Consider the following 86,916-nt stretch of genomic DNA (forward strand, 5'->3'; position numbering starts at 1 on the left):
CTGACGGGGAGGCTGGGTAACAGCCCCGCCGGCCGGGCCGCGCCGCGCGAGGCGAGCCGGTCGCGCAGGCGGGCCGCCTCGGCCGCGTTCAGGCCGGGGATCCGGGCATCGGTACCGGCCGAGGCGGTGTGCAGCTGGACGTGCGCCACATCGAACATCCGATCGATCGGGCCGGCCTCCACGTCGACGAACTGCATCCGCCCGTAGGGCACCACCACCAGGACCCGGAACATCACGCCGTGCCGGATCAGCAGGTCGTCGGCCCGTTCGGCATAACCCCAGGCCCGGACCTGACGGCCGATCAGCCACCACTCCCAGACCCAGGTGAGCAGCAGAACCACGACGCCGATCCAGAGCCAGGGGGTGAAGAACACCGCCAGCGCCGCGAAGGCGGCCGCGCCCAGCAGGTTCAGCAGGGTCGTGATGAGCCGTCTGACTTTGGCCAGCCCTGGCGATATCGGCGTCCAGGTGACACCGTCCGCATCGAAAACGTCGCCCAGAGTCCCGCCCATAGCCCGCAGGATGTCACACCGGTCCCGCCGCTCCTATAGGTCACCTCTGGGCGGTGATGCACCGATTCGCCGGGTGCCCGAATCCCCCGCCCCCGTGCGACGCGCGTGACAGACTCAGGCCCGTGACGGAGCCGGCAAGCCCTCGTGCCCTGACCGTGGCCCTCGGCTCCGAGGGCCTGGCCGCCTCCGACATGGTGCTCAACATCGGCCCCCAGCACCCGGCCACCCACGGCGTGCTCCGGCTGCGGATCGTCCTGGACGGCGAGCGGGTGGTCAGCGCCGAGCCGATCGTCGGCTACATGCACCGCGGCGCCGAGAAGCTGTTCGAGGTGCGCGACTACCGCCAGATCATCGTGCTGGCCAACCGGCACGACTGGCTCTCGGCCTTCGCCAACGAGCTCGGCGTGGTGCTGGCCGCCGAGCAGTTGCTGGGCATGGAGGTGCCCGAGCGCGCGGTCTGGGCCCGCACCCTGCTGGCCGAGCTCAACCGGATCCTGAACCACCTGATGTTCCTCGGCTCCTACCCGCTGGAGCTGGGCGCGATCACCCCGGTCTTCTACTCCTTCACCGAGCGGGAAGAGCTGCAGGCGGTGATGGAGGAGATCTCCGGCGGCCGGATGCACTACATGTTCAACCGGGTGGGCGGGCTGAAGGAGGACCTGCCGGCCGGCTGGCTGACCCGGGTGCTGAAGGCGGTGGCGGCCGTACGGCGCCGGCTGCCGCGGCTGGAAGGGCTGATCGTCGGCAACGAGATCCTGCAGGCCCGGACCCGCGGGGTCGGGGTGCTGGACCGGCAGACCGCGGCGGCCTACGGGGTCAGCGGGCCGGTCGCCCGGGCCAGTGGGCTGGACCTGGACCTGCGTCGCGACGAGCCCTACCTGGCCTACGGCGAGCTGTTCGCCCCGGGCGGTCCGGGCCGGGTGGTCACTCGCACCGAGGGCGACTGCCTGGCCCGGTTCCAGGTGCTGCTCGAGCAGGTGCACGTCAGCCTCGACCTGGCCGAGGCCTGCGTGGACCGGCTGCGCTCGCTGCCGCCCGGCCCGATCAACGTGAAACTGCCCAAGGTGCTGCGGGTCCCGGAGGGGCACGTCTACCGCTGGACGGAGAACCCGCTCGGCCTGAACGGGTACTACCTGGTCTCCAAGGGCGACAAGGTGCCCTGGCGGCTGAAGCTGCGCTCCGCCTCGTTCAGCAACGTCCAGGTGCTCACCGAACTGCTGCCCGGGACCCTGTTGGCCGACCTGGTCGCGATCCTGGGGTCGACCTTCTTCGTGGTCGGCGACGTAGACAAGTAAACCGAACTGAAGACGCTGGTGAGCCTCCGTAGAGACCGAAGGCTCACCAGCGTCTTCAGTTCGGTTATTTACTGCACTTGATCGTGGTCAGACCGTCACCGGCGTTCCGCGCGGTGTTGTTGCAGCGCACCACGTTTCCACTGTGCCGCTTGGTCACGTTGATCGCGTAACCGTCACCGCGCACCGTGGACTTGTTGGCGCTGAACAAATTCCGCCAGCCCCAGCCGTCCAGGATCTCGATCACCTTGTAGCCGTCGGCCCGTGAGTCGACCCCGGTGTTGCCCGAGATCAGCCAGCCGTTGCCCTTCACGTCCACCCAGCTGTCGCCCTCGGTCATCGTCGAGCCGTCGAAGGTGTTGCCGTTGAGCACCCCACCCGAGGTGCCCTCCTTGATGTCGACCGACTCGGAGGTGGTGTCGGAGATCCGGTTGTTCAGGATGAAGTTGTTGTTGCTGGGATCGGGCTTGCAGTCGGTGTATTCGCACCAGTTACTCTCGGCGGTACCGATGTAGACGCCCTCGCCGTATTTCGGCTTCCGATTGCCGGTGTCCCGGATGGTCAGGCCCCGCACCACGTTTCCGGAACTACCGGTGCGCAGGTGCACCGCCTCGTCACCGATCCGCTCGACCAGCAGGTTCTGCAGGGCGATACCCCGGCCGGCGTCGACCATCACGCCCTTCTGGCCGTTGCGCACCGTGAAACCGTCTACGCGCCAGTGGGTCGCGCCGTCGAAGTGCAGCGCGTAGCCACCCTTGATCGCACCGGCGTCGAGCACCGCGTTCCGCGAGCCGCACAGGTAGATCGGCTTGGCGGCGGAACCGTCCCGGGTGGTCTTGAACTCGCCGGTGTAGATGCCGTCCGCGATCCGGATCGAGGCGCCGGGACGCGCGTCTTCCAGGGCCTGCTCCAGTTCGTCGGCGGTAGCCACCTGAACCGTGGGCTTGGGGCACTTGAAGGCCGCCACCGGTGGCTTCTTCCACTTGGTGAGGGCGGGCAACCGGGCTCCGGCCGCCGCGGCGCCGACCTCACCCAGTTCCTCGTACTCGGTGGAATCGTCCTGGCCGGAACCACTGTCGGTCGGCGTGGGGGTGGGCTGGACCGTGACGACCGGGGCCGCGACGGTCTGGTCGGGCGTTGCCTGATCCTGGTCGTCGCCCTGGCCGACCGCCCAGCCGGCTCCGAAGGTGACCAGCATGCCCAGGGCGGCCGCGGCCATCAGGGGACGATTGGTGGGCGCCATCACCGGCCCACCACCCGACGTCGGCGCGGAGGTTCGGGGTTCTGTCGAGACTCGGCGATGGCCAGGTCGATCATGGTGTGACCGGCCGCCGGGGTGAGCTCACCGGGCTGCTCCTCGTTGGGCCGACGCGGCCGGGAGACCGGCTGATGCCACTCGGCGGCCACCGGCGGCTCGGGCTCGGCGTATCCCGGGTGATCACCGAAACCGTTGGTCTGGCGGGTCTGGTTGCGACGCGGCTGCAGGGTGGGAACCGTACGGCGGGGCGCGGCGTGGTCGTCGGCCGGACGCACCTGCGGGGTGGCCCGGGTCGGCAGCGAGACCTTGGCCGGCGCGTTCACCCGCGTGGTCCTCACCGGTCGCGGATGTGGCTGCGGCCCGGCCGGTTCGGGCGGGTTCTCGTTGGTGTGCACCGGATTCTCCCGTTCCTGGGGGGATCCCGCGATCGGCTTGCGCGGCCCACCCCTGACCAACAGTGGATCAGCCGGGTAGGGGGTACGGGTACCGCCACGCCGGGGACGGCTCATCGAGAGCAGAAGCACGCCCACGCCGATCCAGACCATCGTGAGCGGATGCAGAAGAATGCCCAGGAGCGAGTCTTTCGTGACCGTCCGGGACCAGCCGGAGTCGTCGGTGCCGAGCAGTTCGGGCTGATCGCCGGAGACCCGCACGGTGTCGATCGCCGAGGTGCCCGACCCGCGCAGCTGGTTGCCGTCGGCCACGCTGCCGGCCACCGCCCCGACGAAGGTGAACGCGTGCAGGGTGACGCCGGAGGTGGAGTTGTCCCGCAGCTTCGCCACCGCGTCCCGCACGTGCACCCCGGTGGCCGCGCCGATCACGTTGTTCGAGGTGAGCTCGACGGTCGAGTCGTCGCGCACCTGGATGCCGTTGACCAGCGAGTCCTTCACCGTGTTGCTGTTCAGCTGCACGTCCTGGGCCGCGTCGGAGACCACGATGCCCGAGTGCCCGCCGGAGACGGTGTTGCCCAGCACGGTGAGCGCGGCGCCGCCGGCCACGTGCACCCCGATCCGCCCGTTGTCGCTGCTCTTGCTCGTGCTCAACACGTTGTTGCCGAACGGACGGGTGGAGGCGCCACTGGGTGAGGGCCCGTCGGCCAGCGGGCTGCCGGTGATCACCACGCCGTCGCGGCCGTTGCGGCGCACGTCCAGCCGGGTCATCACGGTGCCCTCGACGTTGCGGTTGATCACCACCCCGTCCAGGGCCGACTCCTGCACGGTGACCCCGGTGATCGTGGCCGCGTCCACGTTGCGGTGCAGCACCAGCCCGTCGACCAGGCTCTTGCTGATCACCGTGTCGCTCACCTGGGGGCCCGAGGAGCCGGAGATGAACAGCCCGAACGCGTTCCCGGTCATGCTGGAGTCGCGGATCGAGGAGGCGTACGAGCCGGACTCGTCCAGCAGGGTGGCCGGCAGCTTGCCCGCGGGCAGGACGTCGGTGTGGCTGGCCGCCCGCTTCGCCACCGGCTCGTCGGTCACGCCGGTGGCCGCGCTGCCGGTCAGGCCGGTGGTGGGCAGGGTGCTGGCCGAGACCACGGCGACCCCGCCGGTGCGACCGCTCCAGAACCCGAGCCGGCCAAACTTGCTGTTGGTCACCACCATCTGGCCGCTGGCCCGCACGTAGGCCCGGCCGTCGGAAAGCTTCAGGTCGGGCTTGCCCTGGGTCTCGTCCCAGCTGGAGATCGAGATCGGTGCGGTGGCGGTACCGTTCAGCCGGATCCGCCCGCCCTCGGTCACGATCGAGGTGAAACCCTCCGGCCCGGAAGACATCCGGAGCTTGAGCGGGCGGCGCGGGCTGATCGACAGCGTCGCCCCCGGGCCGACCAGGATGTGCTCACGCAGCAGGAACGAGCCGTCGGCCTGCGGCACCAGGTTCTCGGCGGACAACTGCCGCAGGTCGTCCCAGCTGTAGGGCTTACGGCGGGCGGTCAGCACCAGCGTCATCTGCCCGTCGGGCTGGGCCCGGTACGGCTTGGTCAGCTTCTGCTTCAGCAGGGCGCGGGTGACCCGCCGGTCCTCGTCGGCCACCAGTTCGGCCTGGCGCTGCGGGGCCACCCGGGCCGCCTTCGAGGCCTGGGCGGGCTCGGTCTTGGGATCGGCCGCGAGCGGCTGGGCAATGACCCCGGAAACCCCTACTGCGGTGACCATTCCGGCCACCACGCCCAGCCCGGCGAGGACCGAGATCACCCGCCGGGGGGTGGTTCTGCGCAGGTCAGCGGACATCGAGGACCACCTCGCGCTCGTCCCGGTCGAGCCGCTCGCCGAGCGAGGCGTTGTCCTGCCCGTCGCCGCCGACCTGGTCGGCGTGCCGGGTCAGCCAGCCCTGCTTGTTCATCGTGACGAACGCGTAGAGCTTGATCGGCAGCGAGATCATGATGACCACCAGGGTCACCACCGGCAGCAGGACGATGTCGGCCGGGTGCCGGCGCAGGTGCGAGACACTGCGCACCAGGCGGCCGGCCATCAGCCAGCACAGCGCCAGCAGCACGCCGTTCCAGCCCGGCGCCATCCGGGAGAGCACCAGGTAGGTCAGGGCCATCCCCATGGTCACCGGGGTGAGCAGGATCTGCAGCACGGTGATCTTGGAGACGAACGGCACGTCGCGCAGCCAGCCCTTCCACAGCGCGGTCAGGTAGCAGCGGTAGGAGTTGCGGCTCCAGCGCACCCGCTGCTTCACGAAGGCACTGAACGTGGCCGGGAACATCGAAAGGGCCTGCGCGCTGGACTGGAACACGGTCTTGTAGCCGGAGGCGAGCACCAGCCAGGTCAGCCGGCCGTCGTCACCGGCCACGCAGCGGCGGCCCAGGAAGAACTCGTGCTCCAGGTTCTCCAGCACCGGCAGCACCGCCGAGCGGCGGTAGGCCGCGGTGCGGCCGGACACGCAGATCACCCCGCCAGCCCGGCCCATCGCCGGCACGTAGTCGTAGTAGCGCAGGTCGATGATCCAGTCGGCGATCACCCGCCAGAGGCTGGACCAGCGCCGGAACACCTTCTGCTGGGTGGCCACCGCCCCCACCGTCGGATCCTGGAAGGGCATCTGCACGGCGGCGAGAAGGCCCGGCTCCCAGGCGGTGTCGGAGTCGGCGAGAACCAGCACCTCGCCCCGGGCGGCGCGGATCCCGACCCCCAGGGCGGAGCGCTTGCCCCGGTGCTCGAACGGCAGTACCCGCAGGCGCGGGTCGTTCACCCGGTTGAGCAGCTCGATGCACTCGATGTCGGCCACGTCGGGCACCACGATCAGCTCCGACGGCCCCTGCGCCAGCCAGGTGGCCAGGCAGCGCCGGAGGATCTCGACGTCCTCGCGGAACGACGGCACCACCACGGACGTCGTGGTCACGTACTGGTTGCTGACCGGCCGGTAGGCGCGGGAGAGCACCCAGCGGTAGATCCACAGGCTCCAGACGATCACCCCGGCCACCCCGAGCGGCATCCAGGCCCGGGCGTCCTGCACCGAGTCCCAGGGCACGAAGGCGTTGACGACGTCCAGGGGGTCGGACGCCACGGGCGCGGCTCCGAGCGCTGGCGTGACTGCGAGCAGCAAGACCTCTCCTGGGGCTAAGCGATCACGGTGTTAACGATCGGGTACCCAGGGTAGTTACGCGCGCGCGTGAGGAAGGCCGTACCGGCAGGAATGCCCGTTCGGCTGATGTTTGAGTCAACCTAGCGCCCAGGGGTTTTCCCACTGGTGAAGTCGCCCTGAAGATCAATAGCGTCCCGACCGTCACACCGGTCACCGCTGTCTCAGGGTGACGGCCTAGGAATCAGGCTTCTCGTCGTCGTCCGGAGGCACCCGGCACCAGCGTTGCACCACGAACCCGGCCACACTCAGCGCCGCGGCAGCCACCGCGGCCACCAGCGCGACCACGAAGCGGGTGAGCCGGTCACCGAGCAGATCGGGCAGCAGCACCAGCCCCTGGCTGAGGTACCAGCCCAGGATCAGCGCGCCGCCGTAGGCCGCGGCTTTGGCCAGCACCGCGGTACGGGCTGCCACGAGCGGGTCGATCGGGCGCCGCACGCCGGACCGGTCGGCCGGGGCGGTGCGCTGCCAGCGGCGCATCGGCAGACCGGCGGCGATCACCACCAGCACCAGCGCGACCGTGCCGAACACCGCGGTCCAGGGCAGCGGTGGGGCGGCGTGCCCCTGCCCGGTCCAGGTGTCCAGCAGCACCCAGCACACCGCCGTGGAGGCCAGGCCGATCAGCAGCGTGGTGCCGATCCGGGCGCCCTTCATGCCCAGTGCTCCAGCGACAGTTCCGGCCGGTGCCGCAGCGACAGCCGGTCGGGGGCCTGCTCCAGCAGGTCGACCACCTTCTCCGGGCCGGTCGCGGTGAGCAGCGTGGCCTCCGGATCGACAGCGTGCCAGGGCGCCAGCACGAACGCCCGCTCGTGGGCCCGCGGGTGCGGCAGGGTCAGCTTCTCGTCGTAGCTGCGCAGCTCGGCATAGCTGATCACGTCGATGTCCAGGGTGCGCGGGCCCCAGCGCTCGTGCCGCTCGCGGCCCTGCGCGGTCTCGATCCGGTTGGCCGCGGCCAGCACGTCGTGGGCGCTCAGCGTGGTCTCGGCCAGCACCACCGCGTTCAGGTAGTCGGGCTGTTCGGGCCCGCCCACCGGCTCGGTCTGGATCACCGGTGAGACCGCCCTTACCTCCAGGCCCTCGGTGGCGCGCAGCGCCTTCACCGCCTCCCGCAGGATCATCAGCCGATCGCCGAGGTTGGTGCCCAGCGCCAGCACCACCGGCACCGCCTGCCCGGGGGCCCGCTCCAGCAGGATCGTGCGCTCACGGCGCACCGCCACCACCACGTCGGCGAACGACTCGGTGATCGGGGCCTGCGGCTTGTGCACGGCCACGTCGGCGGCGAACACCCCGGCCGGCTCCAGGCAGGCCAGCGCGATCCGCTCGGCCAGGGTCTCGATCAGGTCGACCGGCTCACCCCTCACGATCTCGGCGACCGTCCCGGCCAGGACGCCGTAGTCGGCGGTCCGGCTCAGGTCGTCGGTGGCCGCAGCGGCGCTGACGTCGGTGTGCAGCACCACGTCGACGGTGAAGTCCTGCCCCTCGCGCCGCTCGAACTCGAACACGCCGTGGTTGCCGCGCGCCGTCACCCCGAAGAGCCGGATCTGGTCCAGCAACCGCCCCGAGGCCGATGTCATCGGGCCGAAACCCAGTCCCGCGCTCGCACTCACAGTTTTCCCGCAGCCCTTCCCACACGCGTGTGCTCTCGCACGGTCGCCCCCACCCGCACCGCATCCACGCTGGCCCGGACCGCGTGCACCCGCACGCACCAGACACCGGCGCGGGCGGCCAGGGTACTGATCGCGGCTGTGGCGTCGTCGCGGGCCTCCACCGGGGCGGGGGCGGCGTCCGGCCCGGCGAGCAGGCTGCCCAGGAACCGCTTGCGCGAGGCCCCCACCAGGATCGGCCGGCCGAGACCGACGAAGGCGTCCAGCCCGGCCACCAGCTCCCAGTTGTGTTCGGCGTTCTTGGAGAAACCGAGCCCGGGGTCGAGGATCACCTGGGCCGGGTCCACCCCGGCGGCGACCAGGGCGTCCAGGCTCTGCAGCAGTTCGGCGGCCACCTCGGCCACCACGTCGTCGTAGCGGGCGGCCAGGTCGTGCTCGGCCCGGCCGAGCGCCTGCACGCCCCGCCAGTGCATGGCCACGAACGGCGCGCCGGACTCGGCCACCAGCCGGGGCATCGCGGTGTCCCACCGGCCCCCGCTGACGTCGTTCACCAGCACCGCACCGGCTTCCAGGGCGGCCCGGGCCACGGACGCGCGCATCGTGTCGATGCTCACCGCCAGCCCCTCGGCCGCCAGCCGCCGTACCACCGGGACGGTGCGGCGCAGTTCCTCCTCCTCGGAGACCCGCTCGGCACCGGGCCGGGTGGACTCGCCGCCGACGTCCACCAGATCGGCGCCCTCGTCGCGCAGTTGCAGGCCGTGCCGGACCGCCGCGTCCGGGTCCAGCCAGCGGCCGCCGTCGCTGAAGGAGTCGGGCGTGACGTTGAGAACGCCCATCACCAGGGTCCGGCCCGGCCGGCCGAGCTGGATGTCGGGCGTTCCCCCTGTGTGGCTCACGGCTTCTTCCTCGTCGACGGGCGCGGCGCCCGTACGTTCAGCGGATGTGCCCGGCGATGAGGCTCATCGCCTCGGCCCGGGTGGCGGGGTCGCGCAGCTGGCCGCGCACCGCGGACGTCACGGTACGCGAGCCCGGCTTGCGCACGCCACGCATCGACATGCAGAGGTGCTCACACTCCACCACCACGATCACCCCGCGCGGCTTCAGGTGCTCCACCAGCGCGTCGGCGATCTGCGTGGTCAGCCGCTCCTGCACCTGGGGGCGCTTGGCGTAGACGTCGACCAGGCGGGCCAGCTTGCTCAGCCCGGTGATCCGGCCGTCGGCGCTGGGGATGTAGCCGACGTGGGCGACCCCGTGGAACGGCACGAGGTGGTGCTCGCAGGTGGAGTAGAGCTCGATGTCGCGGACCATCACCATCTCCTCGTGCCCGAGGTCGAAGGTGGTGGAGAGCACGTCGCCCGGGTCCTGGGTGAGGCCGGCGAACATCTCCGCGTAGGCCCGGGCCACCCGCTCCGGGGTCTTCTGCAGGCCGTCGCGGTCGGGGTCCTCGCCGATGGCGAACAGGATCTCCCGCACCGCGGCCTCGATCCGGGGCTGGTCGACGCGCGTCACGTCGGCTTCCGAGGGTGTGTCCAGCTCTTGAACCACGTCAGTTCTCCAGTGTCTTCTCAGGCCGTGGCTCCCCCGGGTGCCGCGTCTGCCCGGCGCGGCCCGTCCCGGTGGGACCACCACGCCTGCTCAGATGAAAATCCCCGCAGGTTCCAGTGCGGACTGGAACCTGCGGGGAATCGATCGGTCGAACTTTAGTTCAGGTCGCCGTAGTCAGCGCCGTTCGCTGCCCCGTTGGCCGAACCGTGGGCGGCACCGTTGGCGGAGGCCGCGCTGCTGCCGTTCTGCACCAGCCGGCGCTCGGCCGGGCTCAGCACCGGCGGGATGTCGGAGACCGCGCGACGCTCGCTGGAGAGCCACACCGGCCGCACCGGGCGCTTGCGCACCCCGGCGAAGATCTCGGCCAGCTCGGCCCGGTTCAGCGTCTCCTTCTCGAGCAGCGCCAGCACCAGGTTGTCCAGGATGTCGCGGTTCTCGACCAGCGCCTCCCAGGCCTCGTCGTGCGCCGCCTCGATCAGCCGCCGGACCTCGTCGTCGACGACCCCGGCGACCTCTTCGGAGTAGTCCCGCTCGTGACCCATGTCGCGGCCCAGGAAGACCTCGCCGCTGCCCCGGCCCAGCTTGATCGCGCCCACCCGCTCGGACATGCCGTGCGTGGTGACCATCGACCGGGCGATCCCGGTGGCCTTCTCGATGTCGTTCGAGGCCCCGGTCGTCGGGTCGTGGAAGATGATCTCCTCGGCCACCCGCCCGCCCAGCGCGTAGGCGAGCTGGTCGAGCATCTCGTTGCGGGTGGTGGAGTACTTGTCGTCCTGCGGTAGCACCATCGTGTAGCCGAGGGCACGGCCGCGGGGCAGGATCGTGACCTTGGTGACCGGCTCGGTGTTGTTCATCGCCGCCGCCACCAGCGCGTGACCACCCTCGTGGTACGCGGTGATCTTGCGTTCCTTGTCGCTCATCAGCCGGGTGCGCTTCTGCGGGCCGGCGATGACCCGGTCGATCGCCTCGTCGAGGGCCCGGTCGTCGATCACCCGGGCGTTGGCGCGGGCGGTCAGCAGGGCGGCCTCGTTCAGCACGTTGGCCAGGTCGGCACCGCTGAAACCGGGGGTCTTGCGGGCCACGCCCTCGAGGTCCACGTCGGGCGCCATCGGCTTGCCCTTGGAGTGCACCGTGAGGATCTTGGTGCGGCCCTTCATGTCCGGCGGCTCGACCGCGATCTGCCGGTCGAACCGGCCCGGGCGCAGCAGCGCCGGGTCGAGGATGTCGGGCCGGTTGGTGGCCGCGATCAGGATGACGTTCGTCTTGACGTCGAAGCCGTCCATCTCGACCAGCAGCTGGTTGAGGGTCTGCTCGCGCTCGTCGTGACCGCCGCCCAGACCCGCACCACGGTGCCGGCCGACCGCGTCGATCTCGTCGACGAAGATGATCGCCGGCGCGTTCTCCTTGGCCTGCTGGAACAGGTCGCGGACCCGGGAGGCACCGACACCGACGAACATCTCGACGAAGTCGGAACCGGAGATCGAGTAGAACGGCACCCCGGCCTCACCGGCCACGGCGCGGGCCAGCAGCGTCTTACCGGTACCGGGCTGGCCGTAGAGCAGCACACCCTTGGGGATCTTGGCGCCGACGGCCTGGAACTTGGCCGGCTCGGACAGGAACTCCTTGATCTCGTGGAGTTCCTCGACCGCCTCGTCGGCACCGGCCACGTCGGCGAAGGTCACCTTGGGGGTGTCCTTGCTGACCAGCCGGGCGCGGGACTTGCCGAAGTTCATCACCCGCGAGCCGCCGCCCTGCATCTGGCCCATCAGGAACCAGAACACGGCCAGCAGCAGGATCAGCGGCAGGACACCGATCAGCAGGCTCGACCACCAGGAGCTGCGCGGCACCTCGTCGGTGTAGCCCTCGGAAGGACGGTTGTCCTTCAGCAGCTGCACCATCTCGTCGCCGCGCTGCGAGATGTAGTTGGCCTCGACCTGGTCGTAGTCCTCGATCTCGTTGCCGGGCTTCAGCTTCAGCTCGATCCGCTGGTCGCCGTCCACCAGCTTGGCGCTCTCGACCTTGTTCTGCTCGATCAGCTCGATCGCCCGGTAGGTCTCGATCTTCTTGAACTGGTCGGGCGCGAACACGCGGGCCCCGATGATGAGCAGGACCACGAAGACGATCACCCAGATCGCCGGCCCCCGCGTCAGTCGTTTGACGTCCATGCCGTGTGTTCACCTGGGGCCGCCAAGGCCCCGACCCTCCTGCTCGTGCTCAATAGGACGACGGTACACCGATGCGCACAGACCCACCTGTGTCAACCGGTACGGCCGTTCGCATCTTGCTGCTTGTCGCCGCTGCGCCGGCGGTGGCCCCCGAGTGGAGCGGGGGCGCCCGGTGGGCGGCAATGAGAGGAACGGAGGAGATTGCCTCCCTGTTCCGCCGCACCCACCGCCCAGCCGCAGTTCACAGCTTCTTGCCCAGCCTCTCGACCGGCTTCTCGATCAGCTCGAGTACACGTGCTCCGCCAGGGTGCCCACAACCCGGAGGTTGCGGTACTTCTCGGCGTAGTCGAGGCCGTAGCCGACCACGAACTCGTTGGGTATGTCGAACCCGACGTAGCGGACCTTGAGATCCACCTTCATCGCGTCGGGCTTGCGCAGCAGGGTGCAGACCTCGACCGAGGCCGGGCCGCGCGAGCCCAGGTTGGCGATCAGCCAGGACAGGGTCAGCCCGGAGTCGACGATGTCCTCGACGATCAGCACGTGCCGGCCGCTGATGTCCCGGTCCAGGTCCTTCAGGATGCGCACCACCCCGGAGGACTTGGTGCCGGAGCCGTAGGAGGAGACGGCCATCCAGTCGGTCTCGTAGCTGCGGTGCAGGGTGCGGCTCAGGTCGGCCATCACCATGATCGCGCCCTTGAGCACACCGACCAGCAGCACCTCCTGCCCGGCGTAGTCCTTCTCGATCTGCTCGGCCAGCTCGGCCAGACGGGCCTGGATCTGCTCCTCGGTGAGAAGGACCTTTTCCAGGTCAGACCCCATGTCGGAGGCGTCCACGAGTCTCCCAGGTGCGTTCGGTTCGGGGGCTGCGCGCCGGATCCGGCGGCAGCTCAGCCTGCCACAATCCGGCGCTTCAGGCAGACCCGGGCCCCCGCGTGCCCGGGTGAGGGACGCATCACCTCGGCCGTGACCCGCCCGGGCAGCGCGACCTGCCCCCGCCCGTCGGCCACCAGCTTGTCCAGGGCCAGGGCGTGCCGGTGGGTGAGCGCGCCACCTGGGCAGCCGGCCCGCTGCGCCGCGGCCAGCAGGGCCCGCCGCCGGATCGCGGGCAGGGCCTCGCGCAGCGGTGACACCCACAGCTCGCACGGGCCGGTGTTCTCGACGAGCGAACGCCCGAGCAGCTCGGCGGCCAGCTCGTCGAGGGCGTCGGCGTCTTCGCGCAGCAGCTGGGCACTGCGGGCCAGGGCCTGGGCCGTGCCCGCGCCCAGGGCCTTCTCCAGCTCACCGGACAGCCGGCGCACCCGCACCCGGGTGTAGGCCGGGTCGTCGTTGGCCGGGTCGTGCCAGGGGTGCAGTTGCAGGGCCGCACCGGCGTCGGCCACCACCTTGCGCCGTACCGACAGGAAGGGGCGACGGAATCGGCCCCGGCGGGCAGGCATCCCGGCCAGGCTGCGGGCCCCCGACCCCCGGCCCAGCCCCAGCAGCACCGTCTCGGCCTGGTCGTCGAGCGTGTGCCCGAGCAGCACCGCGGCCGCTCCGAGGCGTTGGGCCGCCTCTTCCAGCGCCGTGTACCGCGCCGCCCGGGCCACCGCCTCGGGCCCCCCCGAGGCCCCGGTCGACCGGCCCGGGACCGCGACCAGCTCGACCGGCTCCAGCCCCAGCTCCCGGCACTGCCCGGCGGCGCGCTCACCGGCCGCCGAGGCCTCGGCCGACCAGCCGTGGTCGACCACCACCGCACCGGCCCGCAGGTCGTGGGCGCGAGCGGTGGCGGCCAGCACCGCGGCCAGCGTCAGCGAGTCCGGGCCTCCGCTGCAGGCCACCAGAACCAGGGCCCGGCGGCTGTCGAAGAGGTCGCTCAGGCAGTCCCGGACGGCCACGTGGACCACGGTGAGCGCGTCATCCATGCACCCGTCGCACCCAGGCCTTCGCGTCGGTGATCTCCTCCGGCTGGGGCAGCGTGTTCGGCGACGTCCAGACCGCGTTGAAGCCCTCCATGCCCACCTGGTCCACCACGCCGCGCACGAACCGGGCCCCGTCGGCGTACTGCCGGGCCTTCGCGTCCAGCCCGAGCAGCCGGCGCAGGATCTGGTCGACCGCGCCCCGACCGGCCCGGCGCCGGGTGAAGCGCTGGCGGATGGTCGCGACCGTGGGCACCACCTGCGGGCCCACGTCGTCCATGACCACGTCGGCGTGCCCCTCCAGCAGCGACATCACCGCGGTGATGCGGGCCAGCTGGCGACGCTGCTCCGGGGTCTGCACGGCGTCGAGCACCGACTGCCCGTCGCCCTCGCCCCGGATCACGCCCGGCAGCCCGCGCAGCGCCTGGCCGAACCGGTCGGCCACCTGGCCGGGCTCCAGCATCAGGTCGGAGATCAGCGACCGGACCTCGGACAGCAGGTGCTCGGTGAGCCAGTCCGAGGCGGTGAACTGCACCCGGTGGGTCTCCTCGTGCAGGCACACCCAGAGCCGGAAGTCCTCCGGGACCACCTCCAGGTCACGCTCGACCGCGACGATGGTGGGGGCGATCAGCAGCAGCCGGCCGGGGGTGGCGAACGCGTCGTACTGGCCCAGCACCCGGCCGGACAGCACCCCGAGCAGGGCACCGATCTCGGCCCCGGAGACCCGGGCGCCGATCGCGGTCTGCCGGGTGCCCGGCAGCGGTTTGCCGCGCTCCTCGTTCTTGCGCTGCAGCTCGGCCATCACCGGCGCCAGCAGGGTGCGGAAGGCGGTGATGTTGGCCTTGGCCCAGCCCGGCCGGTCGACCACGTAGACCCCCTCGCCGGGGTTCGTGGTGAGGCCGGTGACCGCCTGTACGTGCGGGTGCGCGGTGATCGCGGCCTGCCGCAGCTCGCCGACGATCTGCTGGGCCTCGGCGGTGGTCACGTCCGGACCGGACCGCCCGACCCGGGCGGCGGTACGGGCCGCCAGGTCCCAGTTGATCATCGTGTCGACCGGTTCGGGGGCCAGGGTGCTCGGGGAATCCGCTGCCATGGATCAACGGTACGTGCATCCCGCACCCCGGCCCACCTCAGTGCCGACCTAGCAGCCGACCTAGCAGCCGACCTAGCAGCCGACCTAGCAGCCGACCTAGCAGCCGACCTAGCAGCCGACCTAGCAGCCGACCTAGCAGCCGACCTAGCAGCCGCACTCCGCGAGCTCGGCGGCGAACGCGTCCAGGGCCTCGCGGGCGGCGACCGTGGAGGGCACCTGGTCGGCCATCACGGCGAACACCAGGAGCCGGCCGTCCGCGTCGACCACGGCCCCGGCCAGCGAGCTGACCCCGCTCAGGGTGCCGGTCTTCGCCCGGACCAGCCCGGTGGCCCCCCGCTCCGCCTTGCCCTCGAAGCGCTCGGCCAGGGTGCCCGAGACGCCTGCGATCGGCATGCCGGTGAGCACCGGGCGCAGTCCGGTCGACTCCTCGTCGGCGGCCAGGGCGAGCACCGCGGTCAGGGTCCGGACCGGGATTCTGCTCTGAGCGGAAAGCCCGCTGCCGTCGGCCAGGCGGCTGCCCTCCACCGGCACGTCGTGCCCGGCCAGTTCGTCCAGCACCGCCGGACCGGTGTCGGTGAACCGGGCGCCCTCGCCGCGCTCGATCGCGACCAGCCGGCCGAGCGCCTCGGCGGCGGTGTTGTCGCTGTGGTCGAGGGTGAACTCGACCTGGTCTCCGATGGTCGCGGACTGCACCGCCCCCAGCTCGTCGGCCCCGGCCGGCGCGGCCCCGCGGCCGACCTTGGCCGAGACCTTGATGCCCTGGTCGGCCAGGGCGGTGGCGAACGTCTTGGCGGCGGCCAGGCCCGGGTCCTGCGAGCGGGGCACGTAGTTGCCCTCCTTCAGCCGCCCGGCGCTGATCTCGGCCGCGTAGACCGGGGCCACGTAGCCCAGGTCGACGTCCGACTGGTCCCAGCCGGCCGCCATCGCCGGGCCCTCGAAGAGCGTGTCGTCGAGCACCACCCGCACGCTGGTGGTGCCGGCCTCGCGCAGCGCCTCGGCGGTCTGCTCGGCCAGCGTGGCCAGCCCGGCGTGCCCGTTCACGGCGTCCTCGTCGCTCTCGCCCGCGCCGAGCAGCACGTCTCCCCCGCCGACCAGGTAGACCGTCTTGCCCTGGCCGACGGCTGCGGTGGTGAGGGTGTGCTGCGGCCCCAGGGCCGAGAGCGCGGCGGCCGTGGTGAGCAGCTTGGCCGTGGAGGCCGGGGTGCGGGCGGCGCCGGTGGCCCGGCTGAGCAGGTGCTCGCCGGTCAGCGGGTCGAGCACGTCGACCGAGACCGAGCTGCCCAGGTCCTTGCTGCCGATCAAGCGGCGCATCCGCTGTGTGAGCTTCGTCGCGGAGACCTCGGGCGCCTCGGTGCTCACCGCGGGCAGTACGTCGGCCGAGGGTTGTTGCGGCAGCACGGCTCCGGGCACCCGATCGGTCAGGGGCACGATCGCCCCTTGGGGGGATCCGGACTGCCGATCCCCGAACGGACCAAGTACCGTCAGAGCGGCGATCAGTGCGGCGACGAGAACAGCGAGCACCACGGTGAGACGGATCACGAGCCGTCTGGCCGTGCGCTGGGTGACGTCAGACACGCCGGTCACCCCCCATGCTCCATCGGTTCGAGAATAGTCTTGGCCGCCAACTCACATGCCGGAAGGTAGCGAATAACCCGTGGACTTCGACGTCACCATCGAGATTCCCAAGGGACAGCGCAACAAGTACGAGGTCGACCACGAGACCGGACGTATTCGCCTGGACCGCATGCTCTTCACCGCCACCCGCTACCCGGCGGACTACGGCTTCATCGACGGCACCCTCGGCGAGGACGGCGACCCGCTCGACGCGCTGGTCCTGCTCGAGGAGCCGACCTTCCCGGGCTGCCTGGTCAAGTGCCGGGCGATCGGCATGTTCCACATGCGCGACGAGAAGGGCGGCGACGACAAGATCCTGTGCATCCCGTCGGGCGACCCCCGCCTCGAGGTGTTCCAGGAACTCACCGACGTGAACGAGTTCTACCGCCTGGAGATCCAGCACTTCTTCGAGACCTACAAGGACCTCGAGCCGGGCAAGTCGGTCGAGGACGCCGCCTGGGCCAGCCGCGCCGCCGCGGAGGCCGAGATCGAGAACTCGCGCCAGCGTCTGATCGACGCCGGTGGCGTGTACCCGCACTGAGTTCCACCCCAACGCGCGTAGGCGGGGCGTCCCCTTCCCGGGGGCACCCGCCTACGTCGTTTTTGCTTATGGACGCTCTCGAGCTCGCCTTTGCGAGGCTCAGACCCGCCCGGCGTAGGGCATCGCGCCGGAGCTGCGCAGCGGCACAATCCGGATGAACGCGCCGGTGTACGGCGCCTCGATCATCTGACCGCCGCCGACGTACATGGCCACGTGGTGGATGCTCCCCGGATCGCCCCGGTCGGAGCCGAAGAACACCAGGTCTCCCGGGCGCATGCTGCTGTACGAAATGTGCTGCACCGACTGGTACTGCAGCCGTGAGGAGTGCGGCAGCGAGACGCCGGCCCGGGCCCAGGCCTGCATGGTCAGGCCGGAGCAGTCATAGCTGCCCGGTCCCTCGCCGCCCCACTGGTACGGCAGTCCGATCCGGCCCTTGGCCCAGTCCACCGCCGAGGATCCGGCCGAGGTGCTTCCGCTCGACGAACCGCCCGACGGGCTCCGGTTCTCCGGGGATCCCGAGGGTCCAGACGATTCGGGGACCGAACCGCCCTGGTCGCCACGATCGTCCTCAATCTGCTCGTCGGACTGGTTCTTGTCGGCCTGGGTACCGCTGCGGGACAGGCGTTCGGCCGCCTCCCGGGCCGCGGCCTCCCGGCGCTGCTCGGCCTGGCGGCGCAGGCCCTCCTCCCGCCGGCGCTCGATCTCGACCGACGTGCGCCGGGCCGCGGCCAGCTCGGCCAGCAGTTCGTTGCGTTGGGCGGTGTCGGCGGCCAGGGCCTGACGCGCGGCCGCCGCCCGCTGTTCGGCGACCGCCTTGGCCTCGGCCAGGGCGTCGGCCGCGGCCTGGCGCCGCTTCAGCGCCTCCTCGGCCTGTGCGGTGAGGCTGTTGGCCACCACCCGGGCAGAATCGGCCCGGCGCACGGTGCGCTGCTGCTGGCCGGCCACCACCTGCATCATCGAGGCCCGCTCGAGCACCTGCTCCGGGCCCCTGGGCGAGAACAGGACCTCCAGCTCGGCCAGGTTCCCGCCGTTGCGGTAGGCCCGCGCAGCCAGCTTCCCGACCTCCTGCTGAGCGCCGTCCAGCCGCTGTCCGGCGGCCTCGGCCACGGCCTGGGCGGCCCGGGCGGCCTTCTCCGCCTCGGCCAGCCGCACCTGGGCCTGGTTGTAGTTCTCGGTGGCCTCGCTCAGCGCCAGCCCGGCGGCCTCGGCCCGCTGCTGCGACCGGCGCAGCTGGTTCTGGATCGCCTCGACCCGGGCGGCCACCTCGTCGGTGTGCTGCTGGGCCCGGCGGACCTCGTCCTGCCCCGGGACCGGCTCGTCCGCCGCCGCACTCAGCGCCGGACCACCGACCAGCGCGGCCGCCAGCGTCAGCGCTGCCGCCGTCTGCCGTACCCCTCGTGTGCGCATCTGCTGCCCCTCGCCCGGTTTCCGCGGTGTCCACAGCGGAGTTCGGCACGGGGCGCAATCGGCTTTAGCCCGCCCGGGTGACGGCCGTCAGCCGGCTGGGTGAGCCCGCAAACGCCACGTGGGCGTCACCTCGAGGAGGTGACGCCCACGATTACGGCCGTTGGTCGGACGGCTGCTGGCACCGGGTTAGATCCTGGTGCCGCGACGACCCAGGAGGGCGAGGATCGCGCCGACCACGAGAATGCCGACACCGATGTAGACCAGGATCGTGCCGACGCCGCCGAAGCCGACGACCGCCAGGACGACACCGACGATGATGAGGATCAGCCACAGAGGCATACAAAGCTCCCAGTCACACGGGAAGGCGTCTTTCACGCCATCCGTTCGTTTTCCGACACCAAGATCGAATCACGTCGGGACCGGAGCGGCACGTCGAGATGCACGTTCCGGGGCTGATTTCTCAGATGTCGCGAAATCAGCCCCGTTGCGGCATCATTCGCCGCACAGGTCGACCAGCAGGCCGAGCATGGTGGCCACCTCCTCGGGCGAGCCCAGCCGGTGCTCGGCCCGGGTCTCCCCCGACCCCACCCGCACGGTCACGTCGCCCGCGTCGCCCCGCAGCACCGCGAAGGCCCGCTCGTCGGTCACGTCGTCGCCGGCGTAGAGCACCGCGTCGGCCCCGGTGATCGAGCGCAGCCGCCGCAGCGCGGTGCCCTTGGTGGTCGAGACCACCGACAGCTCAACCACTTCCTTGCCGTGGGTGAGGTGCACCCCGGGCCAGGTGGCGGGCCCGTCCAGGGCCTCCTGGGTGGCCGCGGCGGCGACCGGGCGCTCGGCCCGGCGAGTGTGCAGGACCACCCCGGTGGGCTTGGTCTCCACGTGCGTGCCGGGATGCCGGGCGCTGATCGTCTCCAGCTCGGCGGTCGCCTTGGCCAGCAGGCCGGCCTGGGCCTCGTCGAGCGGGGAGTTCACCGCGGCATCGCCCAGCGGGTCACGGAACTCGGCCCCGTGCGAGCCCACCAGGAGCGCCCGGGCCGGCGGCGTGGCCACCCGGACCAGGTCGTCCAGGGTGCGCCCGGAGACCAGGGCGACCCGCACCCCGGGCAGGGTGGAGAGCTCGTTCAGGTGCCGCAGGGCGTGCGGCAGCGGCCGGGCCGCGGCCGGGTCGGCCACGATCGGCGAGAGCACGCCGTCGAAGTCCAGAGCGATCAGCAGCGAGGGGCGCTGCGCGAAACCCTCCAGGGCAGTGACCAGTCCGAGCGAGAGCGGGGGCCGGCGGTCCTCCGGGTCGAGCAGCACCAGCGGGTCGTCGAGCACGTGCCCCGGCTCCTCGAGGCCCTCGGTGTCGTCGAGATCCGGCTCGTCCAGGGCGGTTCCGCCCTCGGGCACGAACTCGCCGTTGGCCCCGACGGTCGCCACCGGCACCGCCTCGGTGGCGTCCTGCTCGGAGCGGGCCTCGGCCTGGATCGCCGAGAGCTCGATCGACTCGGTGGCCGGGCTGCGCGGGGCGGGCGGAGCCGGCTCGGCCGCCGCCGAGGCCGCGACCTTGAGGAAGGTGGAGGCCCAGCGGGCCACGTCGAACTCGAACACCCGGCGGCGCATCGCCCGCATCCGGCGGGTGGACTCACGCGGCGAGAGCTGGGCGGCCCGCACGATCGCGGCCTTCATCCCGTCCACGTCGTGCGGGTTGATCAGGAACGCCTGCGGCAGCTCGATCGCGGCCCCGGCGAACTCGCTGAGCACCAGCGCACCGCGCTCGTCGTGCCGGGTGGCCACGTACTCCTTGGCCACCAGGTTCATCCCGTCGCGCAGGGCGGTGACCAGCATGACGTCGGCGGCCAGGTAGAGGGCGGCGAGCTCCTCGCGGTCCTGCGACTGGTGCAGGTAGTGCACGGCGGGGTGCCCGAGCTGGCCGTAGTCGCCGTTGATCCGCCCGACCGTGACCTCGACGTCGCGGCGCAGCTTCTCGTACTCCTCGACCCGGTCCCGGCTCGGGGTGGCCACCTGGACGAACACCGCGTCGGGCGGGCTGAGCACCTCCTCGGCGAACAGCTCCTCCACCGCCTTGAGCCGGTGCAGGATGCCCTTGGTGTAGTCGAGCCGGTCGACGCCGAGCAGCACCACCTTGGGATCGCCCAGCTCGCGCCGGATCTCGCGGGCCCGCTCCTGGATGTCGGGCCGGCGGCCGAGCTCGTCGATCAGCTCGGCGTCGATCGAGATCGGGAACGCGGCCGCCCGCACCTCGCGCGGCGGGTGGTTCTCGGCGCTGCCGAAGCGTGGCTCGGCCGGCAGGTGCACCAGGCCGCGGCGGGTGGACAGGCCGTTGCGGCGGCAGGCCCGCAGGAAGTTGTTCGCGTCGGCCGGGCGCTGGAAGCCGAGCTGGTCGGCGCCCAGCAGGCCGTCGAGGACCTGCCGCCGCCAGGGCAGCTGGGCGAAGATCTCGTAGGGCGGGAACGGGATGTGGTTGAAGAAGCCGATCCGCAGGTCGGGCCGCTGGGCCCGGAGCATCTGCGGGACCAGCAGCAACTGGTAGTCCTGCACCCAGACCAGCGCGTTCTCGGCCGAGTACCGGGCCGCCATGTCGGCGAACCGGCGGTTGACCCGCACGTAGGCCTCCCACCAGTGCCGGTGGAACTGCGGCTGGGCGATCACGTCGTGGAACAGCGGCCAGAGCGTGCCGTTGGACATGCCCTCGTAGTAGTCCTCGACGTCGGACTTGCTCAGCTCGACCGGGATCAGCTGGATACCGCGCGCCTCGAACGGCTCGGGCGCGTCTCCTGGCGCCCCGGTCCACCCGACCCAGGCCCCGGCGTTGCGCTGCATCACCGGCTCGAGGGCCGAGACCAGGCCGCCCGGGCTGGGCTTCCAGGTGGTGCTGCCGTCGGGGTTGGTCTGCCGGTCGACGGGGAGCCGGTTCGCGACCACCACGAGATCACTGAGTTGACTGGGCTGCTGGGGCTGGGGCTGCTCGGGCTGCTCCTGCGACACGGGGTCGGCCTTCCTGGTCAGGTCCTCGGTCCGCATGTCAGACGCACACCGGGTGACGGAAAGGAACCTCACCCTTCGTGACGTCATTCACGCCTTGTAACCCTAGGCACGTTGGGCATCGCACGCCTCCTGGAGGGGCGTGGCACTTGTCTCGCCCTTCCGCGAGTTTAATCCGATTTCGACCGTATTGCGTGGCTAAAATCGCCCGCCCTCGCGGCCAGGCTCGGCAACGTCATCATGGGCGATCACGGAGCGCGACCGGACAAGGGCTCGCCGGGGGCCGGAACGGCGCACCGGGCGTACCTTTCCCCGGTGACCGAACCCGAAGAGAAGCATCCCGTCGTCGCTCTGCTCGGCACCGGAATCATGGGCCTGGCCATGGGCCGGAACATCGCCCGGGCCGGCCTGCCGCTGCGGGCCTGGAACCGCACCACCGCCAAGGCCGAGCCGCTGGGACAGGACGGGGCCACCGTCGCCGCAACGGCCGCCGAGGCGGTCGAGGGGGCCGGCATCGTCGTCACCATGCTGTTCGACGCCGACAGCGTGGCCGAGGCGATCGCCCAGGCCGCTCCGGGCCTCGCTGCCGGCACGGTGTGGCTGCAGACCAGCACGGTCGGCGTCGAGGGCAACGACCGGCTGGCCGCCCTGGCCGCGGAGCACGACCTGGTCTACGTCGACGCCCCGGTGCTGGGCACCAAGGCGCCGGCCGAGCAGGGCACCCTCACCGTGCTGGCCTCCGGCCCCGAAGCAGCCCGGGCCACCGTGACGCCGGTGCTCGACGCGATCGGCGCCAAGACGCTGTGGGTGGGCGAGGCCGGAGCGGGGACCCGGCTGAAGCTGGTGGCCAACGGCTGGGTCCAGACCGTGACCGTGGGCGTGGCCCAGGCGCTGCGCACCGCCGAGGCGTTCGGGCTGGACCCCGCGCTGTTCCTGGAGGCGGTGAAGGGCGGCGCGGTGGACGCGCCCTACGTGCAACTGAAGGGTGCGGCCATGCTGTCGGGCTCGTTCGAGCCGTCGTTCGCGCTCAGCGGTGCCCTGAAGGACGCCGAGCTGATCGAGGACGGGGCCCGCGCGGCGGGTGCCGACCCCGGCATCGTCACCGTGGTCCGCGAAGCCTTCCGCCAGGCACAGGAGGACGGGCACGGCGACAAGGACATGTCGGCCGTCTACCTGACCTCCTGACCTGCCGGCCTGACCTCATGACCGGCCGGCCTGAGTTCGCGACCGCCGCCCTGAGTTCCTGACCGCGCGAGGGTGGGGCCCCACCGGCCCCGCCCTCGCTCCCCCACCCCACTCCGCGCCTACCCCACCGCGTCTACTCCACGGTGATCGTCTGCCGCAGGTCGTTCAGGCCGGTCGTGGCGTTCCAGGTGCCCTCGTTCGCCGTGCGGATCGCATACCGCGGATCGTCTGCCGTGGTCTCGTCGGACGCCGGGACCGAGAGATAGGCCCGGTAGGAACCGGCCGGCAAACCCTCCACCGACGCAGTCAGCTCGACCGTCTCCCCCGCCGCCCACGTCCTCACATCGGCATCTGCCTCGAACTCGACCGTGTGCCGGGCATCCCCGTCCACCAGCACCAGCCGGGCCTGCCGCGGGTTGTAGGGGGCGGCCCAGCCGTCGTTACGCACCCCCACCCAGACCTGGCTGGTGCCGTCGTCCTTGGCCGTGACCGTGCTCTCGGTGAGCACGAACCGGTAGCCCAGCCGGCGCTGCGTCTCGGCCAGCCCCTCCGCTCCCCAGGAGTCGAGCACCTCGGTCTGGTAGTCGCGGTTGAGGTAGCTGAAGTGGTAGCGCTCCATCTCGGCCGAGGCGCTCTCCCACTCCGAACGCGGCGCGTTCAGCGCACACGTCTCGCCGCCCATCGGCACGTGTTTCGTCTCGGCGGCCAGGTACTCCTGGTCGAGCGTGATCGGGTCGGACAGGAAGGTGCCGAAGTCGTCCTCCGAGGCCAGGAAGCAGTCGTTGTGGTGGCCGGTCCGGGCGGCGTCGGAGCCGCTGCCGGCCTCCTCGGCCGCAAGTGCGTTCTCGGCGCCGCTGCCGGTGCCGAGGGCCTTCTGCTTGGCGTTCATGTAGCGGACCTGCACCATGCGCTCGTCCGGCACCGCGTCGAGCAGGGCCTTCAGCACCGCCGAGCGTTTGTCCCAGTCGGCCTCGGTGAGCTGCCAGGGCCGGCTCGGGTCGGAGGCGAAGTGGTCGGTGTAGTAGCCCTCGCCCCAGAGCCCGACGAAGCCCTGCTGGACCGCCGCGATCACGTCGGCGTGTTCGTGGAACAGGGGTTTCAGCTGCGCGATGTGGGCGAGCACGACGTTCAGCGGGGCGTCGCCGAAGGGCGGCTCGTAGGGCCCGGCCCCGCCCTGCACGTAGGCGAACCGGGTGATCAGCGAGATGCCCTGCTGGCGGGCCGTGTTCAGGTCGGCCTCGACCAGCTCGAGGAACTTCGCGTCGAGAGTCTCGGTGGCGGCGAACTTCTCCAGGTAGAACACCCGCATCACCTGGGTGATGCCCTGCTCGCGGTACTCGGCCAGGTCGTCGGCCGAGAGCGGGGAGAAGCCGGATCCGTCGGCCCGGTAGTGCGTTTCGAGGTGTTTGTAGAAGCCCCGCTCGGGGTTGGCGATGTCGGCCCCGCTCGCCTCGTAGGTCACGGCCTGCGGCTCGGCGGCGGTGGCGGAGACGGCCAGGCCCCCGCACAGCGCCAGAGCCGCTACCGCACCGGCCATTGCACGTTTCCGGAACAACATGCCGTAGATCGTGTCCGGGCCGCGGTTCAGGGTGAGTCAGAAGGGCGTTAAGGACAGACCCGGGGATGATGGAGCCCGACACCCCCGCGACATCCGACATCCGAGCGAGAAGGAACGGCATGCCCACGATTGCCACCGCCAAGCGCGTGGAACTCGACGAACTGCTGGAGTTCATCCGTCCGCGGCACCGGGCCACGCTGGTCACCACCCGCGCCGACGGCAGCCCGCAGCTGTCACTGGTCACCTGCGGGGTGGACAGCGCGGGCCGGATCGTGATCTCGACCTACCCCGAGCGGGCCAAGGCGATCAACCTGCGGCGCCGCCCCAGCGCCTCGGTGTGCATCCAGTCGGACGACTGGAACGGCGCCTACGTGCAGGTCGACGGCGAGGCCGAGGTGATCGACCTGCCCGACTCGGTGGAGCCGCTGGTCGAGTACTTCCGCTGCATCTCCGGCGAGCACCCGGACTGGGACGAGTACCGGGCCGCCATGGTCAAGCAGGGCAAGTCGCTGATCCGGATCACCCCGCAGCGCTGGGGGCCGATCGCCACCGGCGGGTTCCCGCCCGGTCGCGCCCCCCAGAGCTGACCACTACGAACCAGAACCTGTGGACGTTCGTGGCCACGAACGTCCACAGGTTGCAGTTCACGCCTCGGTCACCACCTCGAAGGCCCAGATGCTCGACCCGGTGGCCGCCGGCCCGTCGTTCGTCGGGCGCGAGGCGCCCTGGTGGCCGCTCTGGAACGCCTGCGAGGACTGCCAGGCGTCGAAGTCCTCCCGGGTCTTCCAGCGGGTGTAGACCAGGTACTGGTCGGTGCCCTCGACCGGGCGCAGCAGCTCGAAGTGCTCGAAGCCGGCCTGGTTCTCCACCATCCCGGCGCGGTTGGAGAACCGCTGCTCGAGGACCTCGCCGCGCCCACCCGGCACGGTCAGCACGTTGATGACCACATAAGACATGGCCTCATCCTCTTACACGGCGCGCTCGCCGAGGTAGGCACCCGCCATGAGCCGGCGCTGAGACCGGCCCTCTAGAGTTCGTTGCCGTGAGCAGCATTCTCTCCGGCCTGGTGATCGCCCTGGGCCTGGTCACCGCGGTCTGGAGCGCGATCCTGTTCGCCCGGGCCCGGCGGGCCAGCAACACCATGCTGCTGGTGCTGCTCGCCCTCGAGGTGCTGCTGCTGGTCCAGCTGATCGTGGCGATCGTCCGGGTGGCCGGGGGCGAGCGGCCGGACGAGACCGCCACCTTCGTCGCCTATGCGGCCAGTGAGCTGCTGATCCTGCCGGCTGGGGTGTTCTGGTCGGCGACCGACCGCTCGCGCACCAGCGTCCTGGTCATCTTCGTCGTCTGCTTTGCCGTGGCCGTGATGACGGCCCGGATGTTTCAGATCTGGAGCACCGTCGGGTGAATGAGTCAACCCGTACCTCGGGACCGGGCCGTCTGCTGGTCGCCGTCTACGCCGTCTTCGCCCTGGCCGCCTGCTCGCGGGCGATCGTGCAGCTGGCCACCAAGTTCGACGAGGCGCCGCTGGCCTACCTGCTCTCGCTGGTCTCCGGCGTGGTCTACGTGATCGCCACGCTGGCCCTGGCCCGCCCCGGCCCCACCTGGCGCCGGGTGGCCCTGGGCACCTGCACCTTCGAGCTGGTCGGGGTGCTCGCGGTCGGGATCCTGACGCTGCTCGACGACGGCGACTTCCCGGACGAGACGGTCTGGTCGAACTTCGGCCAGGGCTACGCCTTCATCCCGCTGGTGCTGCCCGTGCTGGGCCTGTACTGGCTGCGCCGCACCGCGGCGGCCGACCGCCGGCCGCAGGAGTAGCGCGGCGGTGAGGCTGGGAGCCCGCTATCGGATTCGAACCGATGACCTGCTGTTTACAAGACAGCTGCTCTGGCCAACTGAGCTAAGCGGGCGTTGCTCGTACTGGTCGTGCCGGTGGTGCAGGGCGACTCTACCGGCCTGGCCGGGCCGGGTGGGGCCGCGGGGCCTCCTTCGGTACGAACTGCCGATGCCGGTCAGTCCGTGACGAACGTCTTCAGGTTACCGGTGATCGCGGTCTCCACGTCGATCGGCCGGCCGAGCAGGAACAGCCGCACCTGCTCGCGGAAGGCGCTGCTCCAGGGGGCGTACCGGCGGATCGAGGGCCGGGACACGGCGGTGCCGAGGGCCGCGGGCATGCCCTCGAGCTGAGCCTTGACGGTGTTCTCGAAGAAGACCGGGCCCAGCGTGGGCACGTAGCCGCCGACGTGGAAGAGCTGCGACTGCCCCTGCCCCCGGGCGAGGAACGTGGCCACCTCGAGGGCCGCCCGGGGCGCAGTGGCGTTGTGGGCCAGCGCCACCACCTGCCCGCCGAGCACTCCCCCGGGAATCCGCACCGCGGCGTACGCCCGGCCGCCGCTCTCCTCGGCCACCGTCTCGGTCAGCAACTGGCGGTACTGCGAGGGCCAGAGCCGGGCGAACGCGGCCCGGTGCTCCTGCACGGCCACCAGGGTGCCGTTCTCGTCCCCCTCGTCGTTCCCGGTCGGCAGGGCGAACATCTGTTCGGTCGGGAACCGCTGCTTGAGCTGGTTCAGCGCCGCCCGCCCGGCCGGGGTGGCCAGGGTGGGGTCGGCCCTCACGTCACCACCGAAGGCGTGGATCAACTCGACCAGGCTGACCGTCAGCCCTTCGTAAGGACCGGCCTGCAAGAGGATCCGCCGGGTCTCCATCGGGCCGACCGAGGCGTCGGCGAAACGCTGGGCGGTGAGCCAGAACTCGGCCGCCTGGGCGGTCTGCTCCAAGCGGACCAGCCGGTCGACCACCGACCGGCGCTCCTTCGGCGGGAACAGGGTCAGGTCGATCACCAGCAGCGGCGCATCCGCGTTGAGCGGCAGGGCGTACAGCGGCGCCCGGCTTCCCTGGCCCACTCGGCAGCGGGCGACCAGCGGGGCGAAACACCCCTCGTCGCGCAGCATGTCAGTCAGGGCCGGCGCGTCCGGGAGGGCCTGGACCAGCCGGTCCTCGACCAGACCGGGCAGGTGCTCCGGGTCGATCACCACCAGGTCGGTCTCCGGCTCGGCGGCCGAGAGCTTGTTGCGGACGATCCCGGCCTGGTCGTCACTGCTGCTGCCGACCGGGAAGTAGTGAGCGACCCGGCCCACCCGGCCGGCCCTCGGAGTCGCACTCCAGACCGCCAGCGTGTTGTCCCGGGCCTCGTTGCTGTCGTCCCCACCGTGGACCAGGACAGTGCCGTCGTTGGAGGCCAGGCGATCAGCGATCCAGCGGGTGGGGTTGAGGTCGTGCAGGGCCCACTCGACCAGGCCACCCCCGACCGCACCGGCGGACACGGCCAGCAGCAGGGCCCGGCGCGGCGGGCCGGGTCGGTCGCCGCCCTTGGGGCCGCCGGCGGAGACGGCGGTGTTCGGCGGCTGGGGCGGTAGTTGTGACGGTCGGCCGGGTTGAGTTGGGGCGGGTTGGCCGGGCTGTTCGGGCGGGCTGGGCTGCTCGGGCTGAGAAGGGCCGGGACGGCTGGGTTGGCCAGGCTTATCGGGCGAGCCGGGCTGATCGGCGGGGCCGGGCTGAGCCGGGCCAGGCCGGTCGCCGCCGCCTTTAGGGCTGCCACTGGAGACGACGGTGTCCGGCGGCTGGGGTGACAGCTGTGACGGTCGGCCGGGTTGAGCTGGAGCGGGCTGGGCGGGCTGGCCGGGCTGGCCGGGCTGGTCGGGTTGGTCGGGCTGGTCGGGTTGGTCGGGCTCGCTGGGTGGGCCGGGCTGGTCGGGCTGGTCATGTAGAGCTGGGGCCGGGGAGCCAGGCCGAGCCGGGCCGGGTGTGTCTGGTTGAACTGGACCCGGCACGTCGGGCTGAACCCGACCCGCCTCCTCCGGTCGAGCCCCGCCAGTCACCTCTGGCTGAACCCGGCGCGCCGCCTCGGGCGGAACCCCAGCCACTGCCTCCCGCTGAGGCCCACCCACTACCTCCGGCGGAACCCCACCCACCGCCTCCCGTTCAGCCCGGCCCTCCACCTCCGACTGATCTTGACCAGAGAGGTGGCCTTGGTCGGGGTCGGGCCTGCTGGAGTTGGGTGGCGGCAGTTCGGCTTCGGCCGGTTGCGGCTTCACCGGCGCAGGGGCTGCTGGTTGTGGCTGCTTAGATTCCAGGCTCGGGCGGGGTTTGGAGGGGGGCTCGACCGGCTCATGCTCCGGGTGCCCAGCAGGGTCCGACTGTTCGACCCACCTCGCTCCCTCACCCAGGTCCGACTCTCCGGCCGGCCCAACCCCCGCTGGCCCCGCCCCAGCGGCAAGTTCCGCTCCCTCCCCCAGCCCCGGCTCCCCAGGCCCCGCCCCTTCAGCAGGCCCCGCCCCTTCAGCAGGCCCCGCTCCCTTATCTAGACCCATTTCTGCAGCAGGCCCCACCCCCACGACAGGCCCCGAACCAGCAGCAAGCCCCACTCCCTCACCCAGACCCGGTTCTCCAGCAGGCCCGGCCCCAGCAGCAGGCTCCGAGCCAGCAGCAGACCCCGCTCCCTCACCAGCGCCGAGGTTCTCGGCGGGCTCGGGTTGCCTGGCCTGGGGTTCGGCCCGCCGGTGACCGCGCCCGGTCTCCACCTCTTCGGGTTGCTGCGCCGTGGTCACCGGTCTAAGCCTCCTCGATCAGGGCGGTCAGCTGATCCGCGATGTGCTCGGAGTTGGCGTCGGTGCTGCGGCAGCGCTCCCGGGCCCATGCCGGCTGCCCGCCGCAACCCGCTCCGATCACCACCACCTGGAGCTTCTTGCGGGCCGCGGGCGGAATGGGCGCTTCCTGCAGCGCATTCCGGCCATCGGTCAGAAGTATCAGCGCCCCTGAGGAAGGTTCACCGAGCACTTCGGCCAGCCCTGTCTCTCCCCCGGGCCGTACGTCCGGCAGCCTCAGCCTGGGTACCCCGGCCCCGGCCGTCTTCACCGTGCGGGCGGCCGAGGCGCCGGCGCCGGTGCGGGCCAGGATCACCGTGAGCTGGTCTTCCGCGTCGAGCGGCTTGGTCGATGCCCACTGCAGCAGTCCGTCCCGGGCCGCTGTGCCCGGGCTGGTGGCTCCGTCGCCGGCCACTCCCATGCTCTGCGACATGTCGAGCAGAACGGTTACCTCAAGCGGTTTCTCGGCGGGGGCGAGCACTGCGGCACGTGCCGCCACATCGGCCGGCTGGGCGGTGGAGGCGACCAGGCCGATCCGGTTGCGCGCCTCGGTGCGCTGCAGCCAGGACAGGAAGGCGTGGGCCGACTTCGCGCTGGTGCGACGGCCTTCCGGGTTGGTCGGGATCGCCAGCACCTCGGCGCCGATGATGTTGCCCTGCGCGTCTTCCAGCCCCAGCTCGTCGCGGCCGGAAGCTGCGCACGCCGAGTCCAGCCCGGCCGGGAGAACCACGCCCAGGCAGGCCTGTTCGTCGCCGAGGTCTACCCGCCGGCGTTCGATGCGCTGATCGGCAGCAGCGTGCAGCACGGCCGAGGCGACCGGGTCGAGCGGGGTGACGTCACGCACGTGCAGGTCGATCCGGCGCTCGGCGAGCTCGGCCAACGGGACGGCGGTGCGGGTGCGGTAGTCGCTCTCGTCCAGGTAGATCACGGCCGGCACCTGTCCGACCAGGTGCCAGCCGGCCGGTGGCGTGACCCCGACGGCCAGGTCGGCCCACACCCCGGACAGGCCCTGCAGCACCGCCGGGTCGGCCGTGATCACCCCGGCGACAGGCGTCTGAGCCGTGCGCAGGGCCGCGTGCGGGTCGCTGCCGAGGGCCGCGAACTCCACCGCCCCGGCGCACTCCTGGGCACTGCCCAGCCGGGAGCGGTTGGCCGCGAAGACCTGCTGCACGGCCGGCAGCAGCGCCTGGTCCACCTCGATCCGCGCCGTGCCGCACCCGTCCGGCCCGCGCCCCGGCAACGGCATCACGTCCCAGGCCGCAGCGGTGATGCTGAGCAGCACCACCGGCAGGGCGATGCAGCGGAACAGGTACTCGGCGCCCCGGCTCGGCCAACGCAGCACGACTCCCGGCCAGAAAAGGATCAGCGGCAACAGGATCACTACGACCCCGAGCGCGTCGTACAGGTCGATGCCCGGGCGGCGCAGCACCGCGATCCCGATGGCCGGCAGCACCACGACCTCCACCGCGGTCAGCCAGCCCCCGACCCGGCGGTACCACTCACCGGTGCGCGGACTGGGCACGCGCACCGACGGCATCGGATCGATGATCATCAGCAGCACGGTGACCGGCAGACCCACCGCCGCGACCACCGCACTGATCACGTCGGCCACCTTGGCGCCTTCGTCGAGGCCGCCGAAGGCCAGCGAGATGCCGAGGCTGAGCAGCGCACTCCCGCTGATCGTGAACCCGAGGGCCACGAGCATCTTCTGCCGACGCTCGGACAACCTTGGCCGCTGCTCGGACATCAATGTCTTCCGGGTGGATTTCCAGGGTATTTTCCGGAGCATAACCGAAGCCCGACTTGTCGGGATTGCGGATGGCCGGAAATTCTTCCTGCGGCATTCTTGGACGCTTGTCCGAAACTCGCGCAGATACCGTTCGATCTGCCCCACCTGCCACGAAAGCCCGTTTCGCGGCTATGAGTTCCCTCACCCGGCCGGGCGAACCCTGGCAGAACGATCGGTTTCGGCTGGTGTCCAAACCGCGTGGCTGTCTAGTTTCGCCCTGTGACAAATGCAGCGCGCACCGTTCTCCTCGGCGCCGGCGGGTATCTGGGCCGGGTGACTGCCCGGGCGCTGGTGGAACGCGGCCTGGACCCGATCCTCGCCGGGCGCGACGGCAACGAGCTCGCGGTGCTGGCCGACGAGCTGGGCGGCCTGGACTTCCGGGTCGCCGACGCTGCCGATCCGGGGTCGCTGACCGCGCTGATCCACCCGGGCGACGTGGTGATCAGCGCGATCGCCCCGTTCCGGACGGCCGGTGAGGGGGTGGTGCGGGCCGCCGTGACCCGCCGGGCCCACTACCTCGACACCGCCCTCGAGCCGCCGTTCATCCAGCTCGTGCTCCAGAAGTGGGGCCGTCCGGCCCGCGAGGCCGGGGTGGTGGTGATGCCCTCGGTCGGCTTCAGCTTCAGCCCCGGCAGTATCGCCGGGGCCGCCGCCCTGCAGGAGGCCGGGCCGCAGGCCACCCGGGTGCAGATCGGCTACTTCGTGGTCGGCGACTTCGGGCAGTCCTCGTTCAGCGCAGGCGTTCTCGACTCGGTCACCGGCTCCCTGTTCGAGCCCGGCCTGGTGCGCCGCGGCGGGGTGATCGAGTCCGAGATGCCGGGCCGGCGCGAGCGCACGTACCTGATCGACGGCGTGGAGCGGACGGCCACCAGCATCGGCGGCCCCGAGCACTTCACCCTGGCCCAGTTCCAGCCCCGGCTGCAGGACGTGGACGTCTTCATCGGCTGGCTGCGCCCCGACCCGAACGGCCGCTCCCTGCTGCCGAAGTCGGCCACCAGCACGTCCCGGCTCTCGATCGGGCGGGCGCTGACCAAGATGAAGCACCGGCAGATGCTGCGCGAGGCCGGTGAGGGACCGGACGCGGCCGGCCGCAGCGCGATGGTGAGCATGGTGGTGGCCGAGGCCCAGGACGCCTCGGGCGAAACCCTCTCCCGGGTCACGCTGACCGGCCCGAACCCCTACGACCTGACCGCCCGCCTGCTGGCCCACCACGCCGCCGCGGTGCCCAACTGCGAGCCCACCGTGTCCGGGGCGATCGGGCCGGTCAGCGCCTTCGGGCTGAACGCCGCGATCGACGCCGCCCGGCAGGCCGGGCTGGAACGCATCGACCAGGCCTAGGTTTTCGCCCCGGAAGCCGGGAACGTCACCCGACCCGCACCGGACGGCGTTCGCCCTCACCCTCGTCCTCAGGTGTGCTCCTGACCGGTTCGGGACGCAACGGTGACGGCTCGACCAGCAGCGGCCGGGCCAGCCAGGCCGGCAACCACCAGTTGTACTTGCCGAACAGCGAGACCAGGGCGGGCACCAGCAGCATGCGCACCAGCGTGGCGTCGAGCAGGATGCCCACCCCGAGCGCGGTGGCCACCACCTTGATCGGGGTGTCCGGGGTGGCGGCCAGCGCCGCGAACGAGAAGAACAGGATCAGCGCGGCCGAGGTGATCAGCCGCCCGGTGCGGCCCAGGCCCTCCTCGATGGCCCGGTCGGTGGAGCCGGTGCGGTCGTACTCCTCGCGCATCCGGGCCAGCAGGAACACCTCGTAGTCCATCGAGAGACCGAACAGGAAGGCGAAGATCAGGACCGGCAGCCAGAACTCCATCGCCCCGGTGGCACTCACCCCGAAGATTGCCTCGGAACCGTTGCCCTCCTGCCAGAACCAGGTGGCCAGCCCGAACACCGCGGCCAGGCTGAGCAGGTTCAGCAGCACCGCCTTCAGCGGCAGCAGCACCGACCGGAAGGTGCGCACCAGCAGCACGAAGGTGATCAGCGCGATCAGGGCCAGTACGTAGGGGAAACGGTCGAAAACGGCGGCCTGGTAGTCCTGTACGGTCGGGCCCGCCCCGGCCAACCCTTCGTAGCCGGGCAGGCCGGCCAGCTCGGCGCGCACGTCGTCGGCGATCGCCACCGAGGTGTTGTCCACCGTCTCCTCGTCGGGCACCACCAGGACTGCGGTCAGACCGGCCGGGGAAGGCTCCAGCGGCACGGCCATCCTTACCCCGTCGACCTTTTCGGCAGCGGAGACGATCGCGGGGACGTCGTTCGACGATGCGACCGCCGCGGTGATCGGGGACAGCACACCGCTGCCCACCCCACCCTGCTCCAGCGTGACCAGCTTCTCGTGACCCGGCCCGGAGTCGGACAGCGCGTCCGAGTCGGTCAGACCGAACTGCAGCCCGAAGACCGGGACAATGGCCAGCGCGAGCGCGGCGGTGCCCACGCCGGCCGCCACCCAGCGGTGCCGCACCACCCCACGGGCCCACGCCGACCAGCCCGCCGAGGCGTGGTTCTCCTTGCGGATGCGCGGCCAGTCCACCCGTGGCCCGACCAGACTGAGCAGGGCCGGCAGCAGGGTGAGGACCACCAGGGTGCTCATCAACGGGATCAGCATGCCGCCGAAGCCCATGCTGCGCAGCAGCGGGACCGGCACCACGACCAGCGCGATCAGGCTGATCGCGACGGTGACCCCGGAGGCCAGGACGGCGTGCCCGGCAGTACGGACGGCGGTGATCACCGCCTCCTCGTTGTCCGAGCCGTGGGCCCGTTCCTCCCGCCAGCGCGAGACCACCAGCAGCGAGTAGTCGATCGCCACGCCCAGGCCGATCAGCGCGACCAGGAACTGGACCACGAACGACACGTCGGTGACCTCGGTCAGCCCGAGCACCACCAGGAAGGTGGACAGGATCGCCACCGCGGCGACCAGCAGCGGCACCAGCGCCAGGAACGAGGCGAAGACGAACAGCAGCACGATCAGCGCGCCGAACCCGCCGATCAGGGTCTCGGCCAGGACGCTCGGGCCCTCGGTGTCCTCGGCCGAGTCCAGCGCCAGCTGGCCGTACCCGGTGAGCCCGACCTGCAGGCCGGACTCCTGACCGGCCTGCCGCAGCGTCTGCTCCAGCTGCTCGGCCACCGGGTCCTCGAAGCCCTCGGCCGAGGGTCGCAGCAGCAGGCTGAAGGTGCTGCGGCCGTCGTCGGTGAGGAAGCGCTCGTCCCCGGTCCCGCCGTAGCCCACGATTTCGGCGCCCGGCAGCTGCGCGAGGGCAGCATCGATCGCCGCCACCTCGTCGCGATGCTCGGCGATGCTCTCCCCCTCCGGCGCGGTGTAGACCGGCACGTCGGTCATGTCGCCGGTCATGCCGTACGCCTCTTTGAGCTCCAGAGAGGTTTCCCACCCCTCCTGCCCGGGCAGGGAGAAGTCGTAACTCAGCCGGTCCGGAACGGCCGAGGAGGCGAACACCCCGGCGAGGAGGGCGGCCGACCAGAAGCCGACCACCCACCAGCGGTGTCTGACGACGAACGTGGCAATGCTCTTCATGACCCCTCCGAGTTCCCCTGCTCGGCAGGTGTGACATCGGGCCGGTGCTGCACCCGACCGTCCCCCTGGCCCCGACGACTCCCGAGTATGAGCAGCCCCACACCGGCCCGGATCGGGGAACTCCCTGAACCTGCCCCTAGGTCCAGTCCTGGAGACGATCAGGGAACCCGGACAAGAGCCCCCTACCGGCGCCCGCCGGAGCAACCACCGCCAGACGGAAGCACGCGCCGCACGCGACTTTTGGGGACACCTGTCGATGCCCGGGTGAAAGCCGGACGAGACAGACATCGAAAAGTGTCATCTCCGGCGGCATCCTGCCCGTGTCGGCACCGGGACAGGGGGTAGGGGTTCATACACTGCGGGTGATGAATGCCGTGTCTCGTTGGCGAGCGCGCGGGACACGATGAGGAGAGTCATGCCGCGAGGAGAAGTACGCCGGGCCCGGCGCGTCCGGCACGACCGGGCCGGGGTGTCGGTCGCCGAGTCGCAGGCCCGGCACCGCGTCCTGCTCAGTGCCCTTCCGGACGGCGTCCTGCTGCAGGACGCCGACGGCACCGTGCTGCTGGCCAACCCCCGGGCCGGGCACCTGCTCGGGCTGCCCCTGCCGACGCCCGAGCTGTCCCGGCCGAACGTGCCGGTGCCCCGGCGGGCCGGCGAGACCGGCCCGATCGACCTCTCCCGGGCCCGCCCGGCCCTGGTCGCAGGGGTGGACCGGATCAGCGCGGCGGCCCTGCGGACCGGCCAGATGCAGAGCGGTTTCACCGATCCGGTGCTCGTCGACGGCCAGTCCCGGCTGCTCCAGGTCACCTCGATCCCGCTGCTCGGCGACGACGGCCTGGCCCGGGCGGTGGCCACCTCGATCAGCCCGGCCGAGGACCCGGCCCCCGCCCCCGACACCCCGCCGCACCCGGCCGGGGGCGAGGACATCTTCCGCCGGACCATGCAGCACAGCCCGATCGGGATCGCGGTGACCGCGCTGAACGGGCGCTTCCTGCGGGTCAACCGCACGCTGTGCCGGATGCTCGGCTTCCGCGCCGACGAACTGCAGGCCCGCACGCTGAGCGACGTGGTGCACCCCAAGGACGTGGACGTGCTGCGCGCCCGGCTGGCCGGCCTGGTCAGCGGGGACGCCGACACCCTGCGCCTGGAGCGGCGTTTCGTCGGGCACGGCGGCATGCACCTGTGGGGCACGCTGGTGGTCACCCCGATCCGCGACTCCGCCTCGCACCCGGTGCAACTGGTGGTGCAGGTGGAGGACCGCAGCGACCTGTACCAGGCGCAGGGCCTGATGACCCACATGACGCTGCACGACCGGCTCACCGGCCTGCCCAGCCGCCCGCTGGTGCTCGACCGGATCCAGAAGGCCCTGGACCGCACCCGGCGCAGCGGCCTGCGGGTCGCCGTACTGCAGTGCGACGTGGACCATTTCCGGGTGGTCAACGACAACGCGGGCTACGAGGACGGTGACGAGGTGCTGGCCGAGATCGGCCGCCGGGTGGCTGGGGCGCTGCGGGCCGGGGACACCGCCGGCCGGCTCGGCGGCGACGAGTTCGTGGTGGTCTGCGACGACGTCACCGACGAGGAGGAGGCCGGGGCGGTCGCCGACCGGGTGCGGGCCGCAGTCAACGAACCGCTCATCCTGGGCGGCCGCACGCTGCGGCCCACGGTCAGCGTCGGGATCGCCCTGTCCGGTGATCCGGCCGGCGATCCGCTGCTGCTGCTGCGGGATGCGGAAATGGCCACGTACCAGGCGAAGAGCCGGGGCCGCGACCGCTGGGACACGGTGGACACCTCGCAACGGCGGGCCGCCGCCGAGCGGCTGGACCTGGAGCACGAGCTGCGGGCGGCGATCGTCGACGACGAGCTGGAGCTGCACTTCCAGCCGATCGTCGGGCTCAGCGGGCGGCGGGTGATCGGCCGGGAGGCCCTGGTGCGCTGGCGGCACCCGGCCCGTGGGCTGATGCCGCCGATCACCTTCCTGCCGGTGGCCGAGGAGTCCGGGCTGATCGTCGACCTGGGCGCCTGGGTGCTGCGCGCCGCGGTCCGGGCCGCCGCCTCCAGCCCGGACCCGGGCTACGTGGCGGTGAACGTCTCGCCGAACCAGATGATCCGGCCCGGCCTGTCCGACCAGGTGGAGCAGATCCTGCGGGAGTCCGGGCTGCCGCCGGGGAAACTCGTGCTCGAGCTGACCGAGTCGGTGATGCTGAGCGCCGCCCCGGCCGCCCGGCAGGAGATCGAGCGGCTGCACGCCCTGGGCGTGCGGATCGTGGTGGACGACTTCGGCACCGGCTTCTCGGCCCTGTCCTACCTGCGTGACCTTCCGGTCTCCGGGATCAAGGTGGACCGCAGCTTCACCTCCGGGCTGGGCGAGGACCCGCAGTGCGACCGGATCGTCGAGGCCCTGATCGGCCTGGGCAACGGCCTGGGCATCGACGTGATCGTCGAGGGGGTGGAGACCGAGCAGCAGAGCGCGCTGCTGGCCGGGATCGGGGTGCAGCACGCCCAGGGCTACCTGTTCGGCCGGCCCAGCCCGAAGTACGAGCTGCAGCCCGCCTGACGCTTCGCGAACAACGAAAAAGCCCACCAGAGGCCGTTTCTGGTGGGCTTTTCCGGTTCAGGCTCTAGCCGGTGAGCTGCTGGACGATCGTGCTGCCCTCGAGCGGGCCCCAGTCGGGGTCGTAGCCGGGGTCGCGCAGGATCATGACGCAGGACAGCAGGAGCAGGACCAGCACGGCCCAGCCGAGGATCCGGATCTGCGGGCCGCTGGTGATCGACGAGACCACCTTCTCGGTGCCCCGCCGCACCGGGCCGCCGCCGGGCCCCCACCAGGCGGTGAGCACCAGCGCCAGCATGCCCAGGGCCAGCGGGATCGGCCGGCCCGGGTTGGCCGCCGAGGGCGCGCCCCCGGTCTGCGCCGCGGCTGCGATGAAGGCCACGCTGACACCGATCAGCAGCGGCAGCAGCAGCGCGAACACCGTGGACATGACCGCGCCGAGAATGCGCCAGGGCAGGGACAACACGGTGACCATGCCGTCGCTGGGCCGGGGGCCGTGCACGTCGCGCCGCTGCATCAGGGCGGTGTTCGTGCGGTCGACCACGCGGGCGGCGACCATGCCGACCCCCACCACCAGCACCGCACCGTAGGGCGCGACCGCCGCCATCCCGGCCAGCGCGAGCAGCAGGCCGAACAGGAACAGCGGCATCGAGCCCAGCGGCAGGCGCTCGAGAACGTTCTCGCGGTGCTCGTTCTCGTCGTAGTGCGACTGCGGGCGGTCCGGATCGTCACCGATCGGGCGGCCCTTGGCCAGCACCGGCGCCGAGCCCCGGCGGAAGTCGTCGGAGCGGGCCGGCTGCTGGCCCGGCCGGGCCTCGAAACCGTTGGCGGGACCCGGCTGACCGGGCTGGTGCTGGTAACCGTGCCCGGGGGGCTGGTACTGCTGCTGGTTCTGGCCGTTCTGGCCGTTCTTGCCAGGCGGGTCGAAGCGCCGGGTGGCCTTCGGCCCGGAGCCGTTGGCCGGCGGGATGACCGACGTGGCCGCGTTGTTGCCGGCCGGGTTGTACGGCGGGATCACCGACGTGGGGTCGTTGTTGCCGCCGTTGGCGGGCGGGATCACCGACGTGGGCGCGTTGGCCCGGCCCGAGGGCGGCGGGATGACGTGCGTGGGCGCGTTCGAGCCGCCCATCGACTCCGGCGGGATCACCGACGTCTTGGCATCGGCGAAGCTCGGCGGCGGGGTGCGCATGGTGGCCACCTCGTCCGGGCTGGGCAGCCGGATCTCGGTGGAGTCGGTCGGCTTGACCTGCTTGCGGATCTCCTCGCCGGGCCCGGGCGTGCGGATCGTCTCCTCGTCGGGGCTCACGTAGGCACCGCCGGTGCCCCAGGCCGGGATCTGCGGCTGCGGGCCCGTGGTGGGCCGCGCCGGGGCCGGGGCGGCCAGGCCGGCGATCAGCTCTTCGGGGTGCGGGCGCACCCGGGGGTCGACCGAGAGCGCGGCGGTGAGCGTGGAGCGCAGCCCCTCGTCCACCCCGTCCAGGTCGGTGGCGCCGCGGCGCACCCGGTCGAGGACGACCTCGATCGGGCCGGTGCCGAACGGCGGGCGGCCGGTGGCGGCGTAGGCCAGGGTGGCGCCCCAGCCCCACCAGTCGGTGGCCGAGCTGACCGGGTCGCCGCCGATGATCTCCGGCGAGAGGTAGCCCGGGGTGCCCATCACCAGGCCGGTGTGGGTGATCCGGGACTCGTCGGCGGCGTGCGCGATACCGAAGTCGATCAGCACCGGCTCGCCGTCGAGCAGCATCACGTTGGCCGGCTTGACGTCGCGGTGGACCACCCCGGCGCTGTGCACGGTGCGCAGCGCGTCGGCCATCACCTTGCCGATCCGGGCCACGTGGCCGCGGGGCAGCGGCCCGTGGTCGCGCACGTGCTTCTCGAGCGTCTTGCCCGGCACGAAGCTGGTGACGATGTAGGGCACGTCACTCTCGACGTCGGCGTCCAGCACGCCGGCCACCCGGGGGTGCCGGACCCGCCGGAGCGTGGCGACCTCACGGGCCAGGCGGCGCCGGGCGTCGGGGTCGCCCGCCACGTGCGGGCGCAGCACCTTGACGGCGACAGCCTTCCCGTTCGGGTCCAGTCCGAGATGGACGACGCCCATCCCGCCTTCGCCCAGGCGCTGGACCAGGCGGTACTGACCTATCCGCCCGGTCTCGCCGGCTGGGCGGGCGGTTGCATCGCGCGGCATAGTGACCACGGTAGGCCAAACGCACGACAAGGCGTAGCCGTTGCACGGAGCTGGGAAACAGCTGCGCCCGGGATGAGATCAGCTCGTGATGTAGGCCTGGAGCTGGTCGCGCTCGCCCTCGAGCTCGTCGATCCGGTGCTTGACCACGTCCCCGATGCTGACGATGCCGACCAGCCGGTCGCCCTCGACCACCGGCACGTGCCGGAAGCGGCCCTTGGTCATCATCCGCATCAGCTCGTCCAGATCGGTCTCCGGCGGGCAGGTGCGCACGTGCTTGCTCATGATCTCGCTGACCGGCTCGCCGAGCAGGTCCGGGCCGAAGCGCTGGAGTCTGCGCACCACGTCCCGCTCACTGACGATGCCGTCGATGCTCTCGCCGTCGGCGGACACCACCAGGGCGCCCACCCCGTTGGTGGCCAGCGAGTCGAGTAGTTCGGTGACGGGCCGGTCGGGGGCGATGGTGACGACCAGGGCGCCCTTGTGCCGGAGAAGATCACTGATCCGCATGCGCAGAACCTCCCGAGGACGGGCTGTCACCCGGGCGCGAGACACGGACGTCAAGCACGCTCCGGACCGCCGGGGGCCGACGCTGCCCGCTCACTCAGGGTAGGTGAGCACTGCCCGAAGGGGAACCCCCGGACGTGTCCGGGATCACACCCTCACTCCGATGGCGGAGCTTCAGCCGGGACAGAACCGGTCGAACCGCGCACCACCAGCTCAGGCCGGAACAGGTACTCGGTGCGGGGAGCGAACGCGCGGTGACCGCCCCGCGCGCCGGCCCGCGCATTGCCGTGGATGTCGTCGAGCAGGGCCCGCACCGCTGCGGCCCCCATCGCCTGCACCGACTGCCGCACGGTGGTCAGCGGCGGATCGGTGAAGGCGATCAGCGGGGAGTCGTCGTACCCGATCACCGACACGTCGGCGGGCACGTCCAGACCCCGGTCGCGCACCGCCCGGATCGCCCCGAGCGCCATCAGGTCGCTGCCGCACACCACCCCGGTGCACCCCGCGTCGATCAGCCGGTGAGCGGCCGCCGCCCCACCCTCGACGCTGAACAGCGAGCACTCGATCAGCTCGTCCACGTCGGTCTGCCCCAGGTGCCGGAGCATGGCCTGCCGGAAACCGTCGATCTTGCGGATCACCGGCACGAACTGGCGCGGGCCGAGGGCCAGCCCGATCCGCCGGTGCCCCTGCGCCACCAGGTGATTCACCGCCAGGTCCATCGAGGTGACGTCGTCGTTGCTGACGAACGGCGCGTCCAGGCCCTCGACGAAGCCGTTGACCAGCACGATCGGAAGGCCCCGCCGGCGCAGGGCGACGTAGCGCCCGGGATCGGCGGAGGTGTCGGCGTGCAGGCCGGAGACGAAGACGATCCCGGCCACCCCGCGCTCGGTGAGCATCTGCGTGTACTCGTCCTCGCGCACCCCGCCGGGAGTCTGCGTGCACAGCACCGGGGTGTAGCCGTGGTGCGCCAGGGCCGACTCGATCACCTGGGCGAAGGCCGGGAAGATCGGGTTGTCCAGCTCGGGCACGATCAGCCCGATCAGGCCGGCCGAGTGCTGCCGCAGCCGCACCGGCCGTTCGTAGCCGAGCACGTCCAGGGCAGTGAGCACCGCCTCGCGGGTGCCCTCGGCCACCCCGGCGCGGTCGTTCAGGACACGACTCACCGTGGCCTCGCTCACTCCCGCCTGGGCGGCGATGTCGGCGAGTCGGGCGCGGGGGGCTGTCGCCATCGGCCGGTCTCCATGCTGGTCCGCTTCGGATTCCAAAGGGACATTCTGGGCGAAAGGCGGGTTCCGCACCTCACGGCCAGGCTTGCCGCGACCTACTGTGTCATCTCCGTCACGCGCGGCGCCTCGCCGATCGAGTGGGATGCAGATGACACCTACTACCCCTATGCGCCGGGGCGGTCCGCGGTCTTAGATGTACTCCGTGGCCGAAGACGCCCCCGCGGCGCCTGGTCATACGTTCCATCCGGGCCTGATGCGGGTCCGGCGACAATCGGCAAGACCCGGCGCCTGCGGCCTCGGGTCGACCCTCCACTCGGATCGTCCGGCACGTTCCTGCCGGTGAAGGGAAGTGGCAAAGTGGCCACCGTCACATTTGATCAGGCAACCCGCGTCTACCCGGGTGCCACCAAGCCGTCCGTGGACAAGCTCGACCTCCACATCGAGGACGGCGAGTTCCTCGTGCTGGTCGGGCCCTCGGGCTGCGGCAAGTCCACCTCGCTGCGCATGCTGGCCGGCCTGGAGGACGTCAACGAGGGACGCATCCTGATCGGCGACCGGGACGTCACCCAGATGCCGCCGAAGGACCGCGACATCGCGATGGTGTTCCAGAGCTACGCGCTCTACCCGCACATGACGGTCGGCGAGAACATGGGCTTCGCGCTCAAGATCGCCGGCGTCGCCAAGTCCGAGATCCAGCAGCGCGTGGCCGAGGCGGCCAAGATCCTCGACCTGACCGAGTACCTCGACCGGAAGCCGAAGGCCCTCTCCGGTGGTCAGCGTCAGCGCGTCGCGATGGGCCGGGCGATCGTCCGCCAGCCCCAGGTGTTCCTGATGGACGAGCCGCTGTCCAACCTGGACGCCAAGCTGCGGGTCCAGACCCGTACCCAGATCGCGTCGCTGCAGCGGCGTCTGGGCGTCACCACGGTCTACGTCACCCACGACCAGACCGAGGCGATGACCATGGGTGACCGGGTCGCGGTGCTGAAGGACGGTCTCCTGCAGCAGGTCGGCTCGCCCCGTGAGCTGTACGATCACCCGAACAACGCGTTCGTGGCCGGCTTCATCGGCTCGCCCGCGATGAACCTGCTCAACCTGCCGGTGACCAACGGCGGCGTGCAGTTCGGCGACGAGGTCTACCGGATCGCCGAGTCGACGCTGAGCGGCACCGGTGGCCGGGTCACGCTGGGCGTCCGCCCGGAGGACCTGTCCCTGGCCGACCACGGTCTGCCGGTCCAGGTCGAGCTGGTCGAGGTCCTCGGCGCCGACGCGTACCTGCACGGCACGCTGAAGAGCGAGGGCACCGACCTTCCGGTGATCGCCCGGGTCGACGGGCGGCGTCCCCCGGAGAAGGGCCAGACGGTCCACCTCAAGGCCAAGGAAGGCCACACGCACCTGTTCAACACCGAGTCGGGCGCTCGCATCGAGGCCTGATCTCGGGCACTGCTCATAGTTGGGGCGTCGTACCTGGCCGGTGCGGCGCCCCGACGCCTGCGGGCGGGGGTCCCCCTTCAGATGACTGCCACCAGAACACTCCAGATCACTTCCGCGGCACCGGATCCGGCCCTGCTGGACCTGCCGTGGGACGTCCCGCTGGAGAACTGGCCGGCCAACCGGCTGGCCACCCTGCCGCGTGGTATCTCGCGGCACATCGTCCGTTTCGTCCAGCTCTCCGGCAACGTGATCGCCGCCAAGGAGATCACCGAGGAGTTCGCCCGGCGCGAGTACGGGCTGCTGCGCCTGCTGCGCCGCCTGGGTCTGCCCGCGGTCGAGCCGCTGGGCATCATCACCGGGCGCACCGACGAGCACGGCGAGGACCTCGACCCGGTGCTGCTCACCCGGCACCTGCAGTTCTCGCTGCCCTACCGCGCGGTGTTCTCGCAGAGCATGGGTCCCGAGCCGGCCATGCGGCTGATCGACGCCCTGGCCGTGCTGATGGTGCGTCTGCACCTGAGCGGCTTCTTCTGGGGCGACGTCTCGCTGTCGAACACCCTGTTCCGGCGGGACGCGGGCGCGTTCGCCGCCTACCTGGTCGACGCCGAGACCGGTGACCTCTACGACAGCCTCTCGCGCGGTCAGCGCGAGCACGACCTCGACCTGGCCCGCACCAACATCGCCGGTGAGCTGATGGACCTGGAGGCCGGCGGCTTCCTCGACGCGGCCCTGGACCCGGTGAAGACCTCGGACGCGTTCATCGAGCGCTACCGCACGCTGTGGGCCGAACTGACCGCCAAGGAGGCGTTCGGCCGCGGCGACCGCTGGCGGGTGGACGCCCGGATCCGGCGGCTGAACGACCTGGGCTTCGACGTCGGCGAACTGAACATCAACACCGACGTCACCGGCACCTCGCTGGAGATCCAGCCCAAGGTGGTCGACGCCGGTCACCACCGGCGCCGGCTGCTGCGCCTGACCGGGCTGGACGTGGAGGAGAACCAGGCCCGGCGGCTGCTGAACGACCTGGACACCTATCGCGCCGCCACCGACCGGCAGGGCGTGGACGAGGACGTGATCTCGCACGAGTGGCTGGCCCGCCGGTTCGAGCCGGTGGTGCGCGCGGTGCCGCTCGAGATGCGCGGAAAACTGGCCCCGGCCGAGATCTTCCACGAGGTGCTGGAGCACGGCTGGTACCTGTCCGAGAACAGCGGGCGGGACGCGGGTCTCGACGAGGCGGTCGCCAGCTACATCCGTAACGTGCTGGTGCACCGGCCGGACGAGCAGGCGGTGCTCGGGGTGGACACCCAGGAGATGCCGGTCGTGGTCGATCCCCTCCCCTAGAACCACGAACTGAAAACTGGGGACGTCGGTGAGCACCGACGTCCCCAGTTTCAGTTCTGGTCTACTCGGCTCGCAGTCGGGAAACCTCGTACAGCGAAACGCCCATCGCCACACTGGCGTTGAGCGACTCGGTGCCGCCGATCATCGGGATCGAGGCGATCGCGTCGCAGTTCTCCCGCACCAGCCGGGAAAGCCCCTTGCCCTCGGCCCCGGCCACCAGAACCAGTGGGCCGGTGGCCAGTTCGAGCCCGGGCAACTGCACGTCGCCGCCGGCGTCGAGGCCGACCACGAAACAGCCTGCGCTCTTGAGCGACTCGATCGCCCGGTTCACGTTCGACACCCGGGCCACCGGGATCCGGGCCGCGGCCCCGGCCGACGTCTTCCACGCGGTGGCCGTCATCCCGGCCGCCCGGCGCTCGGGCACGATCACCCCGTGACCACCGAAGGCGGCCACCGAGCGCACCACGGCGCCGAGGTTGCGCGGATCGGTGACCCCGTCGAGAACCACCAGCAGAGGCGGCCTTCCGCTGTCGGCCGCGAGCTCGAGCAGGTCGTCCGGGTGGGCGTACTCGTACGGCGGGACCTGCAGCGCGATGCCCTGGTGGACGGCGCCGTTGGTGAGCCGGTCGAGGTCGGTGCGGGAGGCCTCGAGCAGCGGAAGACCGGCCTCGGTGGCGGTTTTCAGCGCCTCCCGGACCCGTTCGTCGCTGTCGATCCGGGCCGCCACGTAGAGCGCCTTGGCCGGCACCCCGGCACGCAGCGCCTCGACCACCGGGTTGCGCCCGGCCACCATCTCGGCGGTGTTCGCCGAGGAACGCTTCTGCGGCGACCGGTTACCGCCCCCGGTGGAGGGGCGGCTGCTACCGGTACCGCTGTTCTTCTCTGCGGCCCGGGCCCGGCGGGCGGCCGGGTGGTGCTCGCGATCGGTCGCCTTGGGCGTGGGGCCCTTGCCCTCCAGGCGCTTACGGGACTGCCCGCCGGATCCGACGGTCGCGCCCTTCTTCGATCCGGGCCTGCGAGTGGCCCCCCTGCGCGACGAATTACCCGGCACTGCCGGCCTCCAGACTCCAGCGGGCGCCTTGCGGCGTGTCCTCGACGACCACCCCGGCTGCACTCAGCCGGTCGCGAATGGCATCCGCAGTGGTGAAATCTCTTTCTTTGCGCGCGGTCGCGCGGGCGTCCAGCTCGGCCCGCACCAGCACGTCCAGCGCCTTCGACTCCTGGCTGCCGGCGGTGCCCGCGCTCTTCCAGCGCTCGTCCAGCGGGTTCAGGCCGAGCACATCGGTCATCCCCAGGACCTCGGCCCCGAGCTGCTTCAGGCGCTCGGCGTCGCCGTCGGCCAGGGCCTTGTTGCCCTCCCGCACGGTGTCGTGCAGGACCGCCACGGCCGCGGGCACGCCCAGGTCGTCGTCCATCGCCGCGGTGAAGGCCGCCGGCACCTGCAACCCGACCGGGAAGTCAGGTCCGAGCTTCTCCGTCGCCCGCTGCACGAAGTTCTCGATCCGCTCGTAGGCCGCGGTGGCGTCGGCCAGCGACTCCGGGCTGATCTCGATGTTCGAGCGGTAGTGCGGGGTGGCCAGGACGTAGCGCAGCACCACCGGGCGGACCTGCTCGGTGAGCGCCGCGATGGTCATGGTGTTGCCCAGCGACTTGCTCATCTTCTCGCCGGCCATGGTGACCCAGGCGTTGTGCAGCCAGAACCGGGCGAACGGGTCACCGGCCGCGCGGGACTGGGCCAGCTCGTTCTCGTGGTGCGGGAAGCGCAGGTCCAGCCCGCCGCCGTGGATGTCGAACTCGGCCCCCAGGTAGCGGGTGGCCATCGCCGAGCACTCCAGGTGCCAGCCCGGCCGGCCCCGGCCCCAGGGCGTGGGCCAGGACGCGGTGGCCGGCTCGGAGGGCTTGGCGCTCTTCCACAGGGCGAAGTCCCGCGGGTCGCGCTTGCGGGCGTTGGGGTCGGCGTCGGCCGCCGCCTCCATGTCGTCGACCTTCTGCCGGGTGAGCGCGCCGTACTCGGGGAACGAGCGCACGTCGAAGTAGACGTCGCCCGAGCCGTCGGCCGCCGGGTAGGCGTGCCCGGCCTCGATCAGCCGCTGGATCAGCTCGACCATCTCGATGACGTGACCGGTGGCCCGCGGCTCGACCGTCGGCCGCAGGATGTTCAGCGAGTCGTAGGCGGCGGTGAACTCCTGCTCGTACAGGAACGCGTGCGCCCACCACTCCCGGCCGGCCTCGGCGGCCTTGGCCAGGATCTTGTCCTCGATGTCGGTGACGTTGCGGACGTAGGTGACCTCGAGCCCCTGGAACTCCAGCCAGCGCCGCAGCACGTCGAAGTTGACCTGGGCCCGGACGTGCCCGAGGTGGGGCGAACTCTGCGGGGTGGGACCACAGACGTAGATACCCGCCTTGCCGGGGACGATCGGGACGAAGTCCCGTACCTGCCGGGTAGCCGAGTCGAACAGTCTGAGGTTCACCGGTCAAGGCTACCCGGCCTGCTCAGCCCCGGCTGACGAGCGGGACCACCAGGGCGGTGGCGATCGCCGCCACGCCCTCACCCCGGCCGGTCAGGCCGAGCCCGTCGGTGGTGGTGGCCGAGACCGTCACCGGCGCCCCGCAGGCCGCGGACAGCACCGCCTGGGCCTCGTCGCGGCGCGGGCCGAGCTTGGGCCGGTTGCCGACCACCTGCACCGCCACGTTGCCGATCAGCCAGCCCGCCTCCCCCAGCCGCCGGGCCGTCTCGGCCAGCAGCGTGGTCCCGGCCGCCCCGGCCCACTCCGGCTGCGCGGTGCCGAACTGCGAGCCCAGGTCGCCCAGCCCGGCCGCGGACAGCAGCGCGTCGCAGGCCGCGTGGGCCGCCACGTCGGCGTCCGAGTGCCCGTCCAGGGCCCGCTCCCCCGGCCATTCCAGACCAGCCAGCCAGAGCACCCGGTCCGAGTCCGGGGATGCGTAACCGTGCACGTCGATGCCCAGCCCGGTGCGCGGCAGACCGCCGGCCGGGGTGTTCGGCCCGGTCCCCGCGGGGCCGAACCGGTCGTTGGCTGAAGGTTCACTCACGGGCGCAAGTGTGGACCATCTAGAATCGAGAACCGTGACCGAGCCGGTAGCCGCCCTTTCCACCGGGCCCGTGTGCCCTCCCGGCGCCGCGGCGTTCGTGGTGCTGGCCGGTGGCAGCGGTACCCGGGTGGGTGCCGGCCAGAACAAGGTCTACCTGCCGCTCGGCGGCCGCCCGGTGGTGTCCTGGGCCCTGTCCTGGGCCGACGCGGTGCCCGAGGTGGGCCGCGTGGTCCTGGTGATCCGCCCGCAGGACGAGGCGCCGGCCCGCGAGGCGGTGGCCGCCGCCGGCATCCGTCTGCCGGTCGAGATCATCCACGGCGGCGTCACCCGGCACGCCTCCGAGCAGAACGCGCTCGACCACCTGTCCTGGCCGATCTGCGCGGGCTCCCTGCAGGTCGTCGCCATCCACGACGGCGCTCGCCCGCTGGCCGGGCCCGAGCTCCTGCGCACCGTCATCCAGGCCGCCGCGGCCAACGGAGGCGCGGTTCCCACCCTGCCCGAGGCCGAGGCCTGGGCGGTCGACGAGGCGGGCCGGCTCAGCCCCCCGGCCCAGGGCGAGACGCTGCACCGGGTGCAGACGCCGCAGGCCTTCCGGGCCACCCCGCTGCTCGAGGCCTACGCCCAGGCGCTGCGCGACGGCACCGAGGGCACCGACACGTCGGCCGCCCTGGAGGGCCGGCCCGGTGTCCAGGTGGTTGCCGTGCCCGGCAGCCAGGAGAACCTGAAGGTCACCTTCGCTGAAGACATGTCCCGCGCCGAGGCGCTGCTCCCGCGCTGACCGGCCTTCAGCTCGCGGCGGCCACCACGGTGGCGCCCGCCGCGGTCAGCGCCGCCAGGATCTCGCCGGCCGACTCCACCTGAGGTTCCTGGGCCAGCGCCTGCCGCAGCACCCCCAGCCGGGCCGCGATGGGCACGGTGACGAACCGGTGGTGCTCACGGTCGGCCGTGCCCGCCAGCGCCCCGCCCGGCCCCACCCGCTTCAGGGTGTCGGTGACCGGCCGCACGCTGGTGACCACCAGCCCGCCCTCCGGCTCCTCCACGCCCACCGCCCGCAGGGTCTGCAGCACCGCCGCGACCCGGGCCGACTGCCCGGCGGCGGACAGCGGCGGGTCGAGCACGACGGCGAAGGCCTCGTCCGGCTCAGGGCAGGTGGCCAGCTCCCGCAGGGCGTGGACGGCGATCACGTCCGGGAGGTCGGTGAGGGGGGCGGCCGGAACCTGACCGGCCCGGATCAGGGCGACAAATGCCGTGGACATCGGAACTGCACCTCGACTGGAGAAGGAGAATTCGGCGCCCGGATCACGAATCCGCGATCTGCGGGCGGTTTCGGGGACTATTCACCCGGACGGGTGTGCCGGGCCCGAGAAGATCTTCGGAACATTGCGCCACCGGCCGCCGTCTGATCTTCGGAATGACAAAAGAAAAACCGGCGTCCTCTTCGAAGACCGGACCTGATTCGCCGGGGAACCCGGTGATCCGATTTTCGGCGAGGACGCCGGTTCAATGCATTACGTGGATCTTCCGGACCGGTGCGGTCCGGTGGACGCCGGGTGCGGCGGCCGGTGGATCAGGACGCCAGGACCTCGTTGAGCAGGGCCTCGGCCTTGTCCTCGTTGGTGTGCTCGGCCAGCGCCAGCTCCGACACCAGGATCTGCCGGGCCTTGGCCAGCATGCGCTTCTCACCTGCGGAAAGACCGCGGTCCTGGTCGCGGCGCCAGAGGTCGCGGACGACCTCTGCAACCCGGACGACGTCGCCGGAGGCGAGCTTCTCCAGGTTGGCCTTGTACCGGCGGGACCAGTTGGTGGGCTCCTCGGCGTAGGGGGCGCGGAGCACCTCGAACACCCGGTCGAGGCCTTCCTGGCCCACGACGTCCCGGACACCGACGAGGTCGACATTCATCGCCGGCACCTCGATGGTCAGATCTCCCTGAGCAACCTTCAGGACGAGGTACTGACGTTCCTCACCCTTGATAGTACGGGTCTTGATCTCCTCGATGAGCGCCGCCCCGTGATGGGGGTAAACGACAGTCTCGCCGACCGTGAAAGCCATGTGTAAGTATCCCCTTTCCCAGCCAACAGACTACCACGTCCTGCTTGGCAGCGACTAGCGGATCTTCAGTATTTTCGCAGGTCAGAGGCGTAACCAGGATACGCCCGGAGAAAAAGATGCGACACTGCGCGGTTTCGGGCGATCACGGTCCGTGTTCGCCGGGCCGATGCAAGGACCTGCGGACCACCGGTGCGGAGGGCTCCGGCCACGCCCGGAAGCAGCCGAAGAAGTATCCGGACGGCATGGCGTGGGGTTGCCTCAGACGGCCCACCGGCGCCCGATAGGCTTCGTCCGCACTTACGAATCCGCAGGAGGCCAGCGCCGTGAAGCGCACCCGTGTTGTCGCCGCCAAGACCGCCCTTGCCGCCGGCGCCGTCGCCCTCGGCCTGACCGGCTGCTCGGTCACGAACCCGGCCACGATCAAGGACCCGTACCCGCCGTCCGACGGCATCAACGCCGATCTGCCCGGCAGCCAGGTGCTGCTGCGGAACCTGATCGTGATCGGCGCCGAGCAGGGCGGGGACGCCGAGCTGATCGGCTCCGTGGTCAACCAGGGAGAGCAGGACGCCCGGGTCAATCTGCAGGCCGCCGTCGGCGAGTCCGGGCAGCCCAGCCAGACCACCGTCGCGGTGGGCGCCGGGCAGACCGTCCAGTTCGGCCCGGGCAGCAACCAGACCCCGGTGTCGATCAGCGGCCTGGCCGTCCCCCCGGGCGACGTGACCGGCATGACCGCCTCCACCGAGAGCGGAGGCCGGGTCGACCTGAACGTTCCGGTGCTGCCCCCGGAGGGCGACTACGCCGACGTCACCCCGGCGGCCACCCCCACGCCCTCGGCCACGCCCACGCCCCAGAAGACGAAGGGCAACGGGGGCAACGGCGGCAACGGTGCGGAGTCCAGCGCCGAACCCACCGCCACCGACGGGGAGACCGGCGCGCCGCAGAACCCCGACGCCGACAACCCGGCCGAAGAGGCCGACCAGCAGGACACCAACTGACCTGCCCCGGATCCTCAGAGCAACGCCGAAGGGCGGCACCCCCGCGGGGGTGCCGCCCTTCGGCGTTGCTCAGCGGTCGGCTCAGGCCTCGAACTTGTAGCCCAGGCCGCGCACGGTGACCAGGTAGCGCGGGCTCGCCGGATCGGGCTCCAGCTTGCCGCGCAGGCGCTTCACGTGGACGTCGAGGGTCTTGGTGTCACCCACGTAGTCCGAGCCCCAGACCCGGTCGATCAGCTGCATCCGGGTGAGCACCCGGCCGGCGTTGCGCAGCAGCAGCTCGAGCAGCTCGAACTCCTTCAGCGGCATCGGCACGGCCTCGCCGTTCACGGTCACCACGTGCCGCTCGACGTCCATCCGGACCGGGCCGGCCTCGACCGTGGCGCCCTCGACCACGTCCGGCTCGGTGCCGCGGCGCAGCACCGCGCGGATCCGGGCGACCAGCTCCCGCGAGGAGTACGGCTTGGTCACGTAGTCGTCGGCGCCCAGCTCCAGGCCGACCACCTTGTCGATCTCGCTGTCCTTGGCGGTCAGCATGATCACCGGGACCTTGCTGCGGGTGCGCAGCTGCCGGCACACCTCGGTGCCGGGCAGGTCGGGGAGCATCAGGTCGAGCAGGACCAGGTCGGCGCCGTTGCGGTCGAACTCGTCCAGGGCCGCCGGCCCGTCGCCGGCGACCGCGACCTCGTAGCCCTCTCGGCGCAGGAGGTAGGACAGCGGGTCGCTGAACGACTCCTCGTCCTCCACCACCAGGATGCGGGTCACGGGGTTGCTCCTTTCAGCTCGGACCCCGCGTCCTGCGGGAGTCCTGGGGCGGCGGGCCCACCGGTCGGGACGGCCGGGCCGTCCGGGACGGCGGGGGCGGCCGGATCGGGTGTTGCGGTCTTCGGGGCGGGCCGGGGAACCAGGCCGTTCTCCACCCAGGTCTCGGTGCCGGAGTGCTCGCCGCGGTCGTGGGCGCCGGCCGGCTGCACCGACTCCGGCAGCCGCAGGGTGAACGTGGAGCCCTGGCCCTGGCGGCTCCACAGCATCACCTCGCCGCCGTGGTTGGCGGCCACGTGCTTGACGATGCTCAGGCCCAGGCCGGTGCCCCCGGTGACCCGGGAGCGGGCCGGGTCGACCCGGTAGAAGCGCTCGAAGATCCGGTCCTGGTCGGTGCTGGCGATACCGATGCCCTGGTCGCTGACCACGATCTCGACGATGCCGCCGACCCGGCGCACCCCGACCCCGACCCGGGTGTTCTCGGGCGAGTAGGAGATCGCGTTGTCGACCAGGTTGCGGATGGCGGTGACCAGCAGGTTGTGGTCGCCGTAGACCACCGCGCCGTGGTCGCCGCCGAGCACCACCTCGATGTTCTTGGCGGTCGAGGCCATCACGCAGCGGTCGACCGCGTCCGAGACCACGTCGTCGATACCGACCGGCTCGGGCGGGTGCAGGGCGTCGGCCACCTGCAGCCGGGACAGGTCGATGATCTCCTGCACCAGCTTGGTCAGCCGGGTGGACTCGCGCTGCATCTGGCCGGAGAAGTGGCGCACCGCGTCGGCGTCGTCGGCGGCGTCGGCCACCGCCTCGGCCAGCAGGCTCAGCGCCCCGATCGGGGTCTTCAGCTCGTGGCTGACGTTGGCCACGAAGTCCCGCCGGACCTCCTCCACCCGTTTGGCCTCGGTCCGGTCCTCGACCAGGACCAGCACCAGGTCGGGCCGCAGCGGGGCGACCCGGGCGTAGACGACCAGCCGGCCCCGGCCGAGCGGGCCGCGGGGCAGCTCCAGCTCGCGCTCGCGGACCAGGCCCAGGGTGCCCGCCTCGGCCGCCATCTCGCGCAGTTCGGCGTGCACCAGCTCACGCCCGCGCACCAGCCCGAAGGCGTGCGCGGCGGGGCTGGACTTGATCAGCCGGCCGTCGGTGCCGAGCACGACCGAGGCGGAGGCCAGCACGTTCAGCACGTCGGCGGCGCCCTCGGGCAGCGGGCCGGTGGGGGCCGGGGTGGGGTGCGGCTGCGGTGCGCGGTTACCGCGTCCGGCCACGCTCAGCACACCGAGGACCAGCCCGACGACCAGGCCGATCCCGATGGCGATGGCAAAGGCCAGGGGCGTGCTCACCATGTCAGCGTAAGCTGCCGCCCGGGCAGTTTTGATCCGGAGAGTCGGCCGCGGCCCAACCCTTCGGCGCGTGTTCACCTTCAGATCGGGATCTATTCACGGGCCACTGCGACGGTGAGCCACGATCAGCCGTCGCCTCGTCACCGGTAGTGAGGACGGCGAGCGGTCGGTCAGGTTCCCGCTCCACCATCAGACCCTCAATCCTAGGAGAGCTCCGTGAGCGGTGGAATCCGCGAGCAGTTCGAGATCGACCTGCAGTCCATCGACGACCAGCTGGTCGAGATGACCCGGCTGGTCGGGTCGGCGATGGCCCGGTCCACCACCGCCCTGCTCGACGCCGACCTCACCCTGGCCGAGAGCGTGATCGAGGCCGACGAGCAGGTCGACGCGCTGCACCACGACCTCGAGGAGCGGGCGCTGGTGCTGATCGCCCGCCAGTCCCCGGTCGCCACCGACCTGCGCACGCTGATCGCCGCCCTGCGGATGAGCGCCGACCTGGAGCGGATGGGCGACCTGGCCCGGCACGTGTCCAAGCTGGCCCGGCTGCGCTACCCGAACTCCGCCGTCCCGGCCGAGCTGCGCAGCTACATCGTCGAGATGGGGCACATCGCCGAGCGTCTGGTGCTGAAGACCGGCACGATCATCGCCAGCCGCGACCTGAAGGCGGCCGAGGAGCTCGAGGCCGACGACGACGAGATGGACCGGATCCACCGGGAGATGTTCGCCAAGCTGCTCTCCCCCGACTGGACCCACGGCGTCGAGGCGGCCGTCGACATCACCCTGCTGAGCCGCTACTACGAGCGCTACGGCGACCATGCCGTGGGCGTCTGCCGCCGGGTGGTCTTCCTGGTCACCGGCGACCACACCGCCGCGCACGGTGAGGCCCCGCTCGACCAGGTCTGAAAAGCCGACAAATTAGAGACGTCCGTGGTCCCCCTTCGGGGCCCACGGACGTCTTCAGTTCGGTCTGGTTCGTTCAGCGGCCCTGGTTGGCGACCGCGGCGACGGCCGCCGCGGCGGCGTCGGGGTCGAGGTACTTGCCGCCCTTGACCACGGGCTTGAACTCGTCGTCGAGTTCGTAGACCAGCGGGATGCCGGTGGGGATGTTCAGCCCGGCGATGTCCTCGTCGGAGATCCCGTCGAGGTGCTTGACCAGGGCGCGGATCGAGTTGCCGTGCGCGGCCAGCAGCACCGTCTTACCGGCCACCAGGTCGGGCTTCACGTCGCTCTCCCAGTACGGGAGCATGCGCGCGACAACGTCTTTCAGGCACTCGGTGGCCGGCAGGTCGTCGCCCAGGTCGGCGTAGCGCGGGTCTCCGGCCTGGGAGAACTCGTCCTTGGCGTCGATCGGCGGCGGGGGCGTGGCGTAGGAGCGACGCCAGAGCATGAACTGCTCCTCGCCGAACTCGGCCAGCGTCTGCTTCTTGTCCTTGCCCTGCAGAGCGCCGTAGTGCCGCTCGTTGAGCCGCCAGTTGCGCTTGACCGGGATCCAGTGCCGGTTCGCCGCGTCGAGGGCGAGGTGGGCCGTGGTGATCGCGCGGCGCAGCAGCGACGTGTGCACCACGTCGGGCAGCACGCCGGCGTCGACCAGCAGCTGGCCGCCCTTCGCCGCTTCTTCACGGCCCTTCTCCGACAGGGGCACGTCGACCCAGCCGGTGAAGAGGTTCTTCGCGTTCCATTCGCTCTCGCCGTGGCGGAGCAGGACCAGGGTGTACGCCATACCCCGCAGATTAGTCACTCGCTCTGGAGGAGGTGACGGAAGGCCTCGAGGTTGCGGGTGGACTCGCCCCGATCGGTGCGCCAGGCCCACTCGCGGCGCATCGAGGAGAGGAAGCCCAGGGCGAGCAGGTCGTTGAACGAGCCGTCGGAGGCGGTGAGGACGGCGCCGAGCAGGTCGTCGATGGTCTCGGCAGTCACCCCGGCCAGCGGGATCCGGCCGGTCAGGTAGACGTCGCCGAGCTTGTCCAGGGCGAACGCGATGCCCGGCAGGCGGGTGTTGCGCTGCAGCAGCCAGCGGTAGAACGCCTCGTGGTTCTCGTCGGGCCGGCGCACCACGAACGCCGAGACGCTCAGCGCGCGGTCGGTGACCAGGATCGAGACGCCGGTGCGGAGCTTGGCCTCACCGGGCAGCTCGACCACGTACTCGCCGGGCCGGGTGCCCGGCACCGACTCGACCCCCGCCTCGGCGAGCCAGCCGCGAACGGTGACTTCGGCGTCCTCACGCAGTTGGTTCAAGGCCCTACCCCTCAGCCGGCGGCAACTACCAATTGTGGTCCCCCAGCCGCTAGGCGGCCGGGAGGTGCCCCCAGTTCGTGGGCGGCACAGGCGGCCGCGTACGTCTCGAGGGTGGCATCCACGGTGTGGTCCCAGCTGAACAGGTTCGCGTGTCGCACCGCCGCCCGGCTCATCCGTTCCCGGACCAGCGGGGCTCGCAACAGCTCCTCGAGCGCCCGGGCCCAGGTGGCCGGCTCGTGCCCGGTGACCAGCAGCCCGGTGCGGCCGTCGCGCACCGCAGTGGCCAGGCCGCCCACCCGGGCCGCCACCACCGGGGTGCCGCAGGCCTGCGCCTCCACCGCCACCAGGCCGAACGACTCGCTGTAGGAGGGCACCGCGACCAGGTCGGCGGCCCGGTACCACTCGGCCAGGACCGGGCGCCCGACCGGCGGGTGGAACCGCACCAGGTCACCGATGCCCAGGTCGACGGCCAGCTTCTGGAGTTCCTCGGGACGCTCCAGGCCGGACCCGCTGGGCCCGCCGAGCACGGCCACCACCAGCTTCTCCCGGCGCTGCGGGTCGGCCGCGACCAGCGCGGCGACTGCGCGCAGCAGCACGTCGGGGGCCTTCAGCGGCTGGATCCGGCCGACGAACAGCACCAGTTCGGCGTCGGCGGGCAGCCCCAGCCTCTGCCGGGCCCGGGCCCGCCCGTCGGCCTGCGGGGTGAAGGTGTCCAGGTCCACGCCCGGCGGGATCACCGTGACCAGTTCCGGATCGGCGTCGTACAGGCCGATCAGGTCACGGGCCTCCAGGTCGGTGTTGGCGATCAGCCGGTCGGCGGCGGCCACCACCTGCTCCTCGCCGATCACCCGCCCGGCCGGTTCGGGCCTGTCGTCCGCGGCCAGGGACAGGTTCTTGACCTTGGCCATGGTGTGCATGGTGTGCAGCAGGGGCACGTTCCAGCGCTCGGCGGCCAGCCAGCCGACCTGCCCGGAGAGCCAGTAGTGCGAGTGGATCAGGTCGTACCAGCCGGCCGCGAGCCGGGCCTCGGTGCGCAGCACCCCGGCGGCGAAGGCGCAGAGCTGGCCGGGCAGATCGTCCTTGGCCAGGCCCTCGTAGGGTCCGGCGACGATGTTGCGCACCAGCACGCCGGGCAGCATCTCGGTCACCGAGGGCAGGTGGCCCGCGGTGGCCCGGGTGAAGATCTCCACCTCGGTACCGCGTCGCGCGAGCCGTTTGGCGGTCTCGACCACGTACACGTTCAGGCCACCGGCGTCACCGGTGCCCGGTTGTTCCAGCGGCGAGGTGTGCACAGAGAGCATCGCGACCCGCCCGGGCGTCCCGTCCGGCCTCAGCCCCATGCGTCCTCCTCGCTCGTTCCAGTACTGCTGAAAAACCCCCGAACGAAGCTAACCCACAGGTGCAGACCGCTCTTCCCGAAGTCGGCCGGGGGTGACCGTCACCACGTGGTCACAACGGTGTGCGGTCCTGTCACCGGCGACGCACTCCTGGGGCCCTCGACCTCACGTTTGGCCTTTGCTCGGACGTCTTCCCGGGTGGGCGGGGGAGGGCGGGTGGCCGTCCGGCGTGAGTCTTAGGGTGGCTCCGTGCCTCCGCCTCGCCCCCGCGCCGTGCAGGGCACGATCACCCGGGGCACGACCAATCCCAACCGGTTGCGCAGGGTGGACCGCTGGCTGGCGGGACCGGCCGCGGGGCGGCTGAGGGCGGCTGAGGACCCGCTGGTGGTGGATCTGGGCTACGGGGCCAGCCCGATCACGGCGGTGGAGCTGCACCAGCGGCTGAGCGTGGTGCGGCCCGACGTCGAGGTGGTCGGCATCGAGATCGATCCGGCCCGGGTGGTGGTGGCCAAGCCGTTGGAACGGCCGGGCCTGAGCTTCCGGGTGGGTGGCTTCGAACTGCCCCTGGGTGGGCGTCGGCCGGTCGTGGTCAGGGCGTTCAACGTGCTCCGGCAGTACGCCGAGCCGGAGGTGGAGCCGGCCTGGGACCTGGTGCGGTCCGGGCTGGCCCCGGGTGGGCTGCTGGTGGACGGCACCTGCGACGAGATCGGCCGACGGTCGACCTGGGTGGCGGTGGACGCCGAACGGGGGCCGGTCAGTCTGAGCATCTCGTTGCGGCTGGGCGGGCTGGACCGGCCCTCGGACGTGGCCGAGCGGTTGCCGAAGTCACTGATCCACCGCAACGTGCCGGGTGAGCGGGTGCATGCGTACCTGAACGCGCTGGACGCCGCCTGGGCCCGCAGTGCCCCGCTGAGCTCGTTCGGGGCCCGTCAGCGGTGGCTGGCCACGGTCTCGGCGGTGAAGGCCGAGGGGTGGCCGGTGCTGGACGGGCCGGCGCGCTGGCGGCTCGGCGAGATCACCGTGACCTGGGAGTGCGTCAGGCCTCGAGCAGAATCGTGACCGGGCCGTCGTTGACCAGTTCCACCTGCATGTCGGCGCCGAAGCGGCCGGTGGCCACCTTGAGGCCGTGCCCGCGCAGGGCGTCGGCGAGGGCCTGGACCAGCGGTTCGGCCACCGGGCCGGGGGCGGCCTGGTTCCACGACGGGCGGCGGCCCTTGGCGGTGTCTGCGTAGAGGGTGAACTGGCTGATCAGGAGCACGCCGACGGCCAGGTCGACCGCGGACTTCTCGTCTTTCAGGATGCGCAGGTGGGCGATCTTCTTGGCGATCGTGGCCACCTGCTCGGGACCGTCGGTGTGGGTCACCCCGGCCAGGACCACCAGGCCGGGGCCGTCGAGGGCGCCGACCTCCTCACCCTCGACCGTGACCCGGCCGGACAATGCGCGCTGCACCACTGCTCTCACAGCGCCCAATCTAGGGCGTGCCCGAGCAGCCGCCGGTCAGAAACGGTCGGCCAGGCTGACCTGGTCGAGCTGGTAACGGCGGGCCACCTCGGCGGTCAGTGCGTCGACCACCTGCTGCACCTCGCGCCGCGACCTCGACACCCGGTTCTCGATCTCGACCAGGCGGGCGAGCGCGGCCTCCAGGTCGGCGTCGGGCATGTCCAGGTCGGAGACGCCGACGTCGGACACCGCCCGCTCGGCCTCCCGGCGGTGCTCGCCGATCCGGCTCGGGGTGGCGGCCATGTGCCGGCCCAGGCCCCGGTCGGTGCGCTTCTCGGCGCCCAGGATGCGCTTGAGCGTCTCGGCGATCGCCTCGTCGGTGCGGTTGCCGAAGACCGGCTCGGACGGGCCGTCGCCGCTGCGGCGGGCCTGCTCGGCCCGCAGGATGTCGATCCGGCCCTGCAGCAGCCGGCGGGCGTAGGAGAGGTCGACCTCTTCCTGGTCCGCGTCGGCCCGGCGAGCCCGGACCTCCTCGAGATCCAGCACGTCGATCCCGTCCAGGTACCCCGGAGCGAGCACCCGGTCGATCCGGCGACGCCCTCCGGGCATGTACTCGGTCATGGACCCTCCCTGTCACGCTGGTCACGCCGGCACCGTCTGGCCCGCAGGGTGCGGGTGCGGCGACTGGGGCGAGCCTAGCGGCTGGACCATTCGTTGCGTGACTACGCGACCGCGTTGCGTGACGAGTCGCACTGGTCAGGTCACCCGGGGAACCCGGGTGCCGAGCTCACCAGCGGCCGTAGGGCCCGTTGTTGCCGCCGCCGGTGATCGACTTGATCGCCGGCCGCACGTCGACCAGGTAGACCGCGGCAGCGACGAAGGCGATCAGGTTGAACACGTTCAGCGGCATGTTGTTGACGAAGATGACGCCGATCGCGGTGGCGACACCGAGGATGCCGAGCCAGATCGGCTTGGTGAGCTTGCCCGCGGCGGTGAACGCGTCGGTGCGCTGCCGGAGCGCATCCACCAGAGCGAAGGCCTGCACGCCGAGAGCGAGCACGCCGATGATGAGCATGAGCAGGCCCTGCACGTTACCCAGCGCGTCCATACATCTACCTTAGGGCCTCGAGGCTGCCCCCGGTCCCCCCGGAGGATGGTCTGAGATGACAACGATTGGGCCTCGCCGGAAGGTTCCGGCGAGGCCTCTGGGCGCACCCGACGGCGCAGCCCCAGCGGGGGGTCTGACGCCACCGGGAGATGCTCCGGCCACGAGCAGTTCGCCCGGCCGGACCATCCGTCGCCGTCAGGCGGTGGGCTTCTTGGCCGACGTCCGAGGCGCCCGGGTGCTGGTGGCCGTGGTCTTGCGAGCGGCGGTGCGGGGGCTCTTCACCGCGGCCTTCACAGCGGCGTCGTCTGCCGCAGCGTTCGCCGGCCCGGCCACCTTCGTCGCCGGGGCAACCGTGCCCTTGGCGGCCTTCACCGCAGGAGAGGTGGCCGCCGGAGCACCGTTGGCCGCGGCCGCGGCGGCACGCTTGGCCACGGCGGTCTTGCGGGTGGCGGGCTTCTTCAGCGGCGTGGCCTGGTTGCCGCCGTCGCCGACCTCGACCGCCTTCTGCAGCGCATCCTCGTCGAGCCGGACCGGGGCGTTCACGACCTCGTCGGTGGTCCCGACCGGCTCGGCGACCGTGCTGCTGGGACGCCCCATCGCCAGAGTGCCGCGGATCACCGAGGCCGTGTCGTCGGCGGCACGGCGGGCCACGGTGACCGCGGCGCGGCCCCGGCTCAGGGTGCTGCCGGCCTGGCTGACGAAGACCTGGGTGACGAAGGTCTGGCTGACCAGGGGCTGGCCCTCGGTTTGGGGGTAGACCCGGTCGAACAGGTCCTTGCCGCGGCGGGCGAGTTCCTCGTAGGCAGCCTCGGCCTTGCCCGCCACCTCGAGGGCGCGGGCGACGGCGCGGGTGGGTGCCTGCTCGGCCTGGGCCCGCAGGTTCTTCGGGTCGAGCGCACCGACCCGCTTCTCCACGTCGGCCAGCCGCTTCTCCACGTCGGACTGGAAGCGCTGCTGCAGGTGCGAGGCCCCGGCCGCGGCGGCGCGGACCTGCTGCACCGCCAGGTCGGTGGCCCCCACCACGGCGAACAACGGGGTGGTGGGCAGGCCGGGTTTCGGCGTACCGGCCGGACGCTGGTCCTGGTCGGTGGTGGTCATGGTGTCCTCCTGGTCACGAGCCGGGATCGGCGGCCGCAGTCGTCGGATCTTCCTGCCGAAGCCACCGGCGACGCTGCCGACGGACGGATGATGAGGCTCAGTCGGTGCGCTGTTCTTCGGAACCGACCTGACGCAGCGCAGAGCGCGAGGTCGCCGGGCGCCGGGCGGCCCGCTTGCGGGCGCCGGCCGCACGCCGGGCCGCACTGGGGCGAGCGGCCCCGGCCGGGACCGGCTCACCCGCGGCCGTTGCCTGCTCGGCGCCACGGCGCCGGGACTTGAGACCGGCACCGTCGGCCAGGGGCACCACGGTGCCCTCCGCCCCGACGACCCCGATCGCCCCGGCTGCCCCGACGGCGTCGTCCCGGGCGTTCTCGGCGCGGAAGGTCTCGTAGATATCGAGCAGCACCCGCTTCTGCCGGGCGGTGAGCCGGACGTCGCTCTGGATCGCCACCTCGACCTCGACCCCGACCGACTCCTCCAGCAGGCCGGCCCGCTGGAACAGCGCCTCGGCCGAGATCTGCAGACCCTTGGCGATCTGGGTGAGCACCTCGGCGGAGGGCTTGCGCAGCCCCCGCTCGATCTGGCTGAGGTAGGGGTTGCTGACGCCGGCCGCGTTGGAGAGCTGGCGCAGCGAGAGCTTGGCGCTCTCGCGCTGCTCCCGGACGAAGGCTCCGAGTTCGGTCACCCGATCGGGCACTTTGAGGGTTGCCACCCGGCCACTGTGCTTGCTCGAGTTAGCACTTTGCAAGCTGCCTGCTGACCCGGCCGGATGATCCGGGTCACAGAATGGGGCTCTATGCGGACAGACCGATCAGCTCTCGCGCCTGCGCCGGGCTCATCGCCGGGCGCTGCAGATGATTGGCCAGCGTGGCCGCCCGGGCGGCCAGTTCGGCACTGCCGGTGACCGGGCGGCGGGGCGCGAAGAAGACGTTGTCCTCCATGCCGACCCGCACGTGGCCGCCCATCGCCAGGCTCGCCGCGAGCACCGGCAGATGCCCGCGGCCGATGCCGGTGGCCGACCAGGAGGTGACCGCCGCGGGCAGCGCCTGCACCCCCGCGACCAGGGCGGGAACGGTGGCGGGCAGGCCCCCGGGCACGCCCAGGACGAAGTCGGCGTGGACCTTGCCGCCGTAGGGCAGGCCGAACTCGCCGACCAGCCGTTCCAGCGTGGCCACGTGCCCGAGGTCGAACAGCTCGAACTCGGGCACCACCTGGGCGGCCTGACTGCGCTGGTACAGGTCGACCACGAACGGCCAGGGGTTGCTGAACACGTCGTTGCCGAAGTTGACCGTGCCGCAGGTGATCGAGCACGAGTCGGGGGCGGCGTCGAGCACCTTCAACCGGTCGGCGAGCGGGTCGTGCACGCTGCCCCCGGTGGACAGCTGCACGATCAGCCCGGTGTTCTCCCGCAGCGCGGCGACCGTCTCGCGCAGCCGCCCCAGGTCGAGCGTGGGCCGGTGCTCGCCGTCGCGGATGTGCACATGGATCATCGCCGCGCCCGCGGCCTCGCAGGCCCGGGCCTCGGCGACGAGTTCCTCGACCGTGGTCGGCAGCTGCGGCCAGGTCGCCTTGTCGATCTCGGCACCGGTGGGCGCGACGGTGATCAAAGTGCGATTCATCCGCCCATCGTGACTGTTGGCCGCAGAATCAGCCAGCAACATCCGTCTTCAATTGAGATCTTGCGGTTCAGCCCTGCGGCAGACGGCGAATCTTCGGGACGTCGGCGGAGGGACCGGCGGCCGCGTCGACCACGATCTCCTGCGCCGCCTCGACCCCTCCGGCCAGCAGCTGCACATCCGGCGGGGTGGAGCGCTTGAGCACGGCGAGGGCGATCGGGCCCAGTTCGTGGTGCCGGGCCGCGGTGGTCACCCGCCCGACCTCACGCTCGCCGTTGAGCACGGTGGCGCCCGGCGCGGGCAGCTCGTTCATCGTGCCGTCGAGGTGCAGCATGACCAGCCGGCGCGGAGGGCGGCCGAGGTTGTGCACCCGGGCGATCGTCTCCTGCCCGCGGTAGCAGCCCTTCTCCAGATGGACGGCGGTGCGCAGCCAGTCGAGTTCGTGGGGGATGGTGCGGTGGTCGGTCTCGAAACCGTGCCGGGGCCGCCAGGCGGCCACCCGCAGCGCGTCCACCGCCCAGGTGCCCGCGGCGCCGTCGAACTCCCCCGCCGCCACCTGCTGCTCGAACTCGGCGCGCGGGATCAGCACCTCGCGCCACTTCCACTCCGGGTGCCCGGCCACCTCGATCTCGTCGGCGGTGTAGAGGGCGCCCCCCACGGCCAGGTCGGGCCAGGGGTCACGCCAGGCCAGCGGCTCACCGGTGGACTCGCTGTCCACCGCCTCGCCGACCACGGCCCAGTCGGCGGTGACGTCGGCCACCTCGACCCGGCGCATGAACACCATGCGCTGCAGGAAGGCGACCAGCTCACCGGCGGTGCCCGGCTCGACCGTGATCCAGGTGGCGCTGCCGTCGTCGACCAGGTGCAGGTCGTGCTCGACGTGGCCGTTCGGGGTGAGCAGCAGGGCCTCGGTGGAGGTGAACGGCGCGAGGCCGGACAGGTGCTGCGTAGTCATCGAGTGCAGCCAGGTGAGCCGGTCGGGGCCGGCGATCCGGATCACCCCGCGGTTGGACAGGTCGGCCCGCGCCTGACCCGCCTCGAGCCGCCGCTGCTCCCCCACCGGGTCGCCGTAGTGCCAGGCCACACCACTGTCGATGCCTTCGACGGGAACGGCTCCGGGGCGCTCCAGCAGCGGACTGCGGTAGCTCGGGACGGCAGGGGCGACGGGTTCGCTCATGTCGCTGTGCAGCGCCCCGGGCCCCGCAGAACTTCCCGGCCCGCTCACGAGTCCTGGCACTGCGCGCAGAGGCCGTGCAGGGAGAGGTGCCCCAGGTCGGTGTCGAAGCCGGACTGCTCACGCACCGCCCGGGCCAGCGGCCGGGCCAGGTCGAGGTCGGCCTCGGTGATCGCGCCGCAGCCCCGGCAGACCAGGTGCAGGTGGTTGACGTGACTGGCCACCTGGTAGGTCGGGGAGCCGTGGGTGAGATGGGTGTGACTGATCACCCCGATCTTCTCCATCAGCTCCAGGGCCCGGTAGACCGTGGAGAGATTGACCGGGCCCGACTCGTTCTCCCTCTGGACGAAGTCGCAGACCTCCTCCGGGGTGGCGTGGCCGAGCTCGGTGACCGCCCGCAGCACCGAACGACGCTGCGGGGTGGCCCGCAGACCGCGTTCCCGCAGGGCGGTGTCCAGCTCCGCGACGGTCACCTGGGCCATCTCAGACCCGCTTGAGCCGGGCCGAGGCGTGCGACTGCAGCGGGTGCCCCTCGGCGGCCATGTCCAGGGCCCAGAGCAGGTCGGACTCGACCAGCCCGTAGAGCCGGGTGGCGGCGGTGTACTCCTTGGCCGAGACCGTGCGGGCGACCAGGTCGGTCTGCAGGTCGATGCGGGGGCCCTTGGCCCGGCCCAGGTAGATCTCGGAGATGCCGGTCGGGTGCACGATCAGCACCTCGAGGTCGGTGCTGGGCGTGTTGTCGGTCTCCGGCTCGGCGTCGGCCGGCGGCGCGACCGGGCGCCAGTAACCGGTCTCGGTGGCCAGCGGCTCCACCTGGTTGCCGGCCGCGTCCAGGCGCCACATCCGCGAGGTGTACGAAAGGAACGGACGGCCGTCGTGGGAGAACTCGATCTCCTGGCCGAAGTTCGCCTCTTCCATGGTCGGGTAGCCGATCACGCCGGCCCCCTCCCAGCGGCCGATCAGCCAGGCCAGGGGCGCGAGCGGGGTGGGCAGGTCGGTGTCTAGTTGGAACGCCACGGTGCGATCGTATGACGAGCGGCCCGCCGAGGTAGCGTCGCGGGCATGGCCGACTCGCTCGTGATCGAGGTCGTCGCCGGGCCGGACGCCCCGGAACGCTGCAATCAGGCCTTCACCGTGGCCGCCGCCGCCTGCGCGGCCGGGGTGCCGGTGGAGGTCTGGCTGAACGGTGAGGCCGCCTGGCTGGCGGTGCCCGGGCGGGCGGCCGGGCTGGTGCTGGAAGAGGCCGCACCACTGACCGAACTGCTCGAGATCGTGCTGGAGGCGGGGCAGGTACGGGTCTGCACGCAGGCCGCCGCCCGGCGTTCGATCGACCCGGCCGACCTGATCGAGGGCGTCACCATTGCGGGCGCCGCTGCCTACCTGGAGCGCATCCTGCGTGAAGGCACCCGCACGCTGGTGTATTAACCGATACCCATCCGGAAGATCGCGTAGGCCGCCGTGCCGGCTGCGGCCACCGGAGCTGCGGCCCGGGCCAGGGTGGCCGGCTGCAGCCGGGTGAGCAGCCCTTCCGCATCGACCAGGCGATCGACGGCGATGCCCACGCCGGAGACGGCGAGCCCGACCAGCGCTGCGGTGCCCAGCGGCACGCCCGGCACCACGACCGAGGCCACCACCGAGGCGACGAGCCCGGCGCCCAGGCCGGCCCAGGTGAGCATCGACGGGGCCAGCGGCAGGGTGAGCACCAGCCGGCCCACCGCGGTACCGGCCGCGGCCACCACCACCGCCGCCGATCCGGCCTCGGTGTCGCCGACCAGCACCCAGCCCGCGGCCAGCATGGCGACGAACTGGCCGGACAGCGTCCCGGTCACCGACTCGACCAGGTTGTGCCGGCCGTCCCGGCGGAACAGTTCGTGGGCGAAGCTGCTGAGCACGGCGGCCGCCATCACTCCGGAGAACACCGACAGCGGCTGCTCCACGTCGACCTCGGGCGAGATCGCGATGCTCCCGGCGACCAGGGCGCCCACGCCCAGGACCAGGATCAGGAACGTGGTGCCGGCCCGGTGCGGGAGCCGGAGCAGGTCGCTCCAGCCGATGGCGAGCGCCAGAACGGTGAGCCCGGCGGCGGCGGCGAGCACCGGCCCTCCGGCGTAACCGGCCACGGCCAGGACGGCGGCGGCCACCAGAGCCAGGCCGGCGGGAAGCGGGGCGGTCACGCCCGCATCCTGACAGATCCCTGACAAGCGCCCACGGCCGAGAGCGCGATCGGCGGCCGGTGCGCGCGGTGGGTACCCGGCTGGCAACTCTGAGTGAGCATCGATGCCGTGAGAGTCACACGCCACACCTCTTGGCGGGAACCGCCCGAACCGGATTCACTTCAGACACCGCCCGGAAACGTCCCAGTGAGACCGCGTTCACGTACGAACTTGTGCTCAGGTGGCCGAACTGTGACGTTGCGTGGCGCCAAATAGTGGTCAGCCCCTGTGACAGGAACGCCTCGTCACCTACCCTGATCGGGTTGCACTCCGCAAAGACGCGGGCACCACGGGGGCACACAACCGGGCTCGCCACCTGCACGGTCGGTCGGACGACGCGGAGGTCTACCAGATGGCTTCACTCCTTCTTTTGACGAATGCCCTGGCCCCGTCCGCCGAGGTGCTCCCCGCCCTCGGCCTGCTGCCGCACCAGATCCGGGTGCTGCCGGCCGAGGCTGCCGTCCTGGTCGACGCTCCCCCGGCCGACGCGGTGATCGTCGACGGCCGCCGCGACCTGGCCGGCGCCCGCTCGCTGTGCCGTCTGCTGCGCACCACCGGGCTCTCCTCACCGTTACTCCTCGTGCTCACCGAGGGCGGCATGGCCGCCGTGGTGGCCGACTGGGGCGCCGACGACGTCCTGCTCGACTCGGCCGGCCCGGCCGAGGTGGAGGCCCGCCTGCGGCTGGCCGCCGGCCGCAGCCGCCTGGCCGAGACCCAGGCGTCCGACGAGGCGCCCGAGATCCGCGCCGGCGACCTGGTCGTCGACGAGGTGACGTACAGCGCCCGGGTCCGCGGGCGCGCGCTCGACCTCACCTACAAGGAATTCGAGCTGCTGAAGTTCCTGGCCCAGCACCCGGGCCGGGTGTTCACCCGGGCCCAGTTGCTGCAGGAGGTCTGGGGCTACGACTACTTCGGCGGCACCCGCACGGTGGACGTGCACGTCCGGCGGCTGCGGGCCAAGCTCGGCCCCGAGCACGACGCCCTGATCGGCACGGTGCGTAACGTCGGCTACCGGTTCGTGCCGCCCGGCCGCGAGCGGGCCGGGGTCGAGGAGACGGTCGACGCCTGAGGCCGGTGCCCCGGCCCCGAGTGCTGCCGTTGCGTCACCACCTATGCTCCCGATGGTGACCTCCCGCGTGAACATCGAAGCCCTCGACCAGCTTTCCGGGACCGACGCCGAGGGCGTGCGCGCCCTTCTCGCCCGGGCGACCGCCGCCGACGGGGCCGCCCCGATCTCCGAGCACGTGCTGCTGGCGATGGGTTCGCCGGTCGCCGGTGGGCAGCACCTGCTGGTGCGCGACGAGGCGGGCGGCGTGATCGGCTACGCCCACGTCGAGAATGCCGAACCCGAAGAACTGAGGACGGTCGTGGGCGCCGAGGCGGTGATCGCACCTGAGCTGCGGGGCCGGGGTCACGGGCGGACGCTGGTGGAGACGATCGCTGCGGACGGCCGGCTGGCGCGGATCTGGTCGCACGGGGACCACCCCGCAGCCCGGGCGCTGGGCGCCCGGCTGGGTTTCCGGGTGGTGCGTGAGCTGCTGCAGCTGCGCCGGCCGATGGGCGACGAACTGCCCGCCCCGGTGCTGCCGGAAGGCGTCACGCTGCGCACGTTCCGGCCCGGCGAGGACGACGAGGCCTGGCTGCGGGTGAACGCCCGGGCCTTCAGCTGGCACCCCGAGCAGGGCCGGATGACGCAGGCCGACCTGGACGCGCGCAAGGCCGAGCCGTGGTTCGACCCGGCCGGTTTCTTCGTGGCCGAGGCGGACGGCCGGATGATCGGCTTCCACTGGACGAAGGTGCATCCCGAGGGTGAGGGCGAGGTCTACGCCGTGGGCGTGGACCCGGACCGGCACGGCGGGGGCCTGGGCACGGCGCTCACCCTGGCCGGGCTCCGTCACCTGGCCGGACTAGGGCTGGAAACCGTGCTGCTGTACGTCGAGGCCGACAACGCAGCGGCGCTGAAGGTGTACCACCGGCTCGGGTTCGGGCAGTTCGCGGTCGATGTCGTGCACGAGGGCCCGTACCCCGAAGACGTGCCGCACTGAAGCCGTACGAAGCAGGACTGAAGTTGCCGGGCCTGAGCGCCGAACAGGCCGTGTGGGTGGATTCTCGCTCCCCGCGGCAGCACCATCCGAACGGAACCGACCAGTCGCGGCGGCCAGGTGGCCGAGACCGGGACATCGAGCGCGAGACCAGGACAGTGAGAGCATGGCGGACATGACCAGCTCGGCGGGCCCTTCCCCCTCACCGGCGGCCACCCGGAGTTCCAGCGCGTCCAGTAGTGCGGCGCCTGCCAGTACCGGCAGAGCGTCCACCACCGCGCGCCCCCGGAAGGCGGCCACGACCTCGCGCAGCACGTCCCCCCGCACCACCACGCCGCGTGGTGCGGCACCCCGTAAACGGGTGCCCGGCAACCAGAACGCCGCGGTGGCCCCGGCCGCGGGCCCCGACTCGGCAACCGCCGGCGAGGCCCCGGCCAAGAAGGTCGCGGCGGCCAAGAGCGACAAGCGGGTCGAGGTGGTGGCCCCGGCCGAGTCCGGCAAGGCGGCCGCCAAGAAGACGGCGAAGCAGGCCGCCCCGCGCAAGGCAGCCACCAAGCGTCCGCCGGCGAAGAAGACCGTGGCCCGGACGATTGCGCGCAAGACGGCTCCGAAGAGCGGGGCCGACGCGGTGGACAGCGGTACTGCACAGCGAAGCTCCGGTTCCGACCCGGCGGTCTCGATCGAGGCCACGCTGCGTGAGCCGGTGACCGACGCGCCCACCGCCAAGAGCCCGGTCCGCAAGGCCCCGGCGAAGAAGGCCACGCCGGTGAAGGCGCCGGCCAAGAAGGCCGTGCCGGCGAAGAAGAGCGCACCGGTCCGGAAGACGGCCGCGAAGCGGCTTCCGGCCAAGAAGGCCGCCGAGGTGACCGGACCGGTTGCCCGGCCCCGATCGTCAGGTTCCGATCTTCCCGACGCTCTGGTGACCCCCGACGAACCGGTCACCCCCGTTGAGGTGGTGGCCAGCAAGGACGACGTGACACCCCCTGACCTCACCGCCACTGCCGAACAGAACCGCCACGCCTCCGCGAACGCCCTGGTGGCCGCGGCCCAGGACACCCAGGACCGGCTGACCTCGCTGATCCGGGAGTCCGACCAGCCGCAGGTGCGCCGCTTCCTCGACCGCGAGCTGAGCTGGCTGGCGTTCAACGAGCGGGTGCTCGAACTGGCCCGCGACCCCGATCTGCCGCTGCTCGAGCGGGCCCGCTTCCTGGCCATCTTCGCCAGCAACCTCGACGAGTTCTTCATGGTCCGGGTGGCCGGGCTGAAGCGCCGGATCGCCACCGGCCTGGCCGTGCGCGCGGCCAGCGGGCTGGAGCCGCGTGACCTGCTGGGCCGGATCCGGGCCCGGGCGCACGAGCTGCAGGCCATGCACGCCAAGGTGTTCGCCGGCGAGATCGCCCCGGCGCTGGCCGACGCCAACATCACCATCGTGCGCTGGGACCAGCTGGCCGAGGACGAGCAGGCGCGCCTGCACACGTTCTTCCGCGAGCAGGTGTTCCCGGTGCTCACCCCGCTGGCGGTCGACCCGGCGCACCCGTTCCCCTACATCTCCGGGCTCTCCCTGAACCTGGCCGTGGTGCTGCGTAACCCGGTCACCGAGAAGGAGATGTTCGCCCGGGTCAAGGTGCCGCAGCTGCTGCCGCGCCTGGTCAACGTCGACGCCGACGAGGAGCCGGACGGCCAGGAGTTCCCGCGGGCCCGCTTCGTGCCGCTGGAAGACATCATCGCCTCGCACCTGGACCAGCTGTTCCCGGGCATGGAGGTGCTCGAGCACCACACCTTCCGGGTGACCCGCCAGGAGGATCTCGAGGTCGAGGAGGACGACGTCGAGAACCTGCTCAAGGCACTGGAGAAGGAGCTCCTGCGGCGCAAGTTCGGCCCGCCGGTGCGGCTGGAGGTGGCCGAGGACATCGGGCCCCACATGCGCGACCTGCTGGTGCGCGAGATGGGGGTCAGCGAGTCCGAGGTGTTCCCGCTGCCCGAGCCGCTCGACCTGCGCGCGCTGAACCTGGTCGCCGACCTGGACCGGCCGGAACTGCGCTACCCGAAGTACGTGGCGGTCACCCCGCGCGCGCTGTCGGAGGTGGAGAGCTCCAAGCCGACCAACATCTTCGACGCGATCAAGCGCCGCGACGTGCTGCTGCACCACCCGTACGACTCGTTCTCCACCACCGTCCAGGCCTTCCTCGAGCAGGCCGCCGACGACCCGCAGGTGCTGGCGATCAAGCAGACCCTGTACCGGACGTCCGGCGACTCGCCGATCGTGGACGCGCTGATCGACGCGGCCCAGGCCGGCAAGCAGGTGCTGGCCGTGGTCGAGATCAAGGCCCGGTTCGACGAGGAGGCCAACATCTCCTGGGCGCGCAAGCTCGAGCGCGCCGGGGTGCACGTGGTCTACGGCATCGTCGGGCTGAAGACCCACGCCAAGCTCAGCCTGGTGGTCCGGCAGGAGTCGGACGGCCTGCACCGCTACTGCCACGTCGGGACCGGCAACTACAACCCCAAGACCGCCCGGCTCTACGAGGACCTGGGCATGCTCACCTGCGACCCGCAGGTCGGCGAGGACCTGAGCCGGCTGTTCAACCAGCTGTCCGGCTACGCCCCGAAGACCGCCTACCGGCGGCTGCTGGTGGCCCCGCGCTCGCTGCGCACCGGTCTGGTCGACCGGATCGAGCGGGAGATCGCCAACCACGACGCCGGACGCCCGGCCGGGGTCAAGGTCAAGGTCAACTCGATCGTCGACGAGGTGGTCATCGACGCGCTCTACCGGGCCTCCCAGGCCGGGGTGCCGGTGGACGTGGTGGTGCGGGGGATCTGCGCGATCCGCCCGGGCGTGCCCGGGCTGAGCGAGAACATCCGGGTGCGCAGCATCCTGGGCCGGTTCCTGGAGCACTCCCGGGTGTTCTGGTTCGCCGGCGGCGGAGAGCCGGTGGTCTACATCGGCAGCGCCGACATGATGCACCGCAACCTCGACCGCCGGGTCGAGGCGATGCTGCGGCTGCGCGACCCGCGGGACATCGCCGAGCTGGACGAGCTGCTCACGCTGTCGATGGATCCGGGCACGGCCTCCTGGCACCTGGACGCCGAGGGCGTGTGGACGCGGCACCACCACGACGCCGAGGGCAAGCCGCTGCGGGACCTGCAGTCGTACATCATCGCCAGCCGTCCGCCCAAGCGGTCGGGCCGGCGGCGCTGACGCTCGGGCCCCGGGTGCCCCCGGCGCAGGCTCCGGCCTGCGCTGGGGGCACACTTGGTTCATGACTGACCAGCTGCCGACGTCCACCGATCTGCTCGTCGTCGGCGCCGGTCCGGCGGGTTCGGCCGCGGCCGCCTGGGCGGCCCGCTCGGGGCTGAACGTGGTGCTGGCCGACAAGGAGACGTTCCCCCGCGACAAGGCCTGCGGAGACGGCCTGACGCCGCGCGCGATCGCGGAACTGGACCGGCTCGGGCTGGACGGCTGGCTGGCCGACTACCCCACGAACCGGGGCCTGCGCGCCTGCGGTTTCGGGCAGGAGCTGCAGCTGCCCTGGCCGGGCGGTTCGCTGCCGGACCGGGGCTCGGCGGTGCCACGCACCACGCTCGACCACCGGATCCGCGAGGAGGCCCTGGCCTCCGGCGCGCGCGGGGTCGAGAACGCCCGCGCGGTCGACGTGATGCGCGACGGCAACCGGGTGATCGGCGTGGTCTTCGCCGGCGGCAAGGACCGGCCCAGTTTCACCATCGGCTGCCGGCGCCTGGTGGTGGCCGACGGCTACCGCTCCCAGCTGGGCCGGGTGCTGGGCCGGGAATGGCACCAGAACACGGCTTTCGGGGTGGCGGCGCGGGCCTACGTCAAGTCCGGCCGTAGTCAGGACGAGTGGATCACCTCGCACCTGGAACTGCGGGGGGCGCAGAACGAGTTGCTGCCCGGCTACGGCTGGGTGTTCCCGCTGGGCGATGGTGAGGTCAACATCGGGGTCGGCGCCCTGGCCACCGAAAAGCGACCGGCCGACGTGCATCTCAAGGATCTGATCAACGTCTACGCCGGGCTGCGGCGCGACGACTGGGAACTCGAGGGCGAACCGCGCGGCGTCCGGTCGGCCATGCTGCCGATGGGCGGTGCGGTCAGCGGGGTCGCCGGGGCCAACTGGGCGCTGATCGGTGATGCCGCCGGCTGCGTGAACCCGCTGAACGGCGAGGGCATCGACTACGGGCTGGAGACCGGGCGCCTGGTGGCCGAACTGTTCGCCGCCGGCGCCGGTACCGGCATCGGAACCGGGCGCAGCTACGCGGATCTCAACAAGGCCTGGCCGGCCACCCTGCGCGAGCACTACGGCGCCTCGTTCTCCGTCGCCCGGCGGCTGGCCACCCTGCTGACCGTGCCGGGGGTGCTGAAACTGGGCGGCCCGGTGGGTATGCGCTCGCACTACCTGATGACGATCGCGCTGCGGGTGATGGGCAACCTCGTGCTGGAAGAGGACAAGGACTACGTGGCGCGGCTGTGGCGCGGCGCCGGGCGGCTCTCCCAGCGCCTCGACGACCGGGCCCCTTTCGGCGAACTGCGCTACTGAACCGGCCCGGGTTCACCCGCCGTGCACCACCCGGCCGTCTTCTGTTTACGCCGGTTCGTCCGGTACGAAACGCTCTGCCCTGTCGTGATCTTCGGACGGCAGGGGTCGCCGCGCCGAGCCCGCGCGCATCTGCCATAGTCACAGGGTGAGTCGCCGCCCCACCCGCTCGTCACCCCGCTCGGCGAAGGGTAAACGGAAGCGGCCCAAGCCGAAGCACACCCCTCGCCCTTCCCGTCGCCCCGCCGCGCCTGCCCCTGCGGTGGTGGTCTCCGCCGGCGCGCTGTGCTGGCGTCTGCGCGACGATGCCGACGGTCCGGAAGACCTCGAGGTGCTTCTGGTCCGCAGCGCCCGTTGGGGCGACTGGTCGTGGCCCAAGGGCAAGATCAAGCCGGGCGAGACACTGCCCGAGTGCGCCGTGCGCGAGGTGCAGGAAGAGACCGGCGTACGGCCCCTGCTCGGTCGTCCGCTGCCCTCGGTGGGATACGTGCTGCCCGACGGCCGCGACAAGATGGTCACCTACTGGGCCGCCCAGGCGCTCTTCACCACCTCTCGCAGCGCCCAGCCGGAAGAGATCGCCGACGCGGTCTGGCTACCGGTGCAGGAAGCCCGCGCACTGTTGACCCGGCCGAGCGATCTGCCGCCGCTCGACGCGCTGATGGCCCACGCCCGTGCCGGGGAGCTCGACACCCGCGCGCTTGTCGTTCTGCGGCACGCCAAGGCGCGGTCGCGGGCGCACTGGCCGGGTACCGAGGGCGACCGTCCGCTGACCTCGGTGGGCCGGTCGCAGGCGAACGCCCTGCCCGGCCTGATCGCGGTCTGGGCGGTCGACCATGTTCTCACCTCGCCCTGGGCCCGCTGCATGATGACGCTGCTGCCCTACCTGCGTGAGCGCAGCCCGGCGGCGGATCCGTACCAGGGGGTGGAGGTGCTGCCGCTGCTGTCGGAGCAGGGTCTGCGCAACCAGCCGGAGCGGGTGCCGGAGCTGTTCCACAGCCTGCTCACCGAGCGCGCCGGCAGTTGGCTGGTCTGCACTCACCGTCCGGTGCTGGAGTCGGTGATGGGGGCGCTGGCAAAGGCCTGCACCCCGGCGGCGCTGGAGTCGCTGCCCGCGGCCAATCCCTGGCTGGGCACCGGCGAGGCGCTGATCGCGCACATCGCCGGTGCCGGGCAGATCGTTGCGGTGGAACGGTTCCGGCCGGAGGTCCGGAGTTAGGCCTTGGCCTTCAGTTCCTCTTCCGTGATGTAACCGCTGTCGATGAGCAGCGTCTTGTAGTTGCTCTTGTCGACCTGGACCGGGTTGAGCTGGTACGTCGGCACGATCTTGACGTCGTTGTCGTACGTGGTGGTGTCGTTGACGATCGGCTCGGACTCGGTCAGCAGCGCATTGCCCTGCTCCACCGCAACCTTGGCCAGCTCGCGAGTGTCCTTGAAGATCGTGGCGGTCTGCTCGTTGTTCAGGATCGACTGGACCGACGGGATCTCGGCGTCCTGGCCGGAGACCACCGGCATCGGCTTCTCGGCCGTGCCGTAACCCTTTTCCTTCAGGGCGTTGATGATGCCGATCGACATACCGTCGTAGGGCGACAGCACCGCGTCCACGTTCTCGTCCTGGTAGTACTCGTCCAGGAGCCTGGTCATCCGGTCCTGGGCGACTTTGCCGCTGTAGCCCTCGGTGGTCATGACCTTGAAGGAGCGCTCGCCGCTGAGGATCTTGACCTTGCCGGACTGCAGGTACGGCTGCAGGATCGCCTTGTTGCCGTCGTAGAACGACTTGGCGTTACGGTCGGTCTTCGACCCGGCGAACCACTCGATGTTGTACGTCTTGTCGTCGTTGGCGTTCAGGTCCAGCCGGTCGACCAGCAACTGGGCCTGCATCTCGCCGACCCGCTTGTTGTCGAAGGTGGCCTGGTAGCCGACGTCCTGGGTCTCGGTGAGCAGACGGTCGTAGGCGATCACGTCGATGTCCTTGGACGCGGCGAGCTTGAGCTGGTCGGTCAGCTGCGAACCGTCCACCGCCGCGATCACCAGGAGCTTGCTGCCCTTGTCGATCAGGCTCTTGACCTGCTGCTGCTGCATCTGCGCGGTGTTGTCGGAGTACTCCAGCTGGGTGGTGTACCCCATGGCCTTGAACTGCTCGACCATGGCGTCGCCGTCGGCGATCCAGCGTTCGGACTCCTTGGTCGGCATGGAGATGCCGACCAGCGCGCCCTGGTTGGCGTACACGCTGTCCGCCGGGATCTCCTCCGATCCGCAGGCGGTCAGCGTGAGGGCCAGACCGACACCGGCCAGGCCGGCAAGAATCTTTCGCACGTGCTCGTCTCCTGCTCTCAGCGCTGGTTCCGGGCCTTGGCCCGGGCCAGGATCCGCCGCAGCAACGTCAGCACCACGGCCTTGACCTGCTCGCGGTCACGGGCGTCGACCGCCACGACCGGGACGTCGGGGTCGACGTTCACCGCGTGCCGCACCTGGTCGAGGGTCATGGTGGCCCGGCCGGCGAACGAGTTCACCGCCACCACGTAGGGCAGCTTGATGCTCTCGAAGTAGTCCAGCGCGACGAAGCAGTCCTCCAGCCGGCTCGGGTCGACCAGGACCACGCCGCCCAGGGCGCCGTCGGCCAGGTCGTTCCACATGAAGCCGAAACGGTCCTGTCCGGGCGTGCCGAACATGTACAGGATGATGCTCTCGTCGATCGTCACCCGGCCGAAGTCCATGGCCACCGTGGTGGTGGTCTTCTGGCTGGCCACGCCCGCGTCGTCGACCCCGATCGAGGCGGACGTCATCGGGGCCTCGGTGCTCAGCGGGCTGATCTCCGAGAGCGCCCCGACCGTGGTCGTCTTGCCCACGCCGAAACCGCCGGAGATCAGGATCTTCACCGGGATCGGCGGCCGCTTGGCCTGCGGCTGGCCGGCCGGCCTGGCGTCAGAGTGCAGAGACACCGTGAATCAACCTCTCGATGAAGGCGACGTCGTCGGCCATGGACGCGGAGGAGGCGGACTGCTGCAGGTAGCCCGCCGCGACCAGGTCGCCGGCCAGCACCTGGACCACACCGATCGGCAGCCCGATCCGGGCCGCCACCTCGGCGCAGGCCACGGGCCGGTCGCAGGCCCGCACGATCATCGCCATCTCGGTGGACCAGTCGCGGCCGGGCGAGACCGGGCGCTCACAGATCAGCAGGGTCTCGATACCGATGTTGGCGGCACCACCACCGGTACGGCCACCGGTGATCAGGTACGGCCGGTTGTGGCCACCCGGAGTGTCGTCCACGGTGTTGTGGAAACGTTCCTCGCTGCCGATCTGGATCTGCCGGCCCAGGAACGGGCGGCCGAAGCTCTCCTGCTCCTCCTCGTAACCGTCGTAGCCGCTCACAGCGCGAGGTTCGCCTTGAGCTCGGTGATCAGCTCGGGCGTGAGCAGGACACCGACCCGCTCGACCAGCATGGCGGTCTCGTAGCCGACCAGGCCCAGGTCGCACTGCTGGGCGGTGACCACACCCAGGCAGGCCCGGCCGTTGATCATCGAGCAGAGCAGGTAGCCGCCCGAGAACTCGATGATGACCTGGGTCAGGCCCCCCTTGTTCAGCAGCCGGCTGGCGCTCTGGGCCAGCGTGGTCAGGCCGGAGACGGTGGCGCCGAGCTTGTCCGCGTCGCCCCGCTCCATGCGGACCGACATGGCCATCAGCAGACCGTCGGAGGAGACCCCGATGATCTGCTCGACCCCGGCCGTCTCCCGGACGAAGTTGTCCAGCATCCAGCTGACGTTCTGTGCGGCGGGACTGAGCATGGTGGCGGCCCCGTATCCGTTCGGGCTCATGAGTAGTTCTCCATGGTGTCTTCTTCGTCGGTTCCGTGGATCCGGCCGGTCTCCTGCGTGGCCCGCGTGGTGGCGGCCTGCAGGCTGGACAGCTGACGGCCGATGCCCTGCGCGTCACGCGGCAGGCCCCGGAAGGCCCCGCCGTGGTCGGTCTCGATCTCGGCCAGCTGCGCCCCGCGCACCCGGCGCACCGGAGTACCGGCCGGGTTCTGCGGCTGCGCCTGCGGTGCGTGCTGCTCGAACTGCTGCTGGTACTGCGGCTGCTGCTGGTACTGAGCCGGCTGCGGGGGCGCGGCATCCGCCGGACCGGACGCGGGTCCGCGGCGGGCGGCCGCCACCCCGGACTGGAGAGAAGACATCTGCGACCTCACGCGGTTCGGATCGAGGGGCTGCGCGGCCTGGTCAGCCGAGGCGGGGCCGAGGTCACCCAGCTGAGCACCGCGGACCCGGCGGACCGGGCCCTGGTTCGGGTTGGGCTGCCCGGCCGGCATCATCGGCGACGCGGACGGGGAGGGCATCGGGGCGGGCATCGAGGGCCGGGACGGCAGCTCCGGCATGGCCAGCGGTCCGGTCGGGGCAGCGGGCGCCCGGCGGGCGGCGGCCTGGCCGGACTGCAGCGAGGACATCTGCGAGCGCACCACGTTCGGGTCGACCGGGCGCTGCTGCGGCTCGGGCTGGCCCGGTGCCAGGTCGCCGAGCTGGGCACCGCGCACCCGGCGGGAGGGGGCGCCGGCCGGGTTCATGGGCGGCATTCCCGGGGCGGGCGCTGATCCGGCTGAAGCAGCGGCGGGAAAGGGCGCAACCACCCCAGCCGGCTGCTCGGGGTACGAGGCCGGGCCGGCCGGTGCGGCGGGCAGGCTCGGCATCGCGGGCATGCCCTGGCTGGGCGAGCGGGTGCCGGCGGCGGTCGGGTTGCGGCGCGGCGTAGGGGCCAGCGACGCCGGGGCCGCCGAGGCGGCGGCCGGGGCCGGGGACGGCGTGGAGGTGAGCATCGGCACCTCGGTGACGTCGTGGAACGTGGCCGGCAGCTTGGCGTCGCTGATCACCGAGGCCGGCACCAGCACCTGGGCGGTCAGGCCGACCTGGTCGGAGGGCAGCAGGCGGACGACCATGTCACGCCGGGCGGCGATCCGGCCGACCACGTGCAGGCCCAGGACCTTCGCGTCCGGACGGCGTGAGCCGGCCTGCGAGATCCGGTCGTTGGCCTCGTTCAGGTCCTCCTCGTTCATGCCCAGGCCGGCGTCGATCACGTCGAACTGGTAGCCGCCGGGGATGAGCCGGCCGACCACCTGGACCTGACGCTCGCGCGGGGAGAAGCGGGTGGCGTTCTCCAGCAGCTCGGCCAGCATGTGCGTGAGGTCGGCCGCGACCGAGCCGGACACCTTGGCGTGGTCCATGTGGTGCACGGTGACCCGGTTGTACTCCTCGATCTCGGAGAGCGAGGCGCGCAGCACGTCCTGCATGGCGATCGGGTGCGACCAGGTACGGGTCTGCTTGGCACCGGCCAGAACCAGCAGCGACTCGGCGTTCCGCCGGATACGGGTGGTCAGGTGGTCGAGGCGGAACAGCTTGTCCAGGGCGTTCGGGTTGGACTCGTCGCGCTCCAGCTCGGTCACGTAACCGAGCATGCGGGTCATCAGGCTCTGGTTACGGCGGCCCAGGTTGACCAGGGTCTCGGCGTTGGCCTGCTCGTTACGCCGCTGCTCGAGGGCCAGGTCGACGGCGCTGTCCTGCAGGGTGTTGAGCGCGCTGGCCAGGGTGGCGAGCTCGTCGCGGGTGGTGACCGCGAACTTGGGCAGGGTGGGCGGTGAGGCGTCGGCCGGCATCTGGCCGATCTCGGCCACGGCCTGCGGCAGACGCTCGTTGGCGACGTTCAGGGCGGCGTCGGTCAGCGCGCGCACCGGGCGGGTGATGCCCCGCACCATCAGGTAGGCCGCGGCGGTGGCGATGAGGACGACCAGCACACCGGCGATGTAGATCTGGTTGAGCCGGGTGTCGGTGGAGTCGTTCTGGCTCTTGATCAGCTCGTCGGCGGACCGCGTGCGGTAGTCGGCGATGATGCTGACCAGGCTGCCCGGGAAGGTCTCGAGCCCCTCGACGGAGGTCGCGACCTGCTCGCTCTGGCGGAAGTCGGAGGCCACGAAGGCGTCCAGCGCGGCGCGGTACTGGGTGTTGACCGCGTCGTGGCTGGTCTCGAACTGCTGCAGCATGGTGCGCAGACGCGGGTCTTCCTCGCCGACATTGGCCAGCAGGTCGGCGTTGGACGCGTGGACCCGGTCGACCAGGTCGTCGTAGATGCCCTTGAGCCGGTCGTAGTCCTCGGCGTCCCGGGCCGAGAGCAGGATCTGCTGCAGGGCGGTGACCTGCTGACCGAACTCCACCAGCATGGTGCGCGAGGCTTCACGCTGCTGGATGTTGCCGTCGATCAGGTCCTGGTACTCCCGGGAGGTGTTGGCCAGCTGGGCGGACAGCACGACGATCGTGACCAGAACCGCAGCCAGGAGCGCACCGACCAGGAGGCCGAGCTTCTGTGCGATCTTCATCGGTGAACTCCTGTGGCGCTTCCTGCGCTCTGGGTCGGGCGTTGCATGACTGCCTGGCTGTCAGACCGGGCGGGGGACGGGAGAAGCATCGGACGGGCGCTCAGACCCGTTCGTCGTACTGCGGATCCGACAGGCCTTCCCAGAGCAGGGCCGCGAGGTCGGAGGCCACCAGGTCCTCGTGCAGAGGCTCGGACGGGCGGGCCGGCGGCGGCGAGGGCGGCAGCGTCGTCGCGGCCGCGATCTGGGTGATCGACACCGGGGCGGTGTCGTACGGGGAGGTGGCCGCGGCGGCCGGCTGGGGCTGGGCCAGCGGGGTGCCGTTGACCGGTGAGACCGGCGCCTGCGGGGCGGGCACGGTCATCGGGGCCGGCGCGGGCGGCGGGCCGGGCCGGTAGGGGCCGTCCTCGTGCGCGATGACCTGGACCCGGACCTGGTTGTGCAGCTGCTGGATCCGCACCCCGGCGGGGGCGGTGGGCAGGGCGAGCACCACGTCGAAGGTGGGGCGGCGGGCGGCCAGCGACGCCAGCGAGGCCAGGGACGCCCGGAACGACCCGTCGAAGTCCAGCTGCTCGACCGTCATCCCGGCACTCTCGGCGATGATCGCGACCTGCTCGCGGATGGCGAGCTCGAGGTCACGGACCCGGTCCAGCCGCTGCTGCATGATCTGGCGACGGCCCATGATGTCGCTAGCCACGGAACTGCCCTCGCATGTTCGCTACTCCCTGATCGGAACGGCGTTACTGATGTATCGGAAGCGCGGCATCGAGCCCGGCGCGGCTAGGCCTGCGCAGGGCGGGGCTCAGGCTCCAGATGGATAAATACCACCGAAAGGGTCGCAGCGGGCCGCGAATGGACTATTTGTTGTAGCACGGTAAAGGCGTGGACACCCGGTGTGCAAGTGCCCAATTGGAGCAACAGAAGGTCAAGGTCAGGCCACTGCCAGTCATTTCCAATGGCAAAGGGGACATTTCACTGAGCTACGCAAACAATTCGATGGCTATGCGCATTCAGGGCATTACCAACCGTGACATACCGCTATGCCACTGGCCGTTATTGATCGCTCACGTTGAGGTCTTTCGGCATTCCTTGCTGCACCAGCACTGTCACTGTCGGCAGAGAGCTGGACAACCTTCACCGCAGTCCACCCGACAGACCCAAACAGACGGACGGGTGCGGGCCCCTCCCAGGAGGCCCGCACCCGTCCCTAGTTGTCGACCTGCTCCGGCGCGCCGGAGCCGCGCCGATCAGCCGAAGCGGCCCGAGATGTAGTCCTCGGTGGCCTTCTCGGCCGGGTTGCTGAAGATCTTGTCGGTGTCGTTGATCTCGATCAGCTTGCCCGGCTTGCCGGTGGCGGCCAGGTTGAAGAACGCGGTGCGGTCGCTGACCCGGGCGGCCTGCTGCATGTTGTGGGTCACGATCACGATGGTGAAGTCGGTCTTCAGCTCGTTGATCAGGTCCTCGATGGCCATCGTGGAGATCGGGTCGAGGGCCGAGCAGGGCTCGTCCATCAGCAGCACCTGCGGCTGGACGGCGATCGCCCGGGCGATGCACAGACGCTGCTGCTGACCACCGGACAGGCCGGCGCCCGGCTTGTTCAGCCGGTCCTTGACCTCGTTCCACAGGTTGGCGCCGCGCAGCGACTTCTCCACCCGCTCGGTCAGGACCTTCTTGTTCTTCTCCCCGTTCAGCCGCAGGCCGGCCGCCACGTTGTCGAAGATCGACATGGTCGGGAACGGGTTCGGCCGCTGGAACACCATGCCCACGGTGCGGCGGACCGCCACCGGGTCGACGTCCTTGCCGTACAGGTCCCGGCCGTTCAGCTGCACGCTGCCCTCGACCCGGCCGCCGGGGATCACCTCGTGCATGCGGTTGAGGGTGCGCAGGAAGGTGGACTTGCCGCAGCCCGAGGGGCCGATGAACGCGGTGACCGTGCGGGGGTCGACGGACATCGTCACGCCCTCGACGGCCTTGAAGGCGCTGTAGTAGACGTTCAGGTCTTTGACATCGATGCGCTGGGCCATCGGATGCACTCCCTTGCTGACCGGGCTGGGGGTGGGCCCGGATGGACGGTAAACGACGAGTGGTGGGGCGACGGCCCTAGCGGGAGACCTTGTTGAAGCGGGAGATCAGGCGGCCGGCGATGTTGAGCAGCATGACGATCAGGATCAGGGTCAGCGCCGCGGCCCACACCCGGTTCACCGCCGGGTCGTAGGACTCGCTGCGGTCCTGGTTGATCATTGTGGGCAGGGCCGCCATGAAGCCGCCGAACAGGTCGCTGTTGATCGCCTTGGAGTAGGGCGCCAGGATCAGCAGCGGTGCGGTCTCACCCATGACGCGGGCCAGACCGAGCAGCACGCCGGTGACGATGCCGCTGAAGGCGGTCGGCAGGACGACCTTCATGATCGTCTTCCACTTCGGCACCCCGAGCGCGTAGGAGGCCTCACGCAGCTCGTTGGGGACCAGCTTGAGCATCTCCTCGGTGGAGCGGACGATCACCGGGATCATCAGCAGCACCAGGGCCAGACAGACCGCGAAGCCGACCCGCTCGATGCCGAAGGTGGTCACCCACACCGTGTAGATGAACAGGGCGGCCACGATCGAGGGCACACCGGTCAGGATGTCGACCATGAAGCTGACCGCACGGGCCAGCTGGCCGCGGCCGTACTCGACCAGGTAGACGGCGGTCATCACACCGATCGGCACGGCGATCAGGGCGGTGACGACGGCCTGCAGCACGGTGCCGAGGATGGCGTGGTAGGCACCACCGCCCTCCTCACGGGCCACGATGCCGCGCTGGGAGTTGGTCCACCAGGTGCTGTCGAGCAGCAGGTTGCCGCCCTTGCTGATGACCGTGAAGAGGATCCAGACCAGCGGGATGATCGCGATCAGGAAGGCGGTGTAGACCGCGACGGTGGCGAGCTTGTCCTTGATCGCCCGGCTCGAGCTCGGCTTGTCGATCGGCGAAGCCGGGGCGGGGGACACGGTGTCCTGCGTCAGCGTGCTCACTCGGAGAAGGCCTTCCTGCGCTCGATGATGATCCGGGCCGCGGCGTTGACCAGGAACGTGAGGATGAACAACACCAGGCCGGCGGCGATGAAGGCCCCCGCCTTGGAGGCGGTGCCGAACTCCGCGGAGTTGTTCGCGATCTTGGAGGCGAAGGTCTCGCCGCCGGAGAAGAGCGAGAAGCGGAACGGGCCCGGGTTGGTGCTGACGATGATCATCACCGCGACCGTCTCACCGAGCGCGCGGCCCAGGCCGAGCATCGCGGCGGAGATTACGCCGGGGGTACCGAACGGCAGGACCGCGGTGCGGATCATCTCCCACCGGGTGGCGCCCAGGGCCAGCGCGCCTTCCTTGTGCGTGGCCGGCGTCTGGGCGAAGACCTCACGCGAGATGGCGGTGACGATCGGCAGGATCATGATCGCCAGCACGATCGAGGCGATGAAGACGGTGCCCAGCGAGACCGGGCCCTTCAGCAGGACGGTCCAGCCGAGGTTGTCGGCCAGCCAGTTCTGGAAGGGCTCGATCTTCGGGCGGAAGACGTAGAAGCCCCACAGGCCGTAGACGATCGACGGCACGGCGGCCAGCAGGTCGACCAGGTAGCCGAAGGGCGCCGCCAGCCGGGGCGGGGCGTACTGGGTCAGGAACAGCGCCACCAGCACCGCGATCGGGACCGCGATCGTCATGGCCACCAGCGACGAGATGACCGTGACGTAGAGCAGGTCGGGGATACCGAACGCGAGGCCGCTGTCGCTGACCTCCCAGATCCGGTCGGTCAGGAAGTTGGCCTTGTTGTCGATCAGGGCCGGGACGGCCTGACTGACCAGGAAGGCGCCGACCGCGATGACGAGAGCGATGACGAAGACACCGGAGCCGGTGGCGAGGCCGCCGAAGATGCGGTCGCCGCGCCTACCGGTAGAGGCCTTGTCGCCGGATGGTTCGGCGTCGAGCTCGGAATGGCCGGTGATGGTGGACATCCGCAGATCCTCGGGGGTTAGGGGGATTGCTAACGAGGGGGGACGGTACCGAGCCGGTGCCGTCCGGAACGAACGTCAGCCCCGCGTCCCCGATTCCGCCCGGATGGGCGGGACCGGGGGCCGCGGGGCGTCGGTCATTGCTGGTGCCTGAGAACTGGTGTTACGGGGTGGTTCAGGAGATCGCGTCGATCGCGGTGTTGACCTTGTCGGCGATCTCGGTCGGGATCGGCGCGTAGCCGGCCTCCTGCAGACCGCTCTGGGTCTCCGAGCTGGCGAAGTGCTTCAGGAACGCCTTGACCAGCGTGGTCTTGTCGGCGTCGAGGCCCTTCGAGCAGACGATCTCGTAGGTCACCAGGACGGCCGGGTACACGCCGGCCTCCTTGGTGGCGTAGTCGAGCTTCAGCTTCAGGTCGTTGCCCTCGCCGACGACCTCGGCCGCGGTCAGCGCCGCACCCGCGGACTCACCGGTCAGCTCGACGGCGCCGCCGCCGTTGTCGATCTTGGCGACACCCAGGTCGTTCGAGGTGGCGTAGCTCCACTCGACGTAGGTGATACCACCCGGGACGCTCTTGACGCCCTGGGAGACACCGTCGGACTTGGTGCGGCCCTCGCCGACCTTGCCCGGCCACACCTTCGACGGCTCGGCGGTCCAGGCGTCCGGGGCGGAGCCGGACAGGTACTTCTGGAAGTTCTCGGTGGTACCGGACTCGTCCGAGCGGAAGAAGACCGAGATGGCGGTCTTCGGCAGCTCGACACCCTCGTTGAGGGCGGCGATCTTCGGGTCGTCCCAGCTCTTGATCGTGCCGAGGAAGATCTCGGAGGCGACCTGCGGGGTCAGGACCAGGCCCTCGACACCCTCCAGGTTGTAGGCGATGGCGATCGGGCCGGCCACCAGGGGCAGGTTCCACGCCTCGTTGCCGGCGCAGCGCTCGGCGGCCTGGTCGGTCTCGACGACGCCGTCGACGGCCTCGTCCTTCAGGGCCGAGTCGGAACCGGCGAAGTCGACCTGCTTGGCGATGAAGTTCTTGACGCCGTCACCGGAACCGGTGGCGTTGTAGTTGACCGTGGCGTCGGGGTTCTCGTCCTGGAAGGAGGAGATGACCTCTTCGATGGCGTTCTTCTGGGCCGAGGAGCCCTCGCCGTTCAGCGTGCCGCTGACCGAGCTGCTGGTGCCCTCGGCGCCGCTGCCACCCTCGCCGCCGCTGTTGTCGTCCGAGCCACAGGCGGTCAGCGCCAGGGCGCCGGCCAGCGCCACGCTGGTCAGTGCAACGTGCTTGGGGAGCTTCAAGAGGATGCCCTTTCATGGAGCCGGGATCGAAGCCCAGCCAGTTCTGCCTAGCGCAGCGATCGGCGCGGCGCCGGGGCACGGTTGGATGCCCGCCACAGAACGTAGGCAGCCGAAGTGAAGCGATCTGCGGACGAGGGTGAACGCGCGCCGAACGAACCTTCGACATCAGGCGAAGGCTGCTGGACGCGGAAGCGTCTTCCAGGTGAACGACATCCTGTTGAGGCAGTCGAGGAAGACGGAGGGTGACCTCCGGCGGGCGACTCGGTCCGTTTCAGGGACATTTCACGTACCCGAACGGCCCACAGGTGACTGCGGAGAGTTGAGATCACGAGGAGGGGGTCACGCGTGATCGGATCGTAATGATCCCGGCCCAGCTGCGCGAGCCCGGGTTTTCGCCAGGTTCCCGGCAAGGACCGATCCTGGCCCTAAATGTCTTGTGTCACAACAGTTTGGTCCGCAAAAGAAAATTGAGACCGGCGCGGGGTCCTAGTGGACTCCGCGCCGGCCTCACGTGTCTCGAGGCGCCGGACCGGGAGCACCTCACGGTGCAACGGCCGCTCTAGGCGGCTTCAAGTGGGACCCGGGGCTACCGCGGCCCGACGCCCGGTGAGACCCCGAGGGGCGTCACCAGGTCTATTAACTCATGTCGGGGCGCTCGATGTTCCCCGGCGGACACTCCGACCTGTCGTGTTCCAGCCCACTTGGGCGGGTTAGCTCAGCTCACCGTTGCGCCACAGCTTCGCTGCGGCTTCCAGCTCGGTGCCGGTACGGGCCAGCCCAGCGGCCCTACGGGTGAGCGCGCCGGCGGCCTCTTCCCCCGGCTCCAGCGAGGGCTCCAGGTCGGCGTTGACCGCCCAACCGGTGGCCACCACGTGGCAGAAGGCGGCGGCCCGCTCCAGCGCAACGGCCAGATCACCGGTGAACGCCCCACCGAGGATGGCGTCGGACATGTCCTGGACCTCGGTCGGCCCCGGCGGTTCAGCCACCCCGGCCACCGCCTCGTGAACGGGGGCGCGGTGCCGACCGGTGTCGAACGCCCGGGCCATACCCACTGGGTCTCGGCGGATACCGGCCTGAAGCGCGTAGATGCGCCAGAGCGCGCCGGGGAGCGACTCCGCCGGGCGCGCCGCCCACAGCTCCGCGATCTCGTCCAGCCCCACCACGTCGGCCAGCGCCACGATGCGCGCTGTGGTGTCCGGGTCTCCCCCGCCGCGGGCGTGGTCGACCAACGCGGCCGCCGTGCGATGGGCCGCCTCGATGCGCTGCACCGGGTCAGGGTCTCCGGGGAACGTGTCCATCACCGTCGGGCTGAAGAAGGCCGGGCGCCGAGGATGGGCATGCGCGCGATCCGAGGTCATTCGGAACATGCTTCCATCGCCCGGCGCCGCTCGCAGCCCACGGTGGGGGCAAGGAACTTCACAACAAAGGACGGGGTGGTTGCGGACGGTGCCGGGAATAGGCCTATGGGGGGCGGTCGGGAAGGCGGCGGCTAGTCGGGGTTTGGGTGCTTCGCACTGCACACAGCAAAGGACCGGTACCCGCGTGGGGGTACCGGTCCTTGCCCTAATGCGCTGCTCAGGACGCCGACGGGTGCCCCGACTCAGGGGCGGGGTTCGTCGGCGTCGCGCCCATCGCCGCCAAGGTGGGGACATGGTGGGACGGCGGGGTCGGCTCATCGGCGGTGCGCATGTGCGTCCGGTGCAGAGCCTGGGCCAGGCTGGGCGGCGCCCCCTCAGCGGTCTGCTCTACAGCAGTGCTGACGGGTCCCTTCACATCCTGGCCGCTGATGGGCTCAGTAGAACCTTCCGCGGCCGGTGCAGAGCTCAGAGCCAGTTCGGACTCGGTGCGCTGCGACGGAATCGTGGTCTGCGCGGCCGGGCGAGTTGCCGCCTTCACAGCGCTGGAGCTCTTCTTCACTGCGGCCTTGCCGGCCCCCGGCTCTGTCGCGGACTTGGTCGCCGCCTCACCAGCCTTGCTCGCAGAACGTTTCGGCGATGATGCGCGCGCGGCCGAGCGAGGTGCGATGGAAGTGGAACTGGCGGCTGACTGAGTGGTGGCCATCTTACGAGGGACAGCCTTGGCTGCAGGAGGGGCCGAGGTCGTCCGTGCGGCGGGCTTGGTCGCTGGTCCGGCGGCGGCCTTCTTCGTAGTGGTCCGGCCGGCCGGGCGTGTGGTGGTCGTCTTACGGGCGGCGGGACCGGTCGACGCGGTCTTACGGACCTTGGACGCGGTGGCCTTCTGGGCAGCAGCGGTCTTGGAGGCCGTTGTGCCGGTGGCCGCGTCGGCCGAGACTGCCTTCCGTGTAGAGGCCTGAGTGGCCGTCCTTGCGGTGGCGGTCTTCCTGGTCGCTGGGCTCTTCGTTGCGGTCGCCCGGGTCGCAGCAGTCTTGGTCGCGGCAGTCCTCGTGGTGCCCCGGCCAGCGGCAGACTTCACCGCAGCAGGCTTGGCCTCAGTCCCCCGGGCACTGGCGGTACTTCCGCGGCTTGCGGCCTTCTTCGTGGTTCCCCGGCTCGAAGCGGACTTGGTGCTGGTGGCCTTCTCAGCCCCGGCCCCGGTCGCTGTCCTGGACGCCGCGGGCTTCGTCGCCGAAGTCTTCTTGGCCGCAGTCTTGCTCACTGCGGACTTCGAAGCGGCCGTCTTCTTGGAGCCGGCCCTCGCCGCGGGGGTGGCAGTCTTCGTCGCCACGGTCTTCCGGGCCGTGGTCTTCCCGGCGGGGCTCTTGCTCGGCGTGCTCTTGACCGCCGTACTCCTGGACGCCGTGGTCTTCTTCGCCGCGGCCTTGGTCGCGGTCGTCCTGGCCAAGCCCTTGGTCGCCGTCTTCTTCGCAGCCGCACTTGCCGCTGTCTTGGTCGCGGTCGTCCTGGCCAGGCCCTTGGTCGCCGTCTTCTTCGCAGCCGTCTTGGTGGCCGCCCCGGCCGCAGCCCTCTTGGTCACCGCCGTCCTGGCCGTGCCCTTGGCCGCAGTCCTGGCCGTGCCCTTGGCCGCCGTCTTGGCCGCAGCCGGCTTGGCCACCGTCCTGGAGGTTGCAGCCTTGGAGGCCGCCCGCGGCGCAGCCGTCTTTGCCGCGGCCGCAGACCTGGCGGCCGGGCGGGTAGTCGTCTTCTTGGCGGTGGGCCGGGCCGAAGAACGGGTGCCCGAGGGGGCCTTCGTGGTGGTCTTGGCCGCCGGGCGCGTGGTCTTCTTCGCTGCCGCAGCAGTCTTCCCGGCCCGCGAGGAAGCCTGCTTGGCAGCAGCCGAGGCGCTCTTGTTCGCTGCGGCCACGCCCCGGGTAGCAGCTGCGCTACCCGCCGGCTTCGAACCGACGCGCGTGGCCGCGGTCTTGCCGGCGCGAGCAGATGCAGTCTTCGCGGCGGTCGAAGCAGACTTGTTGGCGGAAGCCACGCTGCGCGCCGTAGAACCCGAACCGGCCGTCCTACCTGCGCGGGCAGACGCAGTCTTCGCCGCCTTGGACGCAGACTTGTTGGCCGAAGCCACACTACGAGCCACACCTGCACCCACCGCAGGTTTCGAACCTGCCCGCGTGACGGCGGTCTTCCCGGCCCGGGTCGAAGCGGTCTTGGCAGCACCCGAGGCAGACTTGTTGGCGGAGGCCACACTACGGGCCGCTGAACCAGCGCCAGTGGCGGTCTTGCCGGAGCGAGCAGAGGCGGTCTTCGCGGCGGTCGAGGCAGACTTGTTGGCCGAGGCCACGCTACGGGCGGCAGTCGCACTTCCCGCCGGCTTCGAACCGGTACGGGTGGTGGCGGTCTTGCCGGCGCGGGCCGACGCGGTCTTCGCGGCGGTCGAAGCAGACTTGTTGGCCGAGGCGACGCTGCGGGCGGTACCGGTCTTGGTAGTGGCGGCGGAGGTGGCCTTGCGGGCCGAGCGAGCAGCAGTCGCCGTCGCAACCGGCCGGGCGACCCGGTCGCCGGCCGGCTTCGTCGCCGCGGTGGTGGAGTTCGAGGGCACTGTGCCTCCTGGGTGGGGACCGGCACTGCGTCCGGTTTCTGCCTGGCCTGAGCGACATCGGGTCGCGCCACTACATCGGCGGCTTGACAAGCCGCTTTAACCCGTTCAGCAGAACTTTTCACCCCGGAACCGGCGCGAACCCGGCATTCGCCCCCTCAGCTGGTGATGTCTTTCCTTTCGAAATGCCACCAGGCCCAGGCCAGCAGCACCACGCTGTAGCCCAGCGACCACAGCGCCCCCCGCACCATCGCGTTCCACACCACCTCCGTGCCCAGCACGTCGGTCCAGGCCAGCCAGTAGTGCGTGGGCAGGAATCGGCGCCATTCGCCGAGAGCCGTGATGGTGTCGAGGATGTTCGAAAGGATCACCAGCATCACCGCTCCCCCGACCGCGCCCAGCGGAGCGTCGGTGTACACCCCCACAAGGAAGGCGAGGGCGGCGACGAAGAGGAGGACCACGGTCAGGTAGGCGACCGCGATGATCAGGCGCACGATCATCTCTGAGCCCGAGATCGAGCCTCCCAGCGGGGTTCTCAGCGGAGCCCAGCCGTAGAACGCCCCACCCACCAGATAGGCCATCACCGGCAGCAGCACCAGGGCGAACACGCAGTAGCCCAGCGCCACAAGCAGTTTGCGGCGCAGCAGGGCCGAGCGCGGCACCGGGATGGCCAGCAGGTAGCGCAGACTGGACCAGCTGGCCTCGCTGGCCACCGTGTCGCCGGCGAACAGCGCCACGATCACCACCAGCAGGAAGCCGGAGCTGACGAACAGCGTGAACACGGTGAAGTTGGCCGCCCCGCTGGTGGCCAGGTCGACCAGCGCGGTCTGCGGATTGCCGTCGCCGGGCTCACCGAAGCTGAAGGCGGCCACCAGGATGAACGGCAGGGCCACCAGGAAGCCCAGCGAGATCTGGGTGCGGC

At 71.2% G+C, this 86,916-nt stretch carries 79 protein-coding genes and 1 tRNA gene; 22 read left to right on the top strand and 58 right to left on the bottom strand.

Annotation, left to right across the window (positions count from 1 at the left end):
• The coding region (locus tag LWF15_RS30085) for a PH domain-containing protein (protein WP_232814357.1) at window positions 1-512 on the bottom strand (512 nt) is incomplete at its 3' end.
• 191 nt (window positions 513-703) lie between these two features.
• On the opposite strand from LWF15_RS30085, the gene LWF15_RS30090 reads away from it, so the two are divergent.
• Window positions 704-1,807, top strand: coding sequence for an NADH-quinone oxidoreductase subunit D (locus tag LWF15_RS30090; RefSeq protein WP_352396450.1), 1,104 nt, complete (start codon window positions 704-706; stop codon window positions 1,805-1,807).
• A gap of 64 nt (window positions 1,808-1,871) precedes the next feature.
• Here the strand turns inward: LWF15_RS30090 and LWF15_RS30095 are convergent, their stop codons facing one another.
• From LWF15_RS30095 to dacB, 12 genes are all read right to left on the bottom strand, one after another.
• Window positions 1,872-3,047 (bottom strand): right-handed parallel beta-helix repeat-containing protein, encoded by a 1,176-nt coding sequence (locus LWF15_RS30095; protein ID WP_232814359.1) that lies wholly within the window; start codon window positions 3,045-3,047, stop codon window positions 1,872-1,874.
• Window positions 3,047-5,284, bottom strand: coding sequence for a right-handed parallel beta-helix repeat-containing protein (locus LWF15_RS30100; protein WP_232814360.1), 2,238 nt, complete (start codon window positions 5,282-5,284; stop codon window positions 3,047-3,049). The genes LWF15_RS30095 and LWF15_RS30100 overlap by 1 nt, the downstream gene beginning before the upstream one ends.
• A complete protein-coding gene (locus LWF15_RS30105) occupies window positions 5,274-6,491 on the bottom strand; it encodes a glycosyltransferase (protein WP_269811103.1) in 1,218 nt (405 codons plus the stop codon). The genes LWF15_RS30100 and LWF15_RS30105 overlap by 11 nt, the downstream gene beginning before the upstream one ends.
• Before the next feature lie 324 nt (window positions 6,492-6,815).
• Window positions 6,816-7,292, bottom strand: coding sequence for a DUF3180 domain-containing protein (locus LWF15_RS30110; RefSeq protein ID WP_232814362.1), 477 nt, complete (start codon window positions 7,290-7,292; stop codon window positions 6,816-6,818).
• Window positions 7,289-8,212: a 2-amino-4-hydroxy-6-hydroxymethyldihydropteridine diphosphokinase gene (gene folK, locus LWF15_RS37010; protein WP_269811094.1), complete on the bottom strand. Its 924-nt coding sequence runs from the start codon at window positions 8,210-8,212 to the stop codon at window positions 7,289-7,291. Before folK ends, LWF15_RS30110 begins: the two co-directional genes overlap by 4 nt.
• Window positions 8,213-8,241: 29 nt before the next feature.
• Window positions 8,242-9,078, bottom strand: a complete 837-nt coding sequence (gene folP / locus LWF15_RS30130; RefSeq protein ID WP_269811104.1) for a dihydropteroate synthase — start codon at window positions 9,076-9,078, stop codon at window positions 8,242-8,244.
• Window positions 9,079-9,175: 97 nt separating this feature from the next.
• Entirely contained in the window at window positions 9,176-9,751 is a 576-nt protein-coding gene (gene folE, locus LWF15_RS30135; RefSeq protein ID WP_232814364.1) for a GTP cyclohydrolase I FolE, read from the bottom strand.
• 191 nt (window positions 9,752-9,942) lie between these two features.
• A complete protein-coding gene (gene ftsH, locus LWF15_RS30140; RefSeq protein WP_232814365.1) occupies window positions 9,943-11,952 on the bottom strand; it encodes an ATP-dependent zinc metalloprotease FtsH in 2,010 nt (669 codons plus the stop codon).
• 279 nt (window positions 11,953-12,231) lie between these two features.
• Complete coding sequence (gene hpt / locus LWF15_RS30145; RefSeq protein WP_332879945.1) at window positions 12,232-12,786, bottom strand: hypoxanthine phosphoribosyltransferase; 555 nt, start codon at window positions 12,784-12,786, stop codon at window positions 12,232-12,234.
• A gap of 53 nt (window positions 12,787-12,839) precedes the next feature.
• On the bottom strand, window positions 12,840-13,853 hold the full coding sequence (gene tilS / locus LWF15_RS30150; RefSeq protein ID WP_232814366.1) for a tRNA lysidine(34) synthetase TilS: 1,014 nt from the start codon (window positions 13,851-13,853) through the stop codon (window positions 12,840-12,842).
• Complete coding sequence (locus LWF15_RS30155) at window positions 13,846-14,940, bottom strand: zinc-dependent metalloprotease (protein ID WP_232814367.1); 1,095 nt, start codon at window positions 14,938-14,940, stop codon at window positions 13,846-13,848. Before LWF15_RS30155 ends, tilS begins: the two co-directional genes overlap by 8 nt.
• 144 nt (window positions 14,941-15,084) lie before the next feature.
• A complete protein-coding gene (gene dacB / locus LWF15_RS30160; RefSeq protein ID WP_232814368.1) occupies window positions 15,085-16,515 on the bottom strand; it encodes a D-alanyl-D-alanine carboxypeptidase/D-alanyl-D-alanine endopeptidase in 1,431 nt (476 codons plus the stop codon).
• A 79-nt stretch (window positions 16,516-16,594) separates the two neighbouring features.
• On the opposite strand from dacB, the gene LWF15_RS30165 reads away from it, so the two are divergent.
• A complete protein-coding gene (locus tag LWF15_RS30165) occupies window positions 16,595-17,095 on the top strand; it encodes an inorganic diphosphatase (protein ID WP_232814369.1) in 501 nt (166 codons plus the stop codon).
• A 99-nt stretch (window positions 17,096-17,194) separates the two neighbouring features.
• On the opposite strand, the gene LWF15_RS30170 is transcribed toward LWF15_RS30165, so the two are convergent.
• The 3 genes from LWF15_RS30170 to otsB form a co-directional block, all read right to left on the bottom strand.
• Complete coding sequence (locus tag LWF15_RS30170) at window positions 17,195-18,502, bottom strand: C40 family peptidase (protein ID WP_232814370.1); 1,308 nt, start codon at window positions 18,500-18,502, stop codon at window positions 17,195-17,197.
• A 186-nt stretch (window positions 18,503-18,688) separates the two neighbouring features.
• A complete protein-coding gene (locus LWF15_RS30175; RefSeq protein ID WP_232814371.1) occupies window positions 18,689-18,841 on the bottom strand; it encodes a hypothetical protein in 153 nt (50 codons plus the stop codon).
• A 153-nt stretch (window positions 18,842-18,994) separates the two neighbouring features.
• Window positions 18,995-21,526, bottom strand: coding sequence for a trehalose-phosphatase (otsB, locus tag LWF15_RS37015; protein ID WP_269811095.1), 2,532 nt, complete (start codon window positions 21,524-21,526; stop codon window positions 18,995-18,997).
• Window positions 21,527-21,802: 276 nt separating this feature from the next.
• Between otsB and LWF15_RS30190 the strand changes: the two genes are divergently transcribed.
• Window positions 21,803-22,672: an NAD(P)-dependent oxidoreductase gene (locus LWF15_RS30190; RefSeq protein ID WP_232814372.1), complete on the top strand. Its 870-nt coding sequence runs from the start codon at window positions 21,803-21,805 to the stop codon at window positions 22,670-22,672.
• Window positions 22,673-22,805: 133 nt separating this feature from the next.
• Here LWF15_RS30190 and LWF15_RS30195 read toward each other — a convergent pair whose 3' ends face one another.
• Complete coding sequence (locus tag LWF15_RS30195; protein ID WP_232814373.1) at window positions 22,806-24,230, bottom strand: DUF4832 domain-containing protein; 1,425 nt, start codon at window positions 24,228-24,230, stop codon at window positions 22,806-22,808.
• Window positions 24,231-24,349: 119 nt separating this feature from the next.
• On the opposite strand from LWF15_RS30195, the gene LWF15_RS30200 reads away from it, so the two are divergent.
• On the top strand, window positions 24,350-24,817 hold the full coding sequence (locus LWF15_RS30200) for a PPOX class F420-dependent oxidoreductase (RefSeq protein ID WP_232814374.1): 468 nt from the start codon (window positions 24,350-24,352) through the stop codon (window positions 24,815-24,817).
• A gap of 57 nt (window positions 24,818-24,874) precedes the next feature.
• Here the strand turns inward: LWF15_RS30200 and LWF15_RS30205 are convergent, their stop codons facing one another.
• Window positions 24,875-25,186, bottom strand: a complete 312-nt coding sequence (locus LWF15_RS30205; protein ID WP_232814375.1) for an antibiotic biosynthesis monooxygenase family protein — start codon at window positions 25,184-25,186, stop codon at window positions 24,875-24,877.
• Window positions 25,187-25,272: 86 nt separating this feature from the next.
• On the opposite strand from LWF15_RS30205, the gene LWF15_RS30210 reads away from it, so the two are divergent.
• Window positions 25,273-25,635 carry a hypothetical protein gene (locus tag LWF15_RS30210; protein ID WP_232814376.1) on the top strand — a complete coding sequence of 121 codons (363 nt, stop codon included), beginning with the start codon at window positions 25,273-25,275 and terminating at the stop codon, window positions 25,633-25,635.
• Entirely contained in the window at window positions 25,632-26,045 is a 414-nt protein-coding gene (locus tag LWF15_RS30215) for a hypothetical protein (RefSeq protein ID WP_232814377.1), read from the top strand. Before LWF15_RS30210 ends, LWF15_RS30215 begins: the two co-directional genes overlap by 4 nt.
• A gap of 18 nt (window positions 26,046-26,063) precedes the next feature.
• Here LWF15_RS30215 and LWF15_RS30220 read toward each other — a convergent pair.
• The 4 genes from LWF15_RS30220 to LWF15_RS30235 form a co-directional block, all read right to left on the bottom strand.
• A tRNA-Thr gene (locus tag LWF15_RS30220) sits at window positions 26,064-26,137 on the bottom strand.
• 102 nt (window positions 26,138-26,239) lie between these two features.
• Window positions 26,240-27,550, bottom strand: coding sequence for an extracellular solute-binding protein (locus tag LWF15_RS30225; protein ID WP_232814378.1), 1,311 nt, complete (start codon window positions 27,548-27,550; stop codon window positions 26,240-26,242).
• A gap of 1,037 nt (window positions 27,551-28,587) precedes the next feature.
• Window positions 28,588-28,731 carry a hypothetical protein gene (locus LWF15_RS30230; RefSeq protein WP_232814379.1) on the bottom strand — a complete coding sequence of 48 codons (144 nt, stop codon included), beginning with the start codon at window positions 28,729-28,731 and terminating at the stop codon, window positions 28,588-28,590.
• 107 nt (window positions 28,732-28,838) lie between these two features.
• A complete protein-coding gene (locus LWF15_RS30235; protein WP_232814380.1) occupies window positions 28,839-30,617 on the bottom strand; it encodes a hypothetical protein in 1,779 nt (592 codons plus the stop codon).
• A 261-nt stretch (window positions 30,618-30,878) separates the two neighbouring features.
• Here LWF15_RS30235 and LWF15_RS30240 point away from each other — a divergent pair, with 261 nt between their 5' ends.
• Window positions 30,879-31,997 carry a saccharopine dehydrogenase family protein gene (locus tag LWF15_RS30240; protein WP_232814381.1) on the top strand — a complete coding sequence of 373 codons (1,119 nt, stop codon included), beginning with the start codon at window positions 30,879-30,881 and terminating at the stop codon, window positions 31,995-31,997.
• A 25-nt stretch (window positions 31,998-32,022) separates the two neighbouring features.
• Here LWF15_RS30240 and LWF15_RS30245 read toward each other — a convergent pair whose 3' ends face one another.
• Entirely contained in the window at window positions 32,023-34,188 is a 2,166-nt protein-coding gene (locus LWF15_RS30245; protein WP_232814382.1) for an MMPL family transporter, read from the bottom strand.
• Between the two features lie 415 nt (window positions 34,189-34,603).
• Between LWF15_RS30245 and LWF15_RS30250 the strand changes: the two genes are divergently transcribed.
• Window positions 34,604-36,745 (top strand): sensor domain-containing protein, encoded by a 2,142-nt coding sequence (locus LWF15_RS30250; protein WP_232814383.1) that lies wholly within the window; start codon window positions 34,604-34,606, stop codon window positions 36,743-36,745.
• A 64-nt stretch (window positions 36,746-36,809) separates the two neighbouring features.
• Here LWF15_RS30250 and LWF15_RS30255 read toward each other — a convergent pair whose 3' ends face one another.
• From LWF15_RS30255 to LWF15_RS30265, 3 genes are all read right to left on the bottom strand, one after another.
• Complete coding sequence (locus LWF15_RS30255; RefSeq protein ID WP_232814384.1) at window positions 36,810-38,924, bottom strand: serine/threonine-protein kinase; 2,115 nt, start codon at window positions 38,922-38,924, stop codon at window positions 36,810-36,812.
• A 78-nt stretch (window positions 38,925-39,002) separates the two neighbouring features.
• Entirely contained in the window at window positions 39,003-39,431 is a 429-nt protein-coding gene (locus LWF15_RS30260) for a CBS domain-containing protein (protein WP_232814385.1), read from the bottom strand.
• Between the two features lie 152 nt (window positions 39,432-39,583).
• Entirely contained in the window at window positions 39,584-40,657 is a 1,074-nt protein-coding gene (locus tag LWF15_RS30265; RefSeq protein ID WP_232814386.1) for a LacI family DNA-binding transcriptional regulator, read from the bottom strand.
• A 354-nt stretch (window positions 40,658-41,011) separates the two neighbouring features.
• Between LWF15_RS30265 and LWF15_RS30270 the strand changes: the two genes are divergently transcribed.
• Both LWF15_RS30270 and LWF15_RS30275 read left to right on the top strand, forming a co-directional pair.
• Window positions 41,012-42,085, top strand: coding sequence for an ABC transporter ATP-binding protein (locus tag LWF15_RS30270; protein WP_232814387.1), 1,074 nt, complete (start codon window positions 41,012-41,014; stop codon window positions 42,083-42,085).
• An 81-nt stretch (window positions 42,086-42,166) separates the two neighbouring features.
• The gene (locus tag LWF15_RS30275) at window positions 42,167-43,426 is read left to right on the top strand and encodes a DUF4032 domain-containing protein (protein ID WP_232814388.1); all 1,260 of its coding nucleotides are present in this window, start codon (window positions 42,167-42,169) and stop codon (window positions 43,424-43,426) included.
• Between the two features lie 61 nt (window positions 43,427-43,487).
• On the opposite strand, the gene rlmB is transcribed toward LWF15_RS30275, so the two are convergent.
• From rlmB to ispF, 3 genes are read right to left on the bottom strand one after another with little or no spacing between them, the layout of a single operon-like run.
• Window positions 43,488-44,477: a 23S rRNA (guanosine(2251)-2'-O)-methyltransferase RlmB gene (gene rlmB, locus LWF15_RS30280; RefSeq protein ID WP_232814389.1), complete on the bottom strand. Its 990-nt coding sequence runs from the start codon at window positions 44,475-44,477 to the stop codon at window positions 43,488-43,490.
• On the bottom strand, window positions 44,467-45,897 hold the full coding sequence (gene cysS / locus LWF15_RS30285; RefSeq protein WP_232814390.1) for a cysteine--tRNA ligase: 1,431 nt from the start codon (window positions 45,895-45,897) through the stop codon (window positions 44,467-44,469). Before cysS ends, rlmB begins: the two co-directional genes overlap by 11 nt.
• A 22-nt stretch (window positions 45,898-45,919) precedes the next feature.
• On the bottom strand, window positions 45,920-46,408 hold the full coding sequence (ispF, locus tag LWF15_RS30290) for a 2-C-methyl-D-erythritol 2,4-cyclodiphosphate synthase (RefSeq protein ID WP_269811112.1): 489 nt from the start codon (window positions 46,406-46,408) through the stop codon (window positions 45,920-45,922).
• A gap of 103 nt (window positions 46,409-46,511) precedes the next feature.
• Between ispF and LWF15_RS30295 the strand changes: the two genes are divergently transcribed.
• The gene (locus LWF15_RS30295; RefSeq protein ID WP_232814392.1) at window positions 46,512-47,255 is read left to right on the top strand and encodes an IspD/TarI family cytidylyltransferase; all 744 of its coding nucleotides are present in this window, start codon (window positions 46,512-46,514) and stop codon (window positions 47,253-47,255) included.
• A 7-nt stretch (window positions 47,256-47,262) separates the two neighbouring features.
• On the opposite strand, the gene LWF15_RS30300 is transcribed toward LWF15_RS30295, so the two are convergent.
• Both LWF15_RS30300 and LWF15_RS30305 read right to left on the bottom strand, forming a co-directional pair.
• Window positions 47,263-47,733 carry a glycosyltransferase family protein gene (locus LWF15_RS30300; RefSeq protein WP_232814393.1) on the bottom strand — a complete coding sequence of 157 codons (471 nt, stop codon included), beginning with the start codon at window positions 47,731-47,733 and terminating at the stop codon, window positions 47,263-47,265.
• A gap of 311 nt (window positions 47,734-48,044) precedes the next feature.
• Complete coding sequence (locus LWF15_RS30305; protein ID WP_231438205.1) at window positions 48,045-48,527, bottom strand: CarD family transcriptional regulator; 483 nt, start codon at window positions 48,525-48,527, stop codon at window positions 48,045-48,047.
• A 323-nt stretch (window positions 48,528-48,850) separates the two neighbouring features.
• Between LWF15_RS30305 and LWF15_RS30310 the strand changes: the two genes are divergently transcribed.
• Window positions 48,851-49,522, top strand: a complete 672-nt coding sequence (locus LWF15_RS30310; protein ID WP_232814394.1) for a hypothetical protein — start codon at window positions 48,851-48,853, stop codon at window positions 49,520-49,522.
• Window positions 49,523-49,603: 81 nt separating this feature from the next.
• Here LWF15_RS30310 and LWF15_RS30315 read toward each other — a convergent pair whose 3' ends face one another.
• Window positions 49,604-50,284 (bottom strand): response regulator transcription factor, encoded by a 681-nt coding sequence (locus LWF15_RS30315; RefSeq protein ID WP_232814395.1) that lies wholly within the window; start codon window positions 50,282-50,284, stop codon window positions 49,604-49,606.
• Window positions 50,281-51,621, bottom strand: coding sequence for a sensor histidine kinase (locus LWF15_RS30320; protein ID WP_408624327.1), 1,341 nt, complete (start codon window positions 51,619-51,621; stop codon window positions 50,281-50,283). The genes LWF15_RS30315 and LWF15_RS30320 overlap by 4 nt, the downstream gene beginning before the upstream one ends.
• Window positions 51,622-51,834: 213 nt before the next feature.
• Here LWF15_RS30320 and phoU point away from each other — a divergent pair, with 213 nt between their 5' ends.
• Window positions 51,835-52,521: a phosphate signaling complex protein PhoU gene (phoU, locus tag LWF15_RS30325; protein ID WP_232814397.1), complete on the top strand. Its 687-nt coding sequence runs from the start codon at window positions 51,835-51,837 to the stop codon at window positions 52,519-52,521.
• 73 nt (window positions 52,522-52,594) lie between these two features.
• Here the strand turns inward: phoU and LWF15_RS30330 are convergent, their stop codons facing one another.
• The 3 genes from LWF15_RS30330 to mshA are packed head-to-tail and all read right to left on the bottom strand — an operon-like array spanning window position 52,595 to window position 55,193.
• Window positions 52,595-53,338 carry a phosphoglyceromutase gene (locus tag LWF15_RS30330; protein WP_232814398.1) on the bottom strand — a complete coding sequence of 248 codons (744 nt, stop codon included), beginning with the start codon at window positions 53,336-53,338 and terminating at the stop codon, window positions 52,595-52,597.
• 14 nt (window positions 53,339-53,352) lie between these two features.
• On the bottom strand, window positions 53,353-53,853 hold the full coding sequence (locus LWF15_RS30335; RefSeq protein WP_232814399.1) for a YbjN domain-containing protein: 501 nt from the start codon (window positions 53,851-53,853) through the stop codon (window positions 53,353-53,355).
• 11 nt (window positions 53,854-53,864) lie between these two features.
• Window positions 53,865-55,193: a D-inositol-3-phosphate glycosyltransferase gene (gene mshA / locus LWF15_RS30340; protein WP_232814400.1), complete on the bottom strand. Its 1,329-nt coding sequence runs from the start codon at window positions 55,191-55,193 to the stop codon at window positions 53,865-53,867.
• 246 nt (window positions 55,194-55,439) lie between these two features.
• On the opposite strand from mshA, the gene LWF15_RS30345 reads away from it, so the two are divergent.
• Window positions 55,440-56,249: a class I SAM-dependent methyltransferase gene (locus LWF15_RS30345; RefSeq protein ID WP_232814401.1), complete on the top strand. Its 810-nt coding sequence runs from the start codon at window positions 55,440-55,442 to the stop codon at window positions 56,247-56,249.
• Here the strand turns inward: LWF15_RS30345 and dtd are convergent.
• From dtd to LWF15_RS30390, 9 genes are all read right to left on the bottom strand, one after another.
• On the bottom strand, window positions 56,227-56,652 hold the full coding sequence (dtd, locus tag LWF15_RS30350) for a D-aminoacyl-tRNA deacylase (RefSeq protein WP_232814402.1): 426 nt from the start codon (window positions 56,650-56,652) through the stop codon (window positions 56,227-56,229). The two genes, LWF15_RS30345 and dtd, sit on opposite strands and share 23 nt — an antisense overlap.
• Before the next feature lie 36 nt (window positions 56,653-56,688).
• Window positions 56,689-57,252, bottom strand: a complete 564-nt coding sequence (locus tag LWF15_RS30355; protein WP_232814403.1) for an RsiG family protein — start codon at window positions 57,250-57,252, stop codon at window positions 56,689-56,691.
• Between the two features lie 166 nt (window positions 57,253-57,418).
• Complete coding sequence (locus tag LWF15_RS30360; RefSeq protein WP_232814404.1) at window positions 57,419-57,739, bottom strand: DUF2516 family protein; 321 nt, start codon at window positions 57,737-57,739, stop codon at window positions 57,419-57,421.
• Between the two features lie 195 nt (window positions 57,740-57,934).
• Window positions 57,935-58,837: a hypothetical protein gene (locus tag LWF15_RS30365; RefSeq protein ID WP_232814405.1), complete on the bottom strand. Its 903-nt coding sequence runs from the start codon at window positions 58,835-58,837 to the stop codon at window positions 57,935-57,937.
• 97 nt (window positions 58,838-58,934) lie between these two features.
• The gene (locus tag LWF15_RS30370; protein WP_232814406.1) at window positions 58,935-59,549 is read right to left on the bottom strand and encodes a helix-turn-helix domain-containing protein; all 615 of its coding nucleotides are present in this window, start codon (window positions 59,547-59,549) and stop codon (window positions 58,935-58,937) included.
• 82 nt (window positions 59,550-59,631) lie between these two features.
• The gene (locus LWF15_RS30375) at window positions 59,632-60,456 is read right to left on the bottom strand and encodes a BKACE family enzyme (protein ID WP_232814407.1); all 825 of its coding nucleotides are present in this window, start codon (window positions 60,454-60,456) and stop codon (window positions 59,632-59,634) included.
• Window positions 60,457-60,523: 67 nt separating this feature from the next.
• Window positions 60,524-61,630, bottom strand: coding sequence for a CAF17-like 4Fe-4S cluster assembly/insertion protein YgfZ (gene ygfZ / locus LWF15_RS30380; RefSeq protein ID WP_232814408.1), 1,107 nt, complete (start codon window positions 61,628-61,630; stop codon window positions 60,524-60,526).
• A 44-nt stretch (window positions 61,631-61,674) separates the two neighbouring features.
• Window positions 61,675-62,109 carry a Fur family transcriptional regulator gene (locus tag LWF15_RS30385; RefSeq protein ID WP_269811099.1) on the bottom strand — a complete coding sequence of 145 codons (435 nt, stop codon included), beginning with the start codon at window positions 62,107-62,109 and terminating at the stop codon, window positions 61,675-61,677.
• 1 nt (window position 62,110) lies between these two features.
• Window positions 62,111-62,644, bottom strand: a complete 534-nt coding sequence (locus LWF15_RS30390; protein WP_232814410.1) for an FABP family protein — start codon at window positions 62,642-62,644, stop codon at window positions 62,111-62,113.
• A gap of 45 nt (window positions 62,645-62,689) precedes the next feature.
• Here LWF15_RS30390 and LWF15_RS30395 point away from each other — a divergent pair, with 45 nt between their 5' ends.
• Window positions 62,690-63,052 (top strand): DsrE family protein, encoded by a 363-nt coding sequence (locus tag LWF15_RS30395; RefSeq protein WP_232814411.1) that lies wholly within the window; start codon window positions 62,690-62,692, stop codon window positions 63,050-63,052.
• Here LWF15_RS30395 and LWF15_RS30400 read toward each other — a convergent pair.
• Window positions 63,049-63,801, bottom strand: a complete 753-nt coding sequence (locus LWF15_RS30400; RefSeq protein ID WP_232814412.1) for a hypothetical protein — start codon at window positions 63,799-63,801, stop codon at window positions 63,049-63,051. The genes LWF15_RS30395 and LWF15_RS30400 overlap by 4 nt on opposite strands.
• Window positions 63,802-64,192: 391 nt before the next feature.
• On the opposite strand from LWF15_RS30400, the gene LWF15_RS30405 reads away from it, so the two are divergent.
• From LWF15_RS30405 to LWF15_RS30430, 5 genes are all read left to right on the top strand, one after another.
• The gene (locus LWF15_RS30405) at window positions 64,193-64,909 is read left to right on the top strand and encodes a winged helix-turn-helix transcriptional regulator (RefSeq protein WP_232814413.1); all 717 of its coding nucleotides are present in this window, start codon (window positions 64,193-64,195) and stop codon (window positions 64,907-64,909) included.
• A 52-nt stretch (window positions 64,910-64,961) separates the two neighbouring features.
• The gene (gene mshD / locus LWF15_RS30410; RefSeq protein WP_269811100.1) at window positions 64,962-65,885 is read left to right on the top strand and encodes a mycothiol synthase; all 924 of its coding nucleotides are present in this window, start codon (window positions 64,962-64,964) and stop codon (window positions 65,883-65,885) included.
• Window positions 65,886-66,855: 970 nt separating this feature from the next.
• Complete coding sequence (locus LWF15_RS30420) at window positions 66,856-69,078, top strand: RNA degradosome polyphosphate kinase (protein WP_408624340.1); 2,223 nt, start codon at window positions 66,856-66,858, stop codon at window positions 69,076-69,078.
• A 61-nt stretch (window positions 69,079-69,139) separates the two neighbouring features.
• Window positions 69,140-70,432 carry a geranylgeranyl reductase family protein gene (locus tag LWF15_RS30425; RefSeq protein ID WP_232814415.1) on the top strand — a complete coding sequence of 431 codons (1,293 nt, stop codon included), beginning with the start codon at window positions 69,140-69,142 and terminating at the stop codon, window positions 70,430-70,432.
• Between the two features lie 262 nt (window positions 70,433-70,694).
• The gene (locus tag LWF15_RS30430) at window positions 70,695-71,645 is read left to right on the top strand and encodes an NUDIX hydrolase (RefSeq protein WP_232814416.1); all 951 of its coding nucleotides are present in this window, start codon (window positions 70,695-70,697) and stop codon (window positions 71,643-71,645) included.
• Here the strand turns inward: LWF15_RS30430 and LWF15_RS30435 are convergent.
• From LWF15_RS30435 to LWF15_RS30485, 11 genes are all read right to left on the bottom strand, one after another.
• Window positions 71,642-72,742, bottom strand: coding sequence for a substrate-binding domain-containing protein (locus LWF15_RS30435; RefSeq protein ID WP_232814417.1), 1,101 nt, complete (start codon window positions 72,740-72,742; stop codon window positions 71,642-71,644). The genes LWF15_RS30430 and LWF15_RS30435 overlap by 4 nt on opposite strands.
• Before the next feature lie 17 nt (window positions 72,743-72,759).
• A complete protein-coding gene (locus LWF15_RS30440; protein WP_232814418.1) occupies window positions 72,760-73,368 on the bottom strand; it encodes a GTP-binding protein in 609 nt (202 codons plus the stop codon).
• Window positions 73,352-73,798 carry a DUF742 domain-containing protein gene (locus LWF15_RS30445; protein ID WP_232814419.1) on the bottom strand — a complete coding sequence of 149 codons (447 nt, stop codon included), beginning with the start codon at window positions 73,796-73,798 and terminating at the stop codon, window positions 73,352-73,354. Before LWF15_RS30445 ends, LWF15_RS30440 begins: the two co-directional genes overlap by 17 nt.
• Entirely contained in the window at window positions 73,795-74,241 is a 447-nt protein-coding gene (locus tag LWF15_RS30450) for a roadblock/LC7 domain-containing protein (protein WP_232814420.1), read from the bottom strand. The genes LWF15_RS30445 and LWF15_RS30450 overlap by 4 nt, the downstream gene beginning before the upstream one ends.
• Window positions 74,238-76,784: a HAMP domain-containing sensor histidine kinase gene (locus LWF15_RS30455; RefSeq protein ID WP_232814421.1), complete on the bottom strand. Its 2,547-nt coding sequence runs from the start codon at window positions 76,782-76,784 to the stop codon at window positions 74,238-74,240. Before LWF15_RS30455 ends, LWF15_RS30450 begins: the two co-directional genes overlap by 4 nt.
• Window positions 76,785-76,884: 100 nt before the next feature.
• A complete protein-coding gene (locus LWF15_RS30460; RefSeq protein WP_232814422.1) occupies window positions 76,885-77,478 on the bottom strand; it encodes a hypothetical protein in 594 nt (197 codons plus the stop codon).
• Window positions 77,479-78,028: 550 nt separating this feature from the next.
• A complete protein-coding gene (gene pstB / locus LWF15_RS30465) occupies window positions 78,029-78,805 on the bottom strand; it encodes a phosphate ABC transporter ATP-binding protein PstB (RefSeq protein WP_232814423.1) in 777 nt (258 codons plus the stop codon).
• Between the two features lie 76 nt (window positions 78,806-78,881).
• Window positions 78,882-79,790, bottom strand: coding sequence for a phosphate ABC transporter permease PstA (gene pstA / locus LWF15_RS30470; RefSeq protein ID WP_232814424.1), 909 nt, complete (start codon window positions 79,788-79,790; stop codon window positions 78,882-78,884).
• On the bottom strand, window positions 79,787-80,761 hold the full coding sequence (pstC, locus tag LWF15_RS30475; protein ID WP_232814425.1) for a phosphate ABC transporter permease subunit PstC: 975 nt from the start codon (window positions 80,759-80,761) through the stop codon (window positions 79,787-79,789). The genes pstA and pstC overlap by 4 nt, the downstream gene beginning before the upstream one ends.
• A 172-nt stretch (window positions 80,762-80,933) precedes the next feature.
• On the bottom strand, window positions 80,934-82,049 hold the full coding sequence (gene pstS / locus LWF15_RS30480; RefSeq protein WP_232814426.1) for a phosphate ABC transporter substrate-binding protein PstS: 1,116 nt from the start codon (window positions 82,047-82,049) through the stop codon (window positions 80,934-80,936).
• Between the two features lie 710 nt (window positions 82,050-82,759).
• Window positions 82,760-83,407 carry a hypothetical protein gene (locus LWF15_RS30485; protein ID WP_232814427.1) on the bottom strand — a complete coding sequence of 216 codons (648 nt, stop codon included), beginning with the start codon at window positions 83,405-83,407 and terminating at the stop codon, window positions 82,760-82,762.
• Between the two features lie 428 nt (window positions 83,408-83,835).
• Between LWF15_RS30485 and LWF15_RS30490 the strand changes: the two genes are divergently transcribed.
• Together LWF15_RS30490 and LWF15_RS30495 are read left to right on the top strand one after the other, a co-directional pair.
• Window positions 83,836-84,099, top strand: coding sequence for a hypothetical protein (locus LWF15_RS30490; protein WP_232814428.1), 264 nt, complete (start codon window positions 83,836-83,838; stop codon window positions 84,097-84,099).
• A 264-nt stretch (window positions 84,100-84,363) separates the two neighbouring features.
• Window positions 84,364-86,097, top strand: a complete 1,734-nt coding sequence (locus LWF15_RS30495) for a serine/threonine-protein kinase (RefSeq protein ID WP_232814429.1) — start codon at window positions 84,364-84,366, stop codon at window positions 86,095-86,097.
• Between the two features lie 55 nt (window positions 86,098-86,152).
• On the opposite strand, the gene LWF15_RS30500 is transcribed toward LWF15_RS30495, so the two are convergent.
• A partial coding sequence (locus LWF15_RS30500; protein WP_232814430.1) for an ABC transporter permease occupies window positions 86,153-86,916 on the bottom strand: 764 nt, incomplete at its 5' end.

Source organism: Kineosporia rhizophila (assembly GCF_021277265.1).
Taxonomy (GTDB): domain Bacteria; phylum Actinomycetota; class Actinomycetes; order Actinomycetales; family Kineosporiaceae; genus Kineosporia; species Kineosporia rhizophila.

What these genes read in the sequence shown, in the direction of transcription:
- LWF15_RS30090 (WP_352396450.1), top strand. Translation starts at nt 704, where the DNA reads ATGGTGCTCAACATCGGCCCCCAGCACCCGGCCACCCACGGCGTGCTC.
- LWF15_RS30095 (WP_232814359.1), bottom strand. Translation starts at nt 3,047, where the DNA reads ATGGCGCCCACCAATCGTCCCCTGATGGCCGCGGCCGCCCTGGGCATG.
- LWF15_RS30100 (WP_232814360.1), bottom strand. Translation starts at nt 5,284, where the DNA reads ATGTCCGCTGACCTGCGCAGAACCACCCCCCGGCGGGTGATCTCGGTC.
- LWF15_RS30105 (WP_269811103.1), bottom strand. Translation starts at nt 6,491, where the DNA reads ATGCCGCTCGGGGTGGCCGGGGTGATCGTCTGGAGCCTGTGGATCTAC.
- LWF15_RS30110 (WP_232814362.1), bottom strand. Translation starts at nt 7,292, where the DNA reads ATGAAGGGCGCCCGGATCGGCACCACGCTGCTGATCGGCCTGGCCTCC.
- folK (WP_269811094.1), bottom strand. Translation starts at nt 8,212, where the DNA reads ATGACATCGGCCTCGGGGCGGTTGCTGGACCAGATCCGGCTCTTCGGG.
- folP (WP_269811104.1), bottom strand. Translation starts at nt 9,078, where the DNA reads ATGGGCGTTCTCAACGTCACGCCCGACTCCTTCAGCGACGGCGGCCGC.
- ftsH (WP_232814365.1), bottom strand. Translation starts at nt 11,952, where the DNA reads ATGGACGTCAAACGACTGACGCGGGGGCCGGCGATCTGGGTGATCGTC.
- tilS (WP_232814366.1), bottom strand. Translation starts at nt 13,853, where the DNA reads ATGGATGACGCGCTCACCGTGGTCCACGTGGCCGTCCGGGACTGCCTG.
- LWF15_RS30155 (WP_232814367.1), bottom strand. Translation starts at nt 14,940, where the DNA reads ATGGCAGCGGATTCCCCGAGCACCCTGGCCCCCGAACCGGTCGACACG.
- LWF15_RS30170 (WP_232814370.1), bottom strand. Translation starts at nt 18,502, where the DNA reads ATGCGCACACGAGGGGTACGGCAGACGGCGGCAGCGCTGACGCTGGCG.
- LWF15_RS30175 (WP_232814371.1), bottom strand. Translation starts at nt 18,841, where the DNA reads ATGCCTCTGTGGCTGATCCTCATCATCGTCGGTGTCGTCCTGGCGGTC.
- otsB (WP_269811095.1), bottom strand. Translation starts at nt 21,526, where the DNA reads ATGCGGACCGAGGACCTGACCAGGAAGGCCGACCCCGTGTCGCAGGAG.
- LWF15_RS30195 (WP_232814373.1), bottom strand. Translation starts at nt 24,230, where the DNA reads ATGTTGTTCCGGAAACGTGCAATGGCCGGTGCGGTAGCGGCTCTGGCG.
- LWF15_RS30200 (WP_232814374.1), top strand. Translation starts at nt 24,350, where the DNA reads ATGCCCACGATTGCCACCGCCAAGCGCGTGGAACTCGACGAACTGCTG.
- LWF15_RS30205 (WP_232814375.1), bottom strand. Translation starts at nt 25,186, where the DNA reads ATGTCTTATGTGGTCATCAACGTGCTGACCGTGCCGGGTGGGCGCGGC.
- LWF15_RS30235 (WP_232814380.1), bottom strand. Translation starts at nt 30,617, where the DNA reads ATGTCCGAGCAGCGGCCAAGGTTGTCCGAGCGTCGGCAGAAGATGCTC.
- LWF15_RS30245 (WP_232814382.1), bottom strand. Translation starts at nt 34,188, where the DNA reads ATGAAGAGCATTGCCACGTTCGTCGTCAGACACCGCTGGTGGGTGGTC.
- LWF15_RS30250 (WP_232814383.1), top strand. Translation starts at nt 34,604, where the DNA reads ATGCCGCGAGGAGAAGTACGCCGGGCCCGGCGCGTCCGGCACGACCGG.
- LWF15_RS30255 (WP_232814384.1), bottom strand. Translation starts at nt 38,924, where the DNA reads ATGCCGCGCGATGCAACCGCCCGCCCAGCCGGCGAGACCGGGCGGATA.
- LWF15_RS30260 (WP_232814385.1), bottom strand. Translation starts at nt 39,431, where the DNA reads ATGCGGATCAGTGATCTTCTCCGGCACAAGGGCGCCCTGGTCGTCACC.
- LWF15_RS30265 (WP_232814386.1), bottom strand. Translation starts at nt 40,657, where the DNA reads ATGGCGACAGCCCCCCGCGCCCGACTCGCCGACATCGCCGCCCAGGCG.
- LWF15_RS30275 (WP_232814388.1), top strand. Translation starts at nt 42,167, where the DNA reads ATGACTGCCACCAGAACACTCCAGATCACTTCCGCGGCACCGGATCCG.
- LWF15_RS30300 (WP_232814393.1), bottom strand. Translation starts at nt 47,733, where the DNA reads ATGTCCACGGCATTTGTCGCCCTGATCCGGGCCGGTCAGGTTCCGGCC.
- LWF15_RS30305 (WP_231438205.1), bottom strand. Translation starts at nt 48,527, where the DNA reads ATGGCTTTCACGGTCGGCGAGACTGTCGTTTACCCCCATCACGGGGCG.
- LWF15_RS30320 (WP_408624327.1), bottom strand. Translation starts at nt 51,621, where the DNA reads ATGGTGAGCACGCCCCTGGCCTTTGCCATCGCCATCGGGATCGGCCTG.
- LWF15_RS30330 (WP_232814398.1), bottom strand. Translation starts at nt 53,338, where the DNA reads ATGGCGTACACCCTGGTCCTGCTCCGCCACGGCGAGAGCGAATGGAAC.
- mshA (WP_232814400.1), bottom strand. Translation starts at nt 55,193, where the DNA reads ATGGGGCTGAGGCCGGACGGGACGCCCGGGCGGGTCGCGATGCTCTCT.
- LWF15_RS30355 (WP_232814403.1), bottom strand. Translation starts at nt 57,252, where the DNA reads ATGACCGAGTACATGCCCGGAGGGCGTCGCCGGATCGACCGGGTGCTC.
- LWF15_RS30360 (WP_232814404.1), bottom strand. Translation starts at nt 57,739, where the DNA reads ATGGACGCGCTGGGTAACGTGCAGGGCCTGCTCATGCTCATCATCGGC.
- LWF15_RS30365 (WP_232814405.1), bottom strand. Translation starts at nt 58,837, where the DNA reads ATGACCACCACCGACCAGGACCAGCGTCCGGCCGGTACGCCGAAACCC.
- LWF15_RS30375 (WP_232814407.1), bottom strand. Translation starts at nt 60,456, where the DNA reads ATGAATCGCACTTTGATCACCGTCGCGCCCACCGGTGCCGAGATCGAC.
- ygfZ (WP_232814408.1), bottom strand. Translation starts at nt 61,630, where the DNA reads ATGAGCGAACCCGTCGCCCCTGCCGTCCCGAGCTACCGCAGTCCGCTG.
- LWF15_RS30385 (WP_269811099.1), bottom strand. Translation starts at nt 62,109, where the DNA reads ATGGCCCAGGTGACCGTCGCGGAGCTGGACACCGCCCTGCGGGAACGC.
- LWF15_RS30395 (WP_232814411.1), top strand. Translation starts at nt 62,690, where the DNA reads ATGGCCGACTCGCTCGTGATCGAGGTCGTCGCCGGGCCGGACGCCCCG.
- LWF15_RS30405 (WP_232814413.1), top strand. Translation starts at nt 64,193, where the DNA reads ATGGCTTCACTCCTTCTTTTGACGAATGCCCTGGCCCCGTCCGCCGAG.
- mshD (WP_269811100.1), top strand. Translation starts at nt 64,962, where the DNA reads ATGGTGACCTCCCGCGTGAACATCGAAGCCCTCGACCAGCTTTCCGGG.
- LWF15_RS30425 (WP_232814415.1), top strand. Translation starts at nt 69,140, where the DNA reads ATGACTGACCAGCTGCCGACGTCCACCGATCTGCTCGTCGTCGGCGCC.
- LWF15_RS30450 (WP_232814420.1), bottom strand. Translation starts at nt 74,241, where the DNA reads ATGAGCCCGAACGGATACGGGGCCGCCACCATGCTCAGTCCCGCCGCA.
- LWF15_RS30455 (WP_232814421.1), bottom strand. Translation starts at nt 76,784, where the DNA reads ATGAAGATCGCACAGAAGCTCGGCCTCCTGGTCGGTGCGCTCCTGGCT.
- pstB (WP_232814423.1), bottom strand. Translation starts at nt 78,805, where the DNA reads ATGGCCCAGCGCATCGATGTCAAAGACCTGAACGTCTACTACAGCGCC.
- pstC (WP_232814425.1), bottom strand. Translation starts at nt 80,761, where the DNA reads ATGTCCACCATCACCGGCCATTCCGAGCTCGACGCCGAACCATCCGGC.
- LWF15_RS30485 (WP_232814427.1), bottom strand. Translation starts at nt 83,407, where the DNA reads ATGACCTCGGATCGCGCGCATGCCCATCCTCGGCGCCCGGCCTTCTTC.
- LWF15_RS30490 (WP_232814428.1), top strand. Translation starts at nt 83,836, where the DNA reads ATGGGCTCAGTAGAACCTTCCGCGGCCGGTGCAGAGCTCAGAGCCAGT.